The organism is Marinobacter sp. 1-3A, assembly GCF_016597775.1.
Classification (GTDB): domain Bacteria; phylum Pseudomonadota; class Gammaproteobacteria; order Pseudomonadales; family Oleiphilaceae; genus Marinobacter; species Marinobacter xiaoshiensis.
Map to the genome: position 1 here is coordinate 1 of NZ_VCGZ01000009.1, position 115,343 is coordinate 115,343.

The window sequence follows — 115,343 nt, forward strand, 5'->3', positions numbered from 1 at the left end:
GGCCTGCGCCGATGGTAGTGTGGCATTTGCCCATGTGAGAGTAGGTCATCGTCAGACTCTTAAGTCCAAACCCCAGCTTCTTGCGAAGCTGGGGTTTTTTTATGCCTGAAATAAATCAGATAGCTCGGACTTATTGAAATAATTAAAAAAACACTTAAGGAAGCCATATCTCGAAAACACCACCACCCAATTCACCGCCATTGTGGAGCTTGATGTAGCCCTTTCGATCTCCTTCGCTATGAAGGTTGGCGACAGCAGATACGAAGAAGAGACCAAGGCTGGTACTTCCTGTATTAAAATCTAAAGACTTGAAGCTAAGGGTCCCTGTATGTTGCATACTTTCGGGGTATCCCTCTCCATCGTCTTCTACCCGGATTACAAGGTAACCTTCACGTTCGGCTGCAGTTAGTTTGATCTCGCTCTTTGTATACCGTATAGCGTTGTTGATGGTGTTGTTCAGGACCCCTGTAAGTAGATCTGTATCAAAGAAACCGTTTATATCGTCGGACTCAATAGAGCACTCAATTCCCAACCCCTCCAGAAGCGGTGTATGCCTGGCAAGGTGTTCAGACAAAAACTCAGAAACGGAATGTTCTTCTATATGGGCTGACAGGTTATTTTCGCCTAGCCGGTATATTCCCAGAAGCTGTACCAGATCGTTGTGTATTCGCTCAGCTTCGTATTGGAGAGTATTAAACTTTGAGGACTCGGTAAGCTTTGCTTCATTTTCTGCTCGAAGTTCGTCCAGTGAGTTGAGCAGCATCCCCAGCGAGTTTTTCATATCATGTACCGCCAGAGCGAGAACCATAGAAAAGTCGATGTTTCGGTTTTTCATAGGGTTAGTGCCTTCAGTTTTCGTTGTAGAGCCAGGTAGCGCCTGTATTGCCCATGCTGCTCAGGAAGATCATCCAAACGACTAATATGTTGCTGGCAGCGATCAGTCAGCTTGTCGATCGAGCCGGTATCTTCATGTTGTTTGATTAAGACCTGTATCAGATTCAGGTTAAGGGCGGGGTGATCTGGAATTATCTCAAGTGCTTTAGAGAAGGTTTCCTCTGCCTCTTTAAGTGCTCCGGATTCGAAAGCTGCGATCCCCTCCCGGTTAAGGCCGCGGGCTTTGATCTTCATGCGAAAGCTGACGGGTTCGTCTAACAGGCTTTCGATCTTTCTGGCTGCTTCAGGATCTTCACCATAGCTTTCGTGTAGGCGTGCCAGCAGCGTTTTTGCCTCCCTTACGTTGTCCAGGCGATACAAGGTTTTTGCGTAGTCCAGCCCCATCTCCAACTCCAGTGGGTGAATCTCGCTTAGCCTCTCGCTGATGCTTTCCAGCATTGAATTAGCTTTCTCCACTTCCCCGCGTCCTGCCTGTATTCTGCATTGGATAACCAGGCTATGAAGTTCAAGGGTTTTACTTTCCGAAAACTGTCTTTCCATGCTGGCAAGAACTGATATGGCTTCATGTGCTAATGCTTGGCTCCCTTCATCCGTATCACCATCGCTCAGGTCGCAAAGCGCGTGAGCTAGTGCTATATGGTGGTCGGGACTGTGATGAATGGAGTGAGCACCAAGACGAACCGTTTGCCGCCATGCTTCTGTAGCTGTTTCCATGTCCTGATTGGCTTCTGCCAGCTCCGCCAAGTGCTTTTGACGAAGCAGGGCGTTTGGGGAGCGGGTTGTTGCCAGTTCCAGAACGTTCTGGGCTTGCCCTGAGCGGTTTTGACGTTCCAGTCCCTCTGCCAAAAGGTCGTAGGCCTCCATATAGTCCGGGTGGCTCTTAATCAATTTTCGCAAGCTTTCAACTGCTTCGTCGTAGCGATGGTTCGCAAGGAGCACTTTATTGCGTCCGACTCGGGCCCATGAAAGTTCGCGCTGGGAAAGAACCTCGTCATACACCTTGATTGCGTAGGATAGATCCCCTAACAGGAAATAGAGTTCTCCCAAGGTTTTCATTAACCATGTTTTGTACCGCGGTAGTCGCGAGAGGGCTGCATTGCAAAGCGAAATGGCTTCCGGATAATTTTCCCGGTCTATTTCGCGGTTGATCGGGAGTAAAGCGTTGCGTTGACTTATCAGGCTGCTAAGACGCTTTTCCAGCATTGCGTGGTTGATTGGCTTCGTGAGGTAGGCATCTGGTTGGTATTCTCGGGCGCCCATTACCATTTCTCTGGATGACTCCGACGTGACCATGAGAAACAGGGAGGACCTTTTCAAAAGCTTTTTATGACGCAGCTCCTCTAAAATGTGTTGGCCGTTTTTGCCCTTGCCCAAGTTATAGTCACAGAGCACTACATCAACGTGGTTGTAGGTGCAATATTCAATGGCGGGTTTGGCATGGGCCACCAGCTCAACATTATCTGCACCGCAGCTGCGAAGCATATGACGCATAGAGATCCTGAAGTTCTCAAAGTCGTCAACGACCAGGTAAGACAGCTTTCCAAAAACATTTTCGTTGGGATCACTCATGAGCGTTTCTGTTTCAGTAACTTATTCACCATAGCTCTCAAAGCTGCGGGTTTAACCGGTTTATAGAGGATCTGATAACCACGATCAATAGCATCCTCCCGCACTTCCGGAGCCATATACCCTGTTATGAGAATGCCTGGTACGTCGTGTTGAACCGATTCGCGTATGGAATCCATTGCGTCCAGCCCGTTTTTATCGTCATCAAGCTGGTAATCCGCAAGTATAATGTCGGGCGTCCTGCCTTCTAGCTTTTCCAAGGCATTTTCCAGGCTCTCAGCAGGTGTGATATCGCACCCCCAGTTTCCTAATAAGGCGACCATTCCCTGCAGTATTGCAGGGTCGTTATCGATGCAGAGAACGTTCAGGCCACCAAGACTGGAAACGCGGCGAGAGGTTTTTGCGGTAATCTTCTCTGTGGCTTGGTGAGCCTCGTCGGCCTGCGCAAGTGGAACGGTTACTGCAAAGACACTGCCTTTGCCCTGCACTGATTGCACACTTACAGGGTAGTCCAACATTCCGCTGATACGGTCGACGATTGCTAAACCCAGGCCTAAACCTTTTTTGTCCTTTCCATGCTGAAAGCGGCGGAATTCCTCGAAAATCAGGGTTAGCTGGTCTTCCGGTATACCCGGGCCTGTATCCCAAACCTCTATGCGCAGGTAACCTTTCAGGCGCCTGCATCCCATCAGGATTTTACCTTTCGTCGTATAGCGAATTGCGTTGGAAAGGAAGTTTTGTATCACCCGTCTGAGCAGTTTTGCGTCTGAGTATATCCATGCGGTGCTAGGTACTACATGCAGCTTTAGGCCTTGGTCCTCTGCAATCGCTGTAAAGTCAGTTGCCAGGTGGCGCATAATATCGTTAACCGGAAAAGCACCAAGGTCTGGTTCCAGAGCGCCTGCGTCGAGTTTGGAAATATCAAGGAGGGTGCTGATGATCTCTTCTGCTGCACCGAGTGAACTGTCGATGTGATCAACAAGTTCTCCTATCTCAGTGCTGGTGGCTTTGCCAGCAAGTGCTGAAGTAAAAAGGCGAGCGGCATTGAGGGGCTGCAGGAGGTCGTGACTGGCGGCGGCCAGAAAGCGGGTTTTACTTTGGTTCGCCTTCTCAGCAACCGACTTGGCTTTGAGCATCTGCTCGTTGATTACCTGCAGTTCCTGAGTTCGTTCTTTGACACGCTGTTCAAGATAGGTGTTGGTCTCTTTCAGGGCCTGCTCAGTACGGCGCATGGCTGTAATATCCTGAAATGTCGTGACATAGCCGCCACCGGGGATTGGGCTGCCATCTATCTTGACGACGGTTCCGTCAGGCCTCTGACGCTCATAGGATATGCGTTTGCCTTCGCGCATGCTGGCGTAGTGGTCGGAGATGATTTCATCAATACGCCGTGCTGGCAGGTGGACGTTCGTCAGGTTATACCGCATCAGGTCTTCTGCAGGCCTACCGGCTTTCACAAACCCTTTCGGATAGCTGAAAAGCTCAAGGTAGCGTTGATTCCAGACCACTACTTGCTGCTGCTGGTTTACCACTGATACGCCAAGACTGATATTCTCAATAGCCGATTGCAGCAGTTCCCGGCTGAAAGTCATGGCTTGCGAGGCTTCATCAACGATGCTGACCACGTCTTCGATCTGCATGTCGCGGCCCGTGAGGGTCGATTCCAGCACAACCCTGGCTGTAGATGCCCCAATCACCGACGCAAGCTGGCGTTCTACATATTTCATCAGGTGGGAGGATGCAGGGCGATGCAGATGCAGCCTCACTGCATTGCGGCGCTCATAATTATGAAAAATGGTCTCAGAGCGCTCCTCACCCATAAACCTGTCGCTAAGTGCTTGCAGGTCTGATGTGAGTATTTCACCTTGCCAGCTTTGGTGATGGACCGTATCGCCTTTTGGATGCGGGTCCTGAAAGAATGAGGCAATCTGTATTTTCTCGCGCACTCTTTGCTGGGTTACCAGTGAAAGCAGCACGTAAACCAGAGTGTTTGTGCCCAAGCTCCAGATAATGCCGTGGCTGGTCTCGTCGAGGTCCAGTCCGAAAAGAGCGGTCGGTCTGGTCCAGCTTAGTCCCCATATACCTTCGTTAATGAGTGAATCACTAAACCAGCCTGTTGATGCCAAGGCGGGAAGCAAAAGAGTGTAGCACCATATAAGAAATCCCAGGCCCAGCCCCCAAGCTGCGCCGGTGGCATTTCCGCGCCGCCACAGAATACCGCCTACCAAAGCAGGCCCAAATTGGGCGGCTGCAGCGAAAGATAAAAGTCCGAACGAGGTCAGGCTGTAATCTTCTCCCGCCATACGGTAAAAACCATAAGCCGTCAGCAGAACCACAAAAATAGCCACTCTGCGAATACCCAATAGCAGAGAACTCAGGTCGGCTTGCCGGTTCATCCTGGGACGGAAGAACTTCAGCAGGGCAGGCATGATGATTTCATTGCTTACCATGGTGGCGATGGCAACGGAGCAAACGATAACCATGGCAGCAGCTGCTGAGCCGCCGCCGAGGAACGCGAGAATCGCCAGCCACTCTTTGCCGGCCATAATTGGTAGCTGCAGAATGAGAATGTCCGGGTTACTTGCAATTGCTTCTGGCGCCAAAAGACCAGCGGCTGCAATGGGCAGAACAAAGGCGCTGGCCACAATGAGATAGACGGGCATTGCCCAGCGAGCGACTTCGAAGTCCCGGTGATCGGCGTTCTCGACTACCATTACGTGGAACTGTCTTGGCAGACAGATAATGGCAAGCATGGCAACGAGTGTCTGGGTGATGAACGCAGGCGCTTCAAGGCCATCGGTTGTAAGAATGCCGGTCAGGTCGGCTTCCTTTATATTACCTACCAAGTCGCCAAAGCCATTATAAAGCCCATACCCAACGAATAGCCCAACAGCTACAAAGGCAATAAGTTTGATCAGTGATTCAAATGCCACGGCCTGAATCATGCCGCGGTGGTGCTCTGTAGATTCCAAATGACGAGTGCCAAAAAGAACGGTAAATGCAGTTAGCGCGAGGGTAATGTACCAGGCCGCGTCGCTCCAGGCTGCTGTGCTTAACTCCTGGCTACCTGTGCCAGTGTTGGACAGCACACTAAAGCCCATTGCGATGGCTTTCAGCTGCAGTGCGATGTATGGCACGCTGCCAATCAGCGCAAAGGCCGCAATCATGGCGGCTAGCAGCTGGGACTTGCCATAGCGAGAAGCAATAAAGTCTGCGATAGAGGTGCTGTTGTTACGCTTGCTAATATAAATGATACGTCTCAGCAGTGGCGCACCGAATACAAAGACCAGCAAGGGGCCCAGGTAGATAGGCAGAAAACCCAGGCCTTCTTGAGTGGCTCGGCCTACGGCTCCATAGAATGTCCAGGAAGTAAAATAGACGGCCAAAGACAGCGAATAAACATGCGTTCTGGCGAAGCGCCGGCTATAAAGTCCTGGATGCTTATCACCCGCCCAAGCGATGATAAACAGGATAGATATGTAGGTGATGGAAATTAAAACCAGCAGCCAGACACTAATCATATTTCTTTGTTTCCGTCAGGTAGGGCGGGTTACCAGGTCTTAATACCAGAATGTCAGCTGGAACATACCGTTGAATAAAGTTCGTCACTCCTCTCCAGGACCTTGAGGTTGTCTATTCGCGGTGTTCCGTCTGAGCCGAGAGGAACGAGCTCGCGAGTCGCACAGTTAATGATATGTACCCTGTGAGAAACGGCATCCGTTATCTTCTGTTCGAAGCGATACAGTGTAAATCTGACGATATTCGGATTGCTGGTATCTCCCCGGCCGATGCTGTTTGTGTCCACCGTAGAAAACGCAGTTACATAAGGATAGACCAGAGACCATGGGCGCCAGAAGATGCCTTTCCGCTCAGTGCTAACGACTACGGCTTCATCAGGCAGGCGCGATTGCTTGTGGTCAAACCAGGTGTATTCTCCGTAAATCAAATAACCAAGCATACCGATGCCGGCAAATACCGGAATTATCCATTTAGGCGCCATATTGCGGGTTGCGACCCGGATGCCTAAAGCAATACCAGCGGCACCCAGCCCGCAAAAAACGGTGGCGACAAGAGTCCAGAACATAAAATATTTTCCTTAAAAAAGAACGGGCTCCCTCATTGAGGAAGCCCGTCCAGAACAACCTGACAACTCGTTGAGTCAATCAGGCCAGAGTATTACTTAGTGGTCTTGAGCTTGTCCGGCACCGCGTGGGTAACGAACGCTTTCAACCAGCTCCTGAATCTCAACGGGCGGCTCATCAGTTGCATTGGATACAACGAAGGCTACCGCAAAGTTAACCAGTGCACCAATAGCACCGATCGACAGGGGAGAGATTCCCAATACCCAGTTTGCAGGCGTGTCCGCAAGGTTAGCTGTGCCTGGAATGAAGAACCATCCTTTGTACACAAAGATATACGAAAGGGTGAACACCAAACCGCTCAACATGCCCGCAATAGCACCGGTATTGTTAATACGCTTGGAGAATATGCCCATCATCAGAGCGGGGAACAGTGAGGCTGCCGCGATACCGAAAGCCAGCGCTACAACCTGAGCTGCAAACCCGGGTGGATTGGCACCGAGGTAGGTTGCAACAACAATTGCTATAGCCATGGAGATACGGGCTGCCAGCAGTTCGCCTTTATCCGTGATGCCCGGATTGATTGAGCCTTTGATCAAGTCATGGCTCACTGCCGAAGATATGGCTAACAGGAGGCCCGCCGCTGTTGATAGTGCGGCAGCAAGGCCACCCGCAGCAATCAAGCCGATAACCCAGCCAGGGAGGTTAGCGATTTCGGGGTTGGCGAGTACGATGATATCGCGGTTCACATCAAGCTCATTGCCTTTCCAGCCACGAGCTTCCGCCTTAGCCTGGAACGCTGTGCCGGGGGCGTCGGATGCATCATTGTACATCTGGATGCGGCCGTCTTCGTTTTTGTCTGTGAACTTGATCAGGCCAGTAACTTCCCATTCCTTAACCCACTGTGGGCGGTCTTCATATTTAATGGGTTCGGCTGCAGTGCCATCCGGGTATACGGTTGTCATCAAGTTCAGTCGAGCCATGGATGCAACCGCAGGTGCTGTCAGGTACAGCAAGGCGATGAACACCAAAGCCCAGCCAGCAGACCAGCGCGCATCAGCAACCTTCGGAACTGTGAAGAAGCGGATGATAACGTGAGGAAGGCCTGCTGTACCGATCATCAGGGTCAGGGTGAACAGAACCATGTTGAGGTGGCTGTCAACATCAGCAGAATACTCGCTGAAACCAACATCAGTAATAACCTGGTTCAGCTTGTCGAGAATCGGCATGCCAGAATCAAGGTGTGTTGAGAACAGGCCCAGTGCCGGAATGGGGTTGCCGGTCAACTGGAAGGAAATGAATACAGCTGGAATCGTATAGGCAACGATCAATACGCAGTACTGGGCAACCTGGGTGTAGGTGATACCTTTCATCCCGCCGAGTACGGAATAGATGAAGATAACGACAGCAGCAATCATCAAGCCTGTTGTGGAGTCAACTTCCAGGAAGCGAGAGAAAGCCACGCCGGCACCAGCCATCTGGCCGATTACGTACGTCAGGGAGGCAACAATCAGGCAGATTACAGCAACCAGACGAGCTTTTTTGCTGTAGAAACGATCGCCGATAAATTCCGGAACCGTAAACTTGCCGAATTTACGCAAGTAAGGTGCAAGTAGCATGGCTAGCAGAACGTATCCACCAGTCCAGCCCATCAGGTAGGCGGAGCTTGCGTAGCCACTGGCGGCAATAATACCTGCCATGGAAATAAAGGATGCCGCAGACATCCAGTCGGCACCAATAGCCATGCCGTTCGTAATAGGGTGAACGCCGCCGCCAGCAACGTAGAAGTCTTTTGTACTTCCGGCCTTGGCCCAGACAGCAATGAGTATGTAGATGAGGAAGGACCCACCTACAAACATGATGTTGATTGCAAATTGGCTCATACGCTTACTCCTCGTCCACGCCGAATTGTTTATCGAGTCTGTTCATGCGCCACGCGTAGTGGAAGATGAGTCCAATGAACGTGAGAATAGAACCCTGTTGGGCAAACCAGAAACCCAAATCGGTTCCGCCGATTGGGATACCTGAAAGCATAGGGCGCAGAACGATTCCAAAACCGTATGAGACCAGAGCCCAGACAATCAGGCTCCCAGATATAAGGCGAAGGTTCGCCTTCCAGTACTTTTCAGCATCGTAGCTATGACCTGACATAGGATTACTCCTGTCTTGTTGTTGTTTGTCTGCAGTGGGTATTTTGTGAGCTGAGAGAGCCAGAGAGTTTATTATTCATATTAGTACTTCCCCTACTTGTTCTCTTGACTGACTCTACCGGGAAGGTGACATATAGATATTGGCAAAAAGTCTAATTTTGGGTTGTTTGCGGTCGTAAGCGTCGGTTTCAGAAAGGGCGGCTGGCGCAATCACACCCCGTGAATGCTTTGCAGTCGGCGATGGTAGCGTAGTTTATCGTGCAGCTCCTTCAGGGTTTTCAAGCCGCTTTTATGGGCCTTGTTCAGCGCGATGAGGGTTAACTCGGCAGTCGCCAGGGCATCGGAAGCAGCATGGTGTCTGGCACTGACCTCAAGGCCAAAAAAGTCTGCCCAGTGATCAAGCCCCTTGCCTCCGGTGAGGGCGTCCGGAAAGAATGCAGGTAACAGATCTGCCACATCCATCCAAGTGTGGTTTCGGGTATAGCCGAGCTCAGCTTTCAGGGTTTTCTCCAAAAACTTTTGATCAAATGCAGAGTGATATGCGAGCACCGGATCACCGTTCATCCATTCCAGCAAAAACAGTAATGCGTCCTCGGTTTCGTGGCCTTGAGTGAGAGCTTCCGGCCCGATGCCGTGAATCAGTACTGTCTCGGTTATGTCCAGTTCAGGGCGCCGCAAAATCAGATCGAATTGGTCGCTGAGATCTATAGCCCCTCCGTTGATGGCCACTGCACCAACGGCAATGACCTCATCCTTGCTTGCATTCAAGCCTGTGGTCTCTAGATCCAGTACTATCAGGCGGCACTCTGAGAGCAGTTGATCCCCGGGGACTTTGGGGTTGGGTGTCTTCTCTGGCGCAATGTTGCCAGTCTGGCCACCGCGGCGGCGTTCAATCCACTGCTTGATCTGTTCCAACATGGGACGGCGGCCTGGGTTCAGAGTTGATAGGTAACTTCGAGTTTCTGTTGCAGGCGTTGGGCCTGCCGGAAAGACTCACGGAGAATTCGCCTGTCCAGCGGATTCAGATCGTCCGGATCTATGTAGTTGGTGAGTTCGTCTCCGCGCTCCAGCATTTCCTGATGGGAACGCATGCGGATAGCCTGTATGAGGCTGTAGGCATCTTTCCATGCGTTAGCATCTTTTGCATCGAAAACGCCTGCTTTCGTAAGGTCGTCCATTCTTTCAAGTGTGTTTGCGCTTTTTACTCCATTGGCCAAGGCAAACACGCGTACTGACTCCACAAAAGGCGCAAGGCCTTGGCGCTTCAAATCGAGACTGCGCTTTTTGCCGTCCGTGACATAACGAAAATTGCGGAACATGGTTAGCGGTGGCTTCCTCTGAAATGCGTTGCCTGCCAGCATTTTCTGGAACAGGGCGTTTTTCTGGATTCTAGTGAGCACTTTATCGAGGAGTTCATCCAGCGAGTCTGTTGGGCCATAAATGGCCCTCATATCCAGGAAGATGGATGAATACACAAGGTTTTGTGGGGTGGAGGCGTCTATGAACCGGACGAACCAGTCGTCCCATTCGCGGTCGCTCAGGCACAACTTTGGGTTGCTGGCCATGATGTTGCCTTTGCACAGAGTGAATCCGCACTCTGCAAGCTCATCGTTAACGACCCGGGCAAATGGCAGCAGCTTTTCCCGCACCTGATCTTCCGTCATGCCGTCAGGCGTCTGAAACAGGATGCCGTTGTCCTGGTCGGTCAGCAGAGTTTGCTCTTGCCGGCCCTCACTGCCGAATGTGAGCCAGGTAAAGGGTATGCCCGGGTCATTTTTCTTGATGTTAAGCTCAAGCACACGGCGCACAGTAACGTCGTTAAGCGTGGTTATGATCTTCACAACTTGCCCTGAATCAGCACCGTGGGCCAGCATGGCATCTACCAGTCGTGAAACGTCTGTGCGCAGGCTAACCAGAGTTCTCAAGTGGGTTGCGGTGCCAATTGTTCTGGCCAGGCTAACCAGATCCACTCGCTGCAGGGAAAACAGGTCTCGCTCGGATACCATTCCAATCAAGCAGTTATTCTCGTCCACCAGGCACAGGTGCGAAAAATGGTGTTCTGCCATTAGCATGGCTGCGGCAAAAGCATCTGCCGTTGCGGGCAGACAGCAAGGATCTTTTGTCATGATCTGGCGTACCGGGGCATCCAGAGAGCAGGTGTCTTCTGCAATCATGGTGCGCAGGTCCCGGAGGGTGAAAATCCCGGCGGGGTGCCGGTTATCATCAGTGATAACAATGCTGCCAACGTTATTCTCATGCATCCTGGCAACAGCTTTACGCACAGGCAAATCCGGCGTACATACAATCGGATTGCGAAGCGCATAACGGTCTAGAGGGGTGCTCAGGGATATGCTGGAGCCCATTGATGCCATTGCGCCGGTTTGTATGCGCTGGTTCACTTGGTCGAGCAGACTGCTTACGCCACGCAAACAAAAGTCACGGAAGGGCTCGCTTTCGGATATCAGGGTAATAAAGGCATCCTGTTCGATGCTCAGGCAGAAGGTGTCTCCGGCCGCGCGGTGCAGTGTCCGGGTGGGCCGTTCGCCTACAATGGCCGCCAGAGGAAAGCACTCGCCAATACTTATTTCGAAGGTGGTCTCGGTTTTGTCGGCTTTGTCATTATGGCGTTCGCCGCGAATCCGTCCCTGTTTAACAACGTAGAATCTGTTAACAACACCATCTTCTGCAGCGAGAACAACATCACCATCGGCATAGAAACGCAGCGTGGCGTGTTCTGCAAAGTGCGCGAGGTGGTCATCGTCCATGTTGGAGAAGGGTGCATGTGCTTGCAGGAAGACCATAATGGAGCGGGTATTCTGCGGTCGTGTATTGTCCTGGTTGGAAGCTGCCATGGCCGTTCCGCTCTTTCGTTATTATTGTGAGTTTACAGTGTAGAACACTGGACCGCGTCTCCACCCTACGATTTTGGTCGAATCTGCGACCGCTCTTAAAATGCGTGGAGCAACTACGAGTAATCCCCCAGCTTTCTTTATGGAAGGACTGGCGGGTGGTAAGGTCTATTCATTCAGCAGGTTATTGAAAGCACGGCCATGATTACCAAAAATGATCGCCTCAGTTTTCTTGAGGAAATGAAGGATGTCAGACGCATCCGAAAGCCCAATCGGGCAGAGATAACTTCGCCCCGAGAGTTGACGCCTGGCCATTTGGAGCGCCAACGTTCTGCTGTGGAAAAGCCCCTCAAAGATGCCAATCCTCTCACCGCCGACTTTGTTGAGCCCTTGACCGCGCACGATATCCTTAGTTGGCAGCGCCCAGGTATACAGAATGGTGTTTTTCGCAAGCTTCGGCTAGGGCAGTATCCCATCGAGGCGAGGCTCGATCTTCATCGTATGACAGTTGAGGAAGCCCGCAAAGAGGTATACCAGTTTATTGAAGATTGTGTCCGGTACGGCCTGCGATCCGTCATAATTCTTCATGGCAAGGGTGAACGCAATCCTGATGGCATAGCTCAGCTCAAAAGCTATCTCGCCAAATGGTTGCCAGAACTCTTGGCGGTAATGGCATTCCATTCGGCCCAAAAGCGCCATGGAGGAACCGGGGCGGTGTATGTCATGGTGCGTAAAAGCGATAAGGAAAAACAGCGTAACCGGGAATTATATGGATCAGGCTAGTACTGCGTTTTTTGTTTTGTGCACCGGGGCTGAAACCAAAGCTGTAACAAACTGAATTTAGGAGTTTTCTATGAAAAAAATCTCATTGATAATATTTGTTGTTCTCGCGCTGGCGGGCTGCAAAGACCGTGTAATCTGGGATGACAACGGTAAGCTCGAAGAAAAGACGCAGAATCGTGAAATTTGGGATTCTAAAGGAAAGATGAATAAAGGTGAGCGTGAAGTCTGGGTTAATAAAGACGGCGAAAAGGTTGTGAAGTAAAACCTATATTCAAGCCAGTTAAACGGCCTCCGACTACATAAAACAAAGAACCTGGCGAGAAGCCGGGGAAAAAGAGCGGGAGAGAGCAGGCATGGCACTGAGCCTTACAGTTAACGGCGAACAGTGGTCGCTGGATATTGAGGGTAATACCCCTCTTTTATGGGTATTGCGTGACGAACTTGGGCTCAAGGGTACAAAGTTTGGGTGTGGCGTGGGGCTTTGCGGTGCCTGCACGGTGCATCTGAATGGGCAGCCAGTGCGCTCCTGTTCGACACCAGTAGAGATGGCTGTTGGTGGTGAGGTGACGACCATAGAGGGTTTGGCGGAAGAGGGTCAGTTGCACGCCCTGCAAAAAGCATGGATTGCAGAGGGGGTGCCCCAGTGTGGCTATTGCCAGTCTGGCCAGATAATGAGTGCTGCACATCTTCTTGCAACCAATTCGGCACCTGCCCGGGACGATATTGTTGCTGCCATGACCGGTAACCTTTGCCGTTGTGGCACCTACTCTCGAATCATTGCCGCGGTTGAGTCAGTTGCAGGAAATTCTCTGGCATACGATGCCTCTGGCACTGGAGAAGGAAACTGATATGACGATGAACCGACGTGATTTTCTGAAGGTGGGTGCAGGTGCATCCGGGTCATTGATGCTGTCCCTCTCACTCCCGGGTTGTTCCGGAATGCCGACAGGCTTCAAAGAAGAAACGGGTGAGTGGAAACCGGATGCCTGGCTTGAGATAACGAATACGGACGACATTCATTTTACTCTGGCCCGAGTCGAAATGGGGCAGGGTACCTATACCGGCCTGACCACTCTGATTGCAGAAGAGCTGGAAGTTGACCCGGAGGCGATCACCCCCAGATTCGCGCCAGTGGCGCCGGAGTATCGTAACCCCTTGTACAAGCTGCAGCTCACGGGTGGCAGTACCAGTATATCCACCAGCTGGGAGCCGCTCCGTACGGCCGGGGCTTCGGCGCGGCAAATGCTCATTTTGGCGGCTGCCAGGGTCTGGAATGTGGATGCGGATAAGTGCACCGCACGCCAGGGCCGGGTATTTCACCCCAATGGCCTGGATTCCTTGCGCTACGGACAGTTGGTAGAGCTAGCCTCCAAAGAGGTTATTCGCGGGGATGTTGCACTCAAGCCTGCCAGTGAGTGGAAGTACATTGGTAAGCAGCGAGGCAGGCTTGATGCCCGTGCCAAGTCTACAGGCACTGCGGTTTACGGAATAGATGTTGAGCTCCCTGGCATGGTTTACACCGTGGTAAGCCGGCCGCCTCAATACGGTGGTCGTGTAAAGGCCTTTAATGAAAGTGAAGTCCGCGCCATGCGGGGTGTTCTTGATGTGTTTGAGATTGAACGCGGTGTGGCCATTGTTGCTGACAAGTACTGGAGTGCCCGAAAAGCCCAGAACGCGTTGAAAGTAGAATGGGACAACTCGGATGCTTTCTCGCTTTCCACTAGCGAGGTGTTCGCTTCCTACCGAAAGGCAGCCGACAAAGATCGCGGCAAGTCAGAGCGTAGCGAAGGCGACTATGAGGGGGCTGTAAAAAAGGCCGGTAAGGTATTTGAGGCAGAGTACAGCCAGCCCTACCTGGCCCACTCAACACTGGAACCGATGAATGCCACGGCGTGGTACAAAGGTGACAGCATCGAAGTTTGGGCACCTACACAGGCTCCGGATCTTGGCCGAATTGCAGCGGCTCGGGTAACTGATCTTTCCCCAGGTGATGTCACGATTCATACCACGTTTCTCGGTGGTGGGTTCGGTCGCCGCTTGACTCAGGATTTCATCGAAGAGGCTGCAGCAGTTGCCTATCGGGTAAAGAAGCCGGTGAAACTTATCTGGTCGCGGGAAGAGGATACGCAGCACGACCTGTATCGCCCCGCTATGTTGCACCGGATGCAGGCTAGCCTTGAAGCTGATCAGCTGACTGGCTGGCATCACCAGATCGTTGGTCCCCAGTTGCTGGATTGGTATGTGCGTAATGCCGCGCCGGCCCAATACCCCTGGGCACCCAAGTTCATGTACGACACCCTGGGCAAGGTTGGCTTGCTAGCCGAAGGGATAGCGACCCCCAAGGACATGTCTGCGATTGAGGGGGCTATTGAGTACCCCTACAACGTAGAGAATCTTGATATTCGACACACCCATACCGACCCCGGCGTTCCTGTCACTTTTTGGCGGTCAGTGGGCTACTCCCATAACGGTTTTGCCGTTGAAACCTTTATGGATGAGCTGGCACACGAAACTGGAGAAGATCCCTACCAGTTCCGTCGCAAGCTATTGAAAGGCCAGCCCCGGCACTTGGACGTCCTCGACAGGGCTGTGCGAATGGCCGGCTGGGATACCCCGGTTGCGGAAGGTCGCGGGCGAGGCATAGCACTGTTCAAGAGCTTTGGAACCTTTGTGGCGCAAGTGGTCGAAGCTGGTATAGAGAAGGGTGCCATCAAGGTTTACAAGGTGGCCTGTGCTGTGGACTGCGGCCAAGTGGTGAACCCACGCATTGTGGAAGACCAGATTGAAGGCGGGATTATCTTTGGACTGACGGCAGCCCTTTACGGCGAGATAAGCTTCGAGGGTGGCAAAGTGCAGCAGAGCAACTTCCACGATGTTCAGTTGATGCGGCAGTACGAGCGGCCAGAAGTAACGGTGGATATAGTGCCGAGTACCGAATCACCAACCGGTGTTGGTGAGCCAGGGGTGCCGCCGGTTATCCCTGCACTGGGCAACGCGCTGTTCGCACTGACCGGCAAACGCCAACGCACCTTGCCTCTGAAAGCAGATGCCTGACGCACCAGCATCACAGATGACCAGTGGCCACGAATCGGTAGTCAAAGATGTTTTGTCATGGCTTGAGCAAGGCAGGCGGGTGTGGCTGTGCACTATTGTGGAAACCTGGGGCTCATCGCCCCGGCCCGCCGGGTCCTGGCTTGCGGTTAGTGATTCAGGGCAGTGGAGTGGTTCGGTGTCTGGCGGCTGCCTGGAAGAGGATCTTCTACGCCGAACTGTGGCAGAGGGCGCGGATTACCCGGTGGTCGTGGACTATGGCATTACCGACGGTGATCGTGACCATTTCCGGCTGCCCTGTGGCGGTCGCATCCGGTTACTGGTGGAACCCTTGGGCAGCACCGCATCGACCAGAAGCGGCGCGCTAGAGCATGTGCGGCAGTTGGCGGAGTCCTTGAGGAGCCGCCAGCCTGTAGCTCGGAGAGTCAGTCTGCAAGGCGTAGTTGAACTGGAGTTACCGGAGCCAGCTGCTCAGCCAGGTATTATGTTTGATGGTGAAGAGCTGCTCCAGACACTGCAGCCGGAGTGCAGGTTACTGCTGATAGGGGCAGGTGAGGTGGCGCGATATGTGGCTGAATTTGCGACTGCTGCGGATTTCACCGTAACCCTTTGCGAGCCGCGGGAAGCTTTTTCCTCTGGTTGGGGGTACCCGCACCTGCCACTCGACCGGCGCTTGCCAGATGATCTGGTCGCCGAGTCTTTTAATGATAGCTGGTGCGGAGTCTTGGCCCTGGCCCATGATCCGAGAATAGACGACATGGGTCTGCTGGCGGCCTTGCAGTCGTCGGCATTTTATGTGGGTGCCATGGGCTCTAAACGAACCTCTGACACCCGGCGGGAGCGGTTGTTTTCACTTGGGCTTGGTGAGGCAGATTTGCAGCGCCTAAGGGCACCGATTGGCATTAACATTCCCAGTAAAACCCCCGCAGAAATTGCCATTTCTGTTGTTGCTGATCTGATTGCAGCACGGCATCATTTGCGCATAACTCACGAGCCATGCGCTTCATATTCTGGAAAGGAAAACCGTGTTTGATGTAAACCAATACGCTGTTGTTGCCGACTCCATCGCAGATGCCGGGCGTTTTCTGTACGAGCGTGGCTGGTCTCCGGCCACAAGCAGCAACTACTCTGCCCGAGTAGATCAGGATCATATTGCTATTACAGTGTCTGGCCGCCACAAAGGGCAATTGGGTGCAGGCGATGTCATGGTGGTCGATCTTCAGGGTAAGCCGGTACAGAGTGACAGCCGCGCGTCTGCAGAAACCTTGCTGCACACGGCGTTGTATCAGGTGTTTCCGGATGCCGGCGCGGTTCTTCACACGCACTCAGTTAATGCAACGGTGCTAAGCAGGTTGGTGCCTGCAGGGGAACTTCTGACATTTGAGGGCTACGAACTGCAAAAAGCGTTTGATGGCGTGGAAACCCACGAGACAGCCGTGACGGTCCCGGTTTTCGATAACACCCAGGATATTGAAGCTTTGGCCAAGGATACCCAAGCGTGGTTCCTGAAACACCCTGAGCAACCCGGTTACCTGATTCGCGGGCACGGGCTGTACACCTGGGGCAAAACCATGGCGGATTGTCTGCGGCATGTTGAAGCTTTTGAGTTTCTTTTCGAGTGTGAGCTTGCAACCATGAGGGTTAGCCCATGACGACTTTGAGTATTTTTGACGCACACAACCCGGAAGCTACGCCGGCAGTCACCCATGATTCTGGTGAGATAGGTGCCCTGCTGAAAAGCAAGGGTGTTCGTTTTGAACGCTGGCCAACCCAGGATTTACCAGCGGATGCAGCACCGGTGGAGATTCTGGAAGCCTACAGCGCTGAAATCGCGAAGCTGAAGGCCGAAAGCGGTTTTCAGACTGCCGACGTGATCAGCCTGAACCCGGATAACCCCCAGAAGGAGGCTTTCCGGAAGAAGTTTCTGGATGAGCATACCCACAGCGAGGATGAAGTGCGTTTTTTCGTTCGTGGTCAGGGCATATTCTATCTGCATCTTGGCGATCAGGTGTTTGCTGTTCAGTGCCAGAAGAACGATCTGATCAGCGTACCTGAAGGCACTCGACACTGGTTTGATATGGGGCCGGAGCCGGAGTTTACCTGCATCCGCCTGTTTACCAATCCTGAAGGCTGGGTCGCGGAGTTCACCGGGGACAATATTGCCGGGCAATTACCGCGCTATGAAGCTCTGGAAGGAGAGGCCGTATGATTCGCGTGATTCTTACCGACATTGAAGGCACAACCAGTTCCATTTCCTTTGTGCACGATGTGCTGTTTCCCTATGCCGCCGAGCATCTGCCGGAATTTATCCGCAAACATTGGGATAGCCCGGAAGTGTCGGAACAACTGGATGGAGTGGCAAAAGAGTCTGGTGCAGATCGCGAGGATGCCGGGGCATTGATCGAAGCACTGCAAGGGTGGATTCGTGAAGACCGCAAGGCTACATCGCTCAAGGCGCTTCAGGGCATGGTTTGGGAGCAGGGCTACCAACAAGGTGAGCTCAACGGCCATATCTACGAAGACGCCGCCCAATACCTGCAGCACTGGCACGACCGTGGTCTGCGTTTGTACGTTTACTCGTCTGGTTCGGCGAAAGCCCAAAAACTTATTTTTGGTTTTACCACGTCTGGCGATTTCACACCGTTTTTCTCTGGTTATTTCGACACCCGGATTGGTGGAAAGAGAGAGCCGGAAGCTTACCGGAACATTCTTGAGGAGCTCGGTGTAGAGGGCGCGACTGTCCTGTTTCTCTCGGATGTTGAGGCTGAACTTGTGGCAGCAGAAGCCGCAGGTATGAAAACTGCCTGGCTGATCCGGGATGGTGATTTGCCCGAAACAGAGCGTTTTGTCGCCCGGGATTTCGCCGAGGTAGACGCTGCCTTGCTGCGGAAGCGGTAGTCGTTCGCTCGCAAGCACAAGCGGGTGCCGGGAGGTAAATATGTCTGCAACCCGATCTGCCAGGCTGCTTGTCTCCAGTGCAATTATCTTGCTGCTTGCCGGGTGCAATCCTTTCTCCGATGCCCGCCCCATGATGGACGAATACGTGGAGCGGGTTGGCCGGGTTCTGGACACAGAGCCAGAGCTTTCAGAGATTCCTGCAGCAAATCCCATTCCCAGACGTCGTAACCGTGTCCTGCCAATGCCCGAGCTGGACCTGGGCATGCTGGACTTCCTGTCGCTGTATGGCTGTGAACTGCAGTATGTGGTGGGGGAGAAAAACTCCGTCATGGGCAAGGTGATGCAGCCCCTGAACCGCCTACGCTATGAAGTTCGTTTCATCCGCGCCGCCGGCGAGTGTCTGAAAACGGTAGAGGATGAAGAACTTCAGGAAGTTTTAGAACAGGCTATTGCCAGCAAGCGTGAGTCACTGCCAATAGCCATCTGGAATGCTAGCTGGGGCGTGGAGGAAGTAGAAACCCTGTTCACGCTCGCCAAGGGTGAGTATCCGGTTGGGGCCGAAGATCTTCTCTCGGACCTTGCCCGGGATACCCGTCAGTTAAACAAAACCGTGGCAGCACTTCTCGATCAGAACCTTGAGGTAGATCTGAGCTTCTGGGGAAAGGTGCATCAGCGCTGGCAAGCGGAATATAGGGCAGGGCAACTCATCAAGAGCAGCAAGCTGGTCGTTACGCGCCTCGACGATGCCACCCACCTGATTCAACAGCGGTTGGATAGTCGGCCGCTCTGCTTCAACGGCAAGCCCAACGGCCAATCGGATATCGTTCAGGGCATGTTTTTCAGTATCTACATAGGGAAGGTTCAGCCCTATCTGGCCGACTTGCGACGGGCTCGTGGGGATTTGATCGAACCTTTAATCGAGCTGGCGGAAATGCAGGCAGAGGTAATGCCTGCAGACTTTCGTGAGTGGCGACGCTCAGCGCTTGCCCTTGAGGGCGTGGAAAGTGTGTGGGCGAACCTGGATCGTGCCGTGGAGAGCCATACCAAAGCCTGGCAGTGTTTGCTTGAGCAGTGTGGGCTTAGACCCGGAGCATAGGGTAGAGCCTCCCTCACTTGACCGTGAGCTTACTGCAGCATCAGCGCTGGCTTGCCGGTGTTACCCTGAGTATTTCTTCAACGGTGGTCAGGCCGCTGGCCACTTTCTGGGCGCCGCTCAAACGCAGCGACTTCATGCCTTCGCGGTAGGCGTCCAGCCGCAACTGCTCCAGCTCGCAGTGGTCCGTAATCTGGCTTGTCAGTGCACCGGAAAGCGTCATGATCTCATACACCCCGGCACGGCCAAGGTAGCCGGTATTGCGGCACTCCAGACAACCCACGGGTTTGTGAAACTCCTTTGGTGGCGGAGCTTTCCAGGGCTTGGTTAGAGTCTGCCATGCCTGGAGGTCAACAGGCGCCGTTGCTTTGCAGTGCGAGCAAAGTGTTCGAACCAGCCGTTGGGCCATAACGCCTAACACGGTTGCGCGAATCAGGTAGGGCGGGATGCCCAGTTCCATCATTCGCGTCAGGGCACTCGGAGCATCGTTAGTGTGCAAGGTAGAAAGCACCAGGTGCCCGGTCAGTGCGGCCTGCACCGCCATTTCAGCAGTTTCCAGATCGCGAATTTCACCAATCATGATGATGTCCGGATCCTGTCGCAGCAGAGCCCGGACGCCGGATGCAAACGTCAGATCGATATTGGTTTGAACCTGCATCTGGTTGAACGCAGGCTCAACCATCTCGATTGGGTCTTCGATGGTGCAGACGTTCAGTTCGGCAGAGGCGATTTGTTTCAGTGTGGAATACAGAGTGGTGGTCTTGCCTGAGCCTGTGGGGCCTGTAACCAGAACAATCCCGTGGGGTTTCGAAGTGACTTCTTGCCAGCGCTCCCGGTCTTCGCGATTGAACCCGAGCTGTTCGTAGGATTTCAGCAGCACATCCGGGTCAAATATCCGCATCACCATTTTTTCCCCGAACGCTGTAGGCATGGTGGCCAGGCGCAGCTCCACTTCGCTGTTGTCGGGTTTGCGGGTTTTCAGGCGGCCATCCTGAGGGCGGCGCTTTTCAGCAACGTTTAATCGCCCCAAAATCTTCAGCCGGCTGGTAATGGCCATGCCCACATGCTCGGGGAATTCGTAAACACTGTGCAGCACGCCATCAATACGGAAGCGGATGTGAGTCAGGGTGCGGCGTGGCTCAATGTGGATGTCTGATGCGCGTTGGTCGAACGCGTATTGCAGCAGCCAGTCCACGATGCGCACAACATGTTGGTCGTTGGCATCGGCACTGTCGCTGGCGCCTAAATCCAGTAGCTGCTCAAGATTCTGCTGGCCAGCTTTAATTCCTCCAGCCTGGCTGCCACTTGCTTTATTAACGGAGTTTGCGAGCTGGTAAAACTCCACAGAGTAACGGCGGATATCTTCAGGGTTTGCCACCACCCGGCGGATATCCTTGCGTACTGCTTGCCGAAGATTGCCTTCCCAGTCAACTTTAAAGGGCTCGGCACTGGCCACCAATATTTCATCCTGGCCAATCTCAACCGCGAGAATATCGTGACGCTGGGCGAATGCGTAAGACATGACACGGGCAATTGCAGGCGTATCTATTTTCAATGGATCGATATGGTAATAGGGCTGGCCTGCCCAATCTGCCAGCCACTGTGTCAGTCGCTCAAGACCAAGAGTCTTGCCACTTTTCTCGCTGGTGAGCGCTGCAATAGCCACAAGTTCCAGCGGGTGTCGCTTTGATGTGTGGTTGCTGGCCGCGCCCAGGTTGGCGGAAAGCACACGTTCCGCGCTCTCCTGGCCGATTTCGCCGTCGGCGACCAATGCCGTACAGATATCCCGCAGGGTCAAAGTGCTGCGCGGAGGCGCTGCCGGCTTCGATAAGGGTGCTGGTGATGTTTGCTCTGTTTTAGTGGAATTGGGCATAGGGTGTCACTTTCCGGTAATGGAGCATGTCAGACTGCAACCGGCCGGTTCACTTTCAGATGAACCATCGCCATGATGAATAACAGGAGCGTGAGTATCATAAGAACAACATGGCCGAGTGCACCTTGGCTTAGCCATGATGAAACAACGGCCTGAGTGAAGTAAAAAATCACCACAAAGGCTAGCCAGATATAACCACGATTGTTGCCACGGAACACGGGAACGATCAGAGCCAGCAGGGGAATCAGCTTGACGGATAGAATCAGTGCAATGGAAACCCCCTCGATTGGCGCTGGGTAGAAGGTTGTAATCAAAAGCGTTGCCAACACGGCCAGATAGAGAAATTGGGTCGCTTTTGCAGTGTTCCGGGCTTTGGGGTTATGGAGCATTGTCAGATTCCAGAAAAGTATAAATAGCTTTGCGTTGCATAGCCGTGTTCGTATCAATCAGCCAGTTTGAGCGCCAGTTTTGCGAGGCGTTCACCGAAGAGTTGGCAAAGTGCCTTCTCATGGTTGCTCAGGGGTTGCTGCTCTCCGGTGCCGGCCCAGTGCGAGGGGCCGTATGGTGTGCCTCCGGTTGTGGTCTTACTCAGGTTTTCGTCTGTGTAGGGCAAGCCGCACAACACCATGCCGTGATGAAGCAGGGGGATCATCATGGTCAGGATTGTGGCTTCCTGACCACCGTGCAGGCTGCCAGTTGACGTAAATGCCCCAGCTGGTTTGCCGACGAGCGCGCCGTTCAGCCACAGATCGCCGGTTGTATCCAGAAAGTATTTGAGTGGTGCTGCCATGTTACCGAAGCGGGTAGGGCTGCCGATGGCCAGCCCGGCACAATTGGCGAGATCGGACTTGCTGACATAGGGGGCTCCCGCATCGGGAACCGCTGGCAAGGAGGCTTCGGTATCCGGTGAAACCACAGGAACAGAGCGCAGCTTTGCCTCGATGCCGGCTACCCTGGCGACCCCTCGGCCTATCTGGCTTGCCAGCTCTGCAGTCTGCCCTGTGCGGCTGTAATAGAGGATCAGGATGTACGGCAGTTGCTCAGGCACTTTGGCTTCCTTCAAACAGTGGTCGTGCAATTATAGAATGGTGAGTATGTTTTCCGGTGGTCGTCCCACAGCGGCTTTGCCATTGGCAAGTACAATTGGCCGCTCAATCAGTTTCGGGTTTGTTACCATAGCAGCAATCAGTTGATCGCGGCTCAAATCCGGGTTGTCCAGACCAAGTTCCTTGAACTCACTTTCGCCGGTGCGCATAAGCTCGCGGGGCTGGCGGTCGAGCGCCTCAAGAATATCGGAAAGCTCCTGTGCTGTTGGTGGTGTTTCCAGGTAGCGTATAATCTCTGGCTCAACCCCCCGGCTAGTGAGAAGTTCAAGCGCTTGGCGAGATTTTGAGCAGCGAGGGTTGTGGAAAATCCGGATGGGTTCTGTCATGTTCGTGCCTGTTTGTTGAATTGGAGCTGCAATTGTTTGTGGCGAGCAGTCTAACAGGAGGTTTTCCCTTGCAGAACCCTGTCATCTACCGGTTACCTCGTGGAGCGGTCGTTACAACTGTACTGTTTCTGATGGCTTTACTGGCAGGTTGCCAAAAAGTTGAGCTGGAAAGAGCAGAAGGCACAAAGCTGGCCTGGAGCGACCTGCGGGGGCAGTGGGTCTTGGTGAACTACTGGGCCGAATGGTGCAAGCCCTGCCTGGAAGAAATACCGGAATTTAACGAGCTGGATAATGCTCCGGACATTACTGTTCTCGGGGTTAATTTTGACGATGTGAAGGGTGAGCAACTGGTTGCTCTCGGCAAGCGTATGGGTATTGAGTACACCATGCTTGCAAACGACCCCGGCCCTGAATTTGCCTGGCAACGCCCGGTTGCCTTGCCAGCGACCTTTGTTGTGACCCCCGACGGAGATCTTCTGGAGGCTCGTTTTGGCCCTCAAACAGAAGAAGATATACGTGCATTAATCAGCGATTGATTGCTACAGGCAGTTTAAAGGTGCCTTTTTTCAGGCGCCGTTAATAGACTTTTAATACATAAGCAGGAACCAGCTGACGCTATGTCGCAGACTTTTGTACACCTTCGCGTGCACTCAGAACATTCCATGGTGGACGGCCTCGTTCGCGTTAAGCCTCTGGTCAAACGAGTGGTGGAATTGGGCATGCCGGCCGTGGGCCTGACCGAGCAGTCGAACATGTGCTCTCTGGTCCGGTTTTACAAGGCAACGACCAGTGCAGGCGTTAAGCCTGTTATAGGTGCGGATCTCTGGCTGGAGAACCCGGATGAGCCGGAAAGCCCGTTCCGTTTGACGCTGCTGGCCCGGAATGACAAAGGCTACCTCCACCTTACAGAAATTATTTCCCTTGGATATACCGAGGGGCAGAGGTATGGCAAGCCGATTATCCAGCGCAAATGGCTGGAGGAAAGAACCGAAGGCCTTATTGCCATGTCTGGCGCCAAAATGGGCGATGTGTGCAAGGCTTTGCTGGCGGATAAACCCGAACTTGCAAAGGCCAGGGCAGAGTACTGGATGAAACTCTATCCCGGCTCTTACTATCTGGAGTTACAAAGAACAGGCCGTCCCGGTGATGAGGACTGCCTGCATATGAGTGTTGAGTTGGCCCAGCAACTTGGGTTGCCGGTCGTTGCTACAAACGACGTGCATTTTCTTGAGGCTGAGGATTTTGAAGCCCACGAGGCTCGCGTCTGTATCGGTGAGAGCCGGGCACTGGATGATCCGCGCCGTGATCGCCGTTTTAGTGATCAGCAATACCTGCGCAGCGCCGAGGAAATGATTGAGCTATTCAGCGATATCCCCGAGGCGATTGAGAATACCCTTGAGATAGCCCGGCGCTGTTCGGTAACCGTGCGTATGGGCGAGTATTTCCTGCCCAACTATCCAGTACCGGAAGGTATGACTATGGATGAGTACTTCCGCAAGGTGTCTGAGGACGGCCTGGAAGAACGCTTGGCAAAAACCCTTTCCAAAGACGATCCGGAATACGAAAGCAAGCGCGAAGCGTATTTTAAACGGCTTACATTCGAGCTGGATATCATCATCCAGATGGGATTTCCCGGCTACTTCCTGATCGTAATGGACTTCATCAAGTGGGCCAAGAACAACGGCGTTCCCGTTGGGCCGGGTCGTGGTTCCGGTGCTGGCTCGCTGGTTGCTTATGCTCAGTTGATTACGGATCTGGATCCGCTTGAGTACGACTTGCTGTTCGAGCGCTTCCTTAACCCTGAACGGGTATCCATGCCTGACTTCGATGTCGACTTCTGCATGGAAGGCCGGGACCGGGTCATCGCCTATGTAGCTGAAAAGTATGGTCGGGAAGCGGTTTCCCAGATTATCACTTTCGGTACTATGGCCGCCAAGGCGGTAGTGCGGGACGTTGCCCGGGTGCAGGGTAAGTCCTACGGGCTGGCAGATAAATTGTCCAAACTGATCCCCTTCGAAGTGGGGATGACTCTGGAAAAGGCAATAGAGCAGGAGCCTGCCCTCAAGGAATTTCTGGAGCAGGATGAAGAAGCCCAGGAAATCTGGGAAATGGCCCTGAAGCTTGAAGGTGTGTGCCGAAACGCCGGTAAGCACGCCGGTGGCGTGGTGATTGCCCCCACCAAGATAACCGATTTTTCGCCGCTGTATTGCGATGATGACGGCGGCAGTCTGGTGACCCAGTTCGACAAAAACGATGTGGAAGAAGCCGGGCTGGTGAAGTTCGACTTCCTGGGTCTGCGCACGCTGACCATCATCGACTGGGCGCTGAAAATGATTAATCCGCGGCGGGAGAGCAGAGGCCTTCCACCGCTGGATATCAGCGAAATTCCGCTGGATGACCCGGCTTCATTCGTGATGCTGAAAAAGGCGGAAACCACCGCCGTATTCCAGCTTGAATCCCGTGGCATGAAAGATTTGATCCGACGCCTGCAGCCGGACTCCCTGGAAGACATGATCGCCCTGGTAGCGCTGTTCCGCCCCGGGCCCCTGCAGTCGGGCATGGTTGACGACTTTATCGACCGTAAGCACGGCAAGCAGCCGATGTCCTTCCCGCACCCGGACTACCAATACGAAGGCCTGAAGCCGGTTCTTGAGCCCACCTACGGGGTTATCCTTTACCAGGAGCAGGTTATGCAGATTGCTCAGGTGATGGGTGGATATAGCCTGGGTAATGCGGACATGTTGCGCCGTGCCATGGGTAAGAAGAAACCCGAGGAAATGGCCAAGCAGAAGCAGTTTTTCCTCGATGGTTGCGAAGGCAATGGCATCAACAAAACCCTCGCTGAAAACATCTTTGATCTGGTTGAAAAATTTGCCGGCTACGGCTTCAACAAATCCCACTCTGCCGCCTACGCGCTGGTGTCTTATCAGACTCTGTGGCTGAAGGCCCATTACACGGCCGAGTTTATGGCTGCTGTTCTGACCGCCGATATGCAGAACACAGACAAAGTCGTCACGCTGGTTGAGGAGTGCCGCAACCTCAAACTGGATTTGGTACTGCCTGATGTAAGTCGTTCGGAATATACCTTCACGGTAAACGATGAAGGTCAGGTTGTGTATGGGCTGGGTGCTATCAAAGGGCTGGGTGAAGGCCCGATCCAGGCCATTGTGGAGGGTCGCGTCAGTGGTGAGCCTTATCAGGATCTTTTCGATTTTTGCCGTAGGGTTGATCTCAAAAAGATTAACAAACGCGCTATGGAAGCCCTGATTCGTTCAGGTGCCATGGACAAGCTCGGGGCCAGTCGGGCCCAACTGATGGCAAGCATACCCAAGGCTGTCCAGCAGGCGGACCAGCAGTCGCGTAATGAATCCGTAGGCATGATGGATATGTTCGGCGATATGTTGGAAGCCGAGGAAGGTGGCGATCCTTATGCCGATGTGGCGGATGTGCGTGAGTGGCCGGAGAAACAGCGGCTGAAAGGCGAGAAAGACACGCTGGGCCTTTACCTTACAGGGCATCCGTTTGATGAATATGAGCGGGAAGTTCGCCGTTTTGTTCGCTCTTCTATCTCGGATCTGAAGCCCAACAAATCACCGCAAAGGGTTGCGGGGCTTGTTGTAGCGCAAAGAACCATGAAAACCCGCACGGGTTCCACCATGTGCTTTATCACGCTGGATGATCGGAGCGCGCGGATTGAAGCCACACTGTTTTCTGAAGCCTATTTTGAGAACCGGGAATTACTGCAGTCGGATCAGGTGATTGTGGTTGAGGGTCAGGTGAGCCACGATGATTACTCTGGCCAGATGAAAATGCGTGTCAGTTCGGTAATGGATGTGCCCAGTGCCCGGAAGCAGTTCAGTAAAGGCCTGAAGCTGAACCTTCACGCTGACCAACTTCAAAATGGTTTTCTGGACAAGATTGATAGCACGTTAAGGCCGTTTCGCTGCGAGGGCAGCCCGGTGTGGATTGAGTACAGCAGCCCCGAAGCCAGTACTCGAATTGAGCTGGGTGAAACCTGGCGTGTGCAGCCAGACGACAACTTGTTGCTGGAGTTGAAGTATCTGGTGGGCGACCAGTGCGTGGAACTGGTCTATGATTGAGTGAGAAAGACAAAGAGCTGCGCGGAAAGTTAAATATCTGTCAGGTTGCGGACTCATACCAATGTCCGCTTTAGCCATGAGCCGGGCACTGCTATCTTTGTACCAAATTCTGAATAGGCGGCGTGCTATCCCGCCTGGTAATAAAATGATGGAACATCATGAACCCTAATTATCTGGATTTCGAACAGCCGATTGCCGACCTGGAAGCCAAGATTGAAGAGCTTCGCATGGTGGGTAACGATACCGACATCAATATTTCTGACGAAATTACACGGCTGAAAAAGAAAAGTTTCAGCCTGACTGAGAACATATTTTCTGATTTGCATCCGTGGGATGTTGCCCGTCTTGCGAGGCACCCACGCCGGCCTTATACGCTGGATTACATCGAGATGGTCTTTGAAGATTTCGATGAACTCCACGGCGACCGCCGTTACGCAGATGACCAGGCCATTGTGGGCGGTACTGCACGCTTGAACGATAAACCTGTGATGGTTATCGGCCATCAGAAGGGGCGCGAAGTGCGGGATAAGGTGAAGCGCAACTTCGGAATGCCGCGCCCGGAAGGCTATCGCAAGGCCTTGCGCTTAATGGAAATGGCAGAGCGATTCAGAATGCCGATTCTCACATTTATCGATACTCCGGGTGCCTATCCCGGTATCGGTGCTGAGGAGCGTGGTCAGAGTGAAGCCATTGCGTTTAACCTGGCGGTGATGTCCCGCCTCAAAACGCCTATCATTTCGACAGTCATCGGCGAAGGTGGTTCTGGCGGAGCGCTGGCCATCGGCGTATGCGATCAGTTGAATATGCTGCAATACTCAACCTATGCGGTGATCTCGCCGGAAGGCTGTGCCTCTATTTTGTGGAAGAGTGCGGAATTTGCCTCTCTCGCAGCAGAAGCCATGGGTGTGACTGCGGATCGCCTGAAAGATCTAGGGCTTGCGGACAATGTAATCACTGAGCCTCTGGGCGGTGCGCATCGTAACCCGGAAAAAATGGCTGAAGCCCTGCGTGAGACCCTGGCAAACGGGATGGCAGAGCTAAGTCGCTTGCCTTTGGATGAATTGGTCTCCCGGCGGTACGAGCGGTTAACCCGCTATGACACTGGGCGCTAAGCCCGCAATCGGGTACGCCTTTCCCGAGGCGTTGCTTGCGCCGGTTAAAGCCATTTCTGGCTACCGGCGTCTTTGGGTTGCCCTCAGTGGCGGCCTGGATTCCACCCTTCTTTTGCATCTTGCCGCACTCTGCCATTCCGGAGTGCGAGCGGTGCATATTAATCATCAGCTTCAGGCCAATGCTGGCGATACGGAAGTCTTTTGCCAGGAGCTCTGCGCCGGGTTGGGCATTCCTCTCACTGTTCAGCCTGTGTCGGTCAAACTCGGTGCCGGCCCTGGTGAGGGCCTTGAAGAGGCAGCACGTAAGGCCCGCTACAGTGTTTTTGAAACACTTCTTGAGCCTGATGATGTGTTGCTGATGGCCCATCATGGTGATGATCAGGCTGAAACAGTGCTGTTTCGAATGTTCCGTGGCAGTGGTGTTGCCGGTCTTGCAGGCATGCCTGAAGCCCGCCCCTTAGGCCAGGGCCGCCTTGCCAGGCCGTTGCTGGGGGTCGAACGGTCGGAACTTGAGCTTCACGCTCGCCAGGCCGGACTTTCCTGGGTTGACGATCCCAGCAATACAGATCAGAAATTCGATCGAAACTTCATCCGTATCAGCATTCTTCCGGCATTAAAAAAGCGCTGGCCCGGGCTGAATCAGCGACTGCGGCACAGTGCGGGCGCTTGCTCGGAAAGTGATTTTTTGAACAAGCGGCTGGCGGAGTTGCAGTGGCAGTCACTGGGAGGACATAAGCGTCGCCTTCCGGTCGCGGGGTTAGGTGCACTTACTCTGGCGGAACAGAAAAACCTTCTGCGTTGGTGGGTCCGGCGAGCCGGGTATGATGCCCCTTCAATAAGTGACTGGTCACAGGTGCTGGGCGATCTATTGCAGGCTGCAGAGGATCGGTCCCCGGAATTGCGGGCTGACAATTACAGCGTTAGACGTTTTCAGGGAGAGTTGTATTTGGTGCCTGAGGCCGCTGATTTGCCCCAGGAATCTGTAACGCTTCAACCTGGGCAGTCGGCGCAGTGGGGCGAGTGGACGATTCGTCTGACTCCCTCTTCTACAGCGAAAGCCGATGCGCCGCCAATACGAATATGTACGAGGCAGGGTGGAGAACGCATGCGTTTTTACGCTGGAGTCCAGTCAAAATCACTGAAAAAGTGGCTGCAGGAACAGGCTGTTCCACCTTGGGAAAGGCTGCGCCTGCCCTTGATTTTCAGGGGTGTGGAGCCGGAAGAAGAACTCATCGCCATTGGCGATTTATGGTGTTCTGAACAATACTGCGGGAAGGCGCCGGCTGCAGGCTTGCAGCTGATTGTAGAGCGGGATTGTGATTGAGTCGCTGGGGGCTTTCTGGTAGTCTGGCGTCCCATCTTGAGATGACAATCTCCCTCCTTCACAGAACCTGACAATCATGGAATCTGCATGACGCGTTATATTTTCGTCACCGGCGGTGTTGTGTCCTCACTGGGGAAAGGAATCGCATCGGCCTCCCTGGCTGCGATCCTTGAGGCACGCGGCCTGAAGGTAACTATCCTCAAGCTGGACCCGTACATAAACGTTGACCCAGGCACCATGAGCCCGTTCCAGCACGGTGAAGTCTATGTCACCGAAGACGGCGCTGAAACCGACCTCGATCTTGGCCATTATGAGCGTTTTATTCGTACGCCCATGAGCCGCCGTAATAATTTCACGGCTGGCCGGGTGTATGAAGAGGTTATACGCAAAGAACGCCGCGGCGATTACCTTGGCGGTACCGTTCAGGTTATTCCCCATATCACCGACGAGATCAAGCGCCGTGTGGTAGAAGGTGCAGCCGGAGCGGATGTTGCTCTGGTTGAAGTGGGCGGTACTGTTGGTGATATTGAATCCCTGCCGTTTCTTGAAGCCTGCCGTCAGCTGAAGGTTGAAGTGGGCTCTGCCCGTGCGTTGTTTATGCACCTGACACTGGTGCCTTACATTGCCACCGCGGGCGAAATCAAAACCAAACCGACTCAGCACTCCGTGAAGGAAATGCGCTCTATCGGTTTGCAGCCAGACATTCTGCTGTGTCGTTCAGAGCATGAAGTGGACGCCAGCTCCCGCCGGAAAATCGCGCTGTTCACAAACGTGGAAGAGCGCGCTGTTATTCCGATGCGTGATGCAAAGTCCATCTACGCTATTCCCCGCATGCTGCACGAACATGGCCTGGATCAGTTGGTTATTGATCACTTCAGGCTTGATGCACGGGAGGCGGACCTTAGTGATTGGGACGGTGTTGTCGAAGCACTGATGAATCCTGAGCAGGAAGTGACGATTGCCATGGTTGGCAAATACATGGAGCTGCTCGAGGCCTACAAATCACTGATCGAATCTCTGCTGCACGCTGGTATCAAAACCCGCACCAAGGTAAAGATCAATTACATTGATTCTGAAGACATCGAACGCGACGGCACTGCTGTGCTTGAGAGTGCCGATGCCATTCTGGTTCCCGGTGGTTTTGGTGAGCGTGGTGTGGAAGGAAAAATCCGCACAGTTCAGTATGCCCGTGAGAACAAGGTTCCCTATTTGGGTATTTGCCTGGGTATGCAGGTGGCTGTGATCGAATACGCTCGTAATAAAGCCGGTCTGGTTGATGCCCACAGCACCGAATTCCGTGCGCACACACCGGAGCCTGTCGTTGGCCTGATTACCGAGTGGCTGGATGCGACCGGTGAGCGCGAGGAACGCACAGACGACTCGGATCTTGGCGGCACCATGCGACTGGGTGCTCAGGACTGTGTGCTGACTGAAGGTTCGAACATTGCAAACTGCTACGGCAGAAGAACTATTCGCGAACGTCATCGCCACAGATATGAGGTGAACAACCACTTCCTGCCACAGCTGGAAGCTGCAGGTTTGGTTGTTTCGGGTCGCTCCACTGACGGTAAGTTGGTAGAAGTAGTGGAGGTAGCTGACCATCCCTGGTTTGTTGCCTGTCAGTTCCACCCGGAATTTACCTCGACACCCCGCGATGGTCACCCGCTGTTCAAGGGGTTCGTTGAAGCCGCGCTGGCGAACCGCAAGGAATCCTGATCATGGCTCAGAACACCGTCACTGTTGCTGATATCGACATCGCTAACGACAAACCGTTTGTACTGTTTGGTGGTATGAACGTGTTGGAGTCACGCGACCTGGCGTTTGAGGTTGCTGAAAAATACGTTGAGGTGTGCACCAAGCTGGGCATTCCTTACGTGTTCAAGGCCTCCTTTGATAAGGCTAACCGCTCTTCGGTTAAATCCTTCCGGGGGCCAGGTCTTGAGAAAGGCCTGCAGATTCTGGCCGATATCAAAAGCAAATACGGTGTTCCGATTATTTCTGATGTTCACGAACCAGAGCAGGCAGCGCCTGCTGCTGAGGTGTGTGACATCATTCAGTTGCCCGCTTTTTTGAGCCGTCAGACTGACCTGGTTGTTGCTATGGCAAAAACCGGTGCTGCAATTAACGTCAAGAAAGCTCAGTTTCTTGCGCCTCAGGAAATGAAGCACATCATCACCAAGTGCGCGGAAGCTGGAAACGACCGGGTTATCTTGTGCGAGCGGGGCAGCAGCTTCGGGTACAACAACCTTGTGGTCGATATGCTTGGCTTTGGCATCATGAAGTCGCTGAATGTGCCCGTGATGTTTGATGTAACCCACTCTCTGCAGATGCCTGGTGGCCGTTCCGATTCTGCCGGTGGTCGTCGTGCTCAGGTTACTGATCTGGCGTTGGCTGGAATGTCTCAAGGTTTGGCAGGGCTGTTTTTGGAAGCTCACCCGAACCCGGATGAGGCCAAGTGCGATGGCCCTTGTGCATTGCGTTTGAGCCAACTTGAGCCGTTCCTGCAGCGAGTTAAGGCTGTTGACGACCTTGTGAAGAGTTTTAAACCTATCGACACCGCCTGAATGGCGGTGTTCGTGTTTTAGCCTTGGTGGCACGAGCAAGCTGGTAGGGCCTTACGAAACACGCTGTGAATACGTCCATGTACGCTTGGCTACGCCATCCATGGCTTCGCACAGTTTCGTAAGGCCCTACCAGCTCGCTCTTGATCAAACCTATATAAATGACCTTTGAAATTGTAAATCTGGAGACTTCCGAGAATGACCAAGATTGCCAACATTAAAGCCCGTGAGGTTATGGACTCCCGTGGGAACCCTACTGTCGAAGCAGACGTGATTCTGGAAGACGGTACCCTTGGCCGCGCTTGTGCACCCTCGGGCGCTTCCACCGGTTCTCGCGAAGCGCTGGAACTGCGCGATGGTGATGCGTCTCGTTACCTGGGTAAGGGCGTACTGAAGGCAGTTGCGGCTATTAACGGCAAGATCAACGATGCTCTGAAAGGCAAAGATGCTGCAGACCAGCGCGGGCTGGATAACATCATGTTGGAGCTCGACGGTACTGAAAACAAAGCCAATCTGGGTGCGAATGCCATTCTGGCGGTGTCGCTGGCAGCGGCAAAAGCGGCGGCCGAGTCTCTGGGCAAACCACTTTATGAGCATATTGCAGACCTCAACGGTACTTCCGGCAAGTTCAGCATGCCTGTGCCTATGATGAATATTCTGAACGGCGGCGAGCACGCGGATAACAACGTCGATATTCAGGAGTTTATGATTCAGCCAGTTACCGCCAAGAGTTTTTCAGAAGCTCTGCGCATCGGTGCTGAGATTTTCCATAGCCTGAAAAAGGTTCTGCAGGCCCAGGGCCTGAACACGGCTGTAGGCGATGAGGGCGGTTTTGCTCCTGACCTGCCGTCGAACGAAGCAGCCCTGGCTGTGATTAAAGAAGCCATTGAAAAGGCGGGCTACAAGCTGGGCACCGATATTACTCTTGCTCTGGACTGTGCTGCGTCTGAATTTTACAAGGATGGCCAGTATGTTCTGGCTGGAGAAGGCAAGAGCTTTGATTCTGAAGGCTTTGCTGACTATCTTGCTGGCCTGGCTGAGCGCTATCCTATCGTATCCATTGAAGATGGTATGGATGAGAGTGACTGGGATGGCTGGAAAGTGCTGACCGACAAGATCGGTGACAAGGTACAGCTGGTGGGTGATGATCTTTTTGTTACCAACACCAAGATTCTGAAGCGAGGCATCGACACAGGCGTAGGTAACTCCATCCTGATCAAGTTCAACCAGATTGGTAGCTTGAGCGAAACTCTGGACGCCATCAAAATGGCTCAGGATGCCGGCTTCACTGCGGTTATTTCTCACCGTTCAGGTGAAACCGAAGATACGACAATTGCGGATCTTGCAGTTGCTACCTGTGCCGGCCAGATCAAAACTGGCTCGCTGTGCCGTTCAGACCGGGTTGCCAAGTACAATCAGTTGCTGCGCATTGAGGAGGCCCTGGAAGGTAAGGCGCCTTATCGTGGGCTGGTAGAAATCAAAGGGCAAGGCTGAGCTATAGCCGCTTTTGGTTGTGTGTAGCATCCTCGTAGTTTGAGGTGGCGAAAAGTTTAAGGCCGTCGTGTTTTGAATGAAAATTCAGTCACGATGGCCTTTTTGCCCAATCGGTTAGAAGAACTTGTTGCGAATTTGCTCTAAGGTCTATACTTATCGTCCGGTGTCTGATTTTTGATCGTATAACTCCTGAACGGAATCGGTATTAATGAAGTTGCTTTGGGCCCTCATGGTTGTTCTCATTCTCCTGCTGCAGGTGCGCCTGTGGGTCGGGGAGGGCAGCTTTGCGCAGGTATGGGCGCTAGAGCATTCTATTGCCGAGCAGCGTGAGGAGAATGCTGAGCTATCTTCCCGTAATGAGCGTCTTTATGCGGAGGTGCGCAACCTTCGCAATGAGCAGGGTGCTGTTGAAGAGCGGGCCCGGATGAATCTTGGGTTGATTCGTGATGATGAGACCTTTTTTCTTGTTGTTGAGCAGTGACTTTTTTTGGTCCGAAGTATTGGAGTACAGAGCGGCAGGGGCGTCCTTTTCAGGACACGCTATGAACACTTCCCTGTGCGCTTGACGGTGGCCATCCTTGGCCACCGACAGTCCTGAAAAGGACGCCCCTGCCACTCTCTCAGCTATGTGCGAAGCCCTCATGAGTGACTCTAAACTCTGGTTGATTGTTCCCGCCGCAGGCATTGGTCAGCGCATGCAGGCTGAATGTCCCAAGCAGTACCTCCGTATTAACAATCGCTTTATTCTGGATATCACCTTGTCACGCATGCTGAATTCGGGGCTCTTTGCCGGGTGCATGGTTCCGTTGAACTCAACGGATAGTTGGTGGCCAGAGTCTGATGCCAGTAATGATGACCGTATTCAGACCTGTGGCGGCGGTGCTGAGCGGGCGGATTCTGTGCTCTCGGCACTGCACGCCCTCAAAGAGCAGGTGGCAGCCGACGACTGGGTGCTGGTTCATGATGCGGCTCGTCCTTGTGTGCATCCGGCCGATCTTGCGAATCTTGTTTCAACACTGGCGGATCATCCAGTGGGTGGCCTGCTGGCAGCTCCGGTTGCGGATACGCTTAAAAAGGCGGAGTCACGAGATTTGCCTGAGGTTGCCGAAACGGTGGATCGCAGTCAGTTTTGGCGAGCGTTAACACCTCAGATGTTCCGTTATTCCATGCTGGTTTCGGCACTGGAGAGGGCACTGAAGGATAAACAGCCGGTTACGGATGAGTCCTCGGCTATGGAGTTTTCCGGTAATATGCCGGTTCTTGTGGAAGGTCGGCCGGATAATATCAAGATTACCGTGCCTGCTGACCTGGATCTTGCCGGCTTTATTCTCAGCCGGTTCTGAGTTTCTGGATTTTCCCGGAGTTGATTATGCGAATTGGTCAGGGCTTTGATGTTCATGCCTTCGGCGAGGGCGATGCCGTTATTATTGGTGGTGTTTCCATTCCTTACAGTCAGGGCCTGAAAGCCCATTCGGATGGGGATGTGTTGCTGCATGCTTTGGCAGATGCCCTGTTAGGAGCGGTTGCTCTGGGCGATATCGGGCATTTGTTTCCGGACACCAGTGCTGAGTGGGCGGGCGCAGATAGCCGCGATCTTTTGCGTCAGGTTATGGCTCGTGTCGCGGAGGAAGGGTTTAGTGTGCTTAACGTAGATACCACGATTATTGCGCAGGCACCCAAAATGGCGCCGCACATTGAGGCAATGCGTCTGAATATTGCGGATGACCTGGGCATCCCGGCCAGTCGTGTAAGCGTAAAGGCAACCACCAGTGAGAAGTTGGGATTTACCGGTCGGGGCGAAGGGATTGCTTGTCAGGCAGTGTGTCTGCTTGAGCCGGTGACGGTGTGAGTGAATCTGAGGCTAATGTAAAAGCCTGGCGGCTGGATTGGCCAGTATCCGGTGGCGTGCGGGTAGCCCGTGCGCAGTTGAAAACCGTGCCGGAAGATTTTCGGGTTAGTGAGGTTTTGGAGGAGTTCCCGGAACAGGCGGAGTCATCCGGTGTTTTAAGCGTTACTGGTGAAGGCGAGCACCTGTGTTTGCGTATCGAAAAAGTCGGTGACAACACGGAGTTTGTAGCAGGGGAGCTGGCTGCTCTCGCGGGCTGCCGTTCCTTCGATGTGGGGTTTTGCGGGCTTAAAGATCGCCACGCGGTAACCAGTCAATGGTTCAGCCTTTATCGTCCCGGTATGATGAGCGATGACATGGCTCTGATCGAACAGGTTTCAGAGCGCTGGTTGGTGAAATCGGCTCATCGTAGTGTGCGCAAGCTGCGCCGTGGTGATCATCAAGGTAACCACTTTGTGATTACACTCCGGCAGATTAGTGCTGATCGCGAGCGTGTTGAAGATGCGCTTGGCCGCCTGAAAGTTCAGGGCGCGCCAAACTACTTTGGGCCCCAGCGGTTTGGCTTTGCCGGCGGTAATCTGGATCGGGCGGTTCATATTGACCCTGCAGCATTGAATCGTGGTGGCGGGCAGGGTAAGCGCAGAGGACGGGGGCGCGGCGCGGGCAAGTCAGGCGGTGGCAGAGACGACCGGAAAAACGTATTGTACTTTTCGGCCGCCCGATCCTGGTTGTTCAATGAAGTGCTCGCGGATCGGGTAGCAGAGGGAAGCTGGACAGTGTCTTTGCCGGGCGAGCCTTCCGAACACCCAACTGGCCCGTTGTGGGGTGATGGCGGAACTGGCGCCGGTGGTGAGGCAGAGCAGCGCGAGCGGGAAACAGTGGCCCAAACTCCTGAGTTGGCGTCTTTGTTTCTGGCCACTCGTATGAGGCCCGAGCGTCGACCGCTGGTCGCCATGGCAAAAGATTTGAGTTGGAACTGGCTCGATGATGGTGATTTGGAGCTGGATTTCTTTCTTGAACCGGGCCAGTACGCCACCACGGTTTTAGGTGATATTTTTGAGCTTGAGGACATGAGCCTCGGCCAACATAACAAACAACACGGCTAACCATTGACGGTTGGTTAGTGTGCAGCTGGCAAATATCTGGAGTGTACTTTGCGTATTCTGTTGTCTAACGATGATGGCGTTCATTCACCAGGGCTTATTGCCCTGTATGAAGGCCTCAAAGGCTTGGGTGATCTTGAGGTAGTCGCACCGGACAGGGATCACAGTGGGGCGAGTAACGCTTTGACACTCAATCGTCCCCTTACGGTTGAGCGCCACCCCAATGGTTTCCGTTCAATCGACGGTACGCCCACAGATTGCGTGCATCTGGCGGTTAACGGGTTATTCGATGAGCCTTTCGACCGGGTGGTTTCGGGTATCAACACCCACGCCAACCTGGGTGACGATATTATCTATTCGGGTACCGTGGCAGCCGCTACTGAAGGCCGTCACCTGGGTTTGCCAGCTATTGCGGTGTCTCTGGTCAGTGAGGGGCGTAATCATTACGACACAGCCGCCAGAGTCGTGCGCATGCTCCTTGAAAGCGAACGTCCTTTTGTTTTGGGGCCGCGCTCCATTCTGAATGTGAACGTGCCGGACCTGCCATGGGACGAGCTCTCAGGTTTTCGCGTCACCCGCCTGGGCGATCGGGAGCGAGCCGAAGGTGCCGTACCTATGACTTGCCCAAGGGGCAAGGAGCGTTACTGGATTGGTGCCGCGGGCAAGGGTGGTGATGCGGGCCCGGGAACCGATTTTTATGCCGTTGCGCAAGGTTACGTTTCTCTTACGCCAGTCCATATTGATATGACTCGCCATGAAGCACTTGTGTCGCTCCGAACCTGGGTAGATTCGCTCCAGGCATCCATGGGGGATGATGTGTGAGTGGTGAGCTTCAGGGTATAGGGATGACGTCCCGGCGCACGCGCATGCGCCTGGTTCAGCGCCTCAAGGAATCCGGTATCAGTTCTGATCGTGTGCTGGAAATAATGGGGCAGGTACCCCGTCATATCTTTCTCGATGAGGCATTGTCCCATCGTGCGTATGAAGACACAGCCCTGCCTATCGGCTATGGGCAAACGCTGTCGCAGCCCTACATCGTTGCTCGAATGACCGAGCTGCTTCTGCGGCATGAGCCAGCCAGAGTGTTGGAACTGGGTACAGGGTCGGGCTATCAAACGGCGGTTTTGTCGCAATTGTTTGACCAGATTTACAGCGTTGAGCGGATCAAGCCGCTCCAGGATCGTGCCCGCGATCGGTTGCGGCAACTCAATATCCGGAATGTCATGCTCAAGCATGCAGACGGGGGCATGGGATGGCCAGATAGGGGGCCATTTGACGGCATTATTGTAACCGCTGCCCCTGTTGAGATCCCCCCAGAGCTTTTGGACCAGCTTGCTGACGGGGGAGTGCTGATAGCACCTGTCGGTGAAGAGCATCAGGTACTGGTTGAGGTGATACGCAAGGGGGATCAGTTTGAGCGGCGAGAGTTAGAACCTGTTCGCTTCGTGCCCTTGTTGGGTGGGGTTGTCCGTTGATCGATCAGCAACAGGAAGGCCAAGCAAAATGTTCGGCCCACACGCAACACCCCGCCTCAGTGTTTCTCAGAGGTATGGCGATGGGAGCGGCGGATATTGTTCCTGGTGTATCCGGGGGCACCGTGGCCTTCATAACCGGCATTTACTTCCGGCTTTTGGAGGCGATCAATGCTGTTCCAGGAGCTGTGTTCAAGGATCTGCTCCGGGGCAATGCAAGGTCCTTCTGGCAGGCTTGTGATGGCACTTTTCTCGCTACGCTGCTGCTGGGCATTCTTGTCAGCATTGTGACTCTGGCCTCCGGGATCAGCTACATGCTGGCCGAGTATCCAATCCTGATCTGGAGCTTTTTCTTTGGGCTGATCGTTGCATCTGTCTGGCACGTTGGGCGTCAGGCAAGGCATTATCGGGCATCGCTGGTCTGGCCCCTTGTGTTTGGTATTGCCGCCGCATGGTGGATCACAACCTTGTCTGCAGGCCAGGTTAATCCATCGGCGCTGACATTTTTCGCTGCTGGCGCTGTCGCGATATGCGCGATGATTCTGCCCGGCATTTCTGGCAGTTTCATTCTGGTTATTATCGGTATGTACGCTCCGGTTCTTGCGGCCATTAAATCCCTCGAGATCACCGTGCTGCTCTTGTTTATGGCAGGTTGTCTGGTGGGGCTACTGTCTGTTGCAAGGCTCATCACATGGGCTTTCCACAAGTACCACGACCATGTTCTGGCCTTGCTTACCGGTTTTATGATCGGCGCATTGAACAAAGTCTGGCCCTGGAAAGAAACGCTTAGCTGGCGAACCAACAGCTCGGGTGAGCAGGTGCCCCTGACTGAGGTCAGTATCAGCCCTTGGGAATTCCTTGATCTGACTGGCACAGACCCGCAGATTTTCATGGCTTTGGCAGCAGCCGCAACAGGCCTGGCGCTTGTTCTTCTGATTGAGTGGCTTGGAGGGCGTAAGCCGAAAACTGAACAGGTGTCAGGCGATCGCAGTTGTTAAGTCGTGTTACCTTTTCAGGCATGCTGTTGTTCCCAGCCGTAACAAAGGGCGGAGCAGGTAACAGAGAAAGCCGGTAAGTAACTTGGAATTGATTTTAAAATGTGTAATAAATTAGCGAGTTACTTTTGAAACTTCAGGATCTTCTTTGATCAGATTCAGAGCCTGTAAAGATTATTCCTAACCGAGCTGGTGCTATTCCTGTGAGATCATTTCGTGGGTCAGCTAAAGCCGCACAGTCGGCTTCCCCGCGGTTCCTCGTTGGTGCCCAGTTTACCTTGTGGGTTTCTCAAAACAGTCGAACTTGCCTGTTCCTGTTAGGGCTCTTGTTGCTCTCGGGTGCCTTGTCTGGTTGTAATACCCAAGCCATTCATCAGGATGATATCTATAATCCCCCGGTGTATTGGGGGCGCCATGTTGTGCGCCCGGGCGAGACCTTGTACGGGATTGCCTGGACTTATGGTCGCGATTACCGCGAACTGGGAAGCGCCAATGGCATCAGTTCGCCCTGGACTATCCGTGCTGGGCAGGTGCTTCGCCTGGACCTTCGCGGTACAGCCCAACCCAGCAGCAATTCACGGGTAGCAACACAGCCAGCCAGACCAACTGCGACTACCTCGGCTGGGGCTTCTCGGGCAAAGCCCCCTGTGCCAACTCCTGCAAATACCCGGAAGCCTGCAGTTACTCGAAAGCCTGATACCTCTGCACCATTAGCGACACGAACCCAAACTGTGGCAGGTGTTTCATGGCGCTGGCCACACTCTGGCACCGTAATTGCAGGCTATTCAGCATCCGGAAAAGTCAACAAAGGCGTTGATATTGCGGGGAAAGCCGGGGATGCTGTTAGAGCTGCCGCAGATGGAAGTGTGGTCTATGCCGGCAATGGTTTGCTCGGATACGGCAATTTGATTATTGTGAATCATAACGAGCGTTATCTGAGTGCTTATGCTCACAACCGGAAGATACTGGTCAGCGAAGGAGAGGGTGTAAAAGCCGGGCAAGTCATAGCAGAGCTTGGTAGTAGTGGTGTAGATAGGCCCAAGTTACATTTTGAAATTCGTAAAAATGGAAACCCGGTTGATCCAGCACACTACCTTCCGCCGCGCTAGTGACAAATTCGGTGCGACAAATAACAAGAAAAGGTGGCTGTAGCTCATACAGGCCATTGAAGAAGTCCTGAAGAAATGCGAAGTATCCAATGCCCGCAATAAAAAGAAGTATCGGGCGAAAACCAGGATTGTTGAAAGGCGGGGTAAGAGATATGTCAGCAGAACAAGAAGATATCATTATTGATCGCATAACAGATGTTGATGGCTCTACAGACGTTGAAGACTCTGAGGAACAGCTTCTCGCAGAAGAAGAAAACGATAAGGTAGCTCCAGAAGCTACTGAAGTTGAAGGGAAGTTCTCTACCAAAGGTAGTTACTACAGTAATGCCTCCAAGCAGCTGGATCCTACACAGCTCTATCTTAACGAAATTGGTTTTTCACCACTCCTGACCCCGGAAGAAGAGGTCTACTTTGCACGCCTTGCGCGCAAAGGGGAGGAGTCCGGCCGTAAGCGAATGATTGAAAGTAACCTTCGGCTGGTTGTGAAAATAGCACGGCGCTATGTGAATCGCGGCCTGACCCTGCTTGACCTGATTGAGGAGGGTAACCTCGGCCTGATTCGTGCGGTTGAGAAGTTTGACCCGGAGCGAGGCTTCCGTTTCTCTACCTATGCAACATGGTGGATCCGTCAGACCATTGAGCGGGCCATTATGAATCAGACCCGCACCATCCGGTTGCCTATTCACGTGGTTAAAGAGCTAAACCTTTACCTGCGGGCGGCTCGAGAACTGACACAGAAGCTTGATCATGAGCCTACGGCTGAAGAAATTGCCCAGTTGGTCGGCAAACCAGTCAATGATGTAAAACGAATGCTTGGCCTGAATGAACGTGTTGCCTCCATGGATACACCCATTGGCCCTGGTGGCGAGAAATCCCTACTTGATACGGTTGCAGACGAAGGCGCGACTGATCCTGCTGATGTGTTGCAGGAAAATAACATGACCGCCTGCATTGGAAAGTGGATAGACCAGCTAAGCGAAAAGCAGCAGGAAGTGCTGTCCCGGCGATTTGGTCTTCGGGGTTACCCGGTTAGCACGTTGGAAGAGGTTGGTCAGGAAATTGGTCTGACCCGGGAGCGGGTTCGCCAGATTCAGGTAGAAGCATTGAGGCGTCTACGTGAAATCCTGGAAAAAGAAGGGCTCACAGGAAATCTGCTATTTAAATAGCCTTTCTGACGCAGCACCCTGAACGCCGGCCATGCATCATGGTCGGCGTTTTGTGTTTTACTGGCGCTGAAAAGTAGTTCTGCAAAAATAGCTCGCAAAAAGTAACCCTGCAAATGAGAACCAGGTGGCGCTTCACCTCGCGCGGTCGTTGGTAGAATAGCTGCGCCGGGGCTAAGGATTTGTACTTGGTGACGAATGAATTCTCATAATAATGACTGAAAAGGAAAGGACTATGAAAAAAGCGTTTTTGACAGGCTTTGCATCTCTTATGTTGGCGGCCACACTTTCAACACCTGTTGCAGCACTGACGGTTGGCGGTGTTGATGTTCCGGATACTTATACCGCTGGCAGTACTGAGCTGCAGTTGAACGGCGCGGGTACCCGGTCCAAGTTTTTCATGGATCTGTATGTAGGCAGCCTTTATGTGCCCCAGGCGCAGAATGATGGTACTGCCGTTGTTGAAGCAGATGAACCCCAGGCTATCACGCTGCACATTATCTCTGGCATGATCACCAGCGACCGCATGACTGAAGCAACCATGGAAGGCTTTGAGGCCTCAACAGATGGTGATATGTCATCGGTTAAAGCCGATATTGATCAGTTCATGTCTGTGTTCAAAGAAGAGATCAAAGAAGGTGATGTGTTTGATCTTGTCTATGTGCCTGGGGAAGGCGTTAAGGTACTGAAAAACGGCGAGCAAAAAGATACTGTGGGTGATCTGGCGTTCAAAAAGGCGTTGTTCGGTATCTGGTTATCGGATGCTCCCGCACAGAAGAGTCTGAAAAAAGAGATGCTCGGCAAGTAAGAGCAGAGCTACTTCAGCATCCCACTAAAAAGCCGGCAACTGCCGGCTTTTTAGTGTGCAAAATGACTGTTTACTGGTAGTCGTTTTTATCCTTGAACTCGCATAGATCCTCAATAATGCATGCGCCACATCTGGGCTTTCGAGCTACGCAAGTGTAGCGCCCATGCAGGATAAGCCAGTGGTGCGCATCCAGTAGAAATTCCTTGGGTACAAGCCGCATTAAACGCTTTTCCACTTCTAGTACGTTTTTACCCGGAGCGATACCCGTGCGATTGGATACCCGGAATATATGGGTATCGACAGCCATAGCCGGCTGCCCAAAAGCCGTGTTCAAAACCACGTTTGCCGTTTTTCGGCCAACCCCGGGAAGGGCTTCGAGGTCCGCCCGGTTATCAGGAACCACGCTGTTGTGCTTCTCAACCAGTATGCGGCATGTCTTGATAACGTTTTCAGCTTTGGTGTTGAAGAGCCCGATGGTCTTGATGTATTCCTTCAAGCCATCCACGCCAAGCGCAAGTATCGCTTCGGGTGTATTGGCAACAGGGTAGAGTTTGTCGGTGGCCTTGTTAACGCCGACATCCGTTGCCTGGGCAGACAGAATGACGGCAATGAGCAACTCAAACGGGCTGCTGTAGTTCAGCTCGGTTTCGGGCTTGGGGTTGGCATCCCGAAAGCGAGAGAATATTTCAATACGTTTTTCTTTATTCATGGTGTTTCGTTACGACTCCGATGATAAATCATGAGACGTTTCCGGTTACGCGCACGCGTTTGCTACCGGGTGTTGCTGCTGGCTGGGGCGTCTTTTGACGTTCCTTGAGATGGTGGTCAATGCCATTCTTCATGGCGATTAAAAGGCCGAGACCGACGAATGCGCCGGGCGGCAGTACCATGAATAGCATGTCCGGATAGCTTGCAAAGGGCTTTATAACCCAGTCTGACGCCATGGGGCCCAGTAGCAGGTGCATATCAACAAACAGTGTGCCCTGGCCGATCAGTTCGCGCATACCGCCGAGAATGATCAGCACGACAAGAAAACCTGCGCCCATCATTGCACCGTCAAGCAGTGCAGGGCCTGGCGCGTTGCGTGAGGCAAAAGCATCGGCCCGGCCAAGAATGGCGCAGTTGGTGACTATGAGGGGGATAAAAATACCCAGAATCTGGTACAGCTCGTAGGTGTAGGCCTGCATCAGCAATTCAGCGCAGGTTACGAAGGACGCAATAATCATCACGAATGCAGGTAGCCGCACGGACTCACCAACGAAGTTCCGGATCAGCGATACTGCGAGGTTCGAACCCATGAGCACCATCAGAGTGGCAAGGCCCAGGCCAATCGCATTAACGACAGTGCTGGTAACCGCAAGAAGTGGGCACAGCCCCAGTACCTGAACCAGGGCAGGGTTGTTGTCCCAAAGCCCATCGCGAATGATCTCACTGGAGGTTTTTGTTGCCATGATCAGAGTTGCTCCACGTTCAGGGATTCATCTGTCAGATCTCCGGGCGTAACCACCGGGCCTTGTCCGGAGGGGGCACTGTTCAGTTGGGCCTGGATTGGCTGCTGGTTCTGCCGGAAATAAATCAGGGATTTCTGTACGGCTTTCACCACGGATCTTGGCGTGATGGTGGCTCCGGTAAATTGGTCAAAAACACCGCCGTTCTTTTTCACGTTCCATTGCTTTGGTGCGGGGTTTCCAATGGAGCGCCCTTCAAAATCTTTAACCCAATCTGATTTCCGGGTTTCTATCCGGTCGCCCAGCCCCGGGGTTTCCTTGTGTGCTATAACCCGAACACCCAGAACCTTTCCTTCAAGATCGATACCGACCAGCAGCTTGATAGTGCCTGAATAGCCGTCTGGTGCAACCGCTGGCATGATCATACCGACTGGCTCTCCGTCCTGGCGAGCTACCCATACTGTGACCGGGCCTTCGGTGGCCAAACGATCGCTGGCAGGCAGTACCAGAGTGTCCCTTAGCAGATCGTTGTTGTGGTCACTCTCCGGGATAATCTCGAACAGTGCTTTGGCTTCTGCTCTGGCAGCTTGTTCCTTGATGCGCTCGTTGGTCAGTGCTTGTGTAAACGCAATGGTGCCGCCTGTAATGACTGCAAATATGCCAAGGCCAATGGCGCTGCGCCGAATGGATTGAATCATGGTTGCCATGATCAGCTCCTGCCCCCGCCAGAAAAGCCTCTGCGGGCCTTGTGGTGGCCGTAGGTTCGCGGCGGCGTGTAATGGTCGATAAAGGGTACGGCAAAGTTCATAAGCAACACGCTGAATGCCACAGCATCCGGATAGTTACCCCAGCTACGGATCAGATAGACAAGTATTCCAATACCCGCGCCATAAATCAGTTTGCCCTGGTGGCTGGTTGCTGCAGAAACCGGGTCTGTGGCGATGAAAAATGCGCCAAGCATGGTGCCGCCGGCCAACAGGTGCAGTGGAAGTGGTGCAAACTCATCAGCATTGCTCCCAAAGGCCAGGCTCATAACAATCAGTGAACCCAAAAACGCAACTGGAATGTGCCAGCTGATTATTCTGAGGCCGATCAGCACAAGCCCGCCCGCCAGGAAGGCGGCATTAACCCACTCCCAGCCCCTGGCAAAACCATTGCCGAACGTGGGGTGGGTAAGAACTTCCTCCGCAGTGTGGGTCGCAATTTTATGTTTGTATTCGTCAAGTGGGGTGGCCATGGTCCAGCCGTCAACTGCGGTTTGCTGTCCTGAGGCAATGGCCGCCAGTGTATCTCCAAAGCCAGGGGCCTTGTCCCAGAGCAGTGCCGGCTCAGCCCAGTTGGTGGTCATGGCCACCGGGAATGAGATCAACACCAGTGCATAGCCCACCATGGCAGGGTTGAAAGGGTTGGAGCCCAGCCCGCCATAAAGCTGTTTGGCAATCACTATTGCAGAAATGACCGCTACTGCAGATACCCACCAGGGTGCAAACTGTGGCAGGGAAAGCCCCAGCAGCAGCCCGGTTACGGCGGCTGTGTTGTCCTTGAGAACAAACGCAATCGGTTTGTCACGCAATTTGAGAACAGCTGCTTCCGAAGCCAGAGCGATGGCGATGCACCAGACAACGTTGATGAGGTTGCCCCAGCCGAAAAACAGGGTTTGTGCCAGCAACCCGGGCAAGGCCATGAGTATGACCCACAGCATCACCTTAGAGGTTGGGCGAGCCTTGTGAGCATGGGGTGAAGACTGTTGAACAAACGCCATGAAAATCGGGCCTGATTCAAATTATTTGATGGATTGTGGTTCAGTTTGGGCTGCCAGCGTTTTGCGTGCATCCGCAAGGGCTTCTTCTGCCCGCTTGACCCGGTCGTGGTTCTTGGCAACGGCTCGTTCAAGCTTGTCCACGTTGTCTGCTTGTTGTGCTTTTGCATCTTCAAGCATGGCCTGCATGGTTTCCAATTTGGACTGCGCCTGAGAGAACTGTTTTTCCAGTGCGTCCAAATCGGGCGCTGCCTGCTCTGCCTCTGGGGGCGTAGCTACCTTTGCATTGCTGGCTTCAACGCTGGCTTTTTTGCGTGCCAGGGCCTGCTCCACCAAAGCAGATTTCGCTGCTCGCTCGTCGACAGCCTCTCCGCTCGCTGCAGACTGCTCCGCTTCTGCTTTCTTTAAAGCCTGAGCTTCCGCAGCGGCTTTGGCGCGCTCTTTGCGGCGCAGTTCTTTCTCCTGCTGTTCGCGCTCAAGCCTTTGCTGGCGGGCTTCGAAACGCTCCCGAGCTCTATCTGCTTTCAGCTGTTCTGCCCGCTGTACGCGGATCTCGCCCTTGGCGTAGCGATAGTACTGCACCAGCGGGATGGAGCTGGGGCAAACATACGAGCAGGCACCGCACTCTATGCAGTCGAACAGATTCAAATGCTCTGCTTTTTCGAACTCTGCAGCTTTGGAATGCCAGAACAATTGCTGCGGTAGCAGTTCCATTGGGCAAACCTCTGCGCATTGGCCGCAGCGTATGCACGCTTGCTCCGGTGGCGGTGCAGGAAGCTCACTGGCGGTCGCAGCAATGATGCAGTTACTGGTCTTGATAACCGGCACCGCTGTGGTGTTCAGGGTGTAGCCCATCATGGGGCCACCAAGTACCAGGCGACTGACCCGGTCTTGCTGCAAGCCTGCCTGTTCCAGTAGGTAAGCAATGGGTGTGCCCAGCAATACCTCAAAATTGCCCGGGCTTTCAGCGGCTTCACCGCTCACAGTGACCACCCGGCTAATAAGCGGCGAGCCCTCGAAGACAGCATCAGACACGGCTACGGCGGTACCAACGTTCTGGCACATGACACCTATATCTGCCGGAATGCCGCCACTGGGCACTTCCATGCCGGTGAGGATCTGGATTAGCTGCTTTTCGCCTCCAGAGGGGTATTTGGTCGGGATAACCGCAATTTCAATTTGCGTGCCTTGAATGGCTTCGCGCAGCGCTGCGATAGCTTCCGGTTTGTTGTCCTCTATGCCGATCACGCAACGTTCGGGTCGCAGTATCCAGGCCATTATCTTTAGCCCGGCAACGACCTTGTCGGCTCGCTCGCGCATGGTCATGTCGTCGGCAGTAATGTAGGGCTCGCATTCCGCGCCGTTGAGAATCAGCGTGTCAACCTTGCGGTCCCTGGGTGGTTTCAGTTTGATATCCGTAGGGAATCCCGCGCCGCCCATGCCGGCGACACCGGCTGAGTGAATCACGCCAAGCACCTGATCCCGCTCAAGAGTGCGGTAGTCGCTGATCGGGAAGCGCTCGCACCACTCGTCCTTGCCGTCTGGCTTCAAAACGATGCATTGGTCTGTCATGCCGGAAGGGTGAGGTACCGGGTATTCACCAATGCTCTCGATCACGCCAGATGTAGGTGCGTGCACTGGAACGCCCATGCCATGGCTTACGTCGGCTATTGTCTGGCCTTTCAGGACAACATCGCCAACCGCCACTACAGGCTCCGCGGGCTCACCGATATGCTGCTGCAGTGGCAACACCAGTTGCCCAGGAATACCTGCGGTTTGAATGGGCCGGCGGGTTGAAACCTGCTTGTTCTCTGCGGGGTGAATGCCGCCGCTAAAGTCCCAAAGCTTGATAGTTGAGGGCATCAGGAGTTGGCCTCCTGTTTGTCTGTAGTGATAATCCGGGGCTGCGACCAGGTCCATCCGCGGATATCCGGCTCGATAGTAATCATGTCGATGCAATCAACCGGGCAGGGCTCCACGCACAGATCACAGCCTGTGCATTCACTTTCGATAACCGTGTGCATGTGTTTTGCAGCACCCAGGATCGCATCCACCGGGCAGGCCTGAATGCACTTGGTGCAACCTATACATTCATCCTCCCGTATCACAGCAACCCTGCGCGCCTGTTCCACTCCGTGTTCTGCATCCAGCGGTTGGGGGTCAACATCGAGCAGGTCGGCCAGCGCTTTGATGGTGGATTCGCCGCCGGGAGGGCATTTATTGATGGCACCACCCTCTGCAATGGATTCGGCATAGGGGCGGCAGCCGGGGAATCCGCACTGGCCACACTGGGTTTGCGGCAGCATTGCGTCGATCTGTTCCACCAGTGGATTGCCTTCTACCCGAAAGCGCTCTGAGGCAAAACCCAGCAAAGCGCCAAACGCCAGGGCAAGGCTCAGCAGAACCAGAACGGCGATAAGAATGCCTGTCCACATAATACTGCGTCTCCGTTAAACGCTGACCAGGCCGGTAAAGCCCAGAAACGCCAGTGACATCAACCCTGCGGTAACCATGCCAATCGCGGCGCCCTGAAAGGACACAGGGACATCAGACACGGCAATGCGCTCGCGCATTGCGGCAAAGAGCACCAGCACCAGCGAAAAGCCGGCGGCAGCACCAAAACCGTAGAGCACTGATTCAACGAAGTTGTTGTTTTTGTTAAGGTTAAGAAGCGCTACGCCGAGTACGGCGCAGTTAGTGGTAATCAGCGGCAGGAAAATACCCAGCACGCGGTAGAGCAGAGGGCTGGTTTTACGCACAACCATTTCAGTGAACTGAACCACCACGGCAATCACCAGAATGAAGGTGATGGTTTTCAGAAACACCAGATCCAGAGGCGCCAGCAGGTAGGTATAGGCAAGATAGCTGCATACTGATGACAGGGTCAGCACAAACGTGGTGGCCAAAGACATACCCATGGCTGTTTCCAGTTTGCCTGAAACCCCCATGAAGGGGCACAGGCCAAGAAACTGCACCAGCACGAAGTTGTTCACCAGAATGGTGCTGACCAAGATCAGTAAGTATTCTGTCATTGTTGCATCACCGGATCGCTCTGCCTCGACCTTTGTTTACATCACACGCATGCCGGGCGTGGCACCCGAATCAGGAGACAGGATAAAGATATCCTTACCGCCCGGGCCAGCCGCCAGAACCATGCCTTCGGACATGCCAAACTTCATTTTCCGGGGTTTGAGGTTGGCAACCATTACGGTCAGGCGACCCTCCAGATCCTCAGGCTTGTAAGCAGACTTGATACCAGCAAACACATTGCGCTCGCCTTGCCCCAGATCAAGCGTCAGGCGAAGTAGCTTGTCTGCGCCTTCCACATGCTCGGCTTTGACTATTTTAACCACCCGCAGATCCACCTTGGCGAAATCATCAAACTCGATTTCATCGGCGATGGCTTCGGTATTGTCCGGCTTGTTTGCCTGAGCTGGTTTTCCGATGGCTGCAGGCATCTCTTCTTTTGACGCATCCAGCATCTTTTCGATCTGTGCCATGTCTACCCGGCTCATCAGAGGGCTGAACTTGTTGATGCTGTGGTTTTCCAGCCGCTCGCTGCGATTGTTCCAGTCCAGCTTCGCGTTGAGGAAGTCCTCCGAAGCCTTGGCTGTCTCTGGTAGCACTGGGGCGAGATAAGTCATCAGCAGGTGGAACATGTTCAGGGCGTTGGTGCAGATGGCCTGCAGTTTTTCATCCTGGCCTTCCTGCTTGGCTACGATCCAGGGCTGCTCATCATTGACGTACTGGTTGGCAATGTCTGCCAGCTCCATGATGCGGCGCATGGCACGGCCAAACTCTCGAGCCTCATAGAAGGCTTCCAGCTCTTCGCCCGCTTCAATAAATTTATTCAGCTTGTCGTGCTCTGTTACCTGGCCAAGCTTGCCGTCAAAACGCTTGGTAATAAAACCGGCACTGCGGCTGGCAATGTTGACTACCTTGCCAACCAGATCTGAATTCACTCGTGCGGCAAAGTCCTCGAGATTCAGATCCATATCGTCCACGCCGCCAGTCAGCTTGGCTGCAAAGTAGTAGCGCAGATATTCCGGGTTCAGGTGGTCCAGATAGGTGCGGGCCATAATGAACGTGCCCCGGGATTTGGACATCTTCTTGCCGTTAACCGTTACAAAACCGTGGGCCCAGACCGCTGTTGGCGTGCGGAAGCCTGCATCGTGCAGCATGGCCGGCCAGAACAGGGCGTGGAAGTTGATAATGTCCTTGCCGATAAAGTGATAGACCTCGGCAGTGGAATCTACCTTCCAGAAGTGTTCGAAATCGACGCCTTCCCGGTTGCAGAAGTTTTTGAAGCTTGCGAGGTAGCCGATGGGTGCATCCAGCCAAACATAGAAAAACTTGCCAGGGGCATCGGGAATTTCAAAACCAAAGTAGGGCGCATCGCGACTGATGTCCCATTCCTGGAGGCCTGCATCCAGCCATTCAGCCAGCTTGTTGGCGACTTGAGGTTGCAAGGCGCCACTGCGAGTCCACTGAGTCAGGAATTCGGTGAATTCCGGCAGTTTGAAGAAGTAGTGCTCCGACTCTTTCTCTACCGGTGTGGCACCGGACACTGCAGAACGCGGGTTGATCAGCTCGGCTGGCGTATAGGTTGCACCGCAGGCTTCACAGTTATCGCCATACTGATCGTCGGTTTTGCACTTGGGGCAAGTGCCCTTGATGAAGCGATCTGCAAGAAACATGTTCTTCTCAGGATCGAAGAACTGCGTGATGTTGCGAGTCGCGATCTTTCCATTCTTCTGCAACTGACGGTAGATGTACTCGGAGAAGTATCGGTTCTCTTCCGAATGGGTGGTGTAGTAGTTATCAAAGCGGATGTGAAACCCGGCGAAATCCTGCTGATGCTCCTCACGGATTCGGTCAATCAGCTGCTCGGGCGTGATGCCTTCCCGCTCGGCACGGAGCATAATGGCGGTACCGTGAGCATCATCGGCACAAACGTAGTAGCAAGTGTGGCCTCGCATATTCTGATAGCGCACCCAGATATCGGTCTGAATGTATTCCAGCAGATGACCCAGGTGAATGGGGCCATTGGCATAGGGCAGGGCGCTGGTAACCAGAATATCGCGCTGTTGCTTTGAACTCACTTGCGTCATGGTGTGTCCGAACCTTTCATCAGAGTAAGGGTTGTATGGTCAGAAACGGGCACAGATGATACCTTTTGAGCAGATGATTTTCACCCGAAACACCTGTTTTCATGCTGAAAACCCGCATGAGCTTATTTACGGAGAGCCAGATGACACAAATTTCAGAGCAGGCCCTGCAAACGGCCGTTCGTGAATACCGAGATCCCTACCTGGAAAAGGATCTTTACGACCTGGGTGCCGTAAAGTCACTGGTAGCTGACGAAACAGGCAAAGTTACGGTGATGATAGAGCTGCCTTACCCGTCCAAAGGGATCGCAGGTGGCTTGAAGCAGTTAGTTGCCAATGCGCTGGAAAATGTTGATGGGGTTGAATCTGCTGAAGTGCATGTGGCTCAGAAAATTCACTCGTATAAAGTGCAAAAAGACCTGCCGTCTGTTCCTGGAGTCAAAAACATCATAGCCGTTGCCTCTGGCAAAGGTGGCGTGGGCAAATCCACCACAGCCGTCAACCTCGCCCTCGCACTCCATGCCGAGGGTGCTCGCGTAGGTGTTCTTGACGCCGATATATACGGCCCCAGCATCGGCATGATGCTTGGGGTTCCCGAAGGTAAGCGCCCGGACGTGCGAGAAGAAAAGTACTTCGTCCCTATGGAAGCTCATGGCCTCCAATGCATGTCCATGGCCTTCGTAACCACCGACAAAACTCCCATGGTATGGCGTGGCCCCATGGTGAGCGGCGCCGTTATGCAGCTGCTGCAACAAACCCTATGGGATGAGCTCGACTACCTCATCATCGATATGCCCCCAGGCACCGGCGACATCCAGCTCACCCTGGCCCAGAAAGTCCCGGTTACCGGCGCAGTCATCGTCACCACGCCCCAGGACATCGCCCTGCTGGACGGCAAACGCGGCATAGAAATGTTCCGAAAAGTCGAAATCCCCGTGCTGGGTGTTGTGGAAAACATGAGCGTGCACATCTGCAGCAACTGCGGTCATGCAGAACATCTCTTCGGTGCTGGCGGTGGTGAGCGCATTGCCGACGAATACGAAACAACCCTGCTGGGCCAATTGCCCTTGCACATGACCATTCGCGAACAAACCGACGGCGGCAAGCCTACTGTAGTTGCGGTACCTGAGTCCGAAGTAGCTCTCCGATACCGCGACATCGCCCGCCGTGTTGGGGCAGAGCTTTCCACAAGGGAGCGAAACCTCAGCGGCGCTATCTCAAGTGTGTCTGTGAAGTCACACTAGATACGAGCTGGGAGCTGGTAGCTGGTTTGCGCAGCGGGCTGCTCGGTGGTCTGATCGCAGGCGCGGGAAAGGCGGTTCAAAAATGTCGTAGGCCAGGGATGGCCGGAGACAAGCCCACATGGATGTGCTTGAAGCGGTTTTTGAACCGCCTTTCCCGTGACTGCAGCCCCCAAAACCAGAACCCTCTGGGCGGCACAGCGAGGCTTCGACAGAACCCAGCCGAACAGGTAAACTACGCCCCAATTTTCCCAAGTAGAAACGAGATTTCGCCATGAGCATCAAAGCTGACAAGTGGATTCGCCGAATGGCTGAACAGCACCGCATGATCGAGCCCTTCGAAAGCGGGCAGGTTCGTGACGGAGAGCAGGGTCGAGTTATCTCCTACGGCACCTCAAGCTACGGTTACGACGTACGTTGCAGCAACGAATTCAAAATCTTCACCAACGTACATTCGGTCACCGTCGACCCCAAAAACTTCGACGAAAAAAGCTTCGTAGACTTCACCGGCGACGTTTGCATCATCCCGCCGAACTCCTTTGCCCTTGCGCGCACAGTAGAGTACTTCCGTATACCTCGCAGCGTACTCACCATTTGCCTGGGTAAATCCACCTACGCACGCTGCGGTATCATCGTAAACGTCACGCCGCTGGAACCAGAGTGGGAAGGGCACGTAACCCTGGAATTTTCCAACACCACCAATCTCCCGGCGAAAATCTACGCCAATGAAGGTGTCGCCCAAATGCTCTTCTTCGAATCTGACGAGATTTGCGAGACCAGCTACAAAGATCGGGGCGGAAAGTACTTTGGCCAGACCGGCGTAACATTGCCAAAAACATGAACGCCAACCAGTTTCTTAAAGCGGTAGCCCAGTTGCAGGGATGGCGTGAATGCGCCTTCCTGTTGGCACTTGCTGAGCGGTCATTTCCGAATTACGCGCTCTTTGCCGAGGCCGTTGACCTTAAAACCGGCGGCAAAATGCACCAGATACTCGATCTTGCCTGGGGCACACTTCAGGAAGATGTAGCCGAGTCTGCCATACCGCAACTGCTGGTAAAGCTCGAAGCCTTGTCTCCGGACGTGGATGCCTACGACGCTTATGGAGTATACCCGGCGTTCGACTTCTGCCAGCTGCTGGAGCAGGCGCTGCTGAATCGACTGAATCCCTCAAAGCACCGGGCCACAGAAGCCTCGCAATTGGCGACAAACACGGTGATGAGCTTTATTGAGCTGTCTGAAGGTGAAGGGCTGGAAGAGTATGAGCTGGTTCGCTTGCTCGACTCACACCCCCTGATGAAAGAAGATAAAGCTTTCCAGCGCAATCTGGTGCTTGGGCTGAAGCGCCAGCGCACACCTGTAGAGCAGTTCATTGCCGAAATCCGGGAAATTGCTGCCAATGAAGGCATCAGCAATCTTGGTATCTCGCCAGGAGACTGAGTCATTTCCCGCCTCAGAGCAGGTTTTCCGTAATACCCGCTAAACGTTCAGTTCTGATCAAATGGATGCAACCCCATGAAACTCTCCACTTTTGGCCGTAAGTTCACTGCAGACGCAGGCATCACCTCACTGATGGATGACTTGGGTAACGCCATGGCGTCGGGCGATGACATGATTATGATGGGGGGTGGAAATCCGGGGCACATCCCTGAAATTCAGGCGCGGGTGCAGGAAATTCTGGCGGACATGAGCCGGAGTGAAAGCGATGTCCGTCGGCTGGTGGGAGTATACGATCCCCCTCAGGGAGAAAAACAGTTTATTGCATCACTGGCAGACCTGCTAAGCCGAGAGTATGGCTGGGATCTTAAACCGGAAAATATCGCGCTGACCAACGGCAGTCAGGCCGCCTTCTTCATGTTGTTTAACATGTTTGGTGGCGATTATGGCGAAGGCCAGCGCAAGCACATACTGCTGCCACTGGCGCCAGAGTACATAGGCTATGCCGATGCGGGTATCGAGCCGGGATTGTTTCACGCTGTGCAGCCTGACATTTCGTTCACCGATGCGCACGAATTCAAATACCGTGTGGATTTTGATGCGGTAGAAGTCACAGGGGAGACAGGTGCCATCTGTGTATCCCGGCCAACCAACCCGACGGGCAACGTGGTTACAGATGAAGAAATGGCCCGGCTGGAAGAAATGGCCCGCCTGCACGACGTGCCACTGATCGTTGACGGAGCTTACGGCACACCTTTTCCAAGCCTGTTGTTTGTGGATGCCAAACCCACCTGGAACGAACAGATTATTTTGTGCCTGAGCTTGTCCAAGCTGGGCTTGCCGGCAGCGCGCACAGGCATTGTGATTGCTGCGGCGCCCGTCATAAAAGCCTTGTCTGGAATTAACGCGATCATGAACCTGGCTACAGGGAGCTTTGGTGCCATGCTGGCCGAGCCGCTGGTTCGTTCCGGAGAAATCCTGTCTTTGAGCCGGGATGTGGTTTGCCCGTTTTATAAGCGGAAGATGGAGCGGGCAGTAGCGGCGTTTCGCGAGGCCATGGGTGAAGACAGTTGCCGCTGGTACGTACACAAGCCTGAGGGTGCCATGTTCCTGTGGTTGTGGTTCCCGGACTTGCCCATTACCAGCCTGGAGTTGTACCAGAGATTAAAGGCCCGTGGGGTGCTGGTGGTTTCGGGGCATTACTTCTTCCCCGGTTTGCCTGAGGACGGCTGGAAGCATCGCGAAGAATGCCTGCGCGTGACCTATTCACAGGACGACGAGCGGGTAGCGCAAGGGCTGCGCATTATTGCGGATGAAGTTAAGGCAGTGTGGGTCGAGGCGGGCCGGGAGGTTTAACCTCCCAGGTCCACACTCTTTAGCTTGAGTTCGTACTTGCTGCCGTCTGGCTCAGCCTGCAGCAGGCGAACCAGAACGTATTGGCTGTCCGGATCAAACCACATCAAGGTCTCGCGCTTGGAGTTTTCACGAACTTTCTCGGCTTTGAGCAGCGGTGATTCGCCACCATCGGTCCTTTCGGAATCGTCATTTACAACGGCAAAGCGCTCGCTATCAATCTTGCCGCGATCGAGAACCTGATACTCCATCTCACGCTTGCCGTTCAGGATATCCTGGTGCAGTTGTACCTGAAAGCCAAGAGGGTCGAGAAGGCCTTCCTGCAGCGCTACCTCGAATGATTTGCCTCTGTAATCCCCCGTGGCCACTCCGGCTTTCCAGTCAAAATCGATCGATTGCTTTCTATCCTTGATCAGGAAGCCAGACAGGCGATACCGGTATCTCAGGGGAACAACTTTGCCGTCTTCCCATTTAAGTACCAGAGATTCGTCCAAGTCTGCAATGAAAGACTTCACCTCTGTGCGATACAGCCACACACCATTGCCTTGGGAGGTCAGGATGCGTTTGGCGCTGCCATTGAGGGAGACGCCCTTTTCCATGGAGGCGCCATAGCTGACTTCAAAAGGAAACAGATCAGGGGCTGTCTGTATCTCTGCCTGTGCCGCGTTGCTCAACAGCAGCGCCAGCATGCACAGGAGGCTGACTAAAGTGATTCGGCCTGCCTGCAGGACGGGCACAATACTTGAGACTGGAAACATGTTTTTGACCTCGAATCCTTCATGTATTTTGAAAGTCTAGCGGGTCGGTGGGCATTACGTGGTGACAGTCTGTTAAGGTGCGCCTCAATTGTCGGGGAGGCGCATGGGTGTTTTCATGATCTGGCCGTCGAACAGCACGTAATCACTACCCAACTGGATCCTTCCTTCGCAGAACCAGCGCACAACGATTGGGTACAGCAGGTGTTCTTTGCGCTGCACCTTTTCGGCAAGGGTTTCACTTGTGTCCTCAGGCAGCACAGTCACTTCTGCTTGTGCAATCACCGGGCCGCCATCCAGCTCTTCAGTTACGAAGTGAATGGAGACGCCGTGTGTGTCATCACCCGCATCGAGCGCTCTTTGGTGGGTATTCAGGCCAGTGTACTTTGGCAGAAGTGAGGGGTGAATGTTCAGCAGTTTGCCGCGAAATGCCTGAACGAAGCTCGGGGTCAGGATGCGCATAAAGCCTGCAAGCACGATGACGTCCGGGTTGTAGCGCAGAATGTGAGCTATCAAGGCTGCGTCAAACTCGTCCCGTGAGCCAAACCCTTTATGATCAACAACAAAAGTTTCAATATTTGCTTGGGCTGCTCGCTCGAGGGCAAACGCTTTGGGCTGGTTGCACCCCAAAGCGATGACCTGGCCGGGGAAATCCCGTTCCCGGCTTGCGTCTACCAGGGCCTGGAAATTGGTTCCGCTGCCGGAGGCCAATACCAGAATTTTGGGTAGCGTTGGTTGGTCTGCCTTCATTCTGACAGAAGCCCCGGCGCATAGCGCACTATTGCATCATCTTCTGAATTTTCAGCGCGCTCTATCACGCCTACCTGCCAGGCAGTTTCTCCCAGTACCTTCAGAGTATCCAGTGCCAGATCTTTCTGGTTTTCAGGAACACAAACGATCATGCCAATGCCGCAGTTAAAGGTGCGGTACATTTCTTCAATGGCAACGCCGCCGGATTCCTTCAGCCATTGGAATACAGGGGGTAGCTCCCAGCTTGCAGTATCGATAGCGGCAATCATGCCCTTAGGCAGAACCCGGGGAATGTTTTCTGGTAAGCCGCCACCCGTAATGTGGGACAGGGCGTTTACGTCCACTTGGCGGATCAGCTTCAGCACGTTTTTGACGTAGATCCGTGTGGGCTCCATCAGTGCGTTTTCCAGTGTGGTGTCGCCAACAGCTTGTTTGAGGTCGGCGTTACTAACTTCAAGGATTTTGCGAATCAACGAGTAACCATTGGAGTGAGGGCCTGAAGAAGCCATCGCCAGCAAAACATCGCCTTCGCGCACATTACTGCCATCTATTATTTCGCTGCGCTCTGCTACGCCAACGCAGAATCCTGCCAGGTCGTAGTCGTCGCCTTCATACATGCCCGGCATCTCGGCTGTTTCACCCCCTACCAGGGCACAGCCGGCTTGTTCGCAGCCCTCGCCAATGCCCGCCACTACCTTTGCGGCGATGTCGATATTCAGCTTGCCAGTGGCATAGTAGTCGAGGAAGAACAGGGGCTCTGCCCCACCCACAATAAGGTCGTTCACGCACATGGCGACCAGATCTATGCCAATACTGTCATGCTTTTCAAGTTGCATGGCCAGCCTGAGCTTGGTGCCCACGCCGTCAGTGCCGGACACCATAATTGGCTCTTTGTATCCGGGGGGGATTGCCACCATGGCACCAAACCCGCCAAGCCCTCCCAGAACCTCAGGGCGCCGGGTACGTGCGGCGGTTTCCTTGATGCGGCTGACAAGTTCATTACCGGCGTCAATATCAACGCCGGCATCGCGGTAGGTCAGGGAAGGCTTCTGTTCGCTCATGGGGATCTTAACCATTAGGCCAGTGGGTCAGGCGGCGGATTTTAGCAGGTGCGGTGTGGGGGTCCAAGTGCAATTGCTGCGAGCGGGTGCAGATTCGAGTAACTGGGCGGTCCGGCGCGGGCAAGATTGCATTTCAGCAACCCGGGTCGGCTACTCAGGCTCCGGGCCATGGTGTATCCTATGCGCCATTCATGCGAACAGCAGGGTGTTTCATGCCAGTACCAGACCAGAACCGGGCTCTAAAGTCCTTATCAGCCCTTTGGCTTGCCATTATTTGTGCGCTTATGGTGGCAGTATCCACACCCGCGACAGCCGTTACGGTGTCAGGGCTTTATACTGTTGAGGTTCCTGTGACCGGCTCCGGCCCGGATGCTCTGGCGCAGGGCTATGCAGACGGGTTAGCCCGGGTTTTTGTGCGAATTTCTGGCACCCGTGAGGTGCTTGCACTGGACGGCGCCAAGGCTTTGATGGCAGATGCCGAATCCCTGCTTCTTTCCTATCAGGTGCTCCGTGGTGAAAATGGCGATAGCCGTTTGAGTATGGCATTTGGTGCAGTGGGTGTTAACCGTGCACTGGCGTCGATTGGTGCCCCTGTTTGGGGTGCAAACCGTCCTCTGACCTTGGCGTGGGTCGCCGTAGAAGATCGCGGTGTTCGCAAGCTCGTGACTGGGACGGGTGAAGGACTTGCCGACACCGGAGACTCCGGAATCTGGACTTCCGCATTTGCCCGCGCGGCTCAGGAGCGGGGGCTTCCGGTGACGCTGCCGCCAGCCGGGTTCAGCGATAATAGAGAGTTGTTATCGGACATCTGGGGGCAATTCACCGGTCGTGTCCGCACTGCCTCAGAGGGCGTTGAGCACGATGTGCTTGCTCTGGTTCGTGTCAGCCGCTCTGGTAGTCAGTGGCGTGCAGGCTGGGTGTTTGAAGGTGCAAAGCTTAATAGTAGTGAAGAGGCGGTCAGTGCCGATACGCGGGAAGCTTTGGCGGAAGCGTTGGTTAATCGTTGGGCAGAGTTGTACGCCAGCCGTTACGCAGTTGCAGCCGGCGAGGTTGGAGACTTGCCGCAGGTTGATATTGTTCTTCGCGGCGTTACCTCAGTTACGGACTATGGCAGGGCTACCCAGGTTCTTGAGGGGCTGACTCCGGTTGTAAGTGCAGGTGCGTCCCGGCTCAAGGGTGAGCAACTAACGCTCAGAGTGGCGTTTTCCGGTGAGTTGGATCAGCTCAGAGAATATATTGCCCTGGATTCCAGGTTTGTGCCGGTTGACGGTGAAGCTCAGGATATGCCGCAGCCTCGTTTGACGTCACCAGAAGCTCCTGCAAAGCCAGCTCAGACGCAACCCGGGCAGATTAGTCCGGAAGTAGCTCCAGAAACAGCTCCTGCTGAGCCGTCTATGTTTACCTACCAGCCATCTCCTGCAGATGAAGAAGAGGCTGAGCAGGCATTTGAGTCGCTCTATCAGGTCCTCTATTACCGCTGGCAACCTGTGCCGGTCATTGTGAATGATGGCGGGCAGTAAGCCGCAACCGGAGGCAGCACATTGAACACTTACGCCTGGCGCTGGATTCCCAATGCTTTGACGTTTGTGCGCATATTGCTGATTGCTCCTTTTGCCAGGGCGTTACTGGTACAAGAGTACCGCCTTGCGTTGTTTATATTTGCTGTCGCCTCGCTGACTGACGGTCTTGATGGTTTCCTCGCTCGGCACTTCAATTGGCGTTCACGCTTTGGTGCTGTGGCCGACCCTCTGGCAGATAAAGCGCTATTAATTACAGCCTATCTGGTACTGACCTACACTTCTGTCCTTCCGTTGTGGCTGTTCGCGCTCATACTCGGGCGGGATCTTCTGATTGTTGGTGGTGCACTGGTTTATCATTACGGTATCGGTCGCTTTGAAATGGAACCCAGCATGCCCGGAAAATTGAATACGTTGGTTCAGATTCTGGTGATTCTGGGCATTATTGTGATCATGGCTGGCTTGCCGGTACCGCCGGGGTGGCTGGATGCAGGAATCTGGCTGGTTGCGGCTTCAGCTGTGTTTAGCGGGGGCCATTACATGGTCGTCTGGGGTGCACGGGCAAGGAGGGCCAGGCAGTCGTGAGCGCATCGCAATTGGTTCTTGGTGTCCGCCTTCGGGATGATGCACGTTTTGATAATTTTCACGGGGATCGCAACCGGGAAGCTGCGCTGCGGCTTTTATCAGTGTTCAGTCAGCCTGAAGGGCTGCCGGTGGTAGTGGTGTGCGGCGATTCTGATACGGGCAAAAGCCACCTGTTGCAGGCAGCGTGTCACCATGGAGAGGCCGAAGGGAAAACAGCCGTGTGTATCAGTATTGCAGAACTGGAACCTTTCGGGCCAGAAGCGCTTGCCGGGCTGGATACCATGGATGTTGTTGCCCTTGATGATCTTGACCGGATAGCCGGTAAGGCAGACTGGGAAGAGGCGGTTTTTCACCTTTATAACCGCCTGCACGACGGTGGGCGTATGCTCGTAGTCAGTCTCTCGGAGGTTCCTGGCTCCTTGCCCTTTGTGTTGCCAGATCTGGTCTCACGGTTGCATCACGGTGTTACGGTGCAGCTTGGAATTTACCGTGACGATGACCGGTTAAAAATTCTCATGGCCCGTGCCGAGCAACGGGGACTATCAATGACGGACGACGTTGCCGGCTTTATCATGCGCCGTGCGCCAAGGCGTCTCGGAGAATTGTTGAGTATTCTCGATACCCTCGATGAAAATTCCCTGCAAGCACAGCGACGTCTCACTATTCCGTTCGTGAAAACGGTCATGCAATGGTGAGTCAAAGGCACAGACATAACCAAACACAAAGACAGCAATCAAACGATAAGACGCTGAATAAAGCGCCAGATGGAGAAATGACATGAGACGGGTAGTATTCAACCAGAAGGGCGGAGTTGGAAAATCCAGTATTACCTGCAACCTGGCAGCGATCAGCGCGGCAAGAGGCAAGCGCACGCTGGTTGTTGATCTGGACCCCCAGGGAAACTCAACACATTATCTCTTGGACAAACCGGCCAGCGAGCTCAAAGATACGGTTGCAGACATGCTAGAGCAAACGGTGGCTTTCAAGGTGTTCAACCGGCGCCCGGAGGAATTTGTTCACGCGTCGCCGTTCAGAAACCTCTATGTGTTGCCCTCCAGTCCAGAGTTGGATTTTCTGGAGCGCAAACTGGAAGCAAAGCACAAGATTTACAAGTTGCGGGAAGCCCTCAAAAAGCTGGGTGAGTCCTTCGACGAAATCTACATCGATACAGCGCCCGCCTTGAACTTCTACACCCGCTCGGCACTTATCGCGGCTCAGCGTTGCCTGATCCCATTTGATTGTGATGATTTTTCCCGTCAGGCACTTTATAACATTCTCAATGAAATTAAAGACCTGCAGGAAGATCACAATGAAGAACTTGTGGTGGAGGGTATTGTCGCCAACCAGTTTCAGCCCCGTGCCAGCCTCCCCAAAAAACTGGTAAGAGAACTGATCGAAGAAGGGCTTCCAGTGCTGCCAGTACGCTTGTCAGCTTCTGTAAAAATGAAAGAATCTCACCAGTGTCGGCAGCCGCTCATTCACATGGCGCCAAAGCACGCGCTTACAAAGCAGTTTGATGATTTGTATCGCGTGTTGAACGGCGAGACGGTAGAGCTTGAGCCCTTGGCAGATTGAGGGGGGGTATTTATGTCAGGCACAGGTGACGTTACAGGGCAGGTGGCAGATTGCCTTCTTGGTATTGAGATGGAACTGCGCAAACTCGATATGTGGGCGGTCGAGCGCCCGCCGATTGAAGCATTCGACAGCACCGAGCCCTTTTGCATCGATACCCTGGCGTTTACCCAGTGGATTCAGTTTGTGTTTCTTGAGCGCATGAAACTCATTGTTGAAAATGGCCACCCTTTGCCCAGGGTTTCAGGCATTGCGCCTATGGCAGAGGAGTACTTTCGTGGTCGTCAGGAATCAGGGCGGGGGTTGGTACAGGAGCTAGAGGCTGTTGATCAGCTACTCTCTGGTAGCTGATCACTGTTCTTTCAAACTGAGCCGCCCGGCTCAGTCCAGGCGCATGGAGAGGTCAATGGCTTTGACATCTTTGGTCAGCGCGCCGATGGAAATGTAATCGACACCGGTTTCTGCAATGGGAACCAGTGTGTCTGTATTGATGCCACCGGACGCTTCCAGCTTAGCTCGCCCCTCGTTCATGGCAACGGCTGTGCGCAGATCTTCCATGGAAAACTCATCAAGCATGATGATATCAGCTCCGGCGCTAAGGGCCTGCTCCAGCTCCGCGAGGTTTTCAGTTTCTACCTCTACAGGCTTGCCGGGGGCAATTCTGTGGGCAGCAGCAATAGCGTTGGCGATGGAGCCGCAAGCGGAAATGTGGTTTTCCTTGATCAGAAATGCATCCCAAAGCCCGAGACGATGATTGTGGCAGCCGCCGCAGGTTACTGCGTATTTCTGGGCAAGCCGCAACCCCGGCAGCGTTTTGCGGGTATCCAGAAGGCGTACGCTGGTGTGAGCAACTCGCTCAGCATAGCCTGCGCAGCTTGTCGCAACGCCTGAAAGGGTTTGCAGCCAGTTCAGAGCGGCTCTCTCTGCGGTCAAAAGGCTTCTGGCTGTGCCTTTCATGCGGAACAGGACCTGATTGGGGGAAGCGGATTCACCATCCTTGATCAGCCACTCCAGAGTAACTGAGCTGTCTACCTGGCGGAATACTTCATTCACCCATTCGCGCCCGGCGATGTGGGCTCTTTCCCGGGTAATAACATGACCGGTCGCCTGCTTCTCCAATGGAATAAGTTGAGCCGTGATATCGCCATCGCCGATATCTTCTCGCAGGCTTGCTGCGACGGATTCAATTCGTGACTGGCGTAGGCGTTCAGTGAATTTCATGGTCATGCATCCGCTTGTGTCTGGGGCCAAAGAGTTCTGAATCAGTTAAGGGGCACGATTCTATAGCCCGCTAGCGGTTTCGCCAAATTATGCCAAAATTGTGATCTGGGTCTGCTCTACACAAAAGGTGACAATTTCTGACACAAGGTGACGCTACTAACTCGTATGATATGTAATCAGAGTAGTTTCAAAACGATGGTCAGGCGTTTCACATACCTTGGCTGAGGGGTGGTCAATGAAGCAGGAAAACAAGGTTGTCAGTTTTTCCGGGCAGAAATCGTTTTCACGGTTTGATCTGCCGCCGGCCCTTGTTCGCCTGCGAGACTCATCCGGTCAGTCCTTGAAGGGTGTGCTCGAACGTTTTTTCGAGCGTGCTGACGATGCCTTGTTTGAACTTGCGGATCGTGCCGGCTCCAACATGGATCAGACGGTCTATTTTGATGCCATGCGCGAATTGCGGCTGCGCCGCAAAGCCATGGTTGTTTCAATGCTGCAGTACGTCAGTCAGGCTTTTAATGATATTGGCAAATTCCGGCCCCGACAGACCGCAAGTGCGCTGGACGAAGTTGACCGGGATTCCCTGAGCCTTCTGGAACACTCAGATCTGGAGCAACAGGTAGCGATTGATAACCTGATCAATAAGCTACGAAATCAATATCAGGCCCCCATCCAGCTTTTGTCTTTGCGGGTGAACCATCTGGTGACGGGAGTAGATCTCTCCGGCAGTCAGATGCCTCTCAGTCCCGAGGTGCTCTGTGGCGGTATTGCGGAGGCTTGTGCTGATCTCGATATCGACATCCGTGCAAAGCTTATTGTTCTCAAGCTGTTTGATCGCCTGCTGGCAGATACGCTTGGCGATTTTTATCAGGAAGCGAACCGCACGCTGGTTTCAGAAGGTGTTCTTCCAGACGTTAAACGTCCACCAGCCCGTTCAGCTGGAGCCAGGTCTGCGACCTCTGCCCCGGTGCCGCCAAGCTCAGTGCAGCAAGGCGCGAGCGCAGGATCGGGTGAAGTCAGCGGCGGCCAGTATTACAGTCATGACCAGATCCAGGGCGGTTCTTCCTATGCAACGTTTTCCGAATTGAGCGCGCTCCTGCATCAGCGAGGTGCATCCCAGACTATGTTTGAGCCGGACAGGGCTGATGAGGCCTACCTGGATACTGATGGCTTGTTGGCTCGCCTCAGCGAGGCGCAGACATCTTTCAGCCAGTGGGAAGGTGGTGAAGTTGCCTCTCTCGATCAGCGGCTTCAGCCGGTGCTCCGGGCGGCTAATGGTCAAAAAGCAAGCATCGGGCAGGTAGACAATGATGTCATCAACCTGGTCTCCATGTTGTTTGATTTCATCCTGGAAGACAGGCAATTGCACCCGGTTATGAAAGCGCTTATCGGGCGTTTGCAGATTCCTGTTCTGAAAGTTGCCCTCAGCGACAAGAACTTTTTTAACCGTGGCGGCCACCCGGTAAGGAAGTTGTTGAACGAGCTGGCACTATCCGCCATTGGCTGGACTGAAAAGCGGGCCGGTCAACGCGACCCCCTGCACGAAAAGATCGAGGCAGTTGTGGATCGGGTGTTGAGTGAGTTCACTAACAATGTGTCACTCTTTGAAGAGCTATTAAAGGATTTTTGCCACTTTACGGACCTTGATCGCCGCCGCCGGGAATTGGTAGAACAACGTTTGCGCGATGCCGAGGAGGGCAGGGCGCGGCAGGAGCAGGCGTCCCAGGTTGCTGATGCGCTGATTGCAGGGCATACAGCAGGCAGGGATATTCCTGAGCCTGTGCTCGAAATGCTCACGGAAGCATGGACAAAATACCTGCAGTGGGTGGTATTGCGGGTAGGAGAAGAAAGCGAGCGCTGGGCAGATGCAAAAGAGCTGACTGGTCACCTTGTTTGGAGTGTGGATCCTCAACCGGTTGAAAGCTCTACCCGAAGCGACCTGCTTCGCGCAATCCCGGCTATTGTGGATGACTTCCGCATGGCGCTTCAGGAAATTTCCTGGGATCCATTTGCAACAGATACCGCAGTTAGGGATCTCGAACTGGCTCACGTGGATGTGTTTCAGCGACTGGCAACGGCCCCCTTGCGGGCCGCACCTGTGGTGGAAGACGAAGAGCCGTTTGTTGAAGCTTTTGTGGCACCCGAAGCCGGGACTGGACTGTCTGACACCGGAGCACAGGCTGAAACGAACGAGCAGCAACAACATGTGCTGTCAGAACTCGTGATTGAAGCGCCTGCACAGCAGGCAGTGGAAGAGGTTGCGGCTGAGTGGTTGAACCGGGCTGACAGTCTTCGTGTTGGCGCCTGGGTTGAGCTGACCCGCGACGAGACCAAGCTTCGCTGTAAGTTGGCGGCTGTTATCAGGGCCACGGGTAAGTATATATTTGTTAATCGCAGCGGTGCCAAGGTGGCGGAGTATCATCGCCAGGAGCTGGCCTCTGCAATGGCGGCAGGTACTGTGTGTATGCTTGATGATGGGCTTATCTTTGACAGAGCACTGGAATCCATCATCGACAACCTGCGCAATACCCGCAAAGATTGATCCGTGGTAACAGGTGTTACTTTGTGATTCAATCAGATCACAGTGTAATGCTCTGATAATAATGGATTCATCTTGCCCCATTCAGCCTGCGATCATGTTAGTACGACCATTTGCAGCGAAAACATAGAGACGCTTCGCGAAACCGGGCGTCTTGAATCTGCTCGCTGGTGCCCTTCGCCGAACTACGGCCCTCGCCCGGAAGGCACCACCATAAGCCTTCTGGTAGTGCACAATATCAGCTTGCCGCCCGGCGAGTTTGGTGGCACCTATATTGAAGACTTCTTCACCAATTGCCTGGATCCGGATTTGCATCCCTACTTCGCAACAATTGCCGGGATGCGCGTGTCAGCTCACGCACTGATTCGCAGGGATGGCAGCCTGGTTCAGTTTGTCAGCCTGTTGGAAAGAGCCTGGCACGCGGGGCGATCTTGCTTTGAGGGTGTAGAAGAGTGCAACGACTTCTCTATTGGAATTGAGCTTGAAGGCGCAGACGACATTCCTTACACGGCTGAGCAGTATCGGGCGTTGGCAGAAATCTCGGTAGTGATCGGTTCTGCCTGGCCCGATATAACCAACAACCGCATTACTGGCCACAGTGATATTGCGCCCGGTCGCAAGACAGACCCTGGGCCTGCATTTGACTGGCAACACTTTCAGGCGTCTCTGCATGCAGTTCAGACTGGACAAAAACAGTGCTGAACTGTCTCCCAAAGGAGCTGTTTAGATGATTCTGGTGGTATTTCTCATTGCCTACCTGGTTCGCAGGCGGCTTGATAGCCTGAATGCGATATCCGGGGATGAACTCTGGCGGCGCTGGTTTCGCCAGGGCACCGTTGTTAAAGCAGGACGCGAATCAAGTATTGGGGCTGGCCTTTTTTTGATCGTCGTACCAGCACTGCTCGCTGCCTTGGGCATATATGCACTGGGGCTATACGGCTGGCGGCTTGCTGCCTACCCGCTGGAAATTCTGGTGCTTGTGCTACTTATGGGGTCGCCTGGCTGGCGGCAAGTGCTTGAGCCTTATGCGGAAGCTTGGCGGAAGGGCGACATGCAGGCTGCCTGGCACTTTATACAGGAGCGGCTGCCTGCGAACGAGCGGGGCGCTGCCGCATCACCAGAAATCATGCACCTTGCCTTATCCAAAGCACTGATGCTGGCAGTTTTTCAGCGTTTCTTCCTAATTGCATTCTGGTATGTGGTGGGAGGCATAGGCCTGGCAATTTTTGTGCGGGGATTAGTCGCACTGTCTGAGCAGTGGCCGCAGGCAGGCGCCAGGCCATGGTATACCAAAGCATGTGAATGGTTTAGCTGGGTGCCGGTAAGAATGCTGTCAATAACTTTTGGGATTGCCGGTGACTTGTCGGGCTGGCTGCGTGAATCCAGAGCTGCGATGGCGGGTGTCACGAAAAAGGCGTCAGAGGTGCTCATGATTTCCGCCAATGGGTCGTTAACCGGGTATGCGCTTGATCCAGCCCGCTTTTCCCGGATTCACCAGGATGAGTGGGCCAGCTTTGGTGGCCGCAGTTTGAGTGCGGTGAGGGACCTGCTCAGCCGGAGTATGCTGGTCTGGATTTGCGCACTTGCTTTGCTCGTAATCGCAGGCGTTGTCTGAAACCTGGTTGGATAATAAAAATTACTTAAGTTTCCCCCTGTTTGGGCGATAATAAGAACAGAACATGCATTCATTTGTTTGCATTTCAAAGAGAGGGTCGATGTGAAGCAACTCATTAATCCCGCAGTAGCACTGATGAACCGGTTGCCGATGCTGTACAAGTTCAGCCTGATCAGCATCCTGTTCCTCCTCCCGATTGGTGGGTTGTCCTGGCTTGTGATGACAGAACTCAACCGCTCGGTCGCGACCATGACCCGGGGTGTAGAGGGTCTTGAACAGCTGCGCCAGATCGATCGCCTTGTAGACGCGTCTATTGATTATCGGGATTATCGGGCGCCAGCAGTAGCCAAAGATGAAGCTAGTCTCAAAGCTCTTTCCGACAAGATCGCCAGCGAAATAGGCTCTATTCTTGATAGCCTGACTGCAGAGCCGCGTTCTTTTGATACCTCCGGGGCGTGGGCCGACCAGGTAGAGGCGCTAAAAGCGGAGTGGCAGAGCATTCGTGGGGATGATAACTATCAGACCAACTTTGATCCCCAGTTTAAATATTTTCAGGAATTTGTTCAGAAAGCGCTTGCACTGATTCCCGCCACGATAGAAACGTCAGGCTTGGGCCAAGGCGCCTCGAGGGAAAACCTGCTCATTCTTGGTCTTATCCGTGAAACTCTTCCAGATGCCCGCAGCGAATTGGGGCGGGCACGTTCCTATGGCCTGTTCGCTCTTGTTGACGGTCAGTTAGGTTATGCCCTCAGCGAAAATCTGAATGAAATATATGATGCGCTGACTAATCGTAGTTCACTGCTTTCGCCTGCCTTGACCCTCGCGGCAGATGCGTCGCCGGCGTTTGCCGCCTCGGCGGGAACTGCATTGAAAGATGTTGATGAAAGTCTTTTGAACGCACGTGAGTTGCTTGAAGTTAATATTATTGCGCCAATGCGGCTGGAGATGGCATGGCCAGATTATGATTCGCGCATTTCTGCGAAGCTGGGGAGCTATGTTGAGCTAAAAGATGCAGCGTTTGATGTGGTCGATGCCAATCTGGGAGCCAGGCTGGAGCAAGAGCTAAGCCAGCGTCGCCTCATAGTAGTCGCGCTGATTGTTGTTTTGCTTTTTGTTGTATATCTCTATGTTGGCTTCTTCATGTCTGTGCGCACTGCCATCAATCGCTTTAGTGAAGCAGCGCGCAAGGTTGCTGCTGGCGACATGACGACCCGGATTTCCCTTGATAATCGCGATGAGCTTGGTGAGTTGACGGGTGAGTTCAACAATATGACGGATCGTATGGCTGAACTGATACGCTCTGTAGGCCAGACAACACAGGAAGTTGATCAGCAGGCCACGCGAGTGAAGGACACGGCTGCCGCTAACAGCGAAGCAGTAACGCATCAGATGGCCGAGAGTGGCCAGATTAATGAGGCTATGAGCCAGATGGTCGAGGCGGTGAGTGAGGTTACTGAAAGCGCCCACCGGGTTGCAGACAGCGCCACCGCTGCAGAGCAAGATACGGAAACTGGCCGCGGCGTTGTTTCCGATACCGTTGAAACCATCAACCGTCTTGCGACCGAGATTTCTGGCGCTGTAGATGTGATCAACCGGGTGAGTGAAGACAGCAACAACATCAGTCAGGTTTTGGTTGAAATCAAAGCCATCGCTGAGCAGACCAACCTTTTAGCCTTGAACGCTGCCATTGAAGCAGCCCGTGCGGGTGAGCAGGGGCGTGGGTTTGCGGTGGTTGCAGATGAGGTGCGCTCGCTGTCCCAGCGCACTCATAAGTCGACCGAAGAAATTGAAGGCATGATTTCACGACTTCAGAGTGGCGTAAAAGATGCCGTAGCGGCCATGACCAATAGCCGTGACGTTACTCAGACAACCGTTCAGAAGTCGGCAGAGGTTACTGAGGCGTTGAGCAGAATTGCCAAGGGTATTTCGGTGATTGTGGACATGAGCCACCAGATTGCCCAGGCCGCTGAAGAGCAGTCTGCAGTTTCCAAAGATGTGAATGCTAGCGTTGCTCACATTGGCGAGTTGGGTGCATCGACTGCCGCGAACGCTGAAGAGACTCTGGCTTCTTCCCAGGAAATGTCTGATTTGACGGCTTCTTTGCAGAGGCTTGTTGAGGCGTTTAAGGTTTAGTTTTTAAGACGGCCAGGTGTGGCGCAAAGGCTCCGGAAACACGCTGTTAATACGTCCGTGTACGCTTGGCTCCGCCATCCCTGGCTCCGCACAGTTTCCGGAGCCTTTGCGCCACACCTTGCCTGATTATGGTGAGTGCAATGTTACGCCCAGCGTGAGCGCTACATTCCCGACTTCTTTTGATCCCACAGAATCTCTTCAGCGCCTTCCCGGCGCGCTAACACCCTTGAAGCTACGAATAACAGGTCTGATAAACGGTTCAGGTACTGGCGTCCCAGAGGGTTGATTGAATCCTCATGGCTGAGGGCTACCACTACACGCTCCGCACGGCGGCAAACGGCGCGGGCCAAGTGGCACTGAGCTGCAGCCGGGCTTCCGCCTGGCAGGATGAAGTTCTTCAGAGGCGGCAAGGGCTCGTTCATTTCATCCAGCAGATTTTCCAGCCAGCTAATATGATCTTCAGTAATCGCCTTGCTTCCGGGAATCGCAAACTCACCACCCAAATCAAACAGGTGATGCTGAATGCGGCGCATGGATTCCAGCATGTCATCATCACTGTCCAGGGTTTCGATCAACAGGCCGATATGGCAGTTCAACTCATCGGCCATGCCCATTGCCTCAACACGCTGAGCGTTTTTGGCAATACGATTACCATCGGCCAGGCCGGTGGTGCCATCGTCACCTGTGCGGGTGTAAATCTTGGAAAGGCGGTTGCCCATGATGTTGCTCCTGGTAGTTTAAGCTGATTGGTTAAAAGCCTTATAGACCTTGTACTCGTTCGGTCAGCATTTGGTTTACCGGCGTGGCAATGCTATGGCACCTTCCGCATTGCACTAGATAGCCGTTGATATAGTCAATCTCTGTTTTACGACCCGCTAAAACATCCGCGCGCATGGAAGACGTATTGCTGGCGGTGTTTCTCGCCACAGTTTCTATACGCTCCCGAAGAACCTCCGGCGCAATGGCTTCTGAGGTCTCAGCTTCCAACAAAACAGATATCTCCGAGCAAAGCTCATCAATGTTCTGCTGATAAAGAGGTGAGTTCAGAATGTCTCCGTTAGGGCAGTCGAGCAGGGCTGTAAACGGATTTATCCCGGCATTCACTACCAGCTTCTGCCAAAGCCGCTGCAGAATGTTCTCCTCAGCATGAACCCGCAAGCCGGTTTCAGCTAGTTGCTGAACAACACTCGCGGTGTGGTCAGCGGCACTAGCCGTAAGCGCGCCCACCCAGGTATCTCCTGCTCCGGCGTGAACCAGTACTTCAGGGGAAGGGCGGTTCGCGCCTTCGGTAGTGCTGGCAGCCAAAATCAGCCGCTCCGGCCACCGTTCAGCAACTGCTTGCTGACTGCCTAAACCGTTTTGAAATAAGACGATGGGTATGCCTGCTGGAATGTGAGGTAGCCAGGCTTTCAAAGCCGCAAGCGTATCACCAGCTTTAGTTGTTACCAGCATCAGCCTCAATACTTCAGTTGACTGAAGCCAAGGCAGACTAACCTGGATGCGGGCATCACCAGAGTTTGGCGAAGCCGTCAGGCGGGCCTCCCCGAAACCTTGTGGAGCCAGGGATGGCGGAACAGAGCGTACAAGGACGTATTCACAGCGTGTTTCGGGGAGGCCCGCCTGACGGCTGAAGCTCCCCCCAAGCCCAAATTCATGCTCAGACAAATCATTAGAGAGTCGAGGCAAGAAACCACAAAGAGCAGAAGGCAAAAGGGCGGCCCAAAGCCGCCCCAAAGAACCCGCTCCAAGAATGGCGATCACCCCGCCATCCCCGGAACGCTTACCCGCAGACACCATGCCTACATGGCCTCAATATCTGCGCGCTGCTGCTGCAACCGGCCCAGATTACCCTGAACCTCAGCCAGCTTCTCCTGCTCCTTGGCAACCACTTCCGCAGGTGCCTTCGCAGTAAACTTCTCATTATTCAGCTTACCCTCAAGGCGTCCAATCTCCTTCTGCAAACGCTCCAGCTCCTTATCCAGCCGCTTCAGCTCCGCATCCTTATCGATCAGCCCAGCCATAGGCACCAACACTTCCATATCGCCAACCAACTTAGTGGCACTCATGGGTGCTTTATCGCCTTCAAACCATTCCAGGCTTTCCAGCTTGGCCAGAGAACTCAGGAACTGACGGTTTTCATTCATCCGGCGCTGACCTTCTGCACTGTTGCCACGGAACAGCACCGGAATTTTCTTCGCTGGGGAAATGTTCATCTCGCCGCGAATATTGCGCACCGCCACAATCACGCCCTTCAGCCATTCAATGTCTTCAACAGCCTTGGCATCGTGCTTGCTGGCGTCCACCTGCGGGAATGGCTGCAACATGATACTGTCACCGGATTTTCCAGCCAGCGGTGCAATGCGCTGCCAGATTTCTTCCGTGATAAACGGCATGATCGGGTGCGCCAGACGCAGAACGGTTTCCAGCACGCGAACCAGGGTGCGGCGTGTGCCGCGCTTCGCCTCAACACTGCCGGTGTCGTCGCTCAGGCAAGGCTTGGAAAGCTCCAGGTACCAGTCGCAGTATTCGTTCCAGATGAACTCATACAAGGCATGGGACGCCAGATCGAAACGGTATTGATCCAGATGGCGGGTCACGTCCTGCTCGCACTGCTGCAGGGCGCTGATAATCCAGCGATCCGCCAGAGACAGTTCTACCGGCTCACCATTCACGCCGCAGTCTTCGCCTTCCACGTTCATCAACACGTAACGGGCAGCGTTCCACAGCTTGTTGCAGAAGTTACGGTAACCTTCCAGGCGCTTCATATCCCAGTTGATATCGCGGCCGGTAGTGGCCATGGCTGCCAGAGTGAAGCGCAGGGCATCGGTGCCGTGGGCAGAAATACCTTCCGGGAATTCCTTTTCGGTCTGCTTGGCAATTTTCTTTGCCAGCTTGGGCTGCATCATGTTGCCCGTGCGCTTCTCGAGTAGCGTGGCAAGATCGATGCCGTCGATCATGTCCAGAGGGTCAATCACGTTGCCCTTGGATTTGGACATCTTGTCGCCGTGTTCATCGCGGATCAGGCCGGTTACATAAACAGTTTTGAAGGGGACTTGCGGGGTGCCGTCTTCATTCTTCATGAAGTGCATGGTCATCATGATCATCCGGGCAACCCAGAAGAAGATGATGTCAAAACCTGTCACCAATACATCGGTAGGGTGGAAGGTTTTCAGGCGCTCGGTAATTTCCGGCCAGCCCAGGGTGCCGAAGGTCCACAGGGCGGAGCTGAACCAGGTATCCAGAACGTCATCGTCCTGCTTCAGCTCGAAATCCGCTGCCAGGTTGTGCTTCTGGCGGACTTCTTCTTCGCTGCGGCCTACGTAGATATTGCCTTCGGCGTCGTACCAGGCAGGGATGCGGTGGCCCCACCAAAGCTGGCGGGAAATACACCAGTCCTGAATGTCACGCATCCAGGAGAAGTACATGTTCTCGTACTGCTTGGGCACAAACTGAATGCGACCGTCTTCGACCGCCTCAATGGCAGGCTCGGCCAGTTTTTTCGCATCGGCAAACCACTGATCGGTCAGCATTGGCTCGATAATCAGACCGGATCGGTCGCCACGGGGAACGCTCAGTACGTGGTCTTCCACTTGCTGAACCAGACCGGCGGCTTCCATATCGGCCACGATCTGCTTGCGCGCGTCTTCCCGGGTCAGTCCCGCGTAAGCTGCGGGCAGGCTGGCATCCAGCTCGGTGTTCTCTGTGCCGTCACTATTGAATACTTCGGCTTGCTCACGTATGTCCGCATCCTGAGTCAGCACGTTCATCATCGGCAGGTTGTTACGCTTGCCTACGGCGTAGTCGTTAAAGTCGTGTGCTGGCGTAATCTTCACGCAGCCGGAGCCTTTCTCGGGATCGGCGTGGTGGTCGGCAATCACCGGTATGCGGCGGTTTACTAACGGCAGCATGACAAACTTGCCAATCAGATGCTGATAGCGCTCGTCGTCCGGATGAACGGCTACGGCGGTATCTCCCAGCATGGTTTCCGGGCGGGTAGTGGCGACGACCAGATAGTCTTTGCCATCCTGGGTGGTTGCACCGTCGGCCAGTGGATAGCGAAGGTGCCAGAAAAAGCCTTTTTCTTCCTTGTTCTCAACTTCCAGGTCGGAAATAGCGGTGTGCAGCTTCGGGTCCCAGTTCACCAATCGTTTGCCGCGGTATACCAGGCCGTCTTCGTACAGGCGAATAAATACTTCCTGTACAGCTTTGTAAAAGCCGTCGTCCATGGTGAAGCGTTCGGTATCCCAATCAACGGAGTTACCTAACCGGCGCATCTGGCCGGTAATAGTGCCGCCAGATTCTTCCTTCCATTCCCAGATGCGCTTGATGAAGTCTTCCCGGCCAAGGTCGTGGCGGGTTTTGCCCTCTTCCGCCGCCAGCTTGCGTTCAACCACCATTTGCGTGGCGATACCTGCGTGGTCACTGCCCACTTGCCACAGGGTGTTGTGGCCCTGCATGCGCTTGTAGCGAGTGAGGGTGTCCATGATGGTGTGCTGGAAGGCATGGCCCATGTGCAGGCTGCCGGTCACATTGGGTGGCGGAATCGCAATGCTGTATGCCTGACCTTCGCCGCTGGGGCGGAAGTAACCTTTGGATTCCCAGTTTTCGTACCACTGGCGCTCAATGTTTTCTGGCTGGTAGGTTTTTTCCATGGGTTTTTCTGGCGACCGTTTAATTGATTCACAAGGGGAAATTGAAACGCTGGATTATACATGGTCGCTTGCCTTCGAGCCATGGAGCTCGGCTTTGGCAGGCGTGTCCCACCTCCGAGCCTGCGAAATCGACATGTAGTCGTGGAAGATGTTCGATATTTTTCTCTATAATCGCCGGCTTTGCTGCGTGGGTGCGCTGCAATAAAACTCAGTCATAGCTGGCTCAGGTCTTGCGCTGTGCACTCGCCGGTCACTCTGTAAGCATCTTAACGAGGGAATACCATGGATTTGGTTTACAAGAACGAGAAGCCGTTGCTCAGGATAGCGGTCGTGTTTTCAGCGGTTATCTGGCTTGCGTTGTTTGTCGGGACGTTCGGGATTTTGTTGTTGTACTTGCTTTTGGGTTATGTGTTTTTTCTGTTTGCGCATTCGGCATTTATCTCCCACCTGAAAGGCTCGGGTGTGCGCATAAGTAAGGATCAGTATCCGGATCTATATGAACGGCTGGTTCGTTGTTCTGAAAAAGTTGGCGTCACAGAGTTGCCTGAGGCATACCTGCTTCGTACCGATTTTTTTAATGCGCTGGCCACCAAATTTCTCGGTCGTCATTTCGTGGTGCTGTTTACCGATGTCATTGACGCCCTGGAAGACCAGCCGGGCGCAGTCGATTTCTATATTGGCCATGAACTTGGCCACATACACCGCAAGCATCTTTCCTGGCGCGCGTTTGTCATGCCGGGCTCGCTGTTGCCGGTGGTTGGGCCGGCTCTGCGCCGCGCAGAGGAATACACCTGTGATCGCTACGGCGTTGCCTGTTGCCAGTCTTCAGAGGATATCAAGTCCGCCATAGCAGCCATTGCTGCAGGGGATACCCGTTGGAAGACCATCAATGTGGATGCATACCTCAGTCAGATTCAGGCAACCAGTGGGTTCTGGATGTCGTTCAACGAACTGACCGGCGACTATCCGTGGCTGACCAAACGCATGGCGACCGCCTTGGCACTGGCACAGGGCAGGGAGGTAAAGCATCCTCGTCGCAGCCTTGGGGCCTGGGTGTTATCGATGTTTGTGCCCCGGGTGGGTGGTGGTGCGGGCGGAGCTGCATCCCTGCTGGTGACTGTCGCGATCATCGGTGTGCTGGCTGCGCTGGCAATTCCTGCTTACCAGCAGTATGTCGAAAGGGCACGTTATTCGGCTGCATACTCCATGGCTCAGGAGGTACAGGCTCGAGTCACTTCCTACGCCACTGAGAACCAGGCTTGGCCGGTAACCATGCAAGAACTGGGGTACCCGGAGTTAATCCTGGAAAATGACGTGCAGAACTATTCAATTGATGTATATGACGACGGCATGATCGGGGTCGAAATGGGCGTGGATGATTCCGGCGAGTCCAAATATATCGTGCTTGAACCTGCCGTCGATGAGGGCGAGATCAGTTGGACCTGTTACGGCCAGAATGTGAACGAAAAGCATTTGCCGGCGAGCTGTCGTTAATCACGTCGCATTCGCACTCTGGAAGCTCTAATTCAGCGCTGCCCGGCAGTGTATGATCACGATCGCGATCGTTGATCATACACTTGGGCCTCGATACCTAAAGCGCGCAACTGCCTGAAATGTGATCGAGCCTGGTTGAGAACGACAGGGTCGTTATGGGCCACCAGGGCGAGGCGTTTGAATTGGTCCGCGTTTGCCGGAAGGGTCTGGGAGAGGATGATTACGGTATCCCAGTCCTCTGCAATTGGCGGGCACAATAGTATTCCAACAGGATCAGTACAGGGTGTGGCAGCATCGGGTATGACGCTGTGCGGGATGAACGCATCCGGGCTGAAGTTCCAGATTAGTTCGTCCAGTTCATCAGCTTGCTGCTGGGAGTCGCACACGATGCACACCCGGTCGCCCTGCTGCCAGGCTTTGCTTACAAGCTTGGTGGCGTGCAGGTTACGGGCGGCGGGAGTGTCCTGGAGGAGAATGTGAAACCAGTAACGCTGGTTTTTATCCTCCAGAGCAGACGCAGTCCGAGAGTTGCCGGCAGCAGGGCTGCCGGCTTGTGAGAGCGAATTACTTTCCATTATTTTCCAGCGTGGGACATCAGGTAGTCGACCAGCAGGGGAACCGGGCGGCCAGAGGAACCCTTGGCTTTACCCGAATGCCATGCAGTTCCGGCGATGTCCAGATGCGCCCAGCGGTATTCCTTGGTGAAGCGAGCCAGGAAGCAGGCGGCAGTAATGGTACCCGCAGTGCGGCCGCCGATGTTGGCCATGTCTGCAAAGTTACTGTCCAGCAGGGTCTGGTACTCCTCCCAAATGGGCAGGCGCCAAGCCTTGTCGTTGGCACGTTCACCCGCAGCCAGCAGTTCGTTTGCCAGCTCGTCATTGTTGGCCATCAGGCCTGTTGTCTCGTGGCCAAGGGCAATGATGCAGGCGCCGGTAAGCGTTGCCAGGTCGATAACCACTTCCGGATCAAATTTCTTCACATAGGTGAGGGCGTCGCACAAAACCAGGCGGCCTTCAGCATCTGTGTTGAGGATTTCAACCGTTTGGCCAGACATGGTGGTGACAATATCGCCAGGGCGGCTGGCATTACCGTCGGGCATGTTTTCAGCAGCAGCGATAACCGCAACCACGTTAATTTTCGGCTTGGTCTCTGCGAGTACTTGCATGGCTCCGAATACGGCAGCTGAACCGCCCATATCGTATTTCATTTCATCCATGCCAGCGCCGGGCTTGAGGCTGATGCCGCCTGTGTCGAAAGTAATGCCTTTGCCTACCAGAACATAAGGCTTGTCTTTAGCATTACCACCACGGTATTCCATGATGATCAGGCGTGGTGGTTGGGCACTGCCCTGACCAACGGCAAGAAGGGAGTTCATGCCGAGCTTTTTCATTTGCTTTTCATCAAGCACTTCGGTCTTGATGCAGTCGTGTTCAGTGGCCAGTTTGTTGGCTCGCTCTGCCAGCCATGAGGGGTGGCAGATGTTCGGTGGCATGTTGCCCAGATCGCGGGCCAGATTCATGCCGCGACCGGTTGCCAAGCCCAGGTTAAACGCTTCTTTTTGTGCTTTTCCGGCATCAGAAGTGGCGACCAGAACTTTGTTGAGCTTGCGCGCTGAAGGCTTTTCGCTCTTGAACTCGCTGAAGCTGTAGAGCTGCTCTTCCAGAGTACGGCCGATCAGGCTCAGTTTTGCCAGTTCGGAGCTAAGGCTGTCATCGCCAGTCAGGGCGGTATCGGTCAAGCTGATCAGCACACTCTTTGAAGGACCATCCTTCAGGGCACTTGTCATGGCCGCCAGTGCCTTTCGGAAGTTTGCGCCAGTGCGCTCGGTGTCCTTGCCTGTACCAACAACAAGCAACCGATCCCAAGGCTGGTCGTTAAGTGGAATCAGGCTTGTTTCAGCGTTTTTGCCATTGATGTCACCGGCTTTCTGGAGTTTGGTGATCAGCCCGCCAAGTGCGCTGTCTGCCCCAGTGGAGGAGGCTGGCCAGTCGCCCTGTTCCGGAAGGGCGACGACCAGGCAGTCGGCTTTGGTGCTCGCAATGGCATTGCTGTTCAGGCTGAAGTTCATGGAAACTCCTATAGTTATCCGGGGAAAGCCGCAATTGTGAGCGGCGAGAATGATTTGATCCTGTACCACCAAGCATTGGGGTTTGGAGGCGGATTATCAAGTTAGGCGGGCTACACTGTTATTCAGCCCCAAGGTTACATAGAATACTCGCAGTTTCCTCATTCCTCCATGTTCCGGTTTACACGGGCAGAGAAACCGTTTTGAGCATTATTTTCCGCTATCTCATACGTCAGGTTATGGTCAGCATGGTTGCCGTCTCAGGCATTCTTCTGCTGGTGTTTATGAGTGGGCGCTTTCTCAAATACTTGGCCGGTGCCGCGGAAGGCAAGATTGCACCCGGCGTGCTGTTTGAAATTATGGCGTATCGCTTTCCCGGGTTTCTTGAGCTTATCCTGCCGTTGGGGCTGTTCATTGGCATACTGCTGGCCTATGGCCGTATGTATCTTGAAAGTGAAATGACCGTGCTTTCCGCCTGTGGTGTAAGCGACGGTCAGTTGTTGTCAAAAACCCTGGTGGGCAGCCTTGTTGTTATGCTGATTGTCGGGAGCATGAGCCTGGTGGTTTCACCATGGGGAATGCAGCAGGTTGAAGAGATTTTTGCAGAGCAGGCCAAGGCAACAGAATTCGATCTGCTGGCGCCGGGGCGCTTCCAGAAGCTTTCGTCGGGCGGTCGCGTTACCTACACCGAAGCTCTCAGTGATGACAAGCGCCAACTTCAGGGTGTGTTTATTGCCGAGTACGGGCAAGACGGAACCGGTGTAAACGTAATTACCGCCGATTCCGGCTCCCAGTTGATTGATGAAGAAACCGGTAGCCGCTTTCTTATTCTCGAAAACGGTGCGCGTTATGATGGAACGCCCGGAAAGCTGGATTACCAGATTACAAGTTTTGAAGCCTACGGTCTGAAGATTCGCAGCGGTAGTAGTGGTGATGTGGTTTTGGATGAGGGGGTTACTACCGGCCAGTTGATGCGATCGGACGATCCCCGTGACCGTGCCTTGTTGCATTGGCGCTTTTCGTTACCGCTGATTGTTCCAATAGTGACACTGCTGGCAGTCCGGTTGAGCCGGGTTAATCCGCGACAAGGGCGATTTTTCCATCTATTGCCTGCCATGCTTGTGTACGTTGCCTATCTTGGTTTGCTGATTGTCGCCCGGGATGCCATGGCAGATGGCAAGGTGCCTGAATGGTTGGGCATGCTCTGGGTGCACGCCATCTTCCTTGCGCTTGGTCTTTGGCTGCATTTTGGTCCGGCCTGGCTTTATAAGAGAAAGCTGAAGCGGGAGGGAGTGGTCAATGCGTAAGATTGATCACTATGTGATGCGCAATGTGGGCGGTGCCATGCTGCTGGTGATGCTTGTGGTGCTGTCCCTCGATCTGATTTTTGCCTTTGTTGCCGAGCTGGATGATACCCGCAACAACTACCAGATTCTGGATGCACTCTGGTTTGTAGCCCTTACCTTGCCGCGCCGGGTATACGACTACCTGCCTCTTGGGGCTTTTATGGGCTGTTTGATTGGACTGGGTGGCATGGCCAGCTCTTCCGAACTTACAGTGATTCGCGCGGCCGGGGTTTCTATAAAGCGGGTTGTCTGGTCTGCAATGAAACCTGCATTGGTGATCGTTCTGGCGGGTGTTCTTATCGGTGAGTATTTGGCGCCTCCTGCGGAGCGTGCTGCCCAGAGTCATAAGGCGGTTGCTCTTGGTGCGGGCCAGAGTGTGGCTGCTGCCCACGGGGTATGGCACCGGGAGGGCAATGTTTTTATGCACTTCAATGCTGTGCAGCCAAACGGTGTGTTGCACGGTGTTTCTTTGTTTCGATTCGACGATCAACGGCAGCTGATAGCAGCCAGTTTCTCGGAGCGGGCAATTTATCAGGGCGACCACTGGCTGCTGGAGAACTCCACGACCACGCGCCTTGAGGGTGAATCCACCAGGCGGGTAGATCATAAGAGCCTGCGTTGGGACACTGGCCTGTCCCCAAGTGTATTGAGTGTGCTGATTGTTAAGCCGGAAAACCTTTCAATGACCGGCTTGTATACCTACGCAAACTACCTTGGCGACCAGGAGCTAAATGGCTCTCCATACTGGTTGGCCTTCTGGAAGAAGGCTCTGATGCCGCTGGGCACAGGCGTGATGGTGCTGGTGGCGATTTCCTTTATCTTTGGGCCACTGCGCTCAGTTACTATGGGGTTTCGGGTGTTTACCGGGCTACTCGTAGGGCTGCTGTTCAAGTATATGCAGGACCTTTTGGGCCCCATGAGCCTTGTTTACGGGTTTAGCCCGGTTCTTGCGGTGATTGTGCCAATTGGGATCAGTGCGGTGTTTGGTGGTGTGTTGATGCGCCGGGCAGGATAGCTACCCGACATACCGGTTCAGCCAGCCTTGGCTTTATGGGGAACACTAACAACCATGCTGTCTGAAAATCTGTCTGTTATGGACAGGCCGTTAATGGGGTAAAAAAGCCCTATCATGGCTGGAACAGACAGGAACAGCGTTGCCGAACCCAGATAGTAGCCTGCCAAAATGGCCACAAAAAACACGGCTGCCGCGCTCACATACCTACGAAGGGCCTGGCTCCAGCTCACTGAGGAGCCGTCCAGATTTTCGATGCGAATCCGCCATACCTGCATGCCCAGTGTTTGCCCTATCCGCGTCCAGAAGTACGCAAAGAACAGGTACATCACCAGAAACAATACGAACGTCAGGCCGGGGTCGCCGGATAACTGACCCGCTTCGGCTTTCTGCTCCATGCTGTCCCAGCCGGTAATCCAGCCAGTTATCATGGTGTATATCCATGTGGTAACCAGAAGTACGGCAATACTGATCAGGCCGTCGTAAATAATGGCGAGTGATCGTTTGAGAAACGTCGCTGGGGGTAGCAGTTCATCAGCGGCGTGGAAGCGGCGGGGCATGGGCTCTCCTGTGATTTTTCACGTTTTTCCTGTACTCAGCGTGTGCTAGAGTAGCCGATTTGCACACGCATGTAAGTATTCGTATTCAATCGCGGATCCCGCCGCTTCCCGGTGGGATTTCTGGAAAGGTATCAACGGGCTATGAAAACCGCAGAGTTGCGACAGGCATTTCTCGATTATTTTAAACAGCAAGGTCATTCCATTGTTTCAAGCAGCTCGCTGGTGCCGGCAGACGATCCGACACTGCTGTTTACCAATGCGGGAATGAACCAGTTCAAGGACGTATTTCTTGGCCGTGAGGAGCGTGACTACACTCGCGCAACCAGCTCCCAGAAATGCGTGCGTGCAGGCGGCAAGCATAATGATCTGGAGAACGTGGGTTACACAGCGCGCCACCATACGTTCTTCGAAATGCTGGGCAACTTCAGCTTCGGTGATTATTTCAAGCGCGAAGCCATCAATTATGCGTGGACCTTTCTGACCGGCGAGCAGTGGCTAAACCTGCCCGCTGAGAAACTCTGGGTGACCGTTTATGCCGATGATGACGAAGCCTACGACATCTGGAATAAAGAAGTCGGCGTGCCAGTAGATCGTATTGTTCGCATTGGCGACAATGGCGGCGCACCTTACGCTTCAGATAACTTCTGGCAGATGGGCGATACCGGCCCCTGTGGCCCTTGTACCGAAATATTCTATGACCACGGCCCGGACGTAGCGGGCGGCCCCCCCGGAAGCCCGGAGGAAGATGGTGACCGCTACATCGAGATCTGGAACGTGGTTTTCATGCAGTACAACCGCACTGCTGATGGCGAGATGCTTAAGTTGCCCAAGCCTTCCGTCGATACAGGCATGGGCCTGGAACGTGTTACAGCTGTGATGCAAGGCGTACACAGCAACTACGAAATCGATTTGTTTGATGATCTTCTCAAAGCGGCTTCAGCCATACTTGGCGGTGCGGCGACAACAGAAGCCAGCCTGCGTGTGGTTGCCGACCATATTCGCTCCTGTGCCTTCCTGATTTCCGACGGTGTTATGCCTTCTAATGAAGGTCGAGGCTTTGTTCTTCGCCGGATTATTCGTCGGGCAGCTCGTCATGGCAACAAGCTTGGTGCCACCGGCCCGTTCTTCTACAAATTAACCGGTGCTTTGGTTGAGTTGATGGGTGAGGCCTTCCCGCAACTTGTCAGCAGCCGGAAGCAGATAGAGAGAGTGCTGCTGCAGGAAGAAGAGCAGTTTGTAAAAACTCTGGATAAAGGCTTGCGCCTGCTGGAGCAGGATATTGCCGAGCTGAAAGGCGACGTGATTCCCGGGCAGACGGTTTTTACCCTGTATGACACCTATGGCTTTCCTGTGGATCTCACCAACGATATCGCCCGTGAGCGTGGCCTGACGTTGGACTATGAGGGCTACGAAAAAGCTATGGAAAGCCAGCGTGAGCGGGCCAGAGCTGCCAGCAAGTTTGGCATGGATTACAACGCAGCAGGCCTGGGCATTGAAGGTAAAACCGAGTTCACTGGCCACGAGCATGTTGATGGTCACGAGCGTATCCGTGCCGTCATCGTCAACGGCGAGCAGAAAACAGCAGAAGCCGGCGATGAAGCAATTGTGGTGCTGGAGCGCACACCGTTTTACGCTGAATCCGGTGGCCAGGTAGGTGATACCGGGCTGCTGACCTGGAGCGGTGGCCGCTTCAAGGTGACCGACACTCGCAAGGATGGCGATAACCATCTGCATGTGGGCACTCTTATAGAGGGTGAGCTGTTCGAAGGACTGGAAGTAGACGCCCGTATTGACCACGCACGCCGTGAGCGGGTTCGCCGTAACCACTCTGCCACGCACTTGCTGCATGCGGCGTTGCGCAAAGTGTTGGGTGAGCATGTAGGGCAGAAGGGCTCTCTTGTGGATCCGGACAAGCTGCGCTTTGACTTCTCGCATTTTGAAGCGGTTACTCCTGAGCAATTGAAAGAAATCGAACGCCAGGTAAACGAACAGATTCTCAGTAACACAGCGGTACAGACCGACATAACAGACATGGAGCAGGCGCAAGCAAAAGGCGCCATGGCGTTGTTTGGTGAGAAGTACGGTGATGTGGTTCGAGTGCTGAGCATGGGTACTGACAGCTATTCTGTAGAGCTGTGTGGTGGCACCCACGTAACTCGCACCGGCGACATTGGCCTGTTCCGTATAACATCTGAAAGCGGCATTTCTTCGGGTGTTCGTCGAATTGAAGCTGTTACCGGGTTTGGCGCCCTTGAGTGGGTGGACGACACAGAACGCACTCTGCGTGAAGCGGCCCGACTGGTAAAAGGCAGCCGGGAAACGGTTATCGACAAGGTGCAACAGACCATTGATCGGAATCGACAGCTTGAGAAAGATGTTGATGCCTTGAAGGCCAAGCTTGCCAGTTCCGCCGGAAGTGATCTGGCGGATTCCGCGGTCGACGTTGCTGGCCTGAAAGTGGTTGCTGCCGAGCTGGAAGGTGCAGATCGCCAAACGCTTATGGAAACTGCAGACCAGCTTAAAAACAAGCTGGGAGAGGGTGTGGTTGTTCTCGCGAGTGTTGAAGATGGAAAAGTGACCTTGGTTGCAGGTGTTACAAAGTCTGCAACTGGTCGCATCAAAGCGGGCGATTTGATGAAGCACCTTGCGGCGTTGGTCGACGGCAAAGGCGGCGGTCGGCCCGATATGGCTCAGGGCGGTGGTAACGATGCCTCTAAGCTTGGGGAAGCCCTTGCCGGGGTGCCGGAGTGGGTTGGGAAAAATATCGCCTAAGCAACTATTTTTCAGAAGCGATCGGGGTTTATAATTCCGGTCGCTTGTTTATTGACGGGCAGGGTGCTCCGCCCTGCCATAGGCCTCGATTCGGATATTGGAAAGACAATGGCTCTGTTTGTTCAGAAATTTGGTGGCACCTCGGTGGGTACAACCGAGCGCATAGAGGCAGTGGCTGAAAAAGTAATTGGCTTCCGCAACGCGGGGCATGACGTGGTTGTTGTAGTTTCTGCCATGAGCGGCGAAACCAACCGGTTAATTGGGTTGGCCAGCGATATTATGGAAGATCCTGAGCCTCGTGAAATGGATGTGCTGATTTCTACGGGGGAGCAGGTAACCATGTCACTTCTCTCCATGGCGCTGCAAAAGCGAGGCTTTGATGCTCGCTCTTATACAGGTTCGCAGGTCCGTATTCTGACGGACAGCATGCACACCAAGGCCCGCATAAAACAGATCGACGAGCAGCGTATACGCGCAGATCTGGACGCGGGCCGTGTTGTAGTTGTTGCCGGGTTCCAGGGTGTTGATGAAGAAGGCAATATAACTACCTTGGGCAGAGGTGGGTCAGATACCACTGCGGTGGCTCTGGCGGCTACTCTGAAGGCGGATGAGTGTCAGATTTATACCGATGTGGATGGCGTTTATACAACGGACCCACGAGTGGTAGACAGCGCCCGTCGGCTGAAACAGATTACATTTGAAGAAATGATGGAAATGGCGAGCCTGGGATCCAAGGTTCTCCAGATTCGCGCTGTAGAATTTGCAGGGAAATACAACGTTCCGTTAAGGGTTCTTTCCAGCTTCGAGGAAGGTGAAGGCACCCTGATTACTTTTGAGGATAACAACGCCATGGAACAACCGGTCGTCTCCGGCATCGCTTTTAATCGTGATGAAGCCAAAGTCACTATCTCTGGAGTGCCTGATACCCCGGGCAGTGCGCTGCGTATTCTGAAGCCGGTAAGCGAAGCCAATATTGGCGTGGACATGATTGTTCAAAACGTTGGCGAGGATAACCGCACAGCTTTCACGTTTACCGTTCATCGCAATGATTTCAAGCGTGCTAAAGACGTCCTTCAGCGTGTGTCGGATGAATTGGGTGCCCGTGGTGTCAGCGGCGATACCAAGATCGCGAAGGTCAGTATTGTTGGTGTTGGCATGCGTTCCCATGCAGGTGTAGCAACTCAAATGTTTGAGGCACTGTCGAATGAAGGGATCAATATTCAGATGATCTCCACATCGGAAATCAAGATTTCTGTTGTGATTGATGAGAAATACCTTGAGCTTGCTGTGCGTGCGCTTCACAGTGCGTTTGAGTTGGATAAGCCTGGGGTGGAAGAAACCCTATAAAAGAGATTCATTTTCTGACCTTGTGCTCGCGTGTGTCCGTATAAGGGAATGTGCGTCTTATGGTTAGCCCGTGTTCTCACTATAAAAGTCGAACTAACTAAAACATTACTTGTCGGAACAGGTAGCTCAGGATAGGGAGTAAAGGATATGTTGATTTTAACTCGCCGTGTTGGCGAAACATTAATGGTTGGTGATGATGTCACCGTTACTGTGCTTGGGGTTAAAGGAAATCAGGTGCGGATTGGTGTAAATGCCCCGAAGGAAGTTGCTGTGCACCGTGAAGAAATCTATCAGCGTATTCAGTCCGAAAAGGGCGTGGATGAGCCGGAGCCGGGCAATAGCTGAGAAGTAAAAAGAAGCCGTCAGGGCTAAATTCTGACGGCTTTTTCGTTTTCGGGTAAAACGAGGTTTAAAAAAGTCTTGTCAAGCCTATGAAAACAGAAAAATTATGGTAGTATACGCCCCGTTCTGAAGGAGAGGTGGGTGAGTGGCTGAAACCAGTTCCCTGCTAAGGAACCGTACGAGCAATCGTACCGAGGGTTCGAATCCCTCCCTCTCCGCCATTTTCTTTTTATAAGAAAAGCGGAACAGGTTGAAGTTGCATTCAACCAACTAAAGTGATCAATGCGCGGCTGTAGCTCAGCTGGATAGAGTACTCGGCTACGAACCGAGCGGTCGGAGGTTCGAATCCTCCCAGCCGCGCCACTTTTTGTAAGACCCTCTCGGAAAGATCCTGTCTTATCCCGAGAACAAGATTAAAGATTATTGGCGGCTGTAGCTCAGCTGGATAGAGTACTCGGCTACGAACCGAGCGGTCGGAGGTTCGAATCCTCCCAGCCGCGCCATATTAAAATCAAAGCGCCTCAGTTTGTGTACCACACAGCCTGAGGCGTTTTGCTATCTGCAGCTGGGAGAATTTGAACCGAAAGAGGTTCGACCGAAACCTGCAAAGCAGGTTGAGGAACGCCAGAGCAAAGCGACGGCGGCCCGCAAGGGAAGGGCCGAAGGCCCGCCTAATCCTCCCAGCCGCGCCATATTAAAATCAAAGCGCCTCAGTTTGTGTACCACACAGCCTGAGGCGTTTTGCGTTGTGCCCCCGCAATCATTCCCACCTATGGGAATACCCCTACAGCTCAACAGCTCCCAATTGACCACCGTCAAGTTCCTCCATCCCGCTCTTGCTAGACTTTCGTTAGTTACCTTATTAATTCGCGTCCAGTGCTAATGGATGGAGAACTCATGGATAAAATTCGCCGCGCTTTGCTAGGGCAGATTGCCAAATTGACCGCTGGAGCAGCGCTTGTGCCCCTCAGCAGCATTGCCGCTGCTGGAATCAACGACCAGCCTGCGCGCCGAGAGGGAGATCCGGAGAAGCGCTATGCGATGCTAATTGATCTGAGGGCGTGCATTGGGTGCCAAGCTTGTACGGTTTCCTGCCATATTGAAAACGAGGCGCCTCTCGGTAGCTTCCGCACCATCGTCTCGCAATATGAAGTGGAGCACGAAGAGACGGGCAACACTGCCACCTTCATGCTGCCGCGCTTGTGCAATCACTGCGAGAACCCGCCGTGTGTTCCCGTGTGCCCTGTACAGGCAACCTTTCAGCGCAAGGACGGCATTGTTGTTGTCGACAATGAGGCCTGTGTGGGCTGTGCCTACTGCGTTCAGGCTTGCCCATACGACGCCCGGTTTATCAATGAGTACACCCAAACCGCTGACAAGTGCACCTTCTGTGCTCACCGCCTGGATGTGGGTCTTCTGCCAGCGTGTGTGGAATCCTGTGTGGGCGGCGCCCGTATTATCGGCGACATACGCGACCCCAACAGCCAGATCAGCCGCATGATGAAAGAGCACTACAACGAGTTGATGGTGCTCAAGCCGGAAATGGGCACAGCCCCACACGTGTTCTATTTGGGCATGGACGAGCGGTTCGTATCCCGGCCAGACGCCAAGCCCGCAATCTGGGATGTGCGTGACCAACAAGGTGAGGAGATTGGCTATGAATTCAGCGGTCATTGAGGTTCTGGCACCTCGTTATGGCATTGCCTGGTACCCATGGGCAGTCCAGTACTTTTTCCTGATTGCGATCTCATACTCGGCGCTGTTGTTGACGGTGCCGGGTTTGCTGTTCGGTAAGAAGAATTATGAGTCGCTGGCGAAAGTGGCCCTGTTGGTCACTGTGAGTTGCACTCTCGTAGGCCCTGTAGCTTTGTTGGCGGACCTGCATCAGCCGCTGCGGTTTTGGCATTTCTACGCGAACCTCACACCCTGGTCGTGGATGTCCATAGGCAGCTTGTTGCTACCCGTGTATCTCATACTGGTTGTGGCCTATGCATGGCTCGCATGGCGGCCGGCTATGCAGGTACAGGCTCAAGGGGAAGGGTGGATAGCTAAGCTCTCGGGCTGGGTCAGCTTGGGCCAGTGGTGTGCGCCTCGCTGGATGCTGGTAGTTGCGGGGCTTGGTGCGCTCGTCCTGTCTGTTGGCATCATGGTCTATACCGGTGCGGAAGTGGCGATCGTTAAAGCCCGCCCTCTCTGGAATACCCACTGGCTTCCAGTCATGTTCGTGCTGACAGGATTGGTCGCAGCGGCGGCATTGGTGATTCTGATTAACCGCCTGATGACTGGTAACGATCAGGAGGTTAACGAGCAGAGTCTTAAAGTGATCGTTGTAACCATGATTCTCTCTGCCCTGGTCGCGGCGCTTTGGATTTCTGAAGGTATTACCGGCTTTAGCCCCTCGGTTGAGCAGGCCTTTGCATCGCTACAGAGAAACCCTGAGTGGCGCGCAGTCGCGATCTACGGCTTGTTGGTGGGTATTGCTCTTACGCTCAGTGCCATCGCTATGCTGCGGCGCCCCGGCTGGATAGGGCGCTCCTGGATAGCAGGCTTGTTGGCCGTGCACATCGGCTGGACGTTTCGCTGGATGGTGCTGATGGAAGTGCAGACCGTGGCCAAAAACACGGCGGGCTACTACCACTATGCCATTGAGGCTGGTTCCAGCGGGTTGATGGGCATTATCGGAACCTTCGGGCTCTGGCTGGCCGCACTGCTGATTATTGACATTCTGGTGCCCTGGAAGAAAAGCCTCCAGGCGAGCAGCCACTGATTCACGTCTTCGGAGCAAAATAATGGACAAGAATCGTCGTAATTTCCTGAAAGGTGCAGCCGCTGCCGGCGGTGCCGCAACTTTCGCGGCGGGCTACTACGGCCCGCTGGAAAAAATGGGCAAAGGTCTGGTAAACGGTACTTCTGGTGTGGCCACAGCGGATCGGCTCCACGGCAACAGCCTGGCGCCTGAATATTCGGTTGATCCAAAAACCGGCCAGGTAACACTGAACCCGGACCAGCGCATCGCCTTTACCGTCTGCTACGGCTGCACTACCCAGTGCGGCGTGCGGGTGCGCATCGATAACAATGAGGAAAAGGTATTGCGGGTGTCTGGTAACCCATACCACCCGTTGTCCTCTGATGAGCATCTTGATGAGCAGACCCCGGTGCTGGAAGCTTTTCAGCGAATGAGCAATTTTCAGGATCAAGGCCAGCTTAACCGTTCTACCGCCTGCGCCCGCGGTAATGCGGCCATGTCTCAGCTGACCAGCGACCAGCGTGTACTGAAGTGCCTCAAGCGCACCGGCCCCCGTGGTGGCAATCAGTGGGAGACCATTCCCTTTGAGCAGTTGCTGGACGAAATTGTGGCTGGCGGCAACCTTTTTGGAGAGGGCGAGGTTGAAGGTCTGCGCTCTATCCGCGATGTAAAAACCCCGCTGGACCCGGAAAACCCGGAGTATGGCCCCAAGTCGAATCAGCTTCTGATGATGGAGGCAACGGATTACGGCCGGTCAGCACTTCTCAAGCGCTTCGCCTTCAACGCCTTCGGGACTCGCAACTACGGGCATCACGGAGCCTACTGTGGTTTGGCATTCCGTATGGGTTCTGGCGCTCTGATGAATGATCTGGCGAAGAACGCTCACGTGAAGCCTGACTACGCCAACGTAAAGTTTGCCTTGTTTATCGGAACCGCGCCCAGCCAGGCGGGTAATCCGTTCAAGCGTCAGGGCCGCTTGCTGGCGCAAGCCCGTACGACAGGCAACATGGAGTATGTACTGGTTGACCCTGCACTGACTGCGGCTGCATCCCATTCCGCCAGTGACCGTAACCGTTGGGTGTCGATCCTGCCGGGCACCGATACTGCCTTTGCCATGGCATTGATTCGCTGGATGCTGGTGAATGAAGCCTATGCCAAAGATTATCTGGAACTCCCCGGCAATATGGCGGCCAGTAAAGCAGGCGAGCCTGGCCACACCAACGCAACGCACTTGGTGATTGACGACGACAACCACCCCCGTGCCGGTTACTTCCTGCGCCTGAGTGACATCGGCCAGGCACAGGCAGGTGCCGACGATGATCACCCTGTTGTGGTGAACATGGCGGGCAACCTGGAAAGCTCTGAAGTAGCTGCGCGCGGCCAAATGTTCGTTGAGCGCACTGTGGAAACGAGCGCGGGCCCGGTAACGGTGCGTAGTTCATTGTTTAAACTACGCCAGGAGGCCATGCGATACAGTATCGAAGAATACGCAGAGTTCTGTGGCATTGAGCCTGATGTTATACGCAATCTCGCCAAGCGCTTCACAAGCTTTGGGCGTATGGCGGCAGCAGACACCCATGGTGGAATGATGTCGGGCTCTGGCTTCTATGCCTCATACAGCATCAATATGCTGAACCTGCTGGTTGGCAGCTTTAACCAGAAGGGTGGGGTGGCCAAAGGTGGCGGAAGCTTCAATGGTGTTGGCGCGGGCCCTCGCTACAACCTTGAAGATTTCCCCGGGAAAGTCGGGCCCAAAGGCGTGTTCCTGTCGCGTTCCCGGTTCCCCTATGAAAAGACCAGTGAATACAAGCGCCGGGTGGCCGCGGGTGAATCTCCATATCCGGCGACAGCTCCCTGGCGCTCATTGGCCCCGCCGGTTCTCACTGAGCACCTGCTCTCTGGTCTGGAAGGGTATCCGTACAAGATCAAAGCAATGATAGGGGTTATGGCTAACCCCATGTATGGCCAGGCCGGCTTGACCTCCTTGTTGGAAGAAAGGCTGAAGGACCCGAAGAATATTGGTTTGTATGTGGCGGTAGACGGCTTCATTAACGAGACCAACCGTTTTGCAGACTACATAGTGCCGGATTCGGTTATGTATGAGGTTTGGGGTTTTACCGGTGCCTGGAGTGGCACGCTGACCAGGATGACCACGGCTTGCTGGCCAGTTGTTGAGCCTCGGCAGGCTAAAACCGCTGCGGGTGAGCCTGTATGCATGGATAACTTCTTTATTGAGCTGGGTAAGCGCCTTGAGTTGCCGGGTTTTGGTGATAATTCCATCAAAGGGGCAGATGGCCAGATGCACGGTCTGAACCGCGCCGAGGATTTTTATCTGCGCGCGGCGGCCAATATTGCCATGGCTGGAACGCCTTTACCGGTGGCCAGTGACGAAGACATCCACGCCAGTGGCATTGAGCCATTGCTGGGTCGAATCAAAGACACGGTAGCCGAGGATGAAGTTGGCCCTGTGGCTCACCTGTACTCCCGCGGTGGTCGTTTTGAAACCATGGAGAGCGCCTATGACAAGGATAAGCTCGGCCATGCCTGGAAGCGCCCCTTGTGCGTTTACAACGAGGCTGTGGGCACGGCAATTGACAGCTACAGTGGAAAGCGACTGGTGGGGACACCAACGCACCATGCGCCAAGGTTCTGGGATGGCTCTCTGTTAAGAGACCACTACCCCGAGAACGAATGGCCATTGCTGGCTTTCTCGTTCAAATCGAACCTGATGAACTCCTACGCCATTGGCCTTGAGCGCCTGCGCATGATCAAGCCTTATAACCCGGTGCTTTTGCACCGCAACGATGCTGAGAAGTTCGGTGTGAGTCACGGAGATACCATCAGTATTGAAAGCCCTGGAGGCAAGGTTCTCGCGCTGGCGTTGGTGGGGGATAACGTGCACGAAGGCGCACTCGGCATTGAGCATGGCTACGGGCATCGCGAACTGGGTGCTGCGAGCCATATCATTGATGGTGAAGAGCGCGCCGGGAATCCCTACCTTGCAGCGGGTGTGAACATTAACGATCTGGGCTTCTCGGACCCCACCCGCAAAGACGGCACAGCGACCTGGCTGGAAAACGTCAGCGGTGCATCTGTTCGGCAGGGATTGCCGGTACGGGTGCGTGTGGTAGAGGGTATGGCCTGATACTTGTGAGGGTAACGGCCCAGCAACGCTGGGCCAGAATCTCTGCATGGATCAGGGTTTCGGGCTGCCCATGATGGCTTCCATTTCATCGGAGCGCGGCGCACCCTGTTTCATCTGGATGGAGCCATCAGCTCCCTTGTAGTAGGTGCTTGGTGTAGCACTCAGCCCCAAGTCAGACATCAGTCGGTTGTTCTGTCTGATTTTTTTCGCATGCGCACTGACGATGTTGCGATCTACTTTAACGCCACCCTGAGCATGATTTTTCTGGTTTTCCTTCAGAGCTTCACCGGGGTTGTCTGAGCCCAGGATTGTCGCGGCCTTGGGCAGGCTGTCCTGTGCCAGTATGCCCACCATTACATGCCGGAGTTGCACCTTGCCCGCATCAATCCAGGGCTCCGCGGCTTGACGGAATCTGTGGCAGAACGGACAGTTAGGGTCGGTAAAGGTATAGACAATAATCGGTGCATCGGCATTGCCATCACGCACCCAGTTGGCTTTCTCAATCTCACCCCAGGCTTTCTCGTTCTGAGGCCCCAGCACCAATTCCTGTATTTTCGGAGCCGTCAGGTTCTCGCCGCTACTATCCAGCATGTTGCCTACGATTACGTGTTCCTTGTCTGGCGTTAAATAAAACGCAACTGGGCCACCCTGCATGCTGCCAACATAACCGGTTATGCCTCCGGGGCCTTCAAAGGTCGCCTCGATAGTAACGCCACGGTCAACCAGAAGCTGAACCGGGTCAGGAAGTTTCTCTTGCGCCAGCACAGGAAGGCTTAACAGCCCACTGGTGATCAGCGCCGTTGCAAGCAGAGATCGCTTCTTAGAGAAATTTAACAAGCGCATAGTCGGTCTCCAGGTCAGGTTCAGTCCGCGCTAAAGCTTCGGAGATTGTGAGCAAGGGATGCTTTCGACAGCTCGCCCAAGTGGGCATTTACCTGCTTGCCGTCAGCATCGTAGAAGAGGGTTGTTGGTAAAGCCTGGCTCCCTGTTGTGCGGCCAAGGCTGGCGCCGGTGTCAGTAAGGACATTGTTCAGCGAGAGCTTGTGCTGGCCCATGAACTGAGTAATGGTTTCAGGGTATTCGCCCTGATTTACAAACACAAAGGTAATGTCCGGGTTTTCCTGCTGGGCTTGTTCAAGTACGGGCATCTCCCGGATGCAGGGTGGGCACCAGGTTGCCCACAGGTTGACCACAATGGGCTTGCCTTTGGCCATTTCCTGAAGCGTTACCGGCGTGCCGTCCATCAGGCTGAAACTACTTTGGGGCATGCTTCTGGAACTGCTTTCGGCCAGTGTGACCAGCAGGGATATGGAGCCCCAGGTTAGCATGCCGGTTGCTACAGCAATCGATAATGGTTTGCGGATACTGGCGTGTCGCCAGAGTTTCCAGGCAGTCAGCGCAATGGCGCCGAGCACGCCGGCGACAATATGAAAGCCGCCATCCCGAATATCGACGATGCCCCACAGGTTATCCTGATAGTACTCGAAGTACTGGATAACAAAGCCGACTCGCGCCGCAACCATGGAGACCAGAAAAATATCAGACAGGGTTCCGGCAATAGGCACGCCGTGTTTTCGCCCGCTGATAGCGCCAACAACCAGCGCAAGCACGAAAGCGCCAAGCAACAGAACATGCCCCAAAGACAGGCTTAGCGGGCCTAAACTAACCGATAGCATCATCGCTCCTTGTTTATAACTTTATAACTGGCGGGCATACGACCCGAAGATCTCCCATGAGTTCCTTTTTCAGGCTATTGTTAGGCTCAATAGTTTGTTTTTTTAAGGATGACTGGATATAAGCATGTTGTTGAATTGCGATATTGGTGAGAGTTTTGGTGCCTGGACGATGGGGCTGGATGAGCAGGTTATGCCCTATATTGACCAGGCAAACATTGCCTGCGGCTTTCATGCCGGTGACCCCTTGGTCATGCACAACACCGTTCGCTTGGCGTTGCAACATAATGTGGCTCTGGGCGCTCATCCTGCTTACCCGGACCTTCAGGGTTTTGGCCGTCGCCCTATGGTATGTAGCCCGGAAGAAATCCACGCCATGGTGCTTTACCAAGTGGGCGCTTTGGGCCAGATAGCGGCAGCGCAGGGTGGCAAGCTCAGCTACGTTAAACCCCATGGTGCACTCTATAACGACATGATGCGGAATGAAGCGGTGCTCAGGGCAATTCTTGGAGCGCTTGGTCAGACCACTGGCAAGCTTGCACTCATGGCGATGACAACTGCTGATAATCAACCGTTAAAGGCGTTGTGTGCGGAGTATGGCATTGAGTTATTACTGGAAGCCTTCGCGGATCGTGCATACGACGAAAACGGCTACATTGTTCCTCGCAGCATTGCGGGAGCCGTGCATCAGGATTCGGACGTTATTCTGAGCCAGGCAAAAGCGATTGCCGAAGGGGGGGGTATCCAGACGATTAGCGGGAAACCGCTTACTCTGGAAGCGGATACCCTGTGTGTTCATGGCGATAACCCCGAATCGGTTGCCGCCGTGCGAACTATTCGTCAGGCGTTGATGGCCTGACGAATAGCTCATGCAGGCAAGGCTGTGCACTTCCGGGCAACAACCTTTACCACATCAGGTCGTCGGGAATTTCATAGCCTGCGTACGGATCATCGTCACCCACATCGTCTTTTTTGCGGTCGTGGAGCACAACCACTGCCTGGGCATCACGCTCGATAATCTTGCGTGCAACGCCTTCAGCCACAATTTCATATTGATCATTCACCGCTACGATGGCCAGGCGACCACGGGATAGCTGGTCGGCCATGGTGTCGTCGACGTAAAGCTTCTTGATTTTTTTGTCGTGAACAAACTGGTATGAGGTTTCGCCCCGGCTACGATCCAGCCTGTTGGTTTCCACCAGTTGGCGAATTTGGGCCTGAATGGCTTTTTTCTCGGCTTCCTGCTGGCGTTTGAGGTTCAACTGACGATCCCGCTCGGCCTTTTCTTCACGGGCCTGCCGCGCACGGACCTCGGTCTCATTAACCTGTACGGCACCTTTGGGCTGCTGTTTGCGCTGTTTGTGTTTTTCATTGCGTATAGCCTTGGCCTTTTTCTGATCGGCCAGGCCCGCTTTCAATAGCTGATCCTGCAGGGACGCCATGGGACAACTCCGTTAATTGGTCATGATTTCTGGTATTCTATGGCGCTAGTATACGCCCTCGTGCTTACCTTCTTAACCAGCAACCGCTGATTCCGGGATTTTCTTGTATGCCTTCCTTTAAAGATCTTGATCTGTCTGCAGCGATGCAGGCCAATCTGGCCCAGTTGGGTTTTTCACAACCTACGGATATTCAGGCAAGAGCCTTGCCTCATTGCCTGGCAGGTCGTGACGTGATCGCCATGGCGCAAACCGGCAGTGGTAAAACCGCCGCTTTCGGTATCGGACTGATTGAAAGTCTCAAGCCGAAACTGTTTGCGGTGCAGGGGCTGGTGTTGTGCCCCACCCGTGAGCTGGCCGATCAGGTAGCGAAGGCACTGCGGGAAATGGCGCGGGCACAGGAAAACGTAAAAATTCTGACCCTCTGTGGCGGCGTATCCATTGGCCCACAAATTGGTTCTCTGGCCCATGGCGCTCATATCGTTGTGGGTACACCCGGGCGAATCGCCGACCATCTGCGTAAAGGAACCCTGGATCTGAAGCGCCTCACGACTCTGGTTCTGGATGAAGCTGACCGTATGCTCGATATGGGTTTCCAGCCCGCCATGGAAGAAATTTTGAGTTACACGCCCAAGCAACGCCAAACGCTCATGTTTTCAGCTACCTGGCCAGACTCGATCCGTAAGCTCAGCGCAGGGTTTCAGCGGGAGCCGTTGGATGTGCGGGCGGAGTCGCAAAGTGTCAATACCGATATTCGTGAGTTGTTTTATGAAATCCCTGCCCCGGAGCGCACGCGCGCCATTGTGAGTTTGTTGTCAGAACATCAGCCGGCGTCCTGTCTGGTGTTCTGCTCTATGAAGCAGCAATGTGACGAGCTGGCGGCGGAACTGGGTGCTCAGGGATTCTCGGCGTTGGCGTTGCATGGGGATCTCGAGCAGCGTGAGCGCGACAGTGTACTGGTGCGTTTTGCCAACCAAAGCTGCCAGGTTCTGGTGGCAACCGACGTTGCAGCACGGGGTCTGGATATCAAGGCTTTACCATTGGTGATTAATGCCGAACCCGCACGGGACCCGGAAGTGCATACCCATCGTGTAGGGCGCACGGGGCGTGCAGGAGAGGCGGGGCTGGCGGTTACGCTGTGCAGCCCGGCGCAAGGTCATAAGATTAATCGTCTTGAGAGTGAACGGGGGCGCCCGGTTACTTGGGGGGACACCGAGATTCTGCTTTCAGTGCCAGTCGAGCCGGTTGCCCCTGCCATGAAAACTCTTTGTATCGCCGCTGGCCGCAAGGAAAAGCTCCGCCCGGGAGATGTGCTTGGTGCACTTACCGGAGAGGCCGGCCTGGATGGTAAATCCGTGGGGAAGATTGATCTGTTTGAGTTTCAGTGTTTTGTCGCTGTAGAGGCAGGACAGGCCAAACGTGCACTTAAGCGCCTTGAAGATGGGAAAATAAAGGGTCGCAAGCTAAGAGTCCGGATGGTCTGAGAGAGCGTTGCCGTGGGCTTTCCCGGTGGGTTGGGGAGGTGGCAAAACGCTCGGAAAGTTCGTATAGCCATTTTCGATTTGGTTGCTCAGCGCGTCCGAAACCGGTAAATTACGCAGGATTTTGCCTCCCGGTTTATTCCGGTGCCCCTTAAAGCTCAAGCTTTAGGCGCTTCGGTTCCCCGGAAAAATCCACAAATAAATCACAGGTAGCTATTCAATATGGATGACCTGATGTCACAAGCCGTCGATCTGATGGTTGCGGGTATGGGCTTTGTGTTCGTGTTCCTGATTATTCTGGTGTTCGCGACCATGCTTATGTCCAAACTGCTTATCCGGTTTGCACCGCCTGAGCCGGTAACCCCGGCCAAAAAGCCCCGTGCCAAGCCAAAGGCACCTGTTTCAGTTGATCCTGATACAGCAGAGGCGATTAAACAGGCGATTGCCAAATTCCGGTCGCGCCACAAGAAGTGAGCCGGTAACCGATTAGATAGAACCTTTAAACAGAAGGCTGACACGATGACTGACACAAAGAAACCGCTGGGGATTACGGACGTTATACTACGCGACGCCCACCAGTCCCTGCTAGCCACCCGTATGCGGCTTGACGATATGCTGCCCATTGCCGAGAAACTCGACAAAGTCGGTTTCTGGTCTCTGGAATCCTGGGGTGGAGCTACCTTCGACTCCTGCATTCGTTACCTGGGCGAAGATCCCTGGGAGCGTATTCGGGAACTGAAAAAAGTAATGCCCAACACGCCTCAGCAAATGCTGCTCCGTGGCCAGAACCTGCTGGGATATCGGCATTATGCGGATGACGTGGTAGAGCGTTTCGTTGATCGTGCTTCCGAAAACGGCATTGATGTATTCCGCATTTTTGATGCGATGAACGATCCCCGCAACCTGGCAACTGCCATCAAGGCCGTCAAGAAAACCGGCAAGCACGCGCAGGGCACCATTTCTTATACCACCAGCCCAGTGCACACCATCGAGATGTGGGTAGAGCTGGCGAAAGAAGTTGCTGACATGGGCGCCGATTCCATCGCGATCAAGGACATGGCCGGTATTCTCAAGCCTTATGTGGCTTTTGATCTGGTTAGCCGCCTGAAGAAAGAGCTGGATATCCCGATTCACATGCAGTGCCACGCGACCACTGGCATGTCTACCGCGACAGCTATTAAAGCAGCAGAAGCCGGTATTGATAACGTGGATACGGCCATCTCTTCAATGAGTATGACCTACGGCCATTCGCCCACTGAGGCGGTTGTTGCCATTCTTGAAGGCACCGAGCGCGACACCGGGCTGGACCTGGTGCTGCTGGAAGAAATTGCCAGCTACTTCCGTGAAGTTCGCAAGAAGTATGCGAAATTTGAAGGCAGTCTCCGTGGTACCGATTCCCGCATCCTGATTGCTCAGGTACCGGGTGGCATGTTGACCAACATGGAAGGCCAGCTCAAAGAACAGAATGCTGCGCATCGTTTTGACGAAGTGCTGGCTGAAATCCCCAAGGTTCGCGAAGACCTTGGTTTCATCCCGCTGGTAACGCCAACGTCGCAGATTGTTGGTACTCAGGCTGTTCTGAACGTTCTGACCGGCGAGCGTTACAAGTCTATTTCCAAGGAAACCTCTGCAATCCTGAAAGGTGAGTATGGTTCTGCGCCAGCGCCATTCAACAAAGAGCTGCAGGAACGGGTTCTGGAAGGTAAGGAGGCTATTACTTGCCGTCCGGCTGACAATATTGAGCCGGAAATGGACAAACTGACCGACGAGCTGAAAAAGCTGGCGGGCGAGAAGGGCATCAAGCTGGCGGATAACACCGTTGATGATGTTCTGACTTATGCTCTGTTCCCGCAGATTGGACTGAAGTTCCTGGAAAACCGTAACAACCCGGATGCTTTTGAGCCAGTGCCGACAGCTGAAGACGCGCTTCCGGCCAAGAAGGCCAGCGGCCCGGAAACTTACACCGTTGATGTTAATGGTAAAAAGTTCGTGGTTGCCGTTACTGAAGGTGGTGAAATCACTCAGATTCAGGGCGAGGGCGGTGCTGCATCTGCTCCTGCGGCGTCTGCTGCGCCAGCTCCAGCTGCCGGCGAAGGTGAGCCTGTTATCGCACCTCTGGGAGGCAACATCTTCAAGGTACTGGTTTCACCAGGTGATGCCGTTGAAGAAGGCGATGTGCTGATTATTCTCGAGGCCATGAAAATGGAAACCGAGATTCGTGCACCAAAAGCCGGCACTGTCGGCGAAGTCTTCATCAAGGTCGGTGATGCCGTCTCCCCTGATGATGAAATGCTGACAATCGCATAAAGGGCCAGCATTCCATGGATAAGTTAATGACGTTATGGACAGGTAGTGGCCTGTTCAATATAGAGTTTGGTCAGGTGATCATGATCGCCGTTGGCCTGCTTCTTCTGTTCCTTGCGATTCGCAAGGGGTTTGAGCCATTGTTGCTGGTGCCTATCGGGTTCGGCGGTATTCTGGCGAATATTCCGGAGGCAGGGCTTGCTCTGACTGCGGCGGAAAATGCAATCCATTTCGCTTTGAATGGCGGTAAAGGTGAGCTTTTGGCTGCGCTTGCGGCGCCTTTGGATGTTGCCTATCAGGCTGGTCAGGCGATTACGCCTGAGCTGAAAGAAGCCTTCAAGGTAGCCGTGAAAGAAGCCAGCTATTCCGAAATGGCAGCAGTTAATGCGGTTGCTCAGGATGCCGGCTACGGTAACGGCATGCTGTATAACTTCTATTCTGTGGTTATCGGCAGCACCATTGGTCCTCTGGTGATTTTCATGGGTGTTGGCGCAATGACGGATTTCGGTCCGCTGCTGGCGAACCCGAAAACCATGCTGTTGGGCGCCGCAGCCCAGTTCGGTATCTTCGGAACGGTTTTGGGTGCCGCATTGCTTGACTGGCTTGGTATTCTGGACTTTACCATTCTGGAAGCCGCTGCTATCGGTATCATTGGTGGCGCTGATGGTCCTACGTCGATCTACGTTTCCAGTGTCCTGGCTCCGCATCTGCTGGGTGCAATTGCTGTCTCTGCGTACGCGTACATGGCGATGGTCCCAATGATTCAGCCGCCGATCATGAAAGCTCTGACGACTGAAAAAGAGCGGGCTATCAAGATGTCCCAGCTGCGCCCTGTCAGCAAGCGTGAAAAGATTGTTTTCCCGCTGGTTGTTCTGATCGCTGTGGTTCTGTTCTTGCCAGATGCTGCGCCTCTGCTGGGTATGTTCTGCTTCGGTAACCTGATGCGCGAATGTGGTGTGGTGGAGCGTCTGAGCGATACCGCGCAGAATGCCCTGATCAACATCACGACGATCTTCCTGGGTTTGTCTGTTGGCTCGAAGCTGATGGCAGACAAGTTCCTGGATGGCCAGACTCTGGGTATTCTGGGGCTGGGTATCGTAGCGTTTGGTGTGGGCACAGCGTGTGGTGTTCTCATGGCCAAGCTGATGAACAAGTTCAGTAAGGATCCGATCAACCCGTTGATTGGTTCTGCCGGTGTATCTGCGGTGCCGATGGCGGCGCGGGTTTCCAACAAGGTTGGTCTTGAGGCGAATCCGCAGAACTTCCTGCTGATGCACGCTATGGGGCCGAACGTTGCTGGTGTTATCGGTTCTGCTGTTGCTGCGGGTGTGATGATCAAGCTGCTTAGCTGATTGTTGCTCTTGTAGTGCTTTACAGAAAACCCCGCCTTTGTGTGGGGTTTTCTGCTTTTAGGGGCGTGACTTTGGGAGTATGAGCCGGCACGGGGCCGATTTTCAGGAACCGCTACGAGCACATCCCTGTGCGCTTGTCTCCGGCCGTCCATGGCCTCCGACATTCCTGAAAATCGGCCCCGCACCGACTCTATGAACTCCGGTGATATTTCCCTTTAATTCAGCGTTGGCAACACAAGCTTAGTGAAAATCCCGTGAGTTAACCGGAAGGGCCTGAATGAGGTGGCTCAGGTCCGAGAGTTTCCCCGCCATTACGTGAACAATCTCCCCCTCTCTTTCCAGAATGCCTTTTACGTGTAACAACCGTGCGGTGAGTAACGGCTTGCGCTGCCGGCGGGCGGTTTCCAGCCAGACGACTACGTTCACGTTGCCGGTTTCGTCTTCCAGGGTAACGAAGGTAACGCCGGAGGCGGAGCCGGGGCGTTGGCGGCCGGTTACCAGGCCGGCTACCTGTACCGGGATGCCGGCTTTGGTGGTTTTTAGTTGTTCGGCGCTTAGGCAGAACTGTAGGTGGCCTTGTTCCCGGAGCAGGGCCAGTGGGTGGCGTTGGAGGGTCAGGCCCTGGCTGGCGTAGTCGGCGAGGACGTTCTGGCCTTCGGTGGGTTCTGGTAGTTGGCTGCAGGTTTCCAGTTCGTAGTGTTCGTCTTCTTCTGCCGCAGCGAAGAGCTCTGAGGGCTTTTCGTGGCCCAAGAGTTGCCAGTAGGCCTGGTGGCGGTTAGCCGCGAAGGCGGGCATGGCGTTGGCGCCGGCGAGGAGTTCCATTTCGCGCTGGTTGAGGCCTGCCAGGCGGCGTAATTCGGCGGACGATCGGTAGCCGGTTTCGGGACGGTTTTGGTGTAGGCGCTCGGCGGCACTGGCTGGGAATCCCTGGATGATTCTCAGGCCCAGGCGTAGTTGAAGGTCCGGGCCTTCCAGAGTGTGGTTCCACTGGCTGTTGTTGATGTCTGGAGGTAGTGTCACTACGTTGTGGCGTTTGGCGTCCTGTAGCAGTTGCGATGGGGAGTAGAATCCCATGGGCTGGCTGTTGAGTAGGGCGCAGTAGAAGGCGGCTGGGTAGTGGCGTTTTATCCAGGCGGAAACGTAAACGAGCAGGGCGAAGCTGGCTGCGTGGGATTCCGGGAAGCCGTAGCCGCCGAAGCCGCAGATTTGCAGGTATAGGCGCTCGGCAAAGTCCGCATTGTGGCCCCGTGCCAGCATGCCGTTGATGAGTTTTTCCCGGAAGGGGGTCATGTCGCCGTGGGATTTCCAGGCGGCCATGGCGCGGCGGAGTTGGTCGGCTTCGCCAGCGGTGAATCCGGCGGCCACCATGGCCAGCTTGATGACTTGTTCCTGGAAAATGGGCACGCCTAAAGTGCGTTCCAGTACGCCACGGATGGCGTCGTTGGGATAGTCCACCGGCTCAAGCCCGTGCTTGCGGCGCAGGTATGGGTGCACCATGTCACCCTGGATGGGGCCGGGGCGGACGATGGCCACTTCGATGACCAGGTCGTAGAAGGTTTCGGGTTTGAGCCTGGGCAGCATGTTGATCTGGGCGCGGGATTCCACCTGGAATACGCCGATGCTGTCGCCTTTTTGCAGCATGTTGTAGGTGGCCGGGTCTTCCTGGGGAATGTCCTGCATGCGAAAGGGCTGGCCTTTCTGCTGGCTGATCAGCTCCAGGGCTTTGCGGATGGCGGTCAGCATGCCCAGTGCGAGCACGTCTACTTTCATCAGGCCCAGGCTTTCAAGGTCGTCTTTGTCCCACTGGATAACGGTGCGGTCTGCCATGGCGGCATTTTCTACCGGCACCAGTTCGCTCAGCGGGCCCGAACTGATAACGAACCCCCCCACGTGTTGGGAAAGGTGCCGGGGGAAGCCGAGCAGGGTGTTTACCAGAGCAAAGAACTGGTCTGCCACTTTCGGGTTGCGGGTCAGGCGCTTGTCGAGAATCTGCTGACGCCAGTTGGTGGCTTTGTCACGCCAGTCGATGCCTTCCAGTAGTTGTTCCACCAGTGCAGGGTCAAACCCCAGGGCTTTGCCAACGTCGCGAATAGCGCTCTTTGGGCGGTAGCGGATAACGGTTGCGGCCAGTGCAGCCCGCTCCCGGCTGTAGCGTTGGTAGATGTACTGAATCACTTCTTCCCGGCATTCGTGTTCAAAGTCCACGTCGATGTCCGGCGGCTCGTTTCTGTCTTTGGAAATGAAACGTTCAAACAGCAGGTCGACCTGGGCCGGGTTTACTTCGGTAATGCCCAGGCAATAGCACACGGCGGAGTTGGCAGCGGAGCCACGGCCCTGGCACAGAATGCCCCGGCTGCGGGCGAAGGCAACTATGTCGTGGATGGTGAGGAAGTAGTGTTCGTACTTCATCTCAGAAATCAGCCCCAGTTCTTTGCGTATCAGGGCCTGAACAGACAGTGGTGTGCCTGCCGGGTAGCGTCGCCGTTCACCTTCCTGGGTCAAGCGCTTCAGATAGGCGGCCGGGGTGTCCCCCTTGGGTACGAGATCAGGAGGGTATTCGTAACGCAGGCTGCCGGGCTCAAAGGTGCACTGTTGAGCAATGTGTAAAGATTCTTTCAGCCAGGCTTCGGGAAACAACCGTTGCAGAACCGGTAGAGGGCGCAAGTATCGTTCACCGTTCTGAAACAGGCAGTGGCCGGCGTTTTCCAGGCTGGTGTGGTTACGCAGGGCAGTTAAGACATCTTGCAATGGCTGGCGTTGCCGGCTGTGCATGTGCACTGCGCCGGTGGCGGTTACCGGGCAGCGCAAATGCTCGCAAAGCCAGCGAACCCGGGCCAGTTGTTGCTCTTCACCGGACTCAAGGGTGCGGGCGGCGGCAATCCAGAGGCGGTGCTCAAACAGCCGGAGCAACCATTCGCCGCAGGCCAGCGCTTGATCTGCATCGGCTTCAGCCGGTGAGGGCGGTAACCACAGGCACAGGCAGTCATCCAGGGCATGGGTTTCCGCATCACTATGAAAAAGCTGATATTGGCCTTTTTCTGCCCGGCGCCGACCGGTGGTTATAAACTGGCAGAGCTGGCCATAGCCTTTGCGAGTGCGGGCCAGAAGAATAAATCGGGGTGTGCTGGCATCGGGTGGGCTGTCGGCCAGCTCAAACCAGCTCCCGGTAATCAGTTTAACCGGGCTTTCTTTCAGTGCTGCCCAGGCTCGGGGGATGCCCGCAACCGAGCAGGCATCGGTAATGGCCAGTGCTGTATACCCAAGCTCTGCGGCGCGCTCCGCAAGCTCATGGGGATGAGAGGCTCCAGTCAGGAAGGTGAAGTTACTGAAGCAGAACAGTTCGGCATAAGAAGATTCACCCATCAGCCAAACCATCCGTGTATAAACCAGCCTTCCCGCATATCCCGGAATACCCAGGCCAGTTGTCCGCTGTTCAATTGGGCAATGTAATAATCCCGGTGTACTCGCTGGCCGTCCCACCAGCCCCCGCTAATCCGTTCCGGGCCGGTAAACCAGGCTTTGGGGGTTTCTGTTAGCGGCTGAGGGCCTTGCAGAAGCCACAGAGGGCGACAGGGCAGTTGGCCTGTCGCTGCTATGGTTGCGCGGTTTGATCGTCGCACGTCTGAGGTGCTCCATGCCCGCTCGGGCCGGTGGTCATCCGTGGGTGCCAGCTGTTTAAGTGCATTCTCCCCAAGCCTTGCCTGCAGGCGGCTTATCAGGGTGTGCCAAGCTTCATTCAGGTCCTGGCTTTCGCCTAGCAAATCTTGCCCGCCGTGCATTTCCCGGCCTAGAAACCGTTTAACCGTCAGGCGCAACGATGCGACCGGAGCTTTAAGCGGCTGTTGTTCAAAGCGTAGGGTGATGAGGCTCAAAAATGCCTCCGCGCGGTGTTCCGGGCCGGATGTACGAATGCGAAGGTGCGTAGGTTCCCCGTTTCTGTGCTGAAGCACTAGCAGTAAGCAATCGGTATCCTGCTGGCGCCAACACAGATCTTTTTCCAGTTCAGAAAGCATGCGATGCAGTGGGAAAAGCAGCCCCTGTGACCGTTCAATATCCTGAACAAAGTCTGCTTGTTGCCGGAAGTGATGTGATGGTTGCCAAGGGGGTTGAGGATCGGCTCTTGACCCCTGAATTTTCTGGATAGTCGCCAGGGTTTCGGGGGATAGCCGCCGTGCCATCTCTGCCGGGGGTAAACCGAAGACTTCACCAAGGGTGCTCAAACCAAGCCGTTTCAAGCGTGTGCTGGTGCGCGTATCAAACTCCGCGGCTTGCAGGGGTATTCTGCCTAGAGTCCGGAGGATTTGGGCTGTATCAGATGTGCATTCACCCATGCCGTTGCGTGCGATAAGGCCCGCAGCCAAGGGGGTGTGGCCAATGCCCATCCAGGCAGTAAGCTGACGCTCGTGCAGTACTTCTTCTATTGTTCGCCAAGCTGCCGGAAGGCCGCCGTACAATCGCTGCAGACTGCCTATTTCAGCTAGCAAACCGTTAGGCGGAACCAGAACAATATGAGCCGCATAGCGGTACACCCAAAGGGCCTGGTCTTCCAGAATACGGGTTTCCTGTGCCTGGTCTGCTCTTACTATTCCCAGATCTGGCGCAAGACTAATGGCCGTTTTTAGCCGCATGCCAGCTTTCACGCCCAGATCCCGGGCAGCGGGGCAGGCCTGTATTACCTGTTGCCCGGAACCCTCCACAATCGCCAGGGCAGCGACGTTTTCACCGGAACGGCGAATGTGATCCAGTAGCAGGTGAGGAAAGTGTAAATGCAGCCAAAGCATGGAAGTTACCGTGCCGCCGTAGGCCAGGGGCCTTGAACCACTCGGGGTGTTTCATGGTGGGACAGACTTGCCCGATGAGCTATGGCAAGCGAGCAGCGTTGCCCCGGCCAGCTACCGCGACGTTTCACTACATTCACTTTCAGGCTCTGCTGATGGTCAGGCTCCAGCTCAAGGCGCAAGGCAGCCGGGGAGTTTTGTTCGGCGTAATGGCGCTCACGAAAAAGCACGCAAACGTTGCTTCCGGCCTCAGCCGCCAACTGCAAGCGCCGGATTTCCCGGGCAGCCAGTTTGCCGGGCCAAGCCATTACCAGGCCGGTAACCGGGGAGCGCAGGCAGTTTTCCAGAGTCCATAGAAAATCGCCCTTGTCTTCAGTGTGGATCATGATGACCTGATCCAGGTTGATGCCTTCTCTCGCCAGCGCCGGGGCATAGGGCGTGTGTGGCGGGTTCAGCCAGAACACGGTTTTGCCATCTTGCGAAAGCCTCTGCATTAGAGGCACTAACAGGGTCAGCTCACCGATACCGGGCGCGTCCAGCAGGCACTCGCTCAAAGCACCACGGGGCCAGCCAAGTCCGCCAAGCTGGTTATCCAGAGCCTGGTAACCGGTCGGTTCTGCCGGTTGAGTGGTTTTGTTGTGCCTGTGTCCCTGCCAGACACGGGCGTCCTGCATTAGCGTATTAATAAGCTCGCTCATGGCATATTTCCGAAATACTGTTTAAATATACAGTATTCCGAAGAGAGGCTGATTTCAAGACGCCGGTTGATAAAATGAGTGAGCGGACCCATCTTGTATTATCTATAGCGGTAGGAAATTCGGATATCAGCTCGGAGGTTATGCATGAGTGGACTGGCTGAACAGCATTGTGAGGCGTGTAATGCTAGCGCCCCCAAGGTAACCGATGAGGAGAAGCGCTCACTGCACAAAGGCGTTCAGGATTGGGAAATCCTCAGCGTCGATGGCGAAGAGCAATTGCGCCGGGCATTTAAATTCAAAAATTTCGCTCAGGCTCTGGCGTTTACCAACATGGTGGGCGAGCTGGCTGAGGGAGAGAATCATCATCCGGCTATCTTGCTGGAATATGGGAAGGCGACAATAAGTTGGTGGACCCACTCAATCGGTGGGCTGCACAAGAATGACTTCATCATGGCTGCGAGAACAGACGCGGCTTACCACTGATCGTCTTTTTTTTCCTCGGCTTCAAGCTCTGCCTTGCGCTTACGGATTTTCTCCAGCTTGTCTTTCGGAATATGCATTTTGCTGGCTGAGTCCCGAAGCATGAACAGACTGCCCAATATCAGGCCCAGGGCAGCGAGTATAAAAAACCAGCCTATCATTGGCATACGCCAGGTTCCCTTTTGGTTGGTATCGTGTTGTTGAAGTGTTTTCTTCTATAGTGGAATGTCCTGGCCGGCTTGGCAGAACGTTCCATGTCTTATTAAGCATTATGGCAGCGTCTGCCGAAAACAGGAGTTCTATCAGATGGCAAAGTTATTACAGGTTGATTTTCCTTTTACTGGTCCTTTTGGTGCAGAAATGGCTGAGGCGCTAAAAGATCTTGCTGTTTCTATCACTGAAGAGCCCGGCTTTATCTGGAAAATATGGACAGAGAACGCATCTGAAAATGATGCTGGCGGGATTTACCTTTTTAAAACAGAAGAAACGGCTCAGGCTTATCTTGAAAAGCACACAGCAAGACTCAAGGGGCTTGGTGTTGAAAAAGTTCATGGCAAAATTTTTGATGTGAACCTGGACTTGTCGAAGATCACAAACGGGCCTGTTTAAGGTTCTGAAATCGGCGCAGAATACATTCATTAGCAAACAAACAGTGTTCAAGGAGCCCGTCATTATGAGCGATTCCAGCTACGTCCCGCCCAAAGTCTGGAAATGGGAGTCTGCAAGCGGTGGCGCTTTTTCAAATATTAACCGCCCCATTGCTGGCCCGACTCACGATAAAGAGCTGCCAGTTGGTAAGCATCCTTTTCAGCTTTATTCACTGGCTACGCCAAATGGTGTGAAAGTTACGATAATGCTGGAGGAGCTGCTGGAGCTGGGTATTAACGAAGCGGAGTACGATGCCTGGATCATCCGCATTAATGAGGGCGAGCAGTTCGGCAGCGGGTTTGTGGATGTGAACCCCAATTCCAAAATACCCGCGCTGATGGACCGGTCTCAGGATCCTGCTGTTCGCGTATTTGAATCTGGTTCCATACTGCTTTACCTGGCGGAAAAATTTGATCGGTTCCTGCCATCGGATATCAAAGGGCGCACCGAAACGCTTAATTGGTTGTTCTGGCAGATGGGCAGTGCGGCTTTTGTGGGTGGTGGCTTTGGACATTTCTTTGCCTATGCACCTGAAAAGTACGAGTACCCCATTAACCGCTACACCATGGAAGTGAAGCGGCAGCTGGATGTGTTGGATCGTCAGTTGGCCAATAACCAGTATATTGCCGGCGATGAGTACACCATTGCCGATATGGCAGCCTGGCCCTGGTACGGCGCCCTGGTGACTAACGCCGTATACGATGCCGCAGAGTTTCTTGAGGCGCACACCTACACCAATGTGATGCGCTGGGCACTGGAGATTAAAAAGCGCCCGGCTGTGCAGCGTGGGCGTATGGTGAATCGCGCTTGGGGTGAGCCAGAAACCCAGCTGCATGAGCGCCACGATGCGAGCGACTTTGAGTGCAAAACCCTGGATAAGATTGGTGGGGTTTCCGAAGGCTCCTGATTAATTAATTCAGGCATTTTGATGATTTCTGACATTGCCTACATCGTTGGTCTGACTGCTCTTGCCGGTATCTGCATCCCACTTGGCGGATTACTGGCAAGGGTTGAACGCATCGGTCCCAACTGGCTGGAACAGGAGTTTCGGCACTTTCTGATCGCCTTGGGCGGGGGCATTTTGCTGGGTGCCGTGACCATTGTGCTGATACCGGAAGGGCAGTCGAGCATTGGCGATTCTTTCTGGGCTATTCCCGCCATTATTGCCGGTGGCCTGCTGTTTTTCTGGATTGAGCGGATGCTGGGCGTTCATCATCGGGAATCGCCGCAGTTGATGGGGGTGATGCTGGATTTCGTGCCCGAAGCCGCCGCCTTGGGTGGGCTGATCATCGTTAACCCAAGCCTTGCGCCCTTGATGGCTGTGCTGATTGCTATGCAAAACCTGCCGGAAGGCTTTAACGCCTACCGCGAATTTCTGGACAAACCGGGTTATACATCAAGGAAAACCCTGGCAGTCATGACTGGACTGGCAATGGCTGGGCCGGTTGCAGGGTTGCTTGGGTACTTCTTCCTGTCTGAGCAGCCCGTGGTTCTGGGAACCATCATGCTGGTGGCATCTGGCGGTATTCTGTACCTGATTTTTCAGGATATAGCGCCCCAGTCCCGATTGGACAAGCACTGGGGGCCTCCACTTGGTGCGGTGTTAGGGTTTTGCCTGGCATTGTTCAGCGATATGCTGGTTACGCAGGCTTGAATTACTTCGGCCTCCGATCACCCTCCATAATCTTGGCAACAAAAACCGACTTTCCGTAGGTCTCGAATGACCACCTCATGGCGTCTGAGAGTACCTTCATAACTTCGTCGTACTCGCCGAAGATTTCGGTGCTCATACGACCGGCGACAACTTGCAGGCCGGTCTCTTCCAGCCGGGCGATGAGGTCCCAGATGGGTTGTTTATAGTCATCCTTGAGGGGATAACAGCTCAGTTGTACAGACAGAAACATAATAGATGCCTCCAGTTTGTCTATTGAGTTAGTAGCCCATGGCCGAAGACGTGCTGCGCCTCGGGTCTGCTCCGCCATATAGCGTGCCATCTTCTCCAATCATAATACTCTGAATGGCACCCATAGCCGAGTTGGTGACCACCTTGTGCCCCCGGCTTTCCAGCAGGCGTATAGTGTCCTTGCTGATACCTTGTTCAATGCGAATTTCATCCGGCAACCACTGGTGATGTATGCGTGGCGCGTTGACGGCGGTTTGTATATTCATGCCGTGGTCAATCACGTTCATGATCACTTGCAGGGTTGTAGTGATAATGCGCGAGCCGCCAGGGCTGCCGGTGACCAGAAAGTTGCGGTCACCTTTGCGCACAATGGTGGGCGACATGGAGCTGAGCATGCGCTTACCAGGCTCCACTTTGTTTGCTGCGCCGCCAATCAGGCCGTAGGCATTGGGCACGCCCGGCTTGGCGCTGAAATCGTCCATTTCATTGTTGAGCAGAAAGCCGGCACCTTGTACGGTGATGCCTGAGCCATAACTGAAGTTGATGGTGTAGGTGTTTGATACCGCATTGCCCCATTTATCTACAACCGAAAAATGCGTGGTTTCAGGGCTTTCGTAGCTTGCTGGTTGGCCGGGACGAACCTCACTCGCCGGGCGAGCCTTGTCCATCTTGATGCCTTGCCGCAATTCGTCGGCATAAGATTTACTGGTCAGTCCTTTCAGTGGCACGTCTACATAATCCGTATCGCCCAAATATTCAGAGCGGTCGGCATAGGCCAGCTTCATGGCTTCGGTCATATAGTGAATCGTATCCGCCGAGTTGTGGCCCAGCTCTGAGATAGGGAAGCCTTCAAGAACATTCAGTATCTGCACAATGTGAGCGCCTCCAGAGGAGGGCGGTGACATGGAGTAGATATCGTAGCCCCGGTAGTTTCCATGCACAGGGGCGCGCACAGCCGGCTGATAGTTTTCAAGATCCTGTCGGGTAATGAGGCCGCCGTGCCTTTCCATTTCTTCAACAATCAGCCGTGCAGTTTCCCCTTCGTAAAAACCTTTCACGCCATCATCTGCAATACGCTGCAGGGTGTCTGCTAGTTCCGGTTGACGAAAACGCTCGCCGGCTTGCCAGGCGGAGCCGTCTTCCTTGTAAAAAGTTGCCTGGGTTGCGGGCCAGCGCTGAAGCCGCTCGCGGGCTTGTTCAAGACCTTCGCTGAAGCGCTTAGGAACAATAAAACCCTCCCGGGCAAGTTTGATTGCCGGTGCCAGTGCCTGCTTCAGGGATATAGTGCCGTGGCGTTCCAATGCCAGGGCAAAGCCGGCAACGGTGCCGGGGACACCCGCAGCCAGATGGGTAAACCGGCTGCGATCCTTGACCACTTCTCCGGATTCATCCTGATACATGGTTTCAGTGGCGCCTGAGGGCGCTTTTTCCCGGTAATCTATGGCTTCCGGTTCAGAGCCATCGCCTTTTGAGATCAACATGAAACCACCACCACCGATGTTTCCGGATCTTGGCTGGGTGACGGCCAAGGCAAAACCGGCAGTTACAGCGGCATCCACAGCGTTGCCGCCGTTTTTCAGTACGTCCAGAGCTACCTCTGTAGCCAGGGTGTGGCTGGATGCCACCATGCCGTTAGACGCGCTGGCGGGGTAAAAGCGCTCGCCCTCCAGAATGGCCTGGCTGAAAACCGGTGATGCCAGAGTTGCAAGGTATACAGTCAGGCTTGTCATCAGGGTGAGTGCGCGTAGCCTGCCTGAGGGTACAGTGAGTCGGGCTTTTCGAATTTGCTGGTGCGGGCCTCTGTCCATGTCTCCATTCCTCGTTTCTGATGTTCAGATAGGCTATAATAGCCCGTCATTTTATAGGGTGCGTACCGGCTAACCCTGGTTTCTGTTCGGGTTCCTGTTCGGGCTGCCGTTTCCGGCAAGAGTTTTCGTCGCATCCGCTTTCCCGTTTGTCAGTTAAGGAAAGGCTTTCATGGAGCATACCTACCGTCTTGTGATTTCCTGCCCCGATGGGGTTGGAATTGTCGCCAAGGTGAGTAATTTTCTGTCCACTTATAATGGCTGGATAACCGAAGCAAGCCACCACTCCGATACCCATAGTGGTTGGTTTTTCATGCGTCACGAAATCAAAGCTGAGTCTATCCCGTTTGGCCTTGAGCAGTTCCGTGCGGCATTTGCGCCGATTGCCCGGGAATTCAACATGAATTGGCATATCGCCGATTCGGCCCAGCCCAAAAAAGTGGTTCTGATGTGCAGCAAGGAGTCCCACTGCGTGGCTGACCTCCTGTACCGCTGGCACAGCAATGAAATCAACGCTGAAATTGTTGCTGTTATCTCCAATCATGATGATTTGCGTAGCATGGTGGAGTGGCATGGTATTCCATACCACCATATTCCGGTGAGCAAGGCTAATCGTGAAGAAGCGTTTGCCCAGGTCGACGAGCTTTTTGAGGGCTACAAAGCCGATGTGGTGGTGCTTGCGCGCTACATGCAGATTTTGCCTGCCGAGCTTTGTGCAAAGTACTCAGGCAAGGTGATCAATATTCATCACAGCTTTCTGCCGTCCTTTGCCGGGGCACGTCCCTATCACCAGGCATACAGCCGCGGCGTGAAGCTGATCGGCGCTACCTGCCATTACGTGACTCAGGACCTTGATGAAGGGCCGATTATTGAGCAGGACGTTATTCGCATCAATCACAGTGACACCATCGAAGACATGGTGCGTCTGGGTAAGGATGTAGAGAAAAATGTTCTCGCACGGGGATTGCGCTCTCATATCGAAGATCGCGTGATTACCCACGAAAACAAGACGGTAGTATTTGATTAAGGCTGACGCACAGTTGCCCCCAGCAGGGTGCGACTGTGGTAGAGTTGGCGGTTTGACGAAGAATAATTATGGGGCCGGGAAGCGGCCCTGAAACGACTTCCAGATAACGCAAAGGAACCTTTCTCGATGGGTGAATTAGCCAAAGAGATCCTGCCGGTCAATATTGAAGACGAACTGAAGCAGTCTTACCTCGATTACGCCATGAGCGTAATTGTCGGGCGAGCACTTCCTGACGTGCGGGATGGCCTCAAGCCGGTTCACCGTCGTGTTCTGTTCGCTATGTCCGAACTGAACAACGACTGGAACAAGGCCTACAAGAAGTCTGCCCGTGTGGTGGGTGATGTTATTGGTAAATACCACCCGCATGGTGACATTGCTGTTTACGACACCATCGTTCGTATGGCCCAGCCTTTCTCTCTGCGGTATCCGCTGGTAGATGGCCAGGGCAACTTTGGTTCTATCGACGGTGATAACGCGGCAGCCATGCGTTACACCGAAATCCGCATGAAAAAAATTGCACACTCGTTGCTGGCGGATCTCGAGAAAGAAACCGTAGATTTTGTTGATAACTACGACGGCACAGAGCGCATTCCTGAAGTTATGCCTACCCGGGTTCCTAACCTGCTGGTGAACGGCTCTTCCGGTATCGCTGTAGGCATGGCGACCAATATTCCGCCCCACAACCTGACCGAAGTGGTTAATGGTTGTTTGGCGCTGATTGATAATCCGGATCTCACCTGCGATGAACTGATGGAGTTCATTCCGGGTCCGGATTTCCCGACAGAAGGTATCATCAACGGCCGTGCCGGCATTGTTGAAGCCTATCGTACCGGTCGTGGCCGCATCTACATTCGCGCCCGCCACGAAATCGAAACCGATAAGAAAACCAATCGTGACGCCATTATTATCACCGAGCTGCCGTATCAGCTGAACAAAGCTCGCCTGATCGAAAAGATCGCTGAGCTGGTGAAGGAAAAGCGGCTGGAAGGCATCACCGAGCTGCGGGATGAGTCCAACAAGGAAGGTATTCGGATCTTTATAGAGCTGCGCCGTGGTGAAAACCCGGAGGTTGTGGTCAACAACCTGTTCAAGCACACCCAGCTGCAGACGGTATTCGGTATCAACATGGTTGCGCTGATCAACGGCGAGCCAAGAATACTTAACCTTAAAGAAATGCTGGATGCGTTCGTGCGCCACCGCCGTGAAGTGGTCACTCGCCGTACTATCTTTGAGCTGCGTAAAGCCCGTGAGCGTGGCCACATACTTGAAGGCCTGACTGTTGCGCTGGCCAACATCGATGAGATGATCGAGCTAATCAAGGCCTCCCCAAGCTCTGTGGAAGCCAAGGAAAAGCTGATGGCCCGTGGCTGGGCGCCAGGTGATGTAATGGCGATGCTTGAGCGTGCTGGCGAAGATGCCTGCCGCCCGGACGATCTGCCAGAAATCTATGGCCTGCGCGATGGCCTGTACTTTATGTCTCCGGAACAGACCCAGGCTATCCTGGATATGCGTCTGCACCGCCTGACGGGGCTGGAAACTGAAAAGCTCCAGAACGAGTACAAGGAAATCCTGGAAAAAATTGCTGGCTTGCTTGAGATTCTGGCTGACCCTGATCGTTTGATGCAGGTTATCCGTGAAGAGCTGGAAGCCGTAGTAGAAGAGTTTGGTGATGAGCGTCGCACTGAGATAACTAGCTCACAGCGTGACCTCACAATCGCCGACCTGATTGATGAAGAAGAGCTGGTTGTAACTATCTCCCATAGTGGTTACGCGAAGACTCAAGCAGTTGAAGATTACCAGGCTCAGCGCCGTGGTGGCCGTGGTAAGGCTGCGACCTCCATGAAAGACGAAGATTTCGTTGAAAAGCTTCTGGTGGCCAACTCCCACGATACCATTCTGTGCTTCTCAAACCGGGGCAAGGTGTACTGGTTGCGAGTGTTCGAGATTCCTCGTGCCAGCCGTGCGTCTCGTGGCCGGCCGATGGTGAACATTCTGCCGTTGGATGAGGGTGAGCGTATCACCACATTCCTGCCGGTGCGTGATTACCCCGAGAACCAGTTTGTCCTTATGGCAACGTCTGCCGGCGTGGTCAAGAAGACGGCTCTGCCCAACTTCTCACGCCCACGCAGCAGTGGCCTGATTGCCTTGTCTCTGGATGAAGGCGATACATTGATCGGCGCGGCAATAACCGAGGGCGATGCGGAAATCATGCTGTTTTCTTCAGCTGGCAAGGCGGTTCGCTTTAATGAAGAAGCCGTTCGTCCGCTGAGCAGAACAGCCCGTGGTGTGCGCGGTATCAGAATGCCAGAAGGCCACCAGGTGGTCTCCCTGATCATTCCACAGGAAGGCGGCGTTATTCTGACCGCGAGTGAGAATGGTTATGGCAAGCGCACTGCACTTGAAGAGTTCCCAACCTACGGCCGTGGCAGTCAGGGCGTTATTGCCATGCAGTGCTCCGAGCGTAACGGCAACCTGGTAACGGCACTGCAGCTGTTCGAAGGCGACGAAATGATGCTGATTTCCGACAAGGGCACGCTGGTTCGTACCCGTACGGATGAAGTATCGGTTCTCAGTCGGAACACTCAGGGTGTACGTCTGATCAGATTGAGCCAGGAAGACGAGCGCCTGGTCGGTGTGGAGCGGATAGCTGAAACCGACGATGACGACATCGAAGATGCTGATGTAGATGTTGAAGATACAGATATCGAAGGCGAAGACGTTTCAACCAACGAAAGCGAAACTAACAGTCCGGAACAGGATGCTGGTGAGGAATAAGCCAGCACTGCCGAACACCGAATCCGCAAGACGTGAGAGACCACAGGAACATGAGCAGGGCGTATAACTTTTGTGCAGGTCCGGCAACCTTGCCGGAAAGTGTGCTGGCACAGGCACGGGATGAAATGCTGGACTGGCGTGGCACAGGCATGTCCGTAATGGAGATGAGCCACCGTAGTGATGCGTTCGTTGAGATCGCCGAAACTGCTGAGCGAGACTTGCGTGAATTGGCTGGTGTATCAGATGATTACGCCGTACTTTTCATGCAGGGTGGAGCATCAAGCCAGTTCTCCACGATTCCTCTGAACCTGCTTGGTGACAAAACGTCTGCGGATTATGTAAATACTGGAATCTGGTCGAAAAAGGCCATTGATGAAGCCAGACGCTACGCCGGTGTGAATGTGGTTGCGAGCTCGGAAGAGGGCGGCTTCGTCAGCATTCCTGATCAAGCAACATGGCAGACCAGTGCTGATGCCGCTTATCTGCATTACACCCCCAACGAAACCATCGGTGGTCTGGAGTTTGATTTTGTCCCCGACAGCGCCAATGTGCCGCTGGTAGCGGACATGTCTTCTACCATGCTTTCGCGCCCGGTAGATGTTTCAAAGTTTGGTCTTATCTACGCAGGTGCCCAGAAAAACATAGGCCCCTCCGGCCTGGTTGTTGTCATTATCCGGAAAGACCTCCTTGGCAAAGCCCGCAAGGACACGCCAACCATGATGAATTATCAGGTGATTGCGGATAACGGCTCCATGTACAACACGCCTGCAACATACTCCTGGTATCTTGCGGGGCTGGTTTTCAAGTGGTTGAAAGCCCAGGGCGGCGTAACTGCCATGGGCGAGACAAACCGCAGGAAAGCAGAAAAGCTGTACGGCTTTATTGATGCCAATGAGTTTTACGCCAACCCAATCGACCCACGCTTCCGTTCCTGGATGAACATTCCCTTCACCCTTCAGGATGACGCCCTCAACGGTGCTTTCCTTAAAGGAGCCGATGCGCGGGGCTTGTTGAATCTGGCAGGGCACCGCTCGGTGGGAGGTATGCGTGCCAGTATCTATAACGCCATGCCTGAAGCAGGCGTAGATGCCTTGATCCAGTACATGACTGAATTTGCGAAGGAGCGGGGCTGATCATGAGTGATGAGCAGACTCGCTTAGGAGAATTACGGGTAGAAATAGACAGCCTTGATCAGCAGATTATGGAGTTGATCAGTGCTCGTGCGAAATGCGCACAGGAAGTGGCCCATGTAAAAATGGATGCCAACCTTGGGGAGGATGTGTTTTTTTATCGCCCGGAGCGTGAAGCCCAGGTGCTGCGCCGTATCAAGGAGGCCAACCCCGGCCCATTGCCAGATGAAGAAATGGCGAGACTATTCCGGGAAATCATGTCGGCTTGCCTGGCGCTGGAAAAGCCCATGCATATTGCCTTTTTGGGTCCTATCGGCACTTTTACCCAAGCTGCAGCGCTCAAGCATTTCGGTCACTCAGTAGTGAGTGTGCCTTTGCCGGCGATTGATGCGGTTTTCCGCGAGGTAGAATCCGGAGCTGCTCATTATGGCGTTGTGCCAGTTGAGAACTCCACTGAAGGCATGATCAACCACACCCTTGATATGTTCATGACATCTCCGTTGAAAATTTGCGGTGAGGTGCAGTTGAGAATTCACCACCATCTGATGGTGTCGCCGGAATTCCGGGATCAGGAAATTACCCGCATATACTCCCATCAGCAGTCTTTTGCCCAGTGTCGCCAGTGGTTGGATACCCATCGCTACGGGATTGAACGGGTAACCGTTTCCAGCAATGCTGAGGCGGCTCGCCGTGCAGCCAAAGAGCCGGGTACAGCAGCAATTGCTGGCGATATGGCCGCAGAGCTCTATGGCCTGGAAAAACTGGCGAACAGCATTGAGGACCGGCCGGACAATACCACCCGGTTCCTGATTATTGGCCGCGAAGATGTCCCTGCTAGCGGGCACGACAAATCATCCATTCTTGTCTCCATGAGAAACAAGCCGGGCGCTTTGTATCAACTGCTTGAGCCGTTTCACAGTCATGGTATCAGCCTCACGCGGATTGAAACCCGGCCGTCACCAAGTGGCACATGGGCCTATGTGTTCTACATCGATTTTGAAGGCCACATGAGCGATGAGCAGGCTCGCAAAGTGCTTGCCGAGGTAGACGAAGAAGCCGTCGAGCTCAAGCGCCTGGGTTCCTATCCCATCGGTGTTCTTTAGTAGATAGTTTTAAGGAAGGTATATGGCCATCGATTATCAGAGCCTTGCGGTAAAAGGCGTTCAGGCTTTGTCTCCCTACCAGCCGGGCAAGCCAATCAGTGAGCTGGCCCGTGAGCTGGGGCTGGACCCGGCTGAAATTATCAAGCTTGCCAGTAATGAAAACCCTTTGGGCCCCAGTGAAAAAGCGATTTCAGCGGCTGAAAACGCGCTGAAGGAACTTTGCCTGTATCCCGATGGCAATGGGTTTGAGCTGAAGCAAAAGTTGTCTGCATATCTTGGTGTGAACTCGGACCAGATCACGCTTGGAAATGGCTCAAATGACGTGCTCGAAGTGATCGTACGTTGTTTTGCAGATACGGATTCCGAAATTATATTTTCCCAGTATGCGTTTGCCGTTTACCCAATTGCCACCCAAGCCGTTGGCGCCAAAGCGGTTGCGGTGCCCGCCAAAGACTGGGGTCACGACCTGGATGCCATGGCCTCGGCAGTCACAGAGCGCACTCGCCTGGTATTTGTAGCCAACCCGAACAACCCTACGGGTACCGTGCACGATTCAGACGCGATTGAAGCATTTTTGGGCAAAATTCCGGGCGATGTTCTGGTAGTCCTTGATGAGGCCTACTGCGAATACATGACCGGAGAGAAAGACCCGGATGGTGTTGCGCTACTAAGCCGTTTCCCCAATTTGATCGTGTGCCGTACCTTTTCCAAAGCCTGGGGCCTTGCTGCTCTGCGCGTTGGTTACAGCATCAGCTCACCGGCGATTGCCGATATCCTCAACCGCGTGCGCCAGCCTTTCAATGTAAACTCCACTGCTCTTGCGGCCGCCGCCGCGGTGCTGGAGGACACAGATTATCTGCAGCGCTCCCGCGCTGCCAACACCGCTGGCCTGAAGCAGTTGCAAGAAGCCTTCGATCAGATGGGTCTTCGGTATATTCCCTCATCGGGGAATTTTGTGGCCGTTGAAGTGGGGCCGCAAGCTATGGGGGTATATCAGGCATTACTGAGCCACGGCGTTATTGTGCGCCCTGTAACAGGCTACGGCATGCCCAATCATCTTCGGGTGTCCGTGGGGTTGCCTGAACAAAACGAACTATTTATCAACGCCCTCGCAAAAGCGTTGGCGGCAGCAGGGCAGGGAGCCTGAGGTGCCAGTACGCGAGCCGCTATTTCAGCGTGTAGCCATAATCGGGTTAGGCCTGATAGGTGGTTCGTTGGCGAGTGCCATCCGGAAAAACAACCTTGCTCGGGAAGTGGTTGGGGCGGATCAGCGCAAAGAGGATCTTCTGTTAGGTCAATCGCTGGGTGTAATTGACACGGTTGCGGAAACCACTTTAGAGGCAGTGCAGGGCGCAGACCTTATCGTACTGGCGGTGCCAGTGCAGGCGACCCGCAAGGTGTTAGAGGAGATACGCCCACACCT

General features: G+C 54.1%; 102 protein-coding genes and 3 tRNA genes (1 of these 105 running past the window's edge). 66 read left to right on the forward strand and 39 right to left on the reverse strand.

The genetic code is table 11. From position 1 onward, the window contains the following. Window positions 1-154: 154 nt before the first annotated feature. The 8 genes from FE848_RS13795 to FE848_RS13830 all read right to left on the reverse strand — a co-directional run bounded on the left by FE848_RS13795 (window position 155) and on the right by FE848_RS13830 (window position 11,541). Window positions 155-835, reverse strand: coding sequence for a sensor histidine kinase (locus FE848_RS13795; protein ID WP_200204100.1), 681 nt, complete (start codon window positions 833-835; stop codon window positions 155-157). Then, the gene (locus FE848_RS13800; protein ID WP_200204102.1) at window positions 832-2,463 is read right to left on the reverse strand and encodes a tetratricopeptide repeat-containing response regulator; all 1,632 of its coding nucleotides are present in this window, start codon (window positions 2,461-2,463) and stop codon (window positions 832-834) included. Before FE848_RS13800 ends, FE848_RS13795 begins: the two co-directional genes overlap by 4 nt. Further along, on the reverse strand, window positions 2,460-5,981 hold the full coding sequence (locus FE848_RS13805) for a NahK/ErcS family hybrid sensor histidine kinase/response regulator (RefSeq protein ID WP_200204112.1): 3,522 nt from the start codon (window positions 5,979-5,981) through the stop codon (window positions 2,460-2,462). The genes FE848_RS13800 and FE848_RS13805 overlap by 4 nt, the downstream gene beginning before the upstream one ends. 53 nt (window positions 5,982-6,034) lie before the next feature. Continuing rightward, entirely contained in the window at window positions 6,035-6,544 is a 510-nt protein-coding gene (locus tag FE848_RS13810) for a hypothetical protein (RefSeq protein ID WP_200204115.1), read from the reverse strand. Between the two features lie 96 nt (window positions 6,545-6,640). Beyond that, entirely contained in the window at window positions 6,641-8,422 is a 1,782-nt protein-coding gene (locus tag FE848_RS13815) for a sodium:solute symporter family protein (RefSeq protein WP_200204117.1), read from the reverse strand. A gap of 4 nt (window positions 8,423-8,426) precedes the next feature. Further along, window positions 8,427-8,690 (reverse strand): DUF4212 domain-containing protein, encoded by a 264-nt coding sequence (locus tag FE848_RS13820; protein ID WP_200204119.1) that lies wholly within the window; start codon window positions 8,688-8,690, stop codon window positions 8,427-8,429. 209 nt (window positions 8,691-8,899) lie between these two features. After that, window positions 8,900-9,607, reverse strand: coding sequence for a PolC-type DNA polymerase III (locus FE848_RS13825; RefSeq protein WP_200204121.1), 708 nt, complete (start codon window positions 9,605-9,607; stop codon window positions 8,900-8,902). 17 nt (window positions 9,608-9,624) lie between these two features. Next, window positions 9,625-11,541 carry a putative nucleotidyltransferase substrate binding domain-containing protein gene (locus FE848_RS13830; RefSeq protein ID WP_200204130.1) on the reverse strand — a complete coding sequence of 639 codons (1,917 nt, stop codon included), beginning with the start codon at window positions 11,539-11,541 and terminating at the stop codon, window positions 9,625-9,627. A gap of 198 nt (window positions 11,542-11,739) precedes the next feature. Here FE848_RS13830 and smrA point away from each other — a divergent pair, with 198 nt between their 5' ends. The 9 genes from smrA (at window position 11,740) to FE848_RS13875 (ending at window position 19,366) form a co-directional block, all read left to right on the forward strand. Then, window positions 11,740-12,321, forward strand: coding sequence for a DNA endonuclease SmrA (gene smrA, locus FE848_RS13835; RefSeq protein WP_200204132.1), 582 nt, complete (start codon window positions 11,740-11,742; stop codon window positions 12,319-12,321). A gap of 70 nt (window positions 12,322-12,391) precedes the next feature. Beyond that, entirely contained in the window at window positions 12,392-12,583 is a 192-nt protein-coding gene (locus tag FE848_RS13840) for a membrane lipoprotein lipid attachment site-containing protein (RefSeq protein ID WP_200204134.1), read from the forward strand. Window positions 12,584-12,674: 91 nt separating this feature from the next. After that, entirely contained in the window at window positions 12,675-13,169 is a 495-nt protein-coding gene (locus FE848_RS13845; protein ID WP_200204136.1) for a (2Fe-2S)-binding protein, read from the forward strand. Window position 13,170: 1 nt separating this feature from the next. Continuing rightward, window positions 13,171-15,375 (forward strand): xanthine dehydrogenase family protein molybdopterin-binding subunit, encoded by a 2,205-nt coding sequence (locus FE848_RS13850; RefSeq protein ID WP_200204138.1) that lies wholly within the window; start codon window positions 13,171-13,173, stop codon window positions 15,373-15,375. Beyond that, on the forward strand, window positions 15,368-16,405 hold the full coding sequence (locus tag FE848_RS13855; RefSeq protein WP_227715357.1) for an XdhC family protein: 1,038 nt from the start codon (window positions 15,368-15,370) through the stop codon (window positions 16,403-16,405). Before FE848_RS13850 ends, FE848_RS13855 begins: the two co-directional genes overlap by 8 nt. Further along, a complete protein-coding gene (locus FE848_RS13860) occupies window positions 16,398-17,024 on the forward strand; it encodes a methylthioribulose 1-phosphate dehydratase (RefSeq protein ID WP_200204140.1) in 627 nt (208 codons plus the stop codon). Before FE848_RS13855 ends, FE848_RS13860 begins: the two co-directional genes overlap by 8 nt. Further along, on the forward strand, window positions 17,021-17,581 hold the full coding sequence (locus FE848_RS13865) for a 1,2-dihydroxy-3-keto-5-methylthiopentene dioxygenase (RefSeq protein WP_200204143.1): 561 nt from the start codon (window positions 17,021-17,023) through the stop codon (window positions 17,579-17,581). Before FE848_RS13860 ends, FE848_RS13865 begins: the two co-directional genes overlap by 4 nt. Next, window positions 17,578-18,270 carry an acireductone synthase gene (gene mtnC, locus FE848_RS13870; protein WP_200204145.1) on the forward strand — a complete coding sequence of 231 codons (693 nt, stop codon included), beginning with the start codon at window positions 17,578-17,580 and terminating at the stop codon, window positions 18,268-18,270. Before FE848_RS13865 ends, mtnC begins: the two co-directional genes overlap by 4 nt. A gap of 40 nt (window positions 18,271-18,310) precedes the next feature. Beyond that, a complete protein-coding gene (locus tag FE848_RS13875; RefSeq protein WP_227715358.1) occupies window positions 18,311-19,366 on the forward strand; it encodes a DUF3080 domain-containing protein in 1,056 nt (351 codons plus the stop codon). A 40-nt stretch (window positions 19,367-19,406) separates the two neighbouring features. On the opposite strand, the gene FE848_RS13880 is transcribed toward FE848_RS13875, so the two are convergent. From FE848_RS13880 to arsC, 4 genes are read right to left on the reverse strand one after another with little or no spacing between them, the layout of a single operon-like run. Further along, window positions 19,407-21,236 (reverse strand): GspE/PulE family protein, encoded by a 1,830-nt coding sequence (locus FE848_RS13880; RefSeq protein WP_200204147.1) that lies wholly within the window; start codon window positions 21,234-21,236, stop codon window positions 19,407-19,409. A 29-nt stretch (window positions 21,237-21,265) separates the two neighbouring features. Further along, window positions 21,266-21,625, reverse strand: a complete 360-nt coding sequence (locus FE848_RS13885; RefSeq protein ID WP_200204149.1) for a DUF2069 domain-containing protein — start codon at window positions 21,623-21,625, stop codon at window positions 21,266-21,268. A gap of 53 nt (window positions 21,626-21,678) precedes the next feature. Then, complete coding sequence (wrbA, locus tag FE848_RS13890; protein ID WP_200204151.1) at window positions 21,679-22,284, reverse strand: NAD(P)H:quinone oxidoreductase; 606 nt, start codon at window positions 22,282-22,284, stop codon at window positions 21,679-21,681. 30 nt (window positions 22,285-22,314) lie between these two features. Continuing rightward, the gene (arsC, locus tag FE848_RS13895; protein WP_200204153.1) at window positions 22,315-22,668 is read right to left on the reverse strand and encodes an arsenate reductase (glutaredoxin); all 354 of its coding nucleotides are present in this window, start codon (window positions 22,666-22,668) and stop codon (window positions 22,315-22,317) included. A gap of 131 nt (window positions 22,669-22,799) precedes the next feature. Here arsC and FE848_RS13900 point away from each other — a divergent pair, with 131 nt between their 5' ends. From FE848_RS13900 to FE848_RS13980, 17 genes are all read left to right on the forward strand, one after another. After that, window positions 22,800-23,204, forward strand: a complete 405-nt coding sequence (locus FE848_RS13900) for a TlpA family protein disulfide reductase (protein WP_200204541.1) — start codon at window positions 22,800-22,802, stop codon at window positions 23,202-23,204. Between the two features lie 81 nt (window positions 23,205-23,285). Further along, window positions 23,286-26,768, forward strand: a complete 3,483-nt coding sequence (gene dnaE, locus FE848_RS13905) for a DNA polymerase III subunit alpha (RefSeq protein ID WP_200204155.1) — start codon at window positions 23,286-23,288, stop codon at window positions 26,766-26,768. 158 nt (window positions 26,769-26,926) lie between these two features. Further along, on the forward strand, window positions 26,927-27,880 hold the full coding sequence (gene accA / locus FE848_RS13910; RefSeq protein ID WP_200204157.1) for an acetyl-CoA carboxylase carboxyl transferase subunit alpha: 954 nt from the start codon (window positions 26,927-26,929) through the stop codon (window positions 27,878-27,880). Further along, a complete protein-coding gene (gene tilS, locus FE848_RS13915) occupies window positions 27,864-29,204 on the forward strand; it encodes a tRNA lysidine(34) synthetase TilS (RefSeq protein ID WP_200204165.1) in 1,341 nt (446 codons plus the stop codon). Before accA ends, tilS begins: the two co-directional genes overlap by 17 nt. An 87-nt stretch (window positions 29,205-29,291) precedes the next feature. Next, complete coding sequence (locus FE848_RS13920; protein ID WP_200204167.1) at window positions 29,292-30,920, forward strand: CTP synthase; 1,629 nt, start codon at window positions 29,292-29,294, stop codon at window positions 30,918-30,920. 2 nt (window positions 30,921-30,922) lie between these two features. Next, window positions 30,923-31,768, forward strand: a complete 846-nt coding sequence (gene kdsA / locus FE848_RS13925) for a 3-deoxy-8-phosphooctulonate synthase (protein WP_200204169.1) — start codon at window positions 30,923-30,925, stop codon at window positions 31,766-31,768. Between the two features lie 195 nt (window positions 31,769-31,963). Further along, window positions 31,964-33,259 carry a phosphopyruvate hydratase gene (gene eno, locus FE848_RS13930; protein WP_200204171.1) on the forward strand — a complete coding sequence of 432 codons (1,296 nt, stop codon included), beginning with the start codon at window positions 31,964-31,966 and terminating at the stop codon, window positions 33,257-33,259. Between the two features lie 208 nt (window positions 33,260-33,467). Further along, window positions 33,468-33,740: a septum formation initiator family protein gene (locus FE848_RS13935; protein WP_200204172.1), complete on the forward strand. Its 273-nt coding sequence runs from the start codon at window positions 33,468-33,470 to the stop codon at window positions 33,738-33,740. Between the two features lie 160 nt (window positions 33,741-33,900). Then, window positions 33,901-34,602: a 2-C-methyl-D-erythritol 4-phosphate cytidylyltransferase gene (gene ispD / locus FE848_RS13940; protein ID WP_200204174.1), complete on the forward strand. Its 702-nt coding sequence runs from the start codon at window positions 33,901-33,903 to the stop codon at window positions 34,600-34,602. Window positions 34,603-34,628: 26 nt separating this feature from the next. Continuing rightward, window positions 34,629-35,108 carry a 2-C-methyl-D-erythritol 2,4-cyclodiphosphate synthase gene (gene ispF, locus FE848_RS13945; RefSeq protein WP_200204177.1) on the forward strand — a complete coding sequence of 160 codons (480 nt, stop codon included), beginning with the start codon at window positions 34,629-34,631 and terminating at the stop codon, window positions 35,106-35,108. Beyond that, on the forward strand, window positions 35,105-36,211 hold the full coding sequence (gene truD / locus FE848_RS13950) for a tRNA pseudouridine(13) synthase TruD (protein ID WP_200204179.1): 1,107 nt from the start codon (window positions 35,105-35,107) through the stop codon (window positions 36,209-36,211). The genes ispF and truD overlap by 4 nt, the downstream gene beginning before the upstream one ends. Window positions 36,212-36,259: 48 nt before the next feature. Next, a complete protein-coding gene (gene surE, locus FE848_RS13955; protein WP_200204182.1) occupies window positions 36,260-37,030 on the forward strand; it encodes a 5'/3'-nucleotidase SurE in 771 nt (256 codons plus the stop codon). Window positions 37,031-37,053: 23 nt separating this feature from the next. Next, a complete protein-coding gene (locus FE848_RS13960) occupies window positions 37,054-37,683 on the forward strand; it encodes a protein-L-isoaspartate(D-aspartate) O-methyltransferase (RefSeq protein ID WP_227714947.1) in 630 nt (209 codons plus the stop codon). A gap of 74 nt (window positions 37,684-37,757) precedes the next feature. Beyond that, window positions 37,758-38,678: a DUF368 domain-containing protein gene (locus tag FE848_RS13965; protein ID WP_227715370.1), complete on the forward strand. Its 921-nt coding sequence runs from the start codon at window positions 37,758-37,760 to the stop codon at window positions 38,676-38,678. A gap of 305 nt (window positions 38,679-38,983) precedes the next feature. After that, a complete protein-coding gene (locus FE848_RS13970) occupies window positions 38,984-39,784 on the forward strand; it encodes a peptidoglycan DD-metalloendopeptidase family protein (protein ID WP_413785015.1) in 801 nt (266 codons plus the stop codon). Window positions 39,785-39,936: 152 nt separating this feature from the next. After that, window positions 39,937-40,950, forward strand: coding sequence for an RNA polymerase sigma factor RpoS (gene rpoS, locus FE848_RS13975; protein ID WP_200204186.1), 1,014 nt, complete (start codon window positions 39,937-39,939; stop codon window positions 40,948-40,950). Window positions 40,951-41,182: 232 nt separating this feature from the next. Next, the gene (locus FE848_RS13980; RefSeq protein ID WP_200204188.1) at window positions 41,183-41,755 is read left to right on the forward strand and encodes a chalcone isomerase family protein; all 573 of its coding nucleotides are present in this window, start codon (window positions 41,183-41,185) and stop codon (window positions 41,753-41,755) included. Window positions 41,756-41,825: 70 nt separating this feature from the next. On the opposite strand, the gene nth is transcribed toward FE848_RS13980, so the two are convergent. Genes nth through metG form a run of 8 tightly spaced genes read right to left on the reverse strand, consistent with a single transcriptional unit; the run spans window position 41,826 to window position 50,073 of the window. Further along, a complete protein-coding gene (gene nth / locus FE848_RS13985; RefSeq protein ID WP_200204192.1) occupies window positions 41,826-42,464 on the reverse strand; it encodes an endonuclease III in 639 nt (212 codons plus the stop codon). Window positions 42,465-42,492: 28 nt separating this feature from the next. After that, the gene (locus FE848_RS13990) at window positions 42,493-43,206 is read right to left on the reverse strand and encodes an electron transport complex subunit E (protein WP_200204196.1); all 714 of its coding nucleotides are present in this window, start codon (window positions 43,204-43,206) and stop codon (window positions 42,493-42,495) included. Between the two features lie 2 nt (window positions 43,207-43,208). Then, on the reverse strand, window positions 43,209-43,910 hold the full coding sequence (rsxG, locus tag FE848_RS13995; protein WP_200204200.1) for an electron transport complex subunit RsxG: 702 nt from the start codon (window positions 43,908-43,910) through the stop codon (window positions 43,209-43,211). Between the two features lie 2 nt (window positions 43,911-43,912). Next, window positions 43,913-44,965 carry an electron transport complex subunit RsxD gene (gene rsxD / locus FE848_RS14000; protein WP_200204208.1) on the reverse strand — a complete coding sequence of 351 codons (1,053 nt, stop codon included), beginning with the start codon at window positions 44,963-44,965 and terminating at the stop codon, window positions 43,913-43,915. 21 nt (window positions 44,966-44,986) lie between these two features. Continuing rightward, window positions 44,987-46,825 carry an electron transport complex subunit RsxC gene (rsxC, locus tag FE848_RS14005; protein WP_200204220.1) on the reverse strand — a complete coding sequence of 613 codons (1,839 nt, stop codon included), beginning with the start codon at window positions 46,823-46,825 and terminating at the stop codon, window positions 44,987-44,989. Next, on the reverse strand, window positions 46,825-47,397 hold the full coding sequence (rsxB, locus tag FE848_RS14010) for an electron transport complex subunit RsxB (RefSeq protein WP_200204224.1): 573 nt from the start codon (window positions 47,395-47,397) through the stop codon (window positions 46,825-46,827). The genes rsxC and rsxB overlap by 1 nt, the downstream gene beginning before the upstream one ends. A 15-nt stretch (window positions 47,398-47,412) precedes the next feature. Then, complete coding sequence (gene rsxA / locus FE848_RS14015; protein WP_200204228.1) at window positions 47,413-47,994, reverse strand: electron transport complex subunit RsxA; 582 nt, start codon at window positions 47,992-47,994, stop codon at window positions 47,413-47,415. A 36-nt stretch (window positions 47,995-48,030) separates the two neighbouring features. Further along, window positions 48,031-50,073 carry a methionine--tRNA ligase gene (gene metG / locus FE848_RS14020; protein WP_200204234.1) on the reverse strand — a complete coding sequence of 681 codons (2,043 nt, stop codon included), beginning with the start codon at window positions 50,071-50,073 and terminating at the stop codon, window positions 48,031-48,033. A gap of 116 nt (window positions 50,074-50,189) precedes the next feature. Between metG and apbC the strand changes: the two genes are divergently transcribed. The 4 genes from apbC (at window position 50,190) to FE848_RS14040 (ending at window position 54,101) form a co-directional block, all read left to right on the forward strand. Next, complete coding sequence (apbC, locus tag FE848_RS14025) at window positions 50,190-51,314, forward strand: iron-sulfur cluster carrier protein ApbC (RefSeq protein ID WP_265091941.1); 1,125 nt, start codon at window positions 50,190-50,192, stop codon at window positions 51,312-51,314. Window positions 51,315-51,585: 271 nt separating this feature from the next. Further along, a complete protein-coding gene (gene dcd, locus FE848_RS14030) occupies window positions 51,586-52,152 on the forward strand; it encodes a dCTP deaminase (RefSeq protein WP_200204240.1) in 567 nt (188 codons plus the stop codon). Continuing rightward, the gene (locus tag FE848_RS14035; RefSeq protein WP_200204242.1) at window positions 52,149-52,748 is read left to right on the forward strand and encodes a YjaG family protein; all 600 of its coding nucleotides are present in this window, start codon (window positions 52,149-52,151) and stop codon (window positions 52,746-52,748) included. Before dcd ends, FE848_RS14035 begins: the two co-directional genes overlap by 4 nt. Before the next feature lie 75 nt (window positions 52,749-52,823). Next, complete coding sequence (locus tag FE848_RS14040) at window positions 52,824-54,101, forward strand: valine--pyruvate transaminase (RefSeq protein ID WP_200204244.1); 1,278 nt, start codon at window positions 52,824-52,826, stop codon at window positions 54,099-54,101. On the opposite strand, the gene FE848_RS14045 is transcribed toward FE848_RS14040, so the two are convergent. The 3 genes from FE848_RS14045 to purM all read right to left on the reverse strand — a co-directional run bounded on the left by FE848_RS14045 (window position 54,098) and on the right by purM (window position 56,664). Further along, a complete protein-coding gene (locus tag FE848_RS14045; RefSeq protein ID WP_200204247.1) occupies window positions 54,098-54,856 on the reverse strand; it encodes a DUF3108 domain-containing protein in 759 nt (252 codons plus the stop codon). The two genes, FE848_RS14040 and FE848_RS14045, sit on opposite strands and share 4 nt — an antisense overlap. A gap of 84 nt (window positions 54,857-54,940) precedes the next feature. Beyond that, window positions 54,941-55,603, reverse strand: coding sequence for a phosphoribosylglycinamide formyltransferase (gene purN / locus FE848_RS14050; RefSeq protein ID WP_200204249.1), 663 nt, complete (start codon window positions 55,601-55,603; stop codon window positions 54,941-54,943). Further along, window positions 55,600-56,664, reverse strand: coding sequence for a phosphoribosylformylglycinamidine cyclo-ligase (gene purM / locus FE848_RS14055; protein ID WP_200204250.1), 1,065 nt, complete (start codon window positions 56,662-56,664; stop codon window positions 55,600-55,602). The genes purN and purM overlap by 4 nt, the downstream gene beginning before the upstream one ends. A 212-nt stretch (window positions 56,665-56,876) precedes the next feature. Here purM and FE848_RS14060 point away from each other — a divergent pair, with 212 nt between their 5' ends. The 5 genes from FE848_RS14060 (at window position 56,877) to FE848_RS14080 (ending at window position 60,689) form a co-directional block, all read left to right on the forward strand. Beyond that, window positions 56,877-58,184: a DUF2066 domain-containing protein gene (locus FE848_RS14060; RefSeq protein ID WP_200204251.1), complete on the forward strand. Its 1,308-nt coding sequence runs from the start codon at window positions 56,877-56,879 to the stop codon at window positions 58,182-58,184. A 21-nt stretch (window positions 58,185-58,205) separates the two neighbouring features. Beyond that, window positions 58,206-58,766 carry a CDP-alcohol phosphatidyltransferase family protein gene (locus tag FE848_RS14065; protein ID WP_200204252.1) on the forward strand — a complete coding sequence of 187 codons (561 nt, stop codon included), beginning with the start codon at window positions 58,206-58,208 and terminating at the stop codon, window positions 58,764-58,766. Beyond that, window positions 58,763-59,461, forward strand: a complete 699-nt coding sequence (gene hda, locus FE848_RS14070; protein ID WP_200204253.1) for a DnaA regulatory inactivator Hda — start codon at window positions 58,763-58,765, stop codon at window positions 59,459-59,461. The genes FE848_RS14065 and hda overlap by 4 nt, the downstream gene beginning before the upstream one ends. An 82-nt stretch (window positions 59,462-59,543) precedes the next feature. After that, window positions 59,544-60,341 carry a ParA family protein gene (locus FE848_RS14075; protein ID WP_200204254.1) on the forward strand — a complete coding sequence of 266 codons (798 nt, stop codon included), beginning with the start codon at window positions 59,544-59,546 and terminating at the stop codon, window positions 60,339-60,341. A gap of 12 nt (window positions 60,342-60,353) precedes the next feature. Then, window positions 60,354-60,689, forward strand: a complete 336-nt coding sequence (locus FE848_RS14080; protein ID WP_200204255.1) for a YqcC family protein — start codon at window positions 60,354-60,356, stop codon at window positions 60,687-60,689. Window positions 60,690-60,719: 30 nt separating this feature from the next. On the opposite strand, the gene nadC is transcribed toward FE848_RS14080, so the two are convergent. After that, window positions 60,720-61,559, reverse strand: coding sequence for a carboxylating nicotinate-nucleotide diphosphorylase (gene nadC / locus FE848_RS14085; protein WP_200204257.1), 840 nt, complete (start codon window positions 61,557-61,559; stop codon window positions 60,720-60,722). A gap of 235 nt (window positions 61,560-61,794) precedes the next feature. Here nadC and FE848_RS14090 point away from each other — a divergent pair, with 235 nt between their 5' ends. From FE848_RS14090 to FE848_RS18905, 4 genes are all read left to right on the forward strand, one after another. Continuing rightward, window positions 61,795-64,098, forward strand: coding sequence for a DUF1631 domain-containing protein (locus FE848_RS14090; RefSeq protein WP_200204259.1), 2,304 nt, complete (start codon window positions 61,795-61,797; stop codon window positions 64,096-64,098). Window positions 64,099-64,170: 72 nt separating this feature from the next. Continuing rightward, complete coding sequence (gene ampD, locus FE848_RS14095) at window positions 64,171-64,797, forward strand: 1,6-anhydro-N-acetylmuramyl-L-alanine amidase AmpD (protein ID WP_227715360.1); 627 nt, start codon at window positions 64,171-64,173, stop codon at window positions 64,795-64,797. Window positions 64,798-64,822: 25 nt separating this feature from the next. Continuing rightward, a complete protein-coding gene (locus tag FE848_RS14100; protein ID WP_200204261.1) occupies window positions 64,823-65,710 on the forward strand; it encodes a histidine kinase in 888 nt (295 codons plus the stop codon). A gap of 102 nt (window positions 65,711-65,812) precedes the next feature. Beyond that, a complete protein-coding gene (locus FE848_RS18905; protein ID WP_200204263.1) occupies window positions 65,813-67,843 on the forward strand; it encodes a methyl-accepting chemotaxis protein in 2,031 nt (676 codons plus the stop codon). Between the two features lie 161 nt (window positions 67,844-68,004). Here FE848_RS18905 and FE848_RS14110 read toward each other — a convergent pair whose 3' ends face one another. Genes FE848_RS14110 through FE848_RS14120 form a run of 3 tightly spaced genes read right to left on the reverse strand, consistent with a single transcriptional unit; the run spans window position 68,005 to window position 72,495 of the window. Next, a complete protein-coding gene (locus FE848_RS14110) occupies window positions 68,005-68,562 on the reverse strand; it encodes a cob(I)yrinic acid a,c-diamide adenosyltransferase (RefSeq protein ID WP_200204267.1) in 558 nt (185 codons plus the stop codon). 40 nt (window positions 68,563-68,602) lie between these two features. Next, entirely contained in the window at window positions 68,603-69,640 is a 1,038-nt protein-coding gene (locus FE848_RS14115) for a ketopantoate reductase family protein (protein ID WP_200204272.1), read from the reverse strand. A gap of 2 nt (window positions 69,641-69,642) precedes the next feature. Continuing rightward, window positions 69,643-72,495, reverse strand: a complete 2,853-nt coding sequence (locus tag FE848_RS14120) for a valine--tRNA ligase (RefSeq protein ID WP_200204283.1) — start codon at window positions 72,493-72,495, stop codon at window positions 69,643-69,645. A 282-nt stretch (window positions 72,496-72,777) separates the two neighbouring features. On the opposite strand from FE848_RS14120, the gene FE848_RS14125 reads away from it, so the two are divergent. Beyond that, window positions 72,778-73,989, forward strand: coding sequence for a pilin (locus FE848_RS14125; RefSeq protein WP_200204288.1), 1,212 nt, complete (start codon window positions 72,778-72,780; stop codon window positions 73,987-73,989). Between the two features lie 56 nt (window positions 73,990-74,045). Here the strand turns inward: FE848_RS14125 and FE848_RS14130 are convergent, their stop codons facing one another. Then, window positions 74,046-74,564: a DNA polymerase III subunit chi gene (locus tag FE848_RS14130; protein ID WP_200204292.1), complete on the reverse strand. Its 519-nt coding sequence runs from the start codon at window positions 74,562-74,564 to the stop codon at window positions 74,046-74,048. Further along, window positions 74,564-76,057: a leucyl aminopeptidase gene (locus FE848_RS14135; RefSeq protein WP_200204294.1), complete on the reverse strand. Its 1,494-nt coding sequence runs from the start codon at window positions 76,055-76,057 to the stop codon at window positions 74,564-74,566. The genes FE848_RS14130 and FE848_RS14135 overlap by 1 nt, the downstream gene beginning before the upstream one ends. A 200-nt stretch (window positions 76,058-76,257) precedes the next feature. On the opposite strand from FE848_RS14135, the gene lptF reads away from it, so the two are divergent. Both lptF and lptG read left to right on the forward strand, forming a co-directional pair. Further along, window positions 76,258-77,361, forward strand: a complete 1,104-nt coding sequence (lptF, locus tag FE848_RS14140) for an LPS export ABC transporter permease LptF (protein ID WP_200204296.1) — start codon at window positions 76,258-76,260, stop codon at window positions 77,359-77,361. Next, window positions 77,354-78,415, forward strand: a complete 1,062-nt coding sequence (lptG, locus tag FE848_RS14145; protein WP_200204298.1) for an LPS export ABC transporter permease LptG — start codon at window positions 77,354-77,356, stop codon at window positions 78,413-78,415. Before lptF ends, lptG begins: the two co-directional genes overlap by 8 nt. A 17-nt stretch (window positions 78,416-78,432) precedes the next feature. Here the strand turns inward: lptG and FE848_RS14150 are convergent, their stop codons facing one another. After that, the gene (locus tag FE848_RS14150; RefSeq protein WP_200204300.1) at window positions 78,433-78,972 is read right to left on the reverse strand and encodes an RDD family protein; all 540 of its coding nucleotides are present in this window, start codon (window positions 78,970-78,972) and stop codon (window positions 78,433-78,435) included. 141 nt (window positions 78,973-79,113) lie between these two features. Here FE848_RS14150 and alaS point away from each other — a divergent pair, with 141 nt between their 5' ends. From alaS to FE848_RS14195, 9 genes are all read left to right on the forward strand, one after another. Next, window positions 79,114-81,744, forward strand: coding sequence for an alanine--tRNA ligase (gene alaS, locus FE848_RS14155; protein WP_200204302.1), 2,631 nt, complete (start codon window positions 79,114-79,116; stop codon window positions 81,742-81,744). A gap of 108 nt (window positions 81,745-81,852) precedes the next feature. Then, a complete protein-coding gene (locus FE848_RS14160) occupies window positions 81,853-83,091 on the forward strand; it encodes an aspartate kinase (RefSeq protein ID WP_200204305.1) in 1,239 nt (412 codons plus the stop codon). 147 nt (window positions 83,092-83,238) lie between these two features. Continuing rightward, a complete protein-coding gene (csrA, locus tag FE848_RS14165) occupies window positions 83,239-83,436 on the forward strand; it encodes a carbon storage regulator CsrA (protein WP_144780424.1) in 198 nt (65 codons plus the stop codon). Window positions 83,437-83,564: 128 nt separating this feature from the next. Continuing rightward, window positions 83,565-83,654, forward strand: a tRNA-Ser gene (locus FE848_RS14170). A 65-nt stretch (window positions 83,655-83,719) separates the two neighbouring features. Next, window positions 83,720-83,796, forward strand: a tRNA-Arg gene (locus tag FE848_RS14175). A 63-nt stretch (window positions 83,797-83,859) separates the two neighbouring features. Then, window positions 83,860-83,936, forward strand: a tRNA-Arg gene (locus FE848_RS14180). A gap of 394 nt (window positions 83,937-84,330) precedes the next feature. Beyond that, the gene (gene dsrO / locus FE848_RS14185; RefSeq protein ID WP_200204307.1) at window positions 84,331-85,110 is read left to right on the forward strand and encodes a sulfate reduction electron transfer complex DsrMKJOP subunit DsrO; all 780 of its coding nucleotides are present in this window, start codon (window positions 84,331-84,333) and stop codon (window positions 85,108-85,110) included. Beyond that, window positions 85,091-86,200: an NrfD/PsrC family molybdoenzyme membrane anchor subunit gene (nrfD, locus tag FE848_RS14190; RefSeq protein ID WP_200204309.1), complete on the forward strand. Its 1,110-nt coding sequence runs from the start codon at window positions 85,091-85,093 to the stop codon at window positions 86,198-86,200. Before dsrO ends, nrfD begins: the two co-directional genes overlap by 20 nt. 22 nt (window positions 86,201-86,222) lie before the next feature. Next, complete coding sequence (locus tag FE848_RS14195; protein WP_200204311.1) at window positions 86,223-89,324, forward strand: molybdopterin dinucleotide binding domain-containing protein; 3,102 nt, start codon at window positions 86,223-86,225, stop codon at window positions 89,322-89,324. Window positions 89,325-89,375: 51 nt separating this feature from the next. Here the strand turns inward: FE848_RS14195 and dsbG are convergent, their stop codons facing one another. Continuing rightward, the gene (gene dsbG / locus FE848_RS14200) at window positions 89,376-90,167 is read right to left on the reverse strand and encodes a thiol:disulfide interchange protein DsbG (protein WP_200204313.1); all 792 of its coding nucleotides are present in this window, start codon (window positions 90,165-90,167) and stop codon (window positions 89,376-89,378) included. Window positions 90,168-90,187: 20 nt separating this feature from the next. Further along, complete coding sequence (locus FE848_RS14205) at window positions 90,188-91,000, reverse strand: TlpA disulfide reductase family protein (RefSeq protein ID WP_200204315.1); 813 nt, start codon at window positions 90,998-91,000, stop codon at window positions 90,188-90,190. A gap of 124 nt (window positions 91,001-91,124) precedes the next feature. Between FE848_RS14205 and FE848_RS14210 the strand changes: the two genes are divergently transcribed. Continuing rightward, on the forward strand, window positions 91,125-91,856 hold the full coding sequence (locus FE848_RS14210; RefSeq protein ID WP_200204317.1) for a 5-oxoprolinase subunit PxpA: 732 nt from the start codon (window positions 91,125-91,127) through the stop codon (window positions 91,854-91,856). Between the two features lie 46 nt (window positions 91,857-91,902). On the opposite strand, the gene FE848_RS14215 is transcribed toward FE848_RS14210, so the two are convergent. Then, window positions 91,903-92,439: a DUF2058 domain-containing protein gene (locus tag FE848_RS14215; protein WP_200204319.1), complete on the reverse strand. Its 537-nt coding sequence runs from the start codon at window positions 92,437-92,439 to the stop codon at window positions 91,903-91,905. Window positions 92,440-92,546: 107 nt separating this feature from the next. Between FE848_RS14215 and dbpA the strand changes: the two genes are divergently transcribed. The 4 genes from dbpA to FE848_RS14235 all read left to right on the forward strand — a co-directional run bounded on the left by dbpA (window position 92,547) and on the right by FE848_RS14235 (window position 97,573). Beyond that, the gene (dbpA, locus tag FE848_RS14220; protein WP_200204321.1) at window positions 92,547-93,920 is read left to right on the forward strand and encodes an ATP-dependent RNA helicase DbpA; all 1,374 of its coding nucleotides are present in this window, start codon (window positions 92,547-92,549) and stop codon (window positions 93,918-93,920) included. A gap of 219 nt (window positions 93,921-94,139) precedes the next feature. Next, window positions 94,140-94,391 (forward strand): OadG family protein, encoded by a 252-nt coding sequence (locus tag FE848_RS14225; RefSeq protein ID WP_200204323.1) that lies wholly within the window; start codon window positions 94,140-94,142, stop codon window positions 94,389-94,391. A 45-nt stretch (window positions 94,392-94,436) separates the two neighbouring features. Beyond that, complete coding sequence (gene oadA, locus FE848_RS14230; protein WP_200204325.1) at window positions 94,437-96,224, forward strand: sodium-extruding oxaloacetate decarboxylase subunit alpha; 1,788 nt, start codon at window positions 94,437-94,439, stop codon at window positions 96,222-96,224. Window positions 96,225-96,238: 14 nt separating this feature from the next. Beyond that, window positions 96,239-97,573 (forward strand): sodium ion-translocating decarboxylase subunit beta, encoded by a 1,335-nt coding sequence (locus FE848_RS14235; RefSeq protein ID WP_227715361.1) that lies wholly within the window; start codon window positions 96,239-96,241, stop codon window positions 97,571-97,573. A gap of 240 nt (window positions 97,574-97,813) precedes the next feature. On the opposite strand, the gene FE848_RS14240 is transcribed toward FE848_RS14235, so the two are convergent. Genes FE848_RS14240 through imuA form a run of 3 tightly spaced genes read right to left on the reverse strand, consistent with a single transcriptional unit; the run spans window position 97,814 to window position 103,049 of the window. Then, on the reverse strand, window positions 97,814-100,936 hold the full coding sequence (locus FE848_RS14240) for an error-prone DNA polymerase (RefSeq protein WP_200204329.1): 3,123 nt from the start codon (window positions 100,934-100,936) through the stop codon (window positions 97,814-97,816). Then, the gene (locus FE848_RS14245; RefSeq protein ID WP_200204331.1) at window positions 100,936-102,354 is read right to left on the reverse strand and encodes a Y-family DNA polymerase; all 1,419 of its coding nucleotides are present in this window, start codon (window positions 102,352-102,354) and stop codon (window positions 100,936-100,938) included. The genes FE848_RS14240 and FE848_RS14245 overlap by 1 nt, the downstream gene beginning before the upstream one ends. A gap of 5 nt (window positions 102,355-102,359) precedes the next feature. Next, window positions 102,360-103,049 carry a translesion DNA synthesis-associated protein ImuA gene (imuA, locus tag FE848_RS14250; RefSeq protein ID WP_200204333.1) on the reverse strand — a complete coding sequence of 230 codons (690 nt, stop codon included), beginning with the start codon at window positions 103,047-103,049 and terminating at the stop codon, window positions 102,360-102,362. A gap of 144 nt (window positions 103,050-103,193) precedes the next feature. On the opposite strand from imuA, the gene FE848_RS14255 reads away from it, so the two are divergent. After that, the gene (locus tag FE848_RS14255; RefSeq protein ID WP_200204335.1) at window positions 103,194-103,532 is read left to right on the forward strand and encodes a 4a-hydroxytetrahydrobiopterin dehydratase; all 339 of its coding nucleotides are present in this window, start codon (window positions 103,194-103,196) and stop codon (window positions 103,530-103,532) included. Here the strand turns inward: FE848_RS14255 and FE848_RS14260 are convergent. Next, window positions 103,523-103,696: a DUF2897 family protein gene (locus FE848_RS14260; protein ID WP_200204338.1), complete on the reverse strand. Its 174-nt coding sequence runs from the start codon at window positions 103,694-103,696 to the stop codon at window positions 103,523-103,525. The two genes, FE848_RS14255 and FE848_RS14260, sit on opposite strands and share 10 nt — an antisense overlap. Window positions 103,697-103,835: 139 nt before the next feature. Here FE848_RS14260 and FE848_RS14265 point away from each other — a divergent pair, with 139 nt between their 5' ends. From FE848_RS14265 to FE848_RS14275, 3 genes are all read left to right on the forward strand, one after another. Next, window positions 103,836-104,138 (forward strand): monooxygenase, encoded by a 303-nt coding sequence (locus FE848_RS14265; RefSeq protein WP_200204341.1) that lies wholly within the window; start codon window positions 103,836-103,838, stop codon window positions 104,136-104,138. Window positions 104,139-104,202: 64 nt separating this feature from the next. Continuing rightward, window positions 104,203-105,084, forward strand: a complete 882-nt coding sequence (yghU, locus tag FE848_RS14270) for a glutathione-dependent disulfide-bond oxidoreductase (protein ID WP_200204343.1) — start codon at window positions 104,203-104,205, stop codon at window positions 105,082-105,084. Window positions 105,085-105,105: 21 nt separating this feature from the next. Beyond that, entirely contained in the window at window positions 105,106-105,831 is a 726-nt protein-coding gene (locus FE848_RS14275) for a ZIP family metal transporter (RefSeq protein WP_200204345.1), read from the forward strand. A gap of 1 nt (window position 105,832) precedes the next feature. Here FE848_RS14275 and FE848_RS14280 read toward each other — a convergent pair whose 3' ends face one another. Both FE848_RS14280 and ggt read right to left on the reverse strand, forming a co-directional pair. Then, the gene (locus tag FE848_RS14280) at window positions 105,833-106,081 is read right to left on the reverse strand and encodes a YkoF family thiamine/hydroxymethylpyrimidine-binding protein (protein ID WP_200204346.1); all 249 of its coding nucleotides are present in this window, start codon (window positions 106,079-106,081) and stop codon (window positions 105,833-105,835) included. A gap of 28 nt (window positions 106,082-106,109) precedes the next feature. Further along, window positions 106,110-107,888 carry a gamma-glutamyltransferase gene (ggt, locus tag FE848_RS14285; protein ID WP_200204348.1) on the reverse strand — a complete coding sequence of 593 codons (1,779 nt, stop codon included), beginning with the start codon at window positions 107,886-107,888 and terminating at the stop codon, window positions 106,110-106,112. A gap of 169 nt (window positions 107,889-108,057) precedes the next feature. Between ggt and purU the strand changes: the two genes are divergently transcribed. The 6 genes from purU to FE848_RS14315 all read left to right on the forward strand — a co-directional run. After that, window positions 108,058-108,912 carry a formyltetrahydrofolate deformylase gene (gene purU, locus FE848_RS14290; protein WP_200204350.1) on the forward strand — a complete coding sequence of 285 codons (855 nt, stop codon included), beginning with the start codon at window positions 108,058-108,060 and terminating at the stop codon, window positions 108,910-108,912. Window positions 108,913-109,038: 126 nt separating this feature from the next. After that, entirely contained in the window at window positions 109,039-111,687 is a 2,649-nt protein-coding gene (gene gyrA / locus FE848_RS14295; RefSeq protein WP_200204352.1) for a DNA gyrase subunit A, read from the forward strand. 50 nt (window positions 111,688-111,737) lie between these two features. After that, entirely contained in the window at window positions 111,738-112,820 is a 1,083-nt protein-coding gene (gene serC, locus FE848_RS14300) for a 3-phosphoserine/phosphohydroxythreonine transaminase (RefSeq protein WP_200204354.1), read from the forward strand. 2 nt (window positions 112,821-112,822) lie between these two features. Next, window positions 112,823-113,920, forward strand: coding sequence for a prephenate dehydratase (gene pheA / locus FE848_RS14305; protein ID WP_200204356.1), 1,098 nt, complete (start codon window positions 112,823-112,825; stop codon window positions 113,918-113,920). A gap of 22 nt (window positions 113,921-113,942) precedes the next feature. Next, the gene (gene hisC / locus FE848_RS14310) at window positions 113,943-115,067 is read left to right on the forward strand and encodes a histidinol-phosphate transaminase (protein WP_200204358.1); all 1,125 of its coding nucleotides are present in this window, start codon (window positions 113,943-113,945) and stop codon (window positions 115,065-115,067) included. Window position 115,068: 1 nt separating this feature from the next. Next, window positions 115,069-115,343: the 5' portion of a bifunctional prephenate dehydrogenase/3-phosphoshikimate 1-carboxyvinyltransferase gene (locus FE848_RS14315; RefSeq protein WP_200204360.1), read on the forward strand. Its footprint extends 1,984 nt past the window's final position; only the first 275 of its 2,259 coding nucleotides appear in the window; its start codon is at window positions 115,069-115,071; its stop codon lies off the right edge, out of view.

Bases quoted from the DNA above. Each gene is read 5' to 3' on its own strand.
- yghU (WP_200204343.1), top strand. From the start codon at position 104,203: ATGAGCGATTCCAGCTACGTCCCGCCCAAAGTCTGGAAATGGGAGTCT.
- FE848_RS13880 (WP_200204147.1), bottom strand. From the start codon at position 21,236: ATGCCCAATTCCACTAAAACAGAGCAAACATCACCAGCACCCTTATCG.
- imuA (WP_200204333.1), bottom strand. From the start codon at position 103,049: ATGAGCGAGCTTATTAATACGCTAATGCAGGACGCCCGTGTCTGGCAG.
- FE848_RS13825 (WP_200204121.1), bottom strand. From the start codon at position 9,607: ATGTTGGAACAGATCAAGCAGTGGATTGAACGCCGCCGCGGTGGCCAG.
- dsbG (WP_200204313.1), bottom strand. From the start codon at position 90,167: ATGCGCTTGTTAAATTTCTCTAAGAAGCGATCTCTGCTTGCAACGGCG.
- dcd (WP_200204240.1), top strand. From the start codon at position 51,586: ATGAGCATCAAAGCTGACAAGTGGATTCGCCGAATGGCTGAACAGCAC.
- rsxC (WP_200204220.1), bottom strand. From the start codon at position 46,825: ATGCCCTCAACTATCAAGCTTTGGGACTTTAGCGGCGGCATTCACCCC.
- FE848_RS13920 (WP_200204167.1), top strand. From the start codon at position 29,292: ATGACGCGTTATATTTTCGTCACCGGCGGTGTTGTGTCCTCACTGGGG.
- FE848_RS13980 (WP_200204188.1), top strand. From the start codon at position 41,183: ATGAAAAAAGCGTTTTTGACAGGCTTTGCATCTCTTATGTTGGCGGCC.
- rsxG (WP_200204200.1), bottom strand. From the start codon at position 43,910: ATGGCAACCATGATTCAATCCATTCGGCGCAGCGCCATTGGCCTTGGC.
- FE848_RS14195 (WP_200204311.1), top strand. From the start codon at position 86,223: ATGGACAAGAATCGTCGTAATTTCCTGAAAGGTGCAGCCGCTGCCGGC.
- oadA (WP_200204325.1), top strand. From the start codon at position 94,437: ATGACTGACACAAAGAAACCGCTGGGGATTACGGACGTTATACTACGC.
- purU (WP_200204350.1), top strand. From the start codon at position 108,058: ATGGAGCATACCTACCGTCTTGTGATTTCCTGCCCCGATGGGGTTGGA.
- FE848_RS13815 (WP_200204117.1), bottom strand. From the start codon at position 8,422: ATGAGCCAATTTGCAATCAACATCATGTTTGTAGGTGGGTCCTTCCTC.
- nadC (WP_200204257.1), bottom strand. From the start codon at position 61,559: ATGAAATTCACTGAACGCCTACGCCAGTCACGAATTGAATCCGTCGCA.
- FE848_RS14265 (WP_200204341.1), top strand. From the start codon at position 103,836: ATGGCAAAGTTATTACAGGTTGATTTTCCTTTTACTGGTCCTTTTGGT.
- FE848_RS14125 (WP_200204288.1), top strand. From the start codon at position 72,778: ATGGATTTGGTTTACAAGAACGAGAAGCCGTTGCTCAGGATAGCGGTC.
- FE848_RS13820 (WP_200204119.1), bottom strand. From the start codon at position 8,690: ATGTCAGGTCATAGCTACGATGCTGAAAAGTACTGGAAGGCGAACCTT.
- FE848_RS13800 (WP_200204102.1), bottom strand. From the start codon at position 2,463: ATGAGTGATCCCAACGAAAATGTTTTTGGAAAGCTGTCTTACCTGGTC.
- ispF (WP_200204177.1), top strand. From the start codon at position 34,629: ATGCGAATTGGTCAGGGCTTTGATGTTCATGCCTTCGGCGAGGGCGAT.
- FE848_RS14205 (WP_200204315.1), bottom strand. From the start codon at position 91,000: ATGCTATCGGTTAGTTTAGGCCCGCTAAGCCTGTCTTTGGGGCATGTT.
- FE848_RS13855 (WP_227715357.1), top strand. From the start codon at position 15,368: ATGCCTGACGCACCAGCATCACAGATGACCAGTGGCCACGAATCGGTA.
- FE848_RS14090 (WP_200204259.1), top strand. From the start codon at position 61,795: ATGAAGCAGGAAAACAAGGTTGTCAGTTTTTCCGGGCAGAAATCGTTT.
- purN (WP_200204249.1), bottom strand. From the start codon at position 55,603: ATGAAGGCAGACCAACCAACGCTACCCAAAATTCTGGTATTGGCCTCC.
- FE848_RS14130 (WP_200204292.1), bottom strand. From the start codon at position 74,564: ATGGAAAGTAATTCGCTCTCACAAGCCGGCAGCCCTGCTGCCGGCAAC.
- FE848_RS13845 (WP_200204136.1), top strand. From the start codon at position 12,675: ATGGCACTGAGCCTTACAGTTAACGGCGAACAGTGGTCGCTGGATATT.
- serC (WP_200204354.1), top strand. From the start codon at position 111,738: ATGAGCAGGGCGTATAACTTTTGTGCAGGTCCGGCAACCTTGCCGGAA.
- FE848_RS13850 (WP_200204138.1), top strand. From the start codon at position 13,171: ATGACGATGAACCGACGTGATTTTCTGAAGGTGGGTGCAGGTGCATCC.
- csrA (WP_144780424.1), top strand. From the start codon at position 83,239: ATGTTGATTTTAACTCGCCGTGTTGGCGAAACATTAATGGTTGGTGAT.
- FE848_RS14115 (WP_200204272.1), bottom strand. From the start codon at position 69,640: ATGGTGTCTGCGGGTAAGCGTTCCGGGGATGGCGGGGTGATCGCCATT.
- FE848_RS14160 (WP_200204305.1), top strand. From the start codon at position 81,853: ATGGCTCTGTTTGTTCAGAAATTTGGTGGCACCTCGGTGGGTACAACC.
- FE848_RS13965 (WP_227715370.1), top strand. From the start codon at position 37,758: ATGGCGATGGGAGCGGCGGATATTGTTCCTGGTGTATCCGGGGGCACC.
- FE848_RS13810 (WP_200204115.1), bottom strand. From the start codon at position 6,544: ATGTTCTGGACTCTTGTCGCCACCGTTTTTTGCGGGCTGGGTGCCGCT.
- FE848_RS13840 (WP_200204134.1), top strand. From the start codon at position 12,392: ATGAAAAAAATCTCATTGATAATATTTGTTGTTCTCGCGCTGGCGGGC.
- lptG (WP_200204298.1), top strand. From the start codon at position 77,354: ATGCGTAAGATTGATCACTATGTGATGCGCAATGTGGGCGGTGCCATG.
- FE848_RS14040 (WP_200204244.1), top strand. From the start codon at position 52,824: ATGAAACTCTCCACTTTTGGCCGTAAGTTCACTGCAGACGCAGGCATC.
- nth (WP_200204192.1), bottom strand. From the start codon at position 42,464: ATGAATAAAGAAAAACGTATTGAAATATTCTCTCGCTTTCGGGATGCC.
- FE848_RS14235 (WP_227715361.1), top strand. From the start codon at position 96,239: ATGGATAAGTTAATGACGTTATGGACAGGTAGTGGCCTGTTCAATATA.
- FE848_RS14260 (WP_200204338.1), bottom strand. From the start codon at position 103,696: ATGCCAATGATAGGCTGGTTTTTTATACTCGCTGCCCTGGGCCTGATA.
- FE848_RS13885 (WP_200204149.1), bottom strand. From the start codon at position 21,625: ATGCTCCATAACCCCAAAGCCCGGAACACTGCAAAAGCGACCCAATTT.
- rsxD (WP_200204208.1), bottom strand. From the start codon at position 44,965: ATGGCGTTTGTTCAACAGTCTTCACCCCATGCTCACAAGGCTCGCCCA.
- tilS (WP_200204165.1), top strand. From the start codon at position 27,864: ATGACACTGGGCGCTAAGCCCGCAATCGGGTACGCCTTTCCCGAGGCG.
- FE848_RS13830 (WP_200204130.1), bottom strand. From the start codon at position 11,541: ATGGCAGCTTCCAACCAGGACAATACACGACCGCAGAATACCCGCTCC.
- FE848_RS14150 (WP_200204300.1), bottom strand. From the start codon at position 78,972: ATGCCCCGCCGCTTCCACGCCGCTGATGAACTGCTACCCCCAGCGACG.
- FE848_RS14255 (WP_200204335.1), top strand. From the start codon at position 103,194: ATGAGTGGACTGGCTGAACAGCATTGTGAGGCGTGTAATGCTAGCGCC.
- FE848_RS14110 (WP_200204267.1), bottom strand. From the start codon at position 68,562: ATGGGCAACCGCCTTTCCAAGATTTACACCCGCACAGGTGACGATGGC.
- FE848_RS14245 (WP_200204331.1), bottom strand. From the start codon at position 102,354: ATGCTTTGGCTGCATTTACACTTTCCTCACCTGCTACTGGATCACATT.
- FE848_RS13795 (WP_200204100.1), bottom strand. From the start codon at position 835: ATGAAAAACCGAAACATCGACTTTTCTATGGTTCTCGCTCTGGCGGTA.
- arsC (WP_200204153.1), bottom strand. From the start codon at position 22,668: ATGACAGAACCCATCCGGATTTTCCACAACCCTCGCTGCTCAAAATCT.
- FE848_RS13900 (WP_200204541.1), top strand. From the start codon at position 22,800: ATGGCTTTACTGGCAGGTTGCCAAAAAGTTGAGCTGGAAAGAGCAGAA.
- metG (WP_200204234.1), bottom strand. From the start codon at position 50,073: ATGACGCAAGTGAGTTCAAAGCAACAGCGCGATATTCTGGTTACCAGC.
- ggt (WP_200204348.1), bottom strand. From the start codon at position 107,888: ATGGACAGAGGCCCGCACCAGCAAATTCGAAAAGCCCGACTCACTGTA.
- gyrA (WP_200204352.1), top strand. From the start codon at position 109,039: ATGGGTGAATTAGCCAAAGAGATCCTGCCGGTCAATATTGAAGACGAA.
- FE848_RS14215 (WP_200204319.1), bottom strand. From the start codon at position 92,439: ATGGCGTCCCTGCAGGATCAGCTATTGAAAGCGGGCCTGGCCGATCAG.
- dnaE (WP_200204155.1), top strand. From the start codon at position 23,286: ATGTCGCAGACTTTTGTACACCTTCGCGTGCACTCAGAACATTCCATG.
- ispD (WP_200204174.1), top strand. From the start codon at position 33,901: ATGAGTGACTCTAAACTCTGGTTGATTGTTCCCGCCGCAGGCATTGGT.
- FE848_RS14045 (WP_200204247.1), bottom strand. From the start codon at position 54,856: ATGTTTCCAGTCTCAAGTATTGTGCCCGTCCTGCAGGCAGGCCGAATC.
- FE848_RS14210 (WP_200204317.1), top strand. From the start codon at position 91,125: ATGTTGTTGAATTGCGATATTGGTGAGAGTTTTGGTGCCTGGACGATG.
- rpoS (WP_200204186.1), top strand. From the start codon at position 39,937: ATGTCAGCAGAACAAGAAGATATCATTATTGATCGCATAACAGATGTT.
- smrA (WP_200204132.1), top strand. From the start codon at position 11,740: ATGATTACCAAAAATGATCGCCTCAGTTTTCTTGAGGAAATGAAGGAT.
- FE848_RS14280 (WP_200204346.1), bottom strand. From the start codon at position 106,081: ATGTTTCTGTCTGTACAACTGAGCTGTTATCCCCTCAAGGATGACTAT.
- FE848_RS14035 (WP_200204242.1), top strand. From the start codon at position 52,149: ATGAACGCCAACCAGTTTCTTAAAGCGGTAGCCCAGTTGCAGGGATGG.
- FE848_RS14225 (WP_200204323.1), top strand. From the start codon at position 94,140: ATGGATGACCTGATGTCACAAGCCGTCGATCTGATGGTTGCGGGTATG.
- FE848_RS14080 (WP_200204255.1), top strand. From the start codon at position 60,354: ATGTCAGGCACAGGTGACGTTACAGGGCAGGTGGCAGATTGCCTTCTT.
- FE848_RS14135 (WP_200204294.1), bottom strand. From the start codon at position 76,057: ATGAACTTCAGCCTGAACAGCAATGCCATTGCGAGCACCAAAGCCGAC.
- dsrO (WP_200204307.1), top strand. From the start codon at position 84,331: ATGGATAAAATTCGCCGCGCTTTGCTAGGGCAGATTGCCAAATTGACC.
- FE848_RS13990 (WP_200204196.1), bottom strand. From the start codon at position 43,206: ATGGCAACAAAAACCTCCAGTGAGATCATTCGCGATGGGCTTTGGGAC.
- pheA (WP_200204356.1), top strand. From the start codon at position 112,823: ATGAGTGATGAGCAGACTCGCTTAGGAGAATTACGGGTAGAAATAGAC.
- mtnC (WP_200204145.1), top strand. From the start codon at position 17,578: ATGATTCGCGTGATTCTTACCGACATTGAAGGCACAACCAGTTCCATT.
- FE848_RS14060 (WP_200204251.1), top strand. From the start codon at position 56,877: ATGCCAGTACCAGACCAGAACCGGGCTCTAAAGTCCTTATCAGCCCTT.
- FE848_RS13960 (WP_227714947.1), top strand. From the start codon at position 37,054: ATGACGTCCCGGCGCACGCGCATGCGCCTGGTTCAGCGCCTCAAGGAA.
- hisC (WP_200204358.1), top strand. From the start codon at position 113,943: ATGGCCATCGATTATCAGAGCCTTGCGGTAAAAGGCGTTCAGGCTTTG.
- kdsA (WP_200204169.1), top strand. From the start codon at position 30,923: ATGGCTCAGAACACCGTCACTGTTGCTGATATCGACATCGCTAACGAC.
- apbC (WP_265091941.1), top strand. From the start codon at position 50,190: ATGAGCTTATTTACGGAGAGCCAGATGACACAAATTTCAGAGCAGGCC.
- FE848_RS13865 (WP_200204143.1), top strand. From the start codon at position 17,021: ATGACGACTTTGAGTATTTTTGACGCACACAACCCGGAAGCTACGCCG.
- nrfD (WP_200204309.1), top strand. From the start codon at position 85,091: ATGAATTCAGCGGTCATTGAGGTTCTGGCACCTCGTTATGGCATTGCC.
- FE848_RS13935 (WP_200204172.1), top strand. From the start codon at position 33,468: ATGAAGTTGCTTTGGGCCCTCATGGTTGTTCTCATTCTCCTGCTGCAG.
- rsxA (WP_200204228.1), bottom strand. From the start codon at position 47,994: ATGACAGAATACTTACTGATCTTGGTCAGCACCATTCTGGTGAACAAC.
- purM (WP_200204250.1), bottom strand. From the start codon at position 56,664: ATGAGCGAACAGAAGCCTTCCCTGACCTACCGCGATGCCGGCGTTGAT.
- FE848_RS13875 (WP_227715358.1), top strand. From the start codon at position 18,311: ATGTCTGCAACCCGATCTGCCAGGCTGCTTGTCTCCAGTGCAATTATC.
- FE848_RS14075 (WP_200204254.1), top strand. From the start codon at position 59,544: ATGAGACGGGTAGTATTCAACCAGAAGGGCGGAGTTGGAAAATCCAGT.
- FE848_RS14120 (WP_200204283.1), bottom strand. From the start codon at position 72,495: ATGGAAAAAACCTACCAGCCAGAAAACATTGAGCGCCAGTGGTACGAA.
- FE848_RS13805 (WP_200204112.1), bottom strand. From the start codon at position 5,981: ATGATTAGTGTCTGGCTGCTGGTTTTAATTTCCATCACCTACATATCT.
- FE848_RS14100 (WP_200204261.1), top strand. From the start codon at position 64,823: ATGATTCTGGTGGTATTTCTCATTGCCTACCTGGTTCGCAGGCGGCTT.
- FE848_RS14275 (WP_200204345.1), top strand. From the start codon at position 105,106: ATGATTTCTGACATTGCCTACATCGTTGGTCTGACTGCTCTTGCCGGT.
- accA (WP_200204157.1), top strand. From the start codon at position 26,927: ATGAACCCTAATTATCTGGATTTCGAACAGCCGATTGCCGACCTGGAA.
- FE848_RS14240 (WP_200204329.1), bottom strand. From the start codon at position 100,936: ATGGGTGAATCTTCTTATGCCGAACTGTTCTGCTTCAGTAACTTCACC.
- rsxB (WP_200204224.1), bottom strand. From the start codon at position 47,397: ATGTGGACAGGCATTCTTATCGCCGTTCTGGTTCTGCTGAGCCTTGCC.
- dbpA (WP_200204321.1), top strand. From the start codon at position 92,547: ATGCCTTCCTTTAAAGATCTTGATCTGTCTGCAGCGATGCAGGCCAAT.
- alaS (WP_200204302.1), top strand. From the start codon at position 79,114: ATGAAAACCGCAGAGTTGCGACAGGCATTTCTCGATTATTTTAAACAG.
- eno (WP_200204171.1), top strand. From the start codon at position 31,964: ATGACCAAGATTGCCAACATTAAAGCCCGTGAGGTTATGGACTCCCGT.